This is a genomic window from Lactobacillus sp. MRS-253-APC-2B, from assembly GCF_012843675.1.
GTDB lineage: Bacteria > Bacillota > Bacilli > Lactobacillales > Lactobacillaceae > Limosilactobacillus > Limosilactobacillus pulli.
Map to the genome: position 1 here is coordinate 1 of NZ_JABAFO010000001.1, position 115343 is coordinate 115343.

Annotated in this window: 116 protein-coding genes, 2 tRNA genes, 1 riboswitch and 4 other annotated features; of the genes, 21 read left to right on the forward strand and 97 right to left on the reverse strand. The window is 46.2% G+C overall.

Annotation, left to right across the window (positions count from 1 at the left end; translation table 11 throughout):
* Nucleotides 1-640 precede the first annotated feature (640 nt).
* Nucleotides 641-1339 (forward strand): VTT domain-containing protein, encoded by a 699-nt coding sequence (locus tag HF864_RS00005; protein WP_169461103.1) that lies wholly within the window; start codon nucleotides 641-643, stop codon nucleotides 1337-1339.
* Here the strand turns inward: HF864_RS00005 and HF864_RS00010 are convergent.
* From HF864_RS00010 to ccpA, 15 genes are all read right to left on the reverse strand, one after another.
* A complete protein-coding gene (locus HF864_RS00010) occupies nucleotides 1262-1918 on the reverse strand; it encodes a TIGR01906 family membrane protein (protein ID WP_169461104.1) in 657 nt (218 codons plus the stop codon). The genes HF864_RS00005 and HF864_RS00010 overlap by 78 nt on opposite strands.
* On the reverse strand, nucleotides 1887-2672 hold the full coding sequence (locus tag HF864_RS00015) for a TIGR01457 family HAD-type hydrolase (protein WP_169461105.1): 786 nt from the start codon (nucleotides 2670-2672) through the stop codon (nucleotides 1887-1889). The genes HF864_RS00010 and HF864_RS00015 overlap by 32 nt, the downstream gene beginning before the upstream one ends.
* Complete coding sequence (locus tag HF864_RS00020; RefSeq protein ID WP_169461368.1) at nucleotides 2669-3259, reverse strand: YutD family protein; 591 nt, start codon at nucleotides 3257-3259, stop codon at nucleotides 2669-2671. Before HF864_RS00020 ends, HF864_RS00015 begins: the two co-directional genes overlap by 4 nt.
* Before the next feature lie 62 nt (nucleotides 3260-3321).
* Nucleotides 3322-3927, reverse strand: coding sequence for a metallophosphoesterase (locus tag HF864_RS00025; RefSeq protein WP_169461106.1), 606 nt, complete (start codon nucleotides 3925-3927; stop codon nucleotides 3322-3324).
* A gap of 63 nt (nucleotides 3928-3990) precedes the next feature.
* Nucleotides 3991-5190, reverse strand: a complete 1200-nt coding sequence (locus HF864_RS00030; protein WP_169461107.1) for an acetate kinase — start codon at nucleotides 5188-5190, stop codon at nucleotides 3991-3993.
* A 27-nt stretch (nucleotides 5191-5217) separates the two neighbouring features.
* Entirely contained in the window at nucleotides 5218-6225 is a 1008-nt protein-coding gene (locus HF864_RS00035) for a class I SAM-dependent methyltransferase (RefSeq protein ID WP_334312690.1), read from the reverse strand.
* A gap of 216 nt (nucleotides 6226-6441) precedes the next feature.
* Nucleotides 6442-6981 (reverse strand): competence type IV pilus minor pilin ComGF, encoded by a 540-nt coding sequence (locus tag HF864_RS00040; RefSeq protein ID WP_169461108.1) that lies wholly within the window; start codon nucleotides 6979-6981, stop codon nucleotides 6442-6444.
* 4 nt (nucleotides 6982-6985) lie between these two features.
* Entirely contained in the window at nucleotides 6986-7288 is a 303-nt protein-coding gene (locus HF864_RS00045) for a hypothetical protein (protein WP_169461109.1), read from the reverse strand.
* Nucleotides 7242-7694: a type II secretion system protein gene (locus HF864_RS00050; RefSeq protein ID WP_169461110.1), complete on the reverse strand. Its 453-nt coding sequence runs from the start codon at nucleotides 7692-7694 to the stop codon at nucleotides 7242-7244. Before HF864_RS00050 ends, HF864_RS00045 begins: the two co-directional genes overlap by 47 nt.
* Entirely contained in the window at nucleotides 7691-7999 is a 309-nt protein-coding gene (gene comGC, locus HF864_RS00055; RefSeq protein WP_205882227.1) for a competence type IV pilus major pilin ComGC, read from the reverse strand. The genes HF864_RS00050 and comGC overlap by 4 nt, the downstream gene beginning before the upstream one ends.
* 1 nt (nucleotide 8000) lies before the next feature.
* Complete coding sequence (locus HF864_RS00060) at nucleotides 8001-9074, reverse strand: type II secretion system F family protein (RefSeq protein ID WP_169461111.1); 1074 nt, start codon at nucleotides 9072-9074, stop codon at nucleotides 8001-8003.
* Nucleotides 8992-9966 (reverse strand): competence type IV pilus ATPase ComGA, encoded by a 975-nt coding sequence (gene comGA / locus HF864_RS00065; protein WP_169461112.1) that lies wholly within the window; start codon nucleotides 9964-9966, stop codon nucleotides 8992-8994. Before comGA ends, HF864_RS00060 begins: the two co-directional genes overlap by 83 nt.
* 169 nt (nucleotides 9967-10135) lie before the next feature.
* Nucleotides 10136-10879 (reverse strand): YebC/PmpR family DNA-binding transcriptional regulator, encoded by a 744-nt coding sequence (locus tag HF864_RS00070; protein WP_006500211.1) that lies wholly within the window; start codon nucleotides 10877-10879, stop codon nucleotides 10136-10138.
* Between the two features lie 82 nt (nucleotides 10880-10961).
* Nucleotides 10962-11798 carry a hypothetical protein gene (locus HF864_RS00075; RefSeq protein WP_169461113.1) on the reverse strand — a complete coding sequence of 279 codons (837 nt, stop codon included), beginning with the start codon at nucleotides 11796-11798 and terminating at the stop codon, nucleotides 10962-10964.
* A gap of 14 nt (nucleotides 11799-11812) precedes the next feature.
* Nucleotides 11813-12829: a catabolite control protein A gene (gene ccpA / locus HF864_RS00080; protein ID WP_169461114.1), complete on the reverse strand. Its 1017-nt coding sequence runs from the start codon at nucleotides 12827-12829 to the stop codon at nucleotides 11813-11815.
* A 169-nt stretch (nucleotides 12830-12998) separates the two neighbouring features.
* On the opposite strand from ccpA, the gene HF864_RS00085 reads away from it, so the two are divergent.
* Complete coding sequence (locus HF864_RS00085) at nucleotides 12999-14099, forward strand: Xaa-Pro peptidase family protein (protein ID WP_169461115.1); 1101 nt, start codon at nucleotides 12999-13001, stop codon at nucleotides 14097-14099.
* A gap of 183 nt (nucleotides 14100-14282) precedes the next feature.
* On the opposite strand, the gene HF864_RS00090 is transcribed toward HF864_RS00085, so the two are convergent.
* Both HF864_RS00090 and HF864_RS00095 read right to left on the reverse strand, forming a co-directional pair.
* Nucleotides 14283-14771 carry a hypothetical protein gene (locus HF864_RS00090; RefSeq protein ID WP_169461116.1) on the reverse strand — a complete coding sequence of 163 codons (489 nt, stop codon included), beginning with the start codon at nucleotides 14769-14771 and terminating at the stop codon, nucleotides 14283-14285.
* Between the two features lie 21 nt (nucleotides 14772-14792).
* Nucleotides 14793-15209 (reverse strand): DUF948 domain-containing protein, encoded by a 417-nt coding sequence (locus HF864_RS00095; RefSeq protein WP_169461117.1) that lies wholly within the window; start codon nucleotides 15207-15209, stop codon nucleotides 14793-14795.
* Nucleotides 15210-15327: 118 nt separating this feature from the next.
* On the opposite strand from HF864_RS00095, the gene HF864_RS00100 reads away from it, so the two are divergent.
* Nucleotides 15328-16170, forward strand: coding sequence for a mechanosensitive ion channel family protein (locus HF864_RS00100; protein ID WP_169461118.1), 843 nt, complete (start codon nucleotides 15328-15330; stop codon nucleotides 16168-16170).
* A 23-nt stretch (nucleotides 16171-16193) separates the two neighbouring features.
* Nucleotides 16194-17030 carry an HAD family hydrolase gene (locus tag HF864_RS00105; RefSeq protein ID WP_169461119.1) on the forward strand — a complete coding sequence of 279 codons (837 nt, stop codon included), beginning with the start codon at nucleotides 16194-16196 and terminating at the stop codon, nucleotides 17028-17030.
* A 32-nt stretch (nucleotides 17031-17062) separates the two neighbouring features.
* Here the strand turns inward: HF864_RS00105 and cbpB are convergent, their stop codons facing one another.
* From cbpB to murI, 4 genes are all read right to left on the reverse strand, one after another.
* Nucleotides 17063-17551: a cyclic-di-AMP-binding protein CbpB gene (gene cbpB / locus HF864_RS00110; protein WP_169461120.1), complete on the reverse strand. Its 489-nt coding sequence runs from the start codon at nucleotides 17549-17551 to the stop codon at nucleotides 17063-17065.
* 82 nt (nucleotides 17552-17633) lie between these two features.
* Nucleotides 17634-18155: a metallophosphoesterase gene (locus tag HF864_RS00115; protein WP_169461121.1), complete on the reverse strand. Its 522-nt coding sequence runs from the start codon at nucleotides 18153-18155 to the stop codon at nucleotides 17634-17636.
* Between the two features lie 47 nt (nucleotides 18156-18202).
* Nucleotides 18203-18796 carry an XTP/dITP diphosphatase gene (locus HF864_RS00120; protein ID WP_169461122.1) on the reverse strand — a complete coding sequence of 198 codons (594 nt, stop codon included), beginning with the start codon at nucleotides 18794-18796 and terminating at the stop codon, nucleotides 18203-18205.
* A 15-nt stretch (nucleotides 18797-18811) separates the two neighbouring features.
* Entirely contained in the window at nucleotides 18812-19609 is a 798-nt protein-coding gene (gene murI, locus HF864_RS00125; protein ID WP_169461123.1) for a glutamate racemase, read from the reverse strand.
* A 241-nt stretch (nucleotides 19610-19850) separates the two neighbouring features.
* Between murI and HF864_RS00130 the strand changes: the two genes are divergently transcribed.
* Entirely contained in the window at nucleotides 19851-20414 is a 564-nt protein-coding gene (locus tag HF864_RS00130) for a YslB family protein (RefSeq protein ID WP_169461124.1), read from the forward strand.
* Nucleotides 20415-20449: 35 nt separating this feature from the next.
* Here HF864_RS00130 and trxA read toward each other — a convergent pair whose 3' ends face one another.
* The 35 genes from trxA to ezrA form a co-directional block, all read right to left on the reverse strand.
* The gene (gene trxA / locus HF864_RS00135; RefSeq protein WP_169461125.1) at nucleotides 20450-20761 is read right to left on the reverse strand and encodes a thioredoxin; all 312 of its coding nucleotides are present in this window, start codon (nucleotides 20759-20761) and stop codon (nucleotides 20450-20452) included.
* A gap of 130 nt (nucleotides 20762-20891) precedes the next feature.
* Nucleotides 20892-23270, reverse strand: coding sequence for an endonuclease MutS2 (locus tag HF864_RS00140; RefSeq protein ID WP_169461126.1), 2379 nt, complete (start codon nucleotides 23268-23270; stop codon nucleotides 20892-20894).
* A gap of 35 nt (nucleotides 23271-23305) precedes the next feature.
* Nucleotides 23306-23836, reverse strand: coding sequence for a CvpA family protein (locus HF864_RS00145; RefSeq protein ID WP_169461127.1), 531 nt, complete (start codon nucleotides 23834-23836; stop codon nucleotides 23306-23308).
* Nucleotides 23837-23964: 128 nt separating this feature from the next.
* Nucleotides 23965-24282 (reverse strand): DUF1292 domain-containing protein, encoded by a 318-nt coding sequence (locus tag HF864_RS00150; RefSeq protein WP_169461128.1) that lies wholly within the window; start codon nucleotides 24280-24282, stop codon nucleotides 23965-23967.
* 19 nt (nucleotides 24283-24301) lie between these two features.
* The gene (gene ruvX, locus HF864_RS00155; RefSeq protein WP_169461129.1) at nucleotides 24302-24739 is read right to left on the reverse strand and encodes a Holliday junction resolvase RuvX; all 438 of its coding nucleotides are present in this window, start codon (nucleotides 24737-24739) and stop codon (nucleotides 24302-24304) included.
* A complete protein-coding gene (locus HF864_RS00160; protein ID WP_169461130.1) occupies nucleotides 24736-24999 on the reverse strand; it encodes an IreB family regulatory phosphoprotein in 264 nt (87 codons plus the stop codon). The genes ruvX and HF864_RS00160 overlap by 4 nt, the downstream gene beginning before the upstream one ends.
* A 321-nt stretch (nucleotides 25000-25320) precedes the next feature.
* Nucleotides 25321-27975: an alanine--tRNA ligase gene (alaS, locus tag HF864_RS00165; protein ID WP_169461131.1), complete on the reverse strand. Its 2655-nt coding sequence runs from the start codon at nucleotides 27973-27975 to the stop codon at nucleotides 25321-25323.
* A gap of 263 nt (nucleotides 27976-28238) precedes the next feature.
* Entirely contained in the window at nucleotides 28239-29615 is a 1377-nt protein-coding gene (locus HF864_RS00170) for a DEAD/DEAH box helicase (RefSeq protein WP_169461132.1), read from the reverse strand.
* A gap of 23 nt (nucleotides 29616-29638) precedes the next feature.
* Nucleotides 29639-30583 (reverse strand): bifunctional oligoribonuclease/PAP phosphatase NrnA, encoded by a 945-nt coding sequence (locus tag HF864_RS00175; protein WP_169461133.1) that lies wholly within the window; start codon nucleotides 30581-30583, stop codon nucleotides 29639-29641.
* 466 nt (nucleotides 30584-31049) lie between these two features.
* Nucleotides 31050-31520 (reverse strand): preprotein translocase subunit YajC, encoded by a 471-nt coding sequence (gene yajC, locus HF864_RS00180; RefSeq protein WP_169461134.1) that lies wholly within the window; start codon nucleotides 31518-31520, stop codon nucleotides 31050-31052.
* Between the two features lie 127 nt (nucleotides 31521-31647).
* Entirely contained in the window at nucleotides 31648-32739 is a 1092-nt protein-coding gene (locus HF864_RS00185; RefSeq protein ID WP_205882228.1) for a tRNA guanosine(34) transglycosylase Tgt, read from the reverse strand.
* A 48-nt stretch (nucleotides 32740-32787) separates the two neighbouring features.
* Complete coding sequence (gene ruvB, locus HF864_RS00190; protein ID WP_169461136.1) at nucleotides 32788-33804, reverse strand: Holliday junction branch migration DNA helicase RuvB; 1017 nt, start codon at nucleotides 33802-33804, stop codon at nucleotides 32788-32790.
* 16 nt (nucleotides 33805-33820) lie between these two features.
* Nucleotides 33821-34420 carry a Holliday junction branch migration protein RuvA gene (gene ruvA / locus HF864_RS00195; protein WP_169461137.1) on the reverse strand — a complete coding sequence of 200 codons (600 nt, stop codon included), beginning with the start codon at nucleotides 34418-34420 and terminating at the stop codon, nucleotides 33821-33823.
* 55 nt (nucleotides 34421-34475) lie between these two features.
* Complete coding sequence (mutL, locus tag HF864_RS00200; RefSeq protein ID WP_169461138.1) at nucleotides 34476-36467, reverse strand: DNA mismatch repair endonuclease MutL; 1992 nt, start codon at nucleotides 36465-36467, stop codon at nucleotides 34476-34478.
* 11 nt (nucleotides 36468-36478) lie between these two features.
* Complete coding sequence (mutS, locus tag HF864_RS00205) at nucleotides 36479-39163, reverse strand: DNA mismatch repair protein MutS (protein WP_169461139.1); 2685 nt, start codon at nucleotides 39161-39163, stop codon at nucleotides 36479-36481.
* A gap of 98 nt (nucleotides 39164-39261) precedes the next feature.
* On the reverse strand, nucleotides 39262-40821 hold the full coding sequence (rny, locus tag HF864_RS00210; protein WP_169461140.1) for a ribonuclease Y: 1560 nt from the start codon (nucleotides 40819-40821) through the stop codon (nucleotides 39262-39264).
* A gap of 211 nt (nucleotides 40822-41032) precedes the next feature.
* Nucleotides 41033-42127: a recombinase RecA gene (gene recA / locus HF864_RS00215; RefSeq protein WP_169461141.1), complete on the reverse strand. Its 1095-nt coding sequence runs from the start codon at nucleotides 42125-42127 to the stop codon at nucleotides 41033-41035.
* 81 nt (nucleotides 42128-42208) lie between these two features.
* A complete protein-coding gene (locus HF864_RS00220; protein WP_169461142.1) occupies nucleotides 42209-43474 on the reverse strand; it encodes a competence/damage-inducible protein A in 1266 nt (421 codons plus the stop codon).
* 109 nt (nucleotides 43475-43583) lie between these two features.
* Nucleotides 43584-44168, reverse strand: coding sequence for a CDP-diacylglycerol--glycerol-3-phosphate 3-phosphatidyltransferase (gene pgsA, locus HF864_RS00225; RefSeq protein ID WP_169461143.1), 585 nt, complete (start codon nucleotides 44166-44168; stop codon nucleotides 43584-43586).
* 25 nt (nucleotides 44169-44193) lie between these two features.
* Nucleotides 44194-45216 carry a RodZ domain-containing protein gene (locus tag HF864_RS00230; protein WP_169461144.1) on the reverse strand — a complete coding sequence of 341 codons (1023 nt, stop codon included), beginning with the start codon at nucleotides 45214-45216 and terminating at the stop codon, nucleotides 44194-44196.
* 83 nt (nucleotides 45217-45299) lie between these two features.
* Entirely contained in the window at nucleotides 45300-46598 is a 1299-nt protein-coding gene (locus tag HF864_RS00235) for a pitrilysin family protein (protein WP_169461145.1), read from the reverse strand.
* Nucleotides 46598-47854 (reverse strand): pitrilysin family protein, encoded by a 1257-nt coding sequence (locus HF864_RS00240; RefSeq protein ID WP_169461146.1) that lies wholly within the window; start codon nucleotides 47852-47854, stop codon nucleotides 46598-46600. The genes HF864_RS00235 and HF864_RS00240 overlap by 1 nt, the downstream gene beginning before the upstream one ends.
* Before the next feature lie 143 nt (nucleotides 47855-47997).
* Nucleotides 47998-48843 (reverse strand): amino acid ABC transporter substrate-binding protein, encoded by an 846-nt coding sequence (locus HF864_RS00245; RefSeq protein ID WP_169461147.1) that lies wholly within the window; start codon nucleotides 48841-48843, stop codon nucleotides 47998-48000.
* Between the two features lie 17 nt (nucleotides 48844-48860).
* Entirely contained in the window at nucleotides 48861-49502 is a 642-nt protein-coding gene (locus tag HF864_RS00250) for an amino acid ABC transporter ATP-binding protein (RefSeq protein WP_169461148.1), read from the reverse strand.
* Between the two features lie 15 nt (nucleotides 49503-49517).
* Nucleotides 49518-50159 carry an amino acid ABC transporter permease gene (locus HF864_RS00255; protein ID WP_334312689.1) on the reverse strand — a complete coding sequence of 214 codons (642 nt, stop codon included), beginning with the start codon at nucleotides 50157-50159 and terminating at the stop codon, nucleotides 49518-49520.
* Between the two features lie 175 nt (nucleotides 50160-50334).
* Nucleotides 50335-50565, reverse strand: a binding site (T-box leader).
* A 68-nt stretch (nucleotides 50566-50633) separates the two neighbouring features.
* Nucleotides 50634-51170, reverse strand: coding sequence for a rod shape-determining protein MreD (mreD, locus tag HF864_RS00260; RefSeq protein ID WP_169461150.1), 537 nt, complete (start codon nucleotides 51168-51170; stop codon nucleotides 50634-50636).
* A gap of 12 nt (nucleotides 51171-51182) precedes the next feature.
* Nucleotides 51183-52034 carry a rod shape-determining protein MreC gene (gene mreC, locus HF864_RS00265; RefSeq protein ID WP_169461151.1) on the reverse strand — a complete coding sequence of 284 codons (852 nt, stop codon included), beginning with the start codon at nucleotides 52032-52034 and terminating at the stop codon, nucleotides 51183-51185.
* Between the two features lie 116 nt (nucleotides 52035-52150).
* A complete protein-coding gene (locus HF864_RS00270) occupies nucleotides 52151-53158 on the reverse strand; it encodes a rod shape-determining protein (protein WP_006500252.1) in 1008 nt (335 codons plus the stop codon).
* A 170-nt stretch (nucleotides 53159-53328) separates the two neighbouring features.
* Nucleotides 53329-53967: a JAB domain-containing protein gene (locus HF864_RS00275; protein ID WP_169461152.1), complete on the reverse strand. Its 639-nt coding sequence runs from the start codon at nucleotides 53965-53967 to the stop codon at nucleotides 53329-53331.
* 74 nt (nucleotides 53968-54041) lie between these two features.
* Complete coding sequence (locus HF864_RS00280) at nucleotides 54042-55391, reverse strand: folylpolyglutamate synthase/dihydrofolate synthase family protein (protein WP_169461153.1); 1350 nt, start codon at nucleotides 55389-55391, stop codon at nucleotides 54042-54044.
* Between the two features lie 141 nt (nucleotides 55392-55532).
* Nucleotides 55533-58190 (reverse strand): valine--tRNA ligase, encoded by a 2658-nt coding sequence (locus HF864_RS00285; protein ID WP_169461154.1) that lies wholly within the window; start codon nucleotides 58188-58190, stop codon nucleotides 55533-55535.
* Between the two features lie 72 nt (nucleotides 58191-58262).
* Nucleotides 58263-58481 (reverse strand) — a binding site (T-box leader).
* 57 nt (nucleotides 58482-58538) lie between these two features.
* A complete protein-coding gene (gene tpx, locus HF864_RS00290) occupies nucleotides 58539-59045 on the reverse strand; it encodes a thiol peroxidase (RefSeq protein WP_169461155.1) in 507 nt (168 codons plus the stop codon).
* A gap of 142 nt (nucleotides 59046-59187) precedes the next feature.
* The gene (gene thiI, locus HF864_RS00295; protein ID WP_169461156.1) at nucleotides 59188-60408 is read right to left on the reverse strand and encodes a tRNA uracil 4-sulfurtransferase ThiI; all 1221 of its coding nucleotides are present in this window, start codon (nucleotides 60406-60408) and stop codon (nucleotides 59188-59190) included.
* 27 nt (nucleotides 60409-60435) lie between these two features.
* The gene (locus HF864_RS00300; protein ID WP_169461157.1) at nucleotides 60436-61584 is read right to left on the reverse strand and encodes a cysteine desulfurase family protein; all 1149 of its coding nucleotides are present in this window, start codon (nucleotides 61582-61584) and stop codon (nucleotides 60436-60438) included.
* A gap of 188 nt (nucleotides 61585-61772) precedes the next feature.
* On the reverse strand, nucleotides 61773-63479 hold the full coding sequence (gene ezrA, locus HF864_RS00305) for a septation ring formation regulator EzrA (RefSeq protein WP_169461158.1): 1707 nt from the start codon (nucleotides 63477-63479) through the stop codon (nucleotides 61773-61775).
* Nucleotides 63480-63607: 128 nt separating this feature from the next.
* On the opposite strand from ezrA, the gene HF864_RS00310 reads away from it, so the two are divergent.
* Complete coding sequence (locus HF864_RS00310) at nucleotides 63608-64063, forward strand: GAF domain-containing protein (RefSeq protein ID WP_169461159.1); 456 nt, start codon at nucleotides 63608-63610, stop codon at nucleotides 64061-64063.
* A 193-nt stretch (nucleotides 64064-64256) separates the two neighbouring features.
* Nucleotides 64257-64865 carry a 30S ribosomal protein S4 gene (gene rpsD, locus HF864_RS00315; protein WP_169461160.1) on the forward strand — a complete coding sequence of 203 codons (609 nt, stop codon included), beginning with the start codon at nucleotides 64257-64259 and terminating at the stop codon, nucleotides 64863-64865.
* A gap of 205 nt (nucleotides 64866-65070) precedes the next feature.
* On the opposite strand, the gene tkt is transcribed toward rpsD, so the two are convergent.
* Nucleotides 65071-67086 (reverse strand): transketolase, encoded by a 2016-nt coding sequence (tkt, locus tag HF864_RS00320; RefSeq protein WP_169461161.1) that lies wholly within the window; start codon nucleotides 67084-67086, stop codon nucleotides 65071-65073.
* Nucleotides 67079-67831, reverse strand: coding sequence for a transaldolase family protein (locus HF864_RS00325; protein ID WP_169461162.1), 753 nt, complete (start codon nucleotides 67829-67831; stop codon nucleotides 67079-67081). The genes tkt and HF864_RS00325 overlap by 8 nt, the downstream gene beginning before the upstream one ends.
* A gap of 649 nt (nucleotides 67832-68480) precedes the next feature.
* On the opposite strand from HF864_RS00325, the gene HF864_RS00330 reads away from it, so the two are divergent.
* The 6 genes from HF864_RS00330 to HF864_RS00355 all read left to right on the forward strand — a co-directional run bounded on the left by HF864_RS00330 (nucleotide 68481) and on the right by HF864_RS00355 (nucleotide 72647).
* Nucleotides 68481-69161 (forward strand): fructose permease, encoded by a 681-nt coding sequence (locus tag HF864_RS00330; RefSeq protein WP_169461371.1) that lies wholly within the window; start codon nucleotides 68481-68483, stop codon nucleotides 69159-69161.
* A 43-nt stretch (nucleotides 69162-69204) separates the two neighbouring features.
* Nucleotides 69205-69612, forward strand: a complete 408-nt coding sequence (locus tag HF864_RS00335) for a VOC family protein (protein WP_169461163.1) — start codon at nucleotides 69205-69207, stop codon at nucleotides 69610-69612.
* Between the two features lie 95 nt (nucleotides 69613-69707).
* Complete coding sequence (locus tag HF864_RS00340; RefSeq protein ID WP_169461164.1) at nucleotides 69708-70178, forward strand: YueI family protein; 471 nt, start codon at nucleotides 69708-69710, stop codon at nucleotides 70176-70178.
* Between the two features lie 36 nt (nucleotides 70179-70214).
* Nucleotides 70215-71474 carry a replication-associated recombination protein A gene (locus tag HF864_RS00345; RefSeq protein ID WP_169461372.1) on the forward strand — a complete coding sequence of 420 codons (1260 nt, stop codon included), beginning with the start codon at nucleotides 70215-70217 and terminating at the stop codon, nucleotides 71472-71474.
* Nucleotides 71475-71792: 318 nt separating this feature from the next.
* Nucleotides 71793-72077, forward strand: a complete 285-nt coding sequence (locus HF864_RS00350) for a hypothetical protein (RefSeq protein WP_169461165.1) — start codon at nucleotides 71793-71795, stop codon at nucleotides 72075-72077.
* An 87-nt stretch (nucleotides 72078-72164) separates the two neighbouring features.
* On the forward strand, nucleotides 72165-72647 hold the full coding sequence (locus HF864_RS00355) for a universal stress protein (protein ID WP_033934412.1): 483 nt from the start codon (nucleotides 72165-72167) through the stop codon (nucleotides 72645-72647).
* 64 nt (nucleotides 72648-72711) lie between these two features.
* Here the strand turns inward: HF864_RS00355 and HF864_RS00360 are convergent, their stop codons facing one another.
* The 30 genes from HF864_RS00360 to HF864_RS00505 form a co-directional block, all read right to left on the reverse strand.
* On the reverse strand, nucleotides 72712-73551 hold the full coding sequence (locus tag HF864_RS00360; protein WP_169461166.1) for a helix-turn-helix domain-containing protein: 840 nt from the start codon (nucleotides 73549-73551) through the stop codon (nucleotides 72712-72714).
* A gap of 147 nt (nucleotides 73552-73698) precedes the next feature.
* Nucleotides 73699-74832: a D-alanine--D-alanine ligase family protein gene (locus HF864_RS00365; RefSeq protein WP_169461167.1), complete on the reverse strand. Its 1134-nt coding sequence runs from the start codon at nucleotides 74830-74832 to the stop codon at nucleotides 73699-73701.
* Nucleotides 74833-74918: 86 nt separating this feature from the next.
* Entirely contained in the window at nucleotides 74919-75878 is a 960-nt protein-coding gene (locus HF864_RS00370) for a DUF2785 domain-containing protein (RefSeq protein ID WP_169461168.1), read from the reverse strand.
* 162 nt (nucleotides 75879-76040) lie between these two features.
* Entirely contained in the window at nucleotides 76041-77183 is a 1143-nt protein-coding gene (locus tag HF864_RS00375; RefSeq protein WP_169461169.1) for an ArgE/DapE family deacylase, read from the reverse strand.
* Between the two features lie 68 nt (nucleotides 77184-77251).
* Nucleotides 77252-77953: a methionine ABC transporter permease gene (locus tag HF864_RS00380; protein ID WP_205882230.1), complete on the reverse strand. Its 702-nt coding sequence runs from the start codon at nucleotides 77951-77953 to the stop codon at nucleotides 77252-77254.
* Nucleotides 77946-79013 (reverse strand): methionine ABC transporter ATP-binding protein, encoded by a 1068-nt coding sequence (locus tag HF864_RS00385; RefSeq protein ID WP_169461170.1) that lies wholly within the window; start codon nucleotides 79011-79013, stop codon nucleotides 77946-77948. Before HF864_RS00385 ends, HF864_RS00380 begins: the two co-directional genes overlap by 8 nt.
* Before the next feature lie 29 nt (nucleotides 79014-79042).
* On the reverse strand, nucleotides 79043-79891 hold the full coding sequence (locus tag HF864_RS00390; RefSeq protein ID WP_169461171.1) for a MetQ/NlpA family ABC transporter substrate-binding protein: 849 nt from the start codon (nucleotides 79889-79891) through the stop codon (nucleotides 79043-79045).
* Nucleotides 79892-80020: 129 nt separating this feature from the next.
* Nucleotides 80021-80255: a binding site (T-box leader), on the reverse strand.
* A 135-nt stretch (nucleotides 80256-80390) separates the two neighbouring features.
* The gene (locus HF864_RS00395) at nucleotides 80391-80681 is read right to left on the reverse strand and encodes a glycine cleavage system protein H (RefSeq protein WP_169461172.1); all 291 of its coding nucleotides are present in this window, start codon (nucleotides 80679-80681) and stop codon (nucleotides 80391-80393) included.
* 12 nt (nucleotides 80682-80693) lie between these two features.
* A complete protein-coding gene (locus tag HF864_RS00400) occupies nucleotides 80694-81887 on the reverse strand; it encodes an FtsW/RodA/SpoVE family cell cycle protein (protein ID WP_169461173.1) in 1194 nt (397 codons plus the stop codon).
* A gap of 67 nt (nucleotides 81888-81954) precedes the next feature.
* Nucleotides 81955-82179 (reverse strand): DUF2969 domain-containing protein, encoded by a 225-nt coding sequence (locus tag HF864_RS00405; protein ID WP_006500281.1) that lies wholly within the window; start codon nucleotides 82177-82179, stop codon nucleotides 81955-81957.
* A gap of 4 nt (nucleotides 82180-82183) precedes the next feature.
* Nucleotides 82184-82435 (reverse strand): membrane protein insertion efficiency factor YidD, encoded by a 252-nt coding sequence (gene yidD / locus HF864_RS00410; RefSeq protein WP_169461174.1) that lies wholly within the window; start codon nucleotides 82433-82435, stop codon nucleotides 82184-82186.
* Between the two features lie 5 nt (nucleotides 82436-82440).
* Entirely contained in the window at nucleotides 82441-83439 is a 999-nt protein-coding gene (locus tag HF864_RS00415; protein WP_169461175.1) for a rod shape-determining protein, read from the reverse strand.
* A 114-nt stretch (nucleotides 83440-83553) separates the two neighbouring features.
* Nucleotides 83554-84771: a UDP-N-acetylglucosamine 1-carboxyvinyltransferase gene (locus HF864_RS00420; protein ID WP_169461176.1), complete on the reverse strand. Its 1218-nt coding sequence runs from the start codon at nucleotides 84769-84771 to the stop codon at nucleotides 83554-83556.
* Between the two features lie 22 nt (nucleotides 84772-84793).
* Entirely contained in the window at nucleotides 84794-85024 is a 231-nt protein-coding gene (locus tag HF864_RS00425) for a DUF1146 family protein (RefSeq protein ID WP_169461177.1), read from the reverse strand.
* 136 nt (nucleotides 85025-85160) lie between these two features.
* Nucleotides 85161-85583, reverse strand: a complete 423-nt coding sequence (locus HF864_RS00430) for a F0F1 ATP synthase subunit epsilon (protein ID WP_169461178.1) — start codon at nucleotides 85581-85583, stop codon at nucleotides 85161-85163.
* A gap of 11 nt (nucleotides 85584-85594) precedes the next feature.
* On the reverse strand, nucleotides 85595-87019 hold the full coding sequence (atpD, locus tag HF864_RS00435; protein ID WP_169461179.1) for a F0F1 ATP synthase subunit beta: 1425 nt from the start codon (nucleotides 87017-87019) through the stop codon (nucleotides 85595-85597).
* 27 nt (nucleotides 87020-87046) lie between these two features.
* Nucleotides 87047-87970, reverse strand: coding sequence for a F0F1 ATP synthase subunit gamma (locus tag HF864_RS00440; protein ID WP_169461180.1), 924 nt, complete (start codon nucleotides 87968-87970; stop codon nucleotides 87047-87049).
* A 31-nt stretch (nucleotides 87971-88001) separates the two neighbouring features.
* Nucleotides 88002-89534, reverse strand: coding sequence for a F0F1 ATP synthase subunit alpha (atpA, locus tag HF864_RS00445; RefSeq protein WP_169461181.1), 1533 nt, complete (start codon nucleotides 89532-89534; stop codon nucleotides 88002-88004).
* 26 nt (nucleotides 89535-89560) lie between these two features.
* Nucleotides 89561-90103: an ATP synthase F1 subunit delta gene (atpH, locus tag HF864_RS00450; RefSeq protein ID WP_169461182.1), complete on the reverse strand. Its 543-nt coding sequence runs from the start codon at nucleotides 90101-90103 to the stop codon at nucleotides 89561-89563.
* The gene (gene atpF, locus HF864_RS00455; RefSeq protein ID WP_169461183.1) at nucleotides 90093-90608 is read right to left on the reverse strand and encodes a F0F1 ATP synthase subunit B; all 516 of its coding nucleotides are present in this window, start codon (nucleotides 90606-90608) and stop codon (nucleotides 90093-90095) included. The genes atpH and atpF overlap by 11 nt, the downstream gene beginning before the upstream one ends.
* Before the next feature lie 43 nt (nucleotides 90609-90651).
* Complete coding sequence (gene atpE / locus HF864_RS00460) at nucleotides 90652-90864, reverse strand: F0F1 ATP synthase subunit C (protein ID WP_006500291.1); 213 nt, start codon at nucleotides 90862-90864, stop codon at nucleotides 90652-90654.
* Between the two features lie 24 nt (nucleotides 90865-90888).
* On the reverse strand, nucleotides 90889-91602 hold the full coding sequence (gene atpB, locus HF864_RS00465; RefSeq protein ID WP_169461184.1) for a F0F1 ATP synthase subunit A: 714 nt from the start codon (nucleotides 91600-91602) through the stop codon (nucleotides 90889-90891).
* A 313-nt stretch (nucleotides 91603-91915) separates the two neighbouring features.
* Complete coding sequence (locus HF864_RS00470) at nucleotides 91916-93193, reverse strand: solute carrier family 23 protein (protein WP_169461185.1); 1278 nt, start codon at nucleotides 93191-93193, stop codon at nucleotides 91916-91918.
* Between the two features lie 155 nt (nucleotides 93194-93348).
* Nucleotides 93349-94122 (reverse strand): YibE/F family protein, encoded by a 774-nt coding sequence (locus tag HF864_RS00475; protein WP_169461186.1) that lies wholly within the window; start codon nucleotides 94120-94122, stop codon nucleotides 93349-93351.
* Nucleotides 94119-95234, reverse strand: a complete 1116-nt coding sequence (locus HF864_RS00480; protein WP_169461187.1) for a YibE/F family protein — start codon at nucleotides 95232-95234, stop codon at nucleotides 94119-94121. The genes HF864_RS00475 and HF864_RS00480 overlap by 4 nt, the downstream gene beginning before the upstream one ends.
* A 158-nt stretch (nucleotides 95235-95392) precedes the next feature.
* Nucleotides 95393-96028 carry a uracil phosphoribosyltransferase gene (gene upp, locus HF864_RS00485; RefSeq protein ID WP_169461188.1) on the reverse strand — a complete coding sequence of 212 codons (636 nt, stop codon included), beginning with the start codon at nucleotides 96026-96028 and terminating at the stop codon, nucleotides 95393-95395.
* An 83-nt stretch (nucleotides 96029-96111) separates the two neighbouring features.
* A complete protein-coding gene (locus tag HF864_RS00490; protein WP_169461189.1) occupies nucleotides 96112-97137 on the reverse strand; it encodes an L-threonylcarbamoyladenylate synthase in 1026 nt (341 codons plus the stop codon).
* Between the two features lie 21 nt (nucleotides 97138-97158).
* Nucleotides 97159-98019 carry a peptide chain release factor N(5)-glutamine methyltransferase gene (gene prmC, locus HF864_RS00495; RefSeq protein WP_169461190.1) on the reverse strand — a complete coding sequence of 287 codons (861 nt, stop codon included), beginning with the start codon at nucleotides 98017-98019 and terminating at the stop codon, nucleotides 97159-97161.
* Nucleotides 98012-99094: a peptide chain release factor 1 gene (gene prfA, locus HF864_RS00500; RefSeq protein WP_205882243.1), complete on the reverse strand. Its 1083-nt coding sequence runs from the start codon at nucleotides 99092-99094 to the stop codon at nucleotides 98012-98014. Before prfA ends, prmC begins: the two co-directional genes overlap by 8 nt.
* A gap of 8 nt (nucleotides 99095-99102) precedes the next feature.
* Entirely contained in the window at nucleotides 99103-99690 is a 588-nt protein-coding gene (locus HF864_RS00505; RefSeq protein WP_169461192.1) for a thymidine kinase, read from the reverse strand.
* Between the two features lie 237 nt (nucleotides 99691-99927).
* Between HF864_RS00505 and HF864_RS00510 the strand changes: the two genes are divergently transcribed.
* The 3 genes from HF864_RS00510 to HF864_RS00520 are packed head-to-tail and all read left to right on the forward strand — an operon-like array spanning nucleotide 99928 to nucleotide 102298.
* On the forward strand, nucleotides 99928-101265 hold the full coding sequence (locus tag HF864_RS00510) for a Mur ligase family protein (RefSeq protein ID WP_169461193.1): 1338 nt from the start codon (nucleotides 99928-99930) through the stop codon (nucleotides 101263-101265).
* Nucleotides 101265-101972 (forward strand): glutamine amidotransferase, encoded by a 708-nt coding sequence (locus HF864_RS00515; RefSeq protein ID WP_169461194.1) that lies wholly within the window; start codon nucleotides 101265-101267, stop codon nucleotides 101970-101972. The genes HF864_RS00510 and HF864_RS00515 overlap by 1 nt, the downstream gene beginning before the upstream one ends.
* 20 nt (nucleotides 101973-101992) lie before the next feature.
* Nucleotides 101993-102298: a hypothetical protein gene (locus HF864_RS00520; RefSeq protein ID WP_169461195.1), complete on the forward strand. Its 306-nt coding sequence runs from the start codon at nucleotides 101993-101995 to the stop codon at nucleotides 102296-102298.
* A gap of 44 nt (nucleotides 102299-102342) precedes the next feature.
* Here HF864_RS00520 and HF864_RS00525 read toward each other — a convergent pair whose 3' ends face one another.
* The 6 genes from HF864_RS00525 to HF864_RS00550 form a co-directional block, all read right to left on the reverse strand.
* On the reverse strand, nucleotides 102343-103362 hold the full coding sequence (locus HF864_RS00525) for a serine hydrolase domain-containing protein (RefSeq protein ID WP_169461196.1): 1020 nt from the start codon (nucleotides 103360-103362) through the stop codon (nucleotides 102343-102345).
* Nucleotides 103363-103430: 68 nt separating this feature from the next.
* Nucleotides 103431-104273 (reverse strand): homoserine O-succinyltransferase, encoded by an 843-nt coding sequence (locus HF864_RS00530; RefSeq protein ID WP_169461197.1) that lies wholly within the window; start codon nucleotides 104271-104273, stop codon nucleotides 103431-103433.
* 68 nt (nucleotides 104274-104341) lie between these two features.
* Nucleotides 104342-104577: a binding site (T-box leader), on the reverse strand.
* Nucleotides 104578-104643: 66 nt separating this feature from the next.
* Nucleotides 104644-106494, reverse strand: coding sequence for an ABC transporter ATP-binding protein (locus HF864_RS00535; RefSeq protein WP_169461198.1), 1851 nt, complete (start codon nucleotides 106492-106494; stop codon nucleotides 104644-104646).
* The gene (locus tag HF864_RS00540; protein WP_169461199.1) at nucleotides 106478-108220 is read right to left on the reverse strand and encodes an ABC transporter ATP-binding protein; all 1743 of its coding nucleotides are present in this window, start codon (nucleotides 108218-108220) and stop codon (nucleotides 106478-106480) included. Before HF864_RS00540 ends, HF864_RS00535 begins: the two co-directional genes overlap by 17 nt.
* Entirely contained in the window at nucleotides 108213-108662 is a 450-nt protein-coding gene (locus HF864_RS00545) for a MarR family transcriptional regulator (RefSeq protein ID WP_169461200.1), read from the reverse strand. Before HF864_RS00545 ends, HF864_RS00540 begins: the two co-directional genes overlap by 8 nt.
* 213 nt (nucleotides 108663-108875) lie before the next feature.
* On the reverse strand, nucleotides 108876-109490 hold the full coding sequence (locus tag HF864_RS00550) for a hypothetical protein (protein ID WP_169461201.1): 615 nt from the start codon (nucleotides 109488-109490) through the stop codon (nucleotides 108876-108878).
* A 193-nt stretch (nucleotides 109491-109683) separates the two neighbouring features.
* Between HF864_RS00550 and HF864_RS00555 the strand changes: the two genes are divergently transcribed.
* Nucleotides 109684-110850, forward strand: a complete 1167-nt coding sequence (locus HF864_RS00555) for an excinuclease ABC subunit A (RefSeq protein ID WP_240936838.1) — start codon at nucleotides 109684-109686, stop codon at nucleotides 110848-110850.
* Nucleotides 110851-110868: 18 nt separating this feature from the next.
* The gene (locus tag HF864_RS00560) at nucleotides 110869-111660 is read left to right on the forward strand and encodes a hypothetical protein (RefSeq protein ID WP_169461202.1); all 792 of its coding nucleotides are present in this window, start codon (nucleotides 110869-110871) and stop codon (nucleotides 111658-111660) included.
* Nucleotides 111661-111952: 292 nt separating this feature from the next.
* Here the strand turns inward: HF864_RS00560 and HF864_RS00565 are convergent.
* Nucleotides 111953-112024, reverse strand: a tRNA-Gln gene (locus HF864_RS00565).
* A 182-nt stretch (nucleotides 112025-112206) separates the two neighbouring features.
* Between HF864_RS00565 and HF864_RS00570 the strand changes: the two genes are divergently transcribed.
* On the forward strand, nucleotides 112207-112536 hold the full coding sequence (locus tag HF864_RS00570; protein ID WP_169461203.1) for a hypothetical protein: 330 nt from the start codon (nucleotides 112207-112209) through the stop codon (nucleotides 112534-112536).
* 66 nt (nucleotides 112537-112602) lie between these two features.
* Nucleotides 112603-112675: transfer RNA gene (locus HF864_RS00575), tRNA-Glu, on the forward strand.
* Between the two features lie 112 nt (nucleotides 112676-112787).
* On the opposite strand, the gene HF864_RS00580 is transcribed toward HF864_RS00575, so the two are convergent.
* Complete coding sequence (locus HF864_RS00580; RefSeq protein ID WP_169461204.1) at nucleotides 112788-113372, reverse strand: DUF3862 domain-containing protein; 585 nt, start codon at nucleotides 113370-113372, stop codon at nucleotides 112788-112790.
* A gap of 228 nt (nucleotides 113373-113600) precedes the next feature.
* Complete coding sequence (locus HF864_RS00585) at nucleotides 113601-114155, reverse strand: folate family ECF transporter S component (protein WP_205882232.1); 555 nt, start codon at nucleotides 114153-114155, stop codon at nucleotides 113601-113603.
* A gap of 55 nt (nucleotides 114156-114210) precedes the next feature.
* A riboswitch (THF riboswitch) is annotated at nucleotides 114211-114304 on the reverse strand.
* A 167-nt stretch (nucleotides 114305-114471) separates the two neighbouring features.
* Between HF864_RS00585 and HF864_RS00590 the strand changes: the two genes are divergently transcribed.
* Nucleotides 114472-115326, forward strand: a complete 855-nt coding sequence (locus HF864_RS00590; RefSeq protein WP_169461205.1) for an aldo/keto reductase — start codon at nucleotides 114472-114474, stop codon at nucleotides 115324-115326.
* The last annotated feature ends 17 nt before the right edge of the window (nucleotides 115327-115343 follow it).

The window sequence follows — 115343 nt, forward strand, 5'->3', positions numbered from 1 at the left end:
ATATAAAATATAAGAACTTGAAAAGCTCAAATTTAAATTAAGCGAATTGACTTCGCAAATGTTTTTGCATCAATCGTAATGATTGATGACCCTGCACATTTGTGTTCGTCGAAACTGTATTCAGTTTTCAAAGGTCTACCATGTAACCGATTTAGTCGATCAGTTACAACGCTTATTATTTTAACACTTGTAAATTATTTGTCAAGAACTTTTTAAATTCTTTTTTCAAACATTTCAAACAAGCGACTTAAATAATATATCATGAAGTCATTTAACTGTCAACAACATTTTTAATCATCAGCAGTTAATCGAAGCAAAGTTCGCTGTAATCAACGTCTGCCTCATCGACAACGTTAACTACTATACCGATAATCAGAGCCTGAGTCAATGCTATTTTCTATTTTTCTTAACGTTTTTTTCAATCACATACAATCACTAGCGATTGATGTTATATCCAACGCAAAAAGCGATCATTCTTATCTTTAGTTCTCTCAATAATTGGTATTTTTCGATTACGTTACGAGGTGATTTAGAATTGTTTACGTTTTTGTTTAGTTTAAGGATTATTCTTCAAAAAGTTCATAATTGCTGTTAAAATCTTAGCGGTAATTGAATATTAAGAAAACTAAAGGAGTCTCGTATGTCGACTTTAATCGATTTTATCCTTCACATTGATACTCATCTAATTCAGATCGTTAATCAATTTGGTGATATCAGCTATCCAATTTTGTTTTTGATCATCTTTATCGAAACTGGGGCAGTAATCCTACCATTTCTGCCTGGTGACTCATTGCTGTTTGCCGCCAGTGCCTTAGCAGCAAACGCAAGCTACCATCTGAACATTTGGATCTTTGCATTTGGTTTCTTGTTTGCCTGTCTTTTGGGTGACTCACTTAATTTCTTGATTGGTCAAAAAATCGGCAAGAGTCTTTCAAATCACTCCTGGTTCGGTAAACTGATCGATAAGCAGAGTCTTGAAAAAGCGGAGGCCTTTTTTGAAAAACATGGTGCACCAGCCATCATCTTGGCCCGCTATATGCCAATTATTCGTACCTTTGCTCCTTTCGCCGCTGCTGGATCCGGCTTCCCATACCGCCGCTTTATTTGCTACAGCATCATCGGCTGTGTGAGCTGGGTAACGATCTGCTGTTCATGCGGTTATTTCTTTGGTAACCTGCCTTTCGTTCAGGCTCATTTCTCGGCTATCATCCTGGCAATCATCGTGGTTACCTTAATGCCTGCCGTAATCAGCTTTATCAAGTCAAAGCTTTCGAACAAGGCGGCGCAAGTAACGATTGATACACCATTGAATCAAGGCCAGGAACAAGATGGTGAATAGCCACCAAATTCCAAAGAGAGTCGCAAAAAACGTATCAGGAAACAAGTTGATAATTGGATTGGCAGTCGCTGAAAACACCCAATTCATATTTGAAAAGGCCAGATAATGAAATCTGATGAAAAAATCATCAAAATCAGCAATCGCTAATAATCCTACAATTATCAACAGTGCCAATAGGCTTTTCAAGGGACCTGACAGCTTCCACAGCTGCCAGGTCCTTTTTTCATATCTCAATGCCAGGCCAGCACCAATCAATGCCACTATAGTCATCCAAAGAGTCATAATGATCAAATGCCTAACATCGCTAAAATGAGCCACGGCATTATCAGTCATTGGAATACCAGCCAGTGTTAATGGCGGCTGAGGCCAAGGCAAGATCAAGTATAGCAATAGGTGACCATAATCTCTTAAAACCAGCGCTTTTGAAAGATGCAGAAAATGGTCCGGAATTCTTAAGAGCAATGGTGAGATCAACAACGTCAAAAAAAGGGCAAGCCCTGCTACTGCAGTAACCAACAGCAGCAATACAAGGATTGTCCTTACAGCATCAATTATTTGTATTTTCAATGATCCATTCATCAAGCGTATCCACCGTATAAGTTGGTTTGATTTTTTCTTGTTTAATATCGGCTGGCTTTGACAGACCCGTATAAACCAGCAGCGTATCAACGCCTGTATTGATACCGGCCTTAACGTCAGTTTGATAATTGTCACCAACCATCAAGACTTCTGACTTTTTCAGCCCGCTTGCCTTTAATGCCATCTCAATAATCGTCTTTTGCGGTTTGCCAATCATTATCGGTTCTTGTTGTGTAGCATAGCGAACCAGTTCAACCAAGGCACCAGCACTTGGAATCATCCCCTCTTCACTAGGTAGGTTGGTATCGCCATTGGTACCAATAAAGGTTGCACCAGCGCGAATTGCCAGTGTGGCAATCTTAAACTGTTCATAAGTTACGTTGCGGTCAAGTCCGACCACAACATAATCTGGACTCTGATCAGTCAGCTTCATTCCCTTATTCAGCAGTGCATCTTTAAGTCCTCTTTCGCCAATTGCATAGACCCGACGCTTTTGTCCCGCGTGCTGATCTAAATAGTCAGCCGTTGCCATCGCCGAGGTATAGACGTTAGCCGAAGTGACATCGATATCATGATTTACTCTTAAATTTTCAGCAACTTCTTGTGGGCTGCGCGTACTGTTATTGGTTACAAACAGAATCTGCCGCTGATTTTGTTGCAGGCGCCTGACAAATCGTGCCGCCGCTGGAATTTTATCCTTACCGCGATAAACCGTTCCATCCAGATCAATAAAAAATCCTTGGTATTGTTTCATGCTTTCTCTCGCTTATTGTTCTTATTTTTAACGATTAGTTTTTGGCGATGCTTGCCGGTTTTAACGCGCCGTACCTCTTGATTGCGACGCTCTTTTAAAGGGGGCTGCCTAAGTGATTGACGAACCTCTTTAACAGCAGCACCAGACTGATGCTTTTTACCATTTCCTGAAGGCTTGCGTCGATTTGAGGATCGTCTGCCAGAACGATGCGGTTTTCTTGGCTGCTGAACTTCTTGATTGTGGACAATAAAATACGCACAGCCAAAGTTGCAGTCTTCATACAGATAGTCTTGAATGGTCTGCACGCCTTGTTCGGGATTATATTGCGGATTATCCGAACTGTAGAAGCCATGCAGCCGCAGCTGTCCATACCCCCAATCGCCAACAATGTAGTCATACTTACTCAGAATTGAGCTGAAACGATCGGCAAGTGCCTCTGCATCAAATGCATTTTTATAATCAACAACCAGAGTATATGCATGATTATTGATCAAAAAATGCTCTGAATCCTGCATCAAAACTCGGTAGGTTCCTTGCCGTTGCAGCTGGCGTTTTTCAATGTACTCTTCGATTTTGCTACGATTAATGTTAGCCACTCCTTTCTTGGTTTTTAACAAATGATCCAAACTATTATACTCATTGCCAAGACTTAATGTCGAGTCAGCTTTTCGGCTTTTGCCATGGCAATTGCCTCGGCTTGGGCAAGAGTCAGCGGCTCACCAAATGCCGGCCGGACACTCAGATAATCAAGCTCAGGAGAATCGATGCCAACGTTGACATTTTCTTTTACCGGAACGGCATAATGATGGATGTGACCGTGCAGATTTATGATCCGTGGCGCAATCCCCAGCATCATCGGATAATGCGTTAGGTAGTACTGACGATGGTTATATTTGATCAATGCACCAACGTCATGAAACCTAAACTTAGGCTCACCATTTAAATCATAGTTATGGGCAGCCAGATATTTAAACAGTTCTCTTCGATCATGATTGCCCTTGATTAATACCAGATGACCATGCAGAGCATTTAAGATCTCAAAAACTGCCTCATCGGCTTGTTTGGCCGGTTTGGCAAAATAGACGGCAATATCGCCTAAATGATACACGATATCATTTTCAGTAACCTTGGCATTCCAGTGCTCAATAATCTGTTCATCCATCTGCTTGGTACTGGCAAACGGACGCGGAGCAAAGTCGTCAATTCCCAGCAAATGCTGATCCAAAAAATGAGTATCCGATGTCACAAAACGCATTTTATCACCTCAAAACACAAAAATGGGACGCTGGCAAGCGCCCCATTTTAATTTTAACAGCAACTACTTGCTGGCCTTTTTAAGTCGTTCGATATCATGAACGATCATTAATTCTTCGTTGGTAGGAATAAGCAGCGTCTTGATCTTGGCGTCATCAGTTGACAGATCACGTTCAACGCCACGTACGTTATTCTTTTCAGGATCAATTGCAATCCCAAAGTAGCCAAGCTTGTCAGCTACGGCTTGACGAACGGTAATACTATTTTCACCAACACCCGCCGTAAAGACGATTGCATCAGCACCGCCAAGTTCGGCAATGTAGGCGCCAATGTAGCGAACGATCCGGTTGACATAAATATCCCATGCCAGCTGTGCACGCTCGTTACCTTCATTTTTAGCCTGCTCAACGTCACGCATATCGCTGGAGACACCAGAGATTCCCAGCAGACCTGACTTGTGGTTCAGCATATCAACCATTTCATCACTGGAAACGCCCAGCTTCTTTTGAACAAAGGCGACCAACGATGGGTCAACATCCCCAGAACGAGTAGCCATCGTAACCCCAGCTAATGGTGAAAAGCCCATTGACGTATCAAATGACTTACCGCCTTTAATGGCAGTAATTGAGGCCCCGGCACCAATGTGGCAAGTGATCAGCTTCAGATCTTCCAGCGGCCGACCCAGCATTTCGGCAGCCCGTGCCGCTACGTAGCGGTGGCTGGTACCATGAGCACCATATTTGCGGGCACCATACTTCTCGTACCATTCGTAAGGAACACTGTAAAGGGCGTTCATCTTTGGCATGTTGGCATGGAAAGCAGTATCAAAAACGGCAACTGCAAATGCATCCGGCAAAACTTCCTTAAATGCCTTAATTCCTTGTAATTCAGCAGGATCATGCAGTGGTGCATATTCTGCCAGAGCATCGATCTTGTTCATAACGTCTTCATCGATGACTACTGAGTCCTTAAAGTACTCACCACCGGCAACGATCCGGTGACCAACAGCCGTAATCTCATCGTAGCTGGCAACGATGTTCAAGTCCAGCAGCTGCTTGAGCAGATATTGAACTGCGGCTTCATGGTCGGCAAATGGCTTGTCTTCCTTTAGCTTTTGACCATCGCCATACTTGATTTCGGCATGACCGACTTCCAGACCGATTCGTTCAATCTGACCTTCTGCTACTACTTCTTCGCTTGGCATGTCAAACAGCTTGAACTTAACGGTCGAACTGCCGGCATTAACAGCAATCGTTTTTGACATTGGCGTAATCTCTCCTTTAATTAACTCTCAACTTTTAAGATTTGCAGCTACCCATGCATCAATCTGATTCATAAAGGCTACAAACTCAGCACGCTTCTTGACTGACGGAAAACTTCCCAACAAAACCTGTTTGGCTTGCTGACTGCCACCACCCTGACGCTGCAAAAGAAGAATTGATTTTTGAGCAGCCTGATTTTTGAAAAGCTCGGCTGGCAGATTAATCAATCCTTGGAAATGCGCTACGGAATGAATCCATTTGACAAAGCCCATCGTTTCTTCGGTCTGGAAAAGATTTGAAGGAACCAAAAATACACCAAAGCCACCCGGTTTTAGATAGTTCATCGATTGTTCGATCAACAGGTGATGAACGTATGAATGACCTTTTTGGGCGCGGGTTTGATAATTTTTGGTATTTTCATCAAGTGGATAGTATCCAACCGGCAAATCCGAGACGGCCAAATCACTTTGCGGAATATCCAAAGCCTCAATGGCATCCTGATGGAACAGCTCAACCGGCTCTCTTTGCAATGATACGCTGACACTGGCAACAGCCAGCAGCTCATCATCGTTGTCGATTCCATATCCTTGTATTGGCTGATCAATCGCCTCGCGCAGATGGTTCATTACCGTCGTCAACAGGTTGGCCGTTCCTACAGCCGGATCAAAAATCGTATATGGATGACTGCGATCAATGATTTTTTCAATCAGATAGGCCATCATAATGCCCAGTGTATCGGGCGTCATTTGGTGATTGGCCTGAATTGCATCCTTACGAATTACTTTTAACAGATCCAGCTGTAAAAGACGACGGACGGTTTCACGATCGGTATGCAACAGATCCAGCTGCTGATAAAGCTTGTTTAACTCAGCAACTGTCTCTGGTTTGGGCAAACCATCCTCAATGCGAACCTTGCCATTGTCAACCAGATTCTCAGCATTTTCAAGAAAAGCATCAAGATAAGAGCTGTTCAGATCTGCCTGCAATAGTTCCGTTGCGCGATCAAATGGTACAAATAGTTGTTCTGGTGTTGCCAGTTTTGGTCACTCCCATCCTCATTCGTCGTACGAAATTAGTTTACCCATTTTCATCAACAAATTCAAGGAAGCGCCCTCTCTTCTTGAAACTTAAAGGATGAGCCATCATTTAGAAAAACGATTGTTGATTGACCTTGATGACTGACCGTCCCTAGATTAAAGCGAAAACTGCCATGTCTACCCGCCAGATCTGCCATTGTCTGTGCAAGGAAGCGATCACTTAAACGATGAATGAGTTTTTCTTGACTGGCTTGGTAACGATACTGTGTCAGAATTGTCGCAGCTGTAAGTCCCATTACGATCATCGCTGCTAAAAGCGTGCTGCTCTGGTGACGGTGCCAGACTGATAATCGCCGTTTGCCGTCGATCATTGCTTCTTTTCACCTCCATCTTTAATCGCCGCTTGCTGAGCTGACTAAAATTTGCTTCCTTAATCTGATAAAGCATCGGTAAATAGCCACCACCATGCTGCAGCCTCAAATAGATGCGATCATTTTCAGCTACCAGCTCATAATATTTGTCGGTCGCTGCGCCATATAAAACCACATGTTGACGATCCTGGCAGTGACAAAGAGCAAATTGACGATCTGATGACTCCAGTTCAGTCACGAACAGATACCAGTCAGTCGGCATATCCAATGAGCGCTGATCAATTTTCTCCGTAGTTTTAACTATCTGACCCAAGACAATGATTGCAAACATGCTGATCAGCAGCGCCATTAAACTCTCAGCCAGTGTAAATGCAGCTTTTTTCAAAACATCACCGTCTTTCCAGTTTTAGAATACATCTTCCAGCTTGCTCAACTACAACCTGATCTTGATCTGCAGTTGCCGTCATTGATGCTTGCACGATGCTAACGCGATGCTTTTGCTCTTTAAATTCATCACCAGCTTCTTTTGCCAATCGACAGGCCATTAGACGCACATCCGCCTGCTTTTGCTGCTGATTCAGTCCATTCAGGCCGATCATTAAAAATACCGCGCTGATAGCTGCAATTGCCAAAGCCATCATGCTTTCACCTAGTATGATTGCCGGTTGGCCCTTTTTGAATTGCCTGAACATGATAGCTCCCCCATGCCAATTGAATCCGCATCTGATAATCCGTACCATCTAAAGTTGAAATAAATTCTTCTGTCTGCGGACTTACATAACCGGTCTTTTTCATTTCAATATCATTAAAGCGTTTGACAAATAGTGTTTCAGGAACCCTGATCTGTTCTGAGTCATTTGGCCAGCTAAAGACGATCAGATTGCGATGCCTTAAATAGACAACCCGGGTTGATTCTTGGCTGGTCTTAGATCGAACCTGAGCTGCCTGCCAAGCTTGGCGAAAGATTTGCCAAAACTGCCGCTCTGCATTTTTCTGAACTGCTCGATGCATTGATGGCCAGCTAATCAATAGCGTCAACGCAACGATTCCTAAGACAATTAGCATTTCAAGCAAGGTAAAGGCCTGCTGGCGTCTCATTTCCGCTCAGCCCTTCCGTTAACAACCTTGATGTGCTCACTAGTTGCTTTTTGAGCCTGTGCCGCAGTTAGATACTGATTTTCAACCAACTGATCAATACTTTGAGCTCTTTGACCGGTATCATTTTCATAAAGATCCAGCTGAGTCTGAACGACATTGGTCATTGCATTTTCGTGAATCTTGGTCGCATGTTCACGTTGCGTACTGAGATTTGGCAAAACAATCAATACCAACAGACTGATGATAAACAAAACGATTGCCATTTCCAGCAATGTAAACGCACGCCGGCGGGTTTTATTCAGCATTTCAATACACCTCCTGCAATGAATAATAAATCGGCAGTAAAATGCTTAGATACATCGAAACAATCCCAGCCGCAATCAGAATAAACAACACAGGCTGTACCAGTACTAAAATATGCATTGTTGACTGCCGGAATTTTTTAAACCTAAGCCGCGAAAAAATCGTCAGCTCCTGCCCCAATTGCTCATTGGACAAGCCTCGATTAATAAAGATTGCCAGTTCATCAGACAAAAAAGGCATGCTTAAGATAAAATCAGTGAGCTGCTTGCCTTGCGAGCCAAGCTCATATGCCATCTGACCAACCTGATGCAGCAATGAGTCATCGTCAAAACGGCTGGTCAACTGACAGATCTCATGCAGCGAAAAACCATGCTTTAACAAAATAGCCAGATTCGACGTTAGATAATAGTCATAGTAGTCGCGAAAAATCTTGCCAAACAGCGGCCAACGACACTGACGACGAACCTTTTTTAAAGTCGTCATATGTCGCCAGTGCCTAATCCCCAACAGTCCATAGATTAAAAAAGTGCTGCCAACAACTATGAGTGTTTCACCAAGCGGCCATTGTGCTGAGCTATTCAATTGATTTTCTTGCTGCCAGCTTCTAAGCTCCGGGAAGACAAAAATCAATAGTGCTCCCAAAATCATCCCCAGCATCAGCAGCAAAATCAATGGGTACTCCAGCAATGACTTCAGTTGACGTCGCTGCTGAGCCTGAACTTGTAAAAACTGTCCAATCTCTTTTAGCGTAACGGACAGGCTGCCGTGTTGCTCAGCCAATAACAGCTGATAATAAAGCTCGATTTTTACATAGGGTTTCAGCGCATCAGCCAGTAAACGACCAGACTGAAGCTGTCGATCAATGCCGGAAAAGAAGCTTGCTTGCTTAGGATAGGCACGCTGTGAAAATTGAACAGCGTGCTGCAATGAAAAACCAACTGTCAATAGATCATGCATCAATAAAAACCAATCAGCCTGCTGAGCCGTTTTAAAATTAGCCGGCTTGGTACGATTGGGCCACGCTTTTTTCCAGCCAGCCCTTGGCCACGCAATTTTTGAGCTGCTGATTCCAATCATCGGTCATCCCCGTCCTTTGCTTTACAAAACTTTCCTGCAGTTCATCATCAATCAACAAATCAAACAGTACTGCCAGATGTTTTTGCACCGTTGGTAAAAGGCGCTGGTAAAAAATCCCGCTGATGGCCTGCTGCAGATAAGACTCGTCAACATTCAACTGTCTTAGGCGAGCCAATGCTCCATAAACGCTGCGAGCATGAACGGTTGCCATAACCAGATGTCCGCTCAAGGCAGCTTGAATCGCCATTTGAGCCGTCTGTGGATCACGAATCTCACCAATAATAAAAATCTGCGGACGGTGTCTTAAGCCAACCTTGAGTAATTCTTGATAGCTCATTGCCGCCAATTCATTAACCTGCAGCTGAACAAATAGCGGCTCGGTAATTTCGACCGGATCCTCAATCGTCATCACAATGCACTGTTTGACAAACTGCCGTGCCAAATGATACATCGTCGTTGTCTTTCCTGATCCCATCGGTCCGGCAAACAGCATCAGACCACGCTTTTTGGCAGTCTGCTGCAATTTTTGCCATTGGGGCGGCACCAGCATCCGGTAGTCATTGCATAAACGATAGATAAACCGAACCACCAACGATTCCTGACCACGACAGTCCCCAACCGTCGACAGCCTCAAGTCAACCTTTCCGGCTGGTGCATGCCAGCAAAGCGATCCTGACTGAGGTCGGCGGTGCTCACTAACTGACATATCAGCCCGATACTTTAAATAGGCAATCAAACGCTGACCCTGTGGCCGTGGCCATTGCTGATAAAGCTGCAACTGTCCTTCGTGCATGATCAGCAGTCGATAGTAGCTGCGATATGGTAGAACATAGAGGTCTGAAACTCGGTAGCGAATCAAAACTGCAATATCTCGTGAGAATTCACTTTTCAAGACTATCCCCCCTTATCATTGCTATATGCCAAAAATAAAACATTGCATTTTTTATCTGAATTTAGTTTCTTAAAATAAAAGGCGCCCCCTCAGACCGCAGTCCAAGCGAGCGCAATTATTCATCAAAAAAAAGCCCAAGCATTGCTGCTTGAGCCTTTAAAAGCCGAAATTATTCAGCATCATCATCGTCTTCGATAACCCCTGCTTCGTAAATGTCGGCAACATCATCGTTGTCAGTCAGTTCATCAATCAAGTGCTTGTATTGACTAACTTTGTCGCTAGGAACAACCGTCGTATTTTGTGGGATCATGGTTACTTCGGCCGTGTCCAGTTCGTAGCCTTGTTCTTGCAGAGCGTCACGAACACTGGTCATGTCGCTTGGTGCCGTGAAAATCTGGAACTTGTCGTCAGTAGCCTTCATGTCTTCAGCACCTGCATCCAGAGCATCCATCAGCATGTCGTCTTCGCTCTTGTCCAGACCATCACGCAGGATTTCAATCAGACCCTTGCGATCGAACATGTATGAAACGGAACCACTGGCACCCAGTGAACCACCGGAATGCGTAAATGCAGAACGTACAGCGGCGGCCGTCCGGTTCTTGTTGTCAGTCAGGGCAAAGACCATTACTGCAACCCCACCTGGGCCATAGCCTTCATAGGTAACTTCTTCAAACTTGGCACCGCCAGCACCCGTAGCCTTTTCAATTGCCCGTTGAATGTTCTTCTTAGGCATGTTGGCTGCGTGGGCCTTATCGATTACCAGACGCAGTTGAGGGTTGTTTGCTGGATCAGGATCACCTGTTTTAGCGGCTTGGTACAAGTCACGAGAAATCTTTTGGAAAATCTTGCCACGCTTGGCATCTTGGGCATTTTTACGCCCTTGAATGTTATGCCATTTTGAATGTCCTGACATTACTAACTCCTCTTTTCTTATATAGATTTAGATAACAAACATTGAAATTTTACCAAATTAAGCTGGTAAATTCAAGGCTTTATCAGTGATGACGAATAATTCGTAAAATACCGCGCCAAAGCCACCAAACTAAAGCCAGGATCAACAGCAGCCACGCCATTTGCCATCCCTTGACCAAAACGTCATTACCAATTTTTACAATCGTTGACGCATAGTCCGGCTCAGTCTGGGCAGCCTGGGCGATACCAAGCTTGATCAACCAGACCAAGCCAAAGTACAGACCAGCTGTCCAAGTCGTTAACCAGCTGAAAATCTGCAAAAAGCAATGGGTAAACAGACTCCAGACCATCAAAACAGCTAGCGCAATCCCGCTTATAATCAGCATTACATTGACAACGGTCTTGATGGTCGTAATCGTCTTGGCTGCCGTTTGCACCTCAGAGGTATTCAGTTTTTGATTGACTTGATTTGTCAGCTGACTGTTAAATTGACTGGTGGCCGAATCAGGCAGCATTGAAGTTGAAAGACCGTATGCTCCCAACTCATCATCGACTTTTAACTGCAGCCTTTTTTCGATATTGGTCAGATCAAGCTTAATGTTTTTACCGGCATAAACCTGTTTAACGGCTTGTTTGACCAGTCGCTTGGTTTCTTTGGTCGTCAAAAGTGAACCAGAGACGCCATACTCGCTTAAGCTACTATTAACCTGCTCTTTTAGCTGCGTACTGATTGGTGAATCAGCCAGCTCATCGGCAGCAAAATCAGCATTCAGCACGGTTGCATTCAGCAATAGGCCAACCGCTATGATCAGCGTCAGTAAAACACCCAAAAACGATGCCCAAAAATGATGGGGATGAGGTTTTTTAACGGGAGCAGCAGTCTGTTTTTGCTGGCGTCGCATCTCTTCTCGAGACATCAAGAGTCAATCACCTTCTAGTGCGTTGATTGACGCTTCTCAAAACCATGTTCCAAAATAACGTCTTTGGATTCGTCTTCTTCGCCGTCTTCGTCTTTGCTGTTCATCAGTTTCGTCAAAAGCCGCATTGATACCGCACCCAAGTCGTACAGTGGCTGCGTAATCGTAGTCAGCTTAGGGCGCGTAATCTCGGTGGTCTTCGTGTTGTTTGAGGCAACAATCTGGAACTCATCAGGAACCTTAACGCCGTGATCAGTCAAACCGTTCATCAAGCCGGCCGCCACGCCATCATCGCTGACAAAAGCAGCCTTGGCACCACTGTCAACAATAGCTTGTGATTGCTTGTAGCCTTCAGCATAAGAATCATGTGTTTCAAAGATCAGCTTTTCATCAAAATCCTTGCCGGCTTCCTGCAGTGCCTGCTTGTAGCCTTCAATTCGGTATCGCTTGTTGATCGTGCTGTCTTTTGAGCCAACTACCAGTGCTACGGGACCATCAACACGCCCAATCAAGTACTTGACGGCCTGCTTGGTAGCTTCCTGATAGTCAATGCGAACCGTTGGCAACTCGTCATCATTGGTAACTGAACCGGCAACAACGACTGGAACGTTGGACGAACTGAATTCCTGGCGCAGTTCTTCAGAAATGTCATGACCCATAAAGATGATGCCGTCTACCTGCTTGGCCATCAATCCACGAACCACTTGCAGTGCCTTGCGGTCATCGGCATCCGAGTTGGTCAGGATCATATTGTACTTGTACATTGATGCAATGTCGTCAATCCCAAGTGCCAGTTCCGCAAAGTAGGCATTGGTAACGTCAGGGATCACAACACCAACCGTAGTCGTCTTCTTGCTGGCCAGACCACGGGCCACAGCATTAGGGCGGTAGTTCAGCTGCTTGATGACATCAAGCACTTTTTTACGCGTTTCTGGTTTAACATTGGGATTGCCGTTAACGACTCGAGAAACGGTCGCCATGGAAACGCGGGCTTCGCGTGCCACGGTATAAATGGTAACTGATTGTTTTTCCATAGTTTATAAGCCCTTTCTTTGTTGATTTTGGTTGCTTTCATCGGTTTTTCATAACCGCAATCAATATAACAAAATTAACGGTTTTGCGCAAACTTAATGATAAACAAATATGCTATAATATTAACAATTACTTAAAAAAATCTCATCTTATGCGTAAGGAGCAAGACAAATGAATAAATTAACACAATTACAACAAGCTGTCAATGAAGCCCAGCTTGATGTTGCCTATCTCAGTGATCCGATGACTATCAAGTACCTAACCGGCTTTGGCAGCGATCCGATCGAACGGGTCTTGGCCCTGCTGGTATTTCCCGACCATGATCCCTTCTTGTTTGCACCAGCACTGGAAGTTGAGGCCATCAAAGATACGGGATGGCCATTTGACGTCTACGGCTACCTTGACCACGAGCAACCTTATGCAATGATTGCCGAACAAATTAAAAAGCGCGTTGCCGCACCAACTCGCTTTGGGATTGAACAGGGCTTTTTGACCGTTGCACGCTTAAGAGCTCTGCAGGAACAATTCCCTAAGGCCAGCTTTGACTACGACATGACGCCGACGATTCAGCACATGCGTCTGATCAAGTCACCAGATGAGATTGCTATTTTGGAAGAAAACGGCAAGTGGGCCGATTTTGCTTTTAAGGTTGGTTTTGATGCCGTCAAGATCGGCGCAACCGAAAATCAGATTGCCGCAGAGATCCACTATGCGCTGCAAAAACACGGTGTCATGCACATGAGCTTTGATACCCTGATTCAAGCTGGTGCCCACGCAGCTGAACCACATGGAGCTACTAACGACACCAAGATTCAAGACAACGAGCTGGTATTGTTTGACCTGGGAACCAATGTTGATGGCTACACCAGCGATGCTTCCAGAACCGTTGCTGTTGGTACGCTTAACGATAAGCAAAAAGATATCTATCAAGTATGCCTGGAAGCTCAATTAGCCGCCCAAGATGCCGCTAAGCCTGGCATCACGGCAGCCGAATTGGATAAGATTGCCCGCGATATTATCGATCACGCCGGCTATGGCGAATACTTCATTCACCGCTTAGGTCACGGTATGGGCATGACTGATCATGAATTTCCTTCAATCATGGAAGGCAACGATATGCTGCTTGAACCAGGCATGTGTTTCTCGATTGAACCAGGGATCTACATTCCAGGCTTTGCCGGCGTACGGATCGAAGACTGTATCCACATTACCGAAACCGGCAACGAACCGTTTACTCACACGTCCAAAGAGCTGCAGTACGTTGGTCGCTAGTGACAGGCAAGATTAATTAAAATCACGGTTTTTTAGCCAAATTTATAAGAGGCTGGGAATAAAGTTTCAAAACAGAAAAATGGCTGAAGATTGCGTTACTTAAAACGTTGATCTTCGGCCATTTTTAAAGTTGTTTTATTTTGTCAGAAAAATTCGTTTTTTCCAACCTCTATATTTTATACATTAATTTTTATCATTCGGCGTTGACTGAGACGTTTGATCATCTTCAGCCGCCTTGACATCATCATTTGCTTTGGGCTCGTCTGACGTCTTATCGATTACGATATCGTCTTGGTTTGAGCTGTCGGCTTGAGCCTTGGCAAGTTCGTCTCTGATCTGAGCGGTCTGTTCGTCAAAATCATCGTTGGTAAAATGATCGACCGCTTGATCAGCACTTTTTTTAACCGCATCCGCCCCTTTTTTTACGGAATCGGCTAAATCATTAAATTTATCGCCAAACTTGTCAACAGCTTGTTCTTTGGCATCTTGAACCATTCCATCGGCAATATCCAAAGCGTTAATAGCATAATCAGTTGCATAGTCCATTGCCTCATGAGTCTTATCGGCCACGGCCTGTTTGATCTGCTTTTTCTTATCGGCACTCAAAGCTTGCCAAGCACCAAAAGCAGCGGCTCCGCCAACCAAAAAACCAGCTAAGACTTTTTTCGTCATAAGTCCAACCTCCTATCAAAATCAGTCTTCCTTGGAACGATGCAGCTTGCTCAATACGTTGAGCGCCGCTTTTTTACCAGCTGCTGCCAGCAGATGTCTGCTTTGCTTGGCACTTTCATGCTGTGCATTCAGCCTGTCGGTAAAATGACGCGCCGCCGCATTGACGTCACTGGCACTTTGACCAAGATCAGCAATAGCTTTTACCGCTGGATCCAGTTCAGTTGATTTCTTGTTCAGATCTTCCAACAATTCGTTGGTATTTCCTAAAACGTTTTCCAGTTCATGCGTCAGCGCATCAACATCTTTGCTTAATCCTTCAATACTTTTAGTCGTTTCTTCCAATGTCTTTCCCAAACGAGACAAAAACATTCCAATAAAGCAAACCAGCACTACAAACGCGATCGCCGCGATCAGGCCGGCAATTTGTCCAGCAGTCATTTAAAGCTCCTCCTTTGTAGTTACACCAAGTTTAACATATTGGATATTTTTTTGTTAATTATTATTGGTGACTGTCTTATGATATAGTTGTTTGGAATCTAGATAAGGAGTCGTTTTAATGAATAAGCAGATTCAACAACTGACCCACTCATTTGCCAACGTTGATCTGGATAAGATTGCGCAAAACATCGTCAATCGTCTGTTTTCGATTTTACTGACGATTGTTGTTTTCTTCGTGATTTTGTGGGCCGGCAAGCTGATCATCAACTACGCTTTTAGCCATACCAAACGCTTTAAGATGCTGGGTGCTCATCGCATTGCCACGTTTCATACCTTGACGCTTAACATCTATCGGTATACGTGCTTTTTCTTTCTGCTGTATGCCCTGCTTTCATTGATTGGCGTGCCGGTCGGAACCTTGGTTGCCAGTGCTGGGATCTTCAGTATTGCTTTGGGGCTTGGTGCCCAGGGATTTGTCAGCGACATGGTTAATGGTTTTTTTATTCTATTGGAAAAACAGCTTGACGTCGGTGATGTAGTCGTCATTGGCACCGTTAAGGGTACGGTTTCGGGAATTGGTCTGCGAACTACTCGCGTTACCAGTGCGGACGGCACCCTCAACTATATTCCCAACCGCAACATTACTACCGTTAGCAATCTTTCCCGCTCAACCTGGCATGCCAGCGTTGATATTCCAATCGGCCCCAACGCACCATTGGCTGAGATTAAAAATGTAATTGAAGACGTTAATCAAAAACTGCTTGCCCAAGGAAAGTTTGGCAAGCATCCCGCACCCAAGATCGTTGGTCCCGTTACGATTCCAGCTACGGCTTCTACCAAGGCCTCGCTGGTCTATCGCGTAGCTCTTACAACGACCTACGATGCTGAATATCAATTGACCAGTGACTGTCTGGCAGCCTATCTGACGGCTTTAAATGATGCTCATGTTTCACTCAGCTAGTTTCTTTAAGAAAGGTTTTGACTATGTCTATTCGTTTAATTGCTACCGATATGGATGGCACGTTTTTAAATAATCAGCATGATTATGATCATCAGCGCTTTATAAAGGATTTTAAAAAACTGGCCAAAAACGGCATTCAGCTAGTAGCCGCCAGTGGCTCCTCTTATCCACGCCTGCGCCGAGAATTTGCCGATGTGGCTGACCAGATGATCTTTATTTCCCAAAACGGATCCGTAATTCACTATGGCGATGAGTTAATTGACTGTTTTCCATTAGATCACGACGACTTAAAAGCGGTCCTGGCTGCATTGACCAGACTGTATGGCGATAACGATATCAATCAGCTGGTCGTTTCCGGTCCAACGACCTCATTTGTCGATCAATCCATGGATGAAAAAAATCTGGCCATCGTCAGGCTTTTTTATGAAAACGTCAAGCGGGTTCCCAATCTGCTCGATATTTTCAACTATCCGCTTAATGAGCCTCTGACCAAGATCTCCGTTAACTTTGCCGACCATATTGATATTACCAACGTGACCGGTGAGCTGGATGGCCTTTTACCAGCCAATCTGATCATGGAAAACTCCGGCTTTAATACCGAGCTGATTGGTGATGCACATGCCACCAAGCGCAACGCCTTAATGGCAATTGCCGATCAATTCAACTTGAGAGCAAACGAGATCATGACTTTCGGCGACAATGAAAACGATCTGGGCATGCTGACAATGACCTCGCATAGCTATGCTATGAAAAACGCTGCTCTGCCGATTCGATTGGCTGCAGCCAACGTAACGCGGCTAACCAATCAGGAAAGCGGCGTTTTGGATACGATTGAGCGCTATTTTGACTTCCAACGCTAAAAGAGCAGTCTGCCGCATGCAGACTGCTCTTTTTAAACTTCTTCAGTTTCGGTTTCTGGCAGATCAAGTACCTCATAATGACGGTCAAACGTATGAACCGCATAGTTAACGGCCTTGAGCAATTCGCGGCGCGTTACGATACCAGTAAACTCACCATGCTCGGAAACGACCGTCAAAAACGATTGATCAATCAGTAGGTGCAGATTTTCCTCTACGTCATATGGATTGGTAATCACTGGCGCATCGGTCTGCATCACATCTCTAACCTTCATTGTCTGCAACTTATCCAAATTGATACGATCGGTTTCCAGCAGCTCATCGGTAATCATTGAAAGCGACAGCAAGCCACGATAATGACTCTCATTATCAACCACAACGATCTTGGCATAGTGATCTTTGGTTAGAACCAAAAACGCATGGTACAGTGAATTGTCTTCATTGACTGTGGCAACCAGACTGGCTGGAATCATAAATTTTTCACGTCGATCCATCAGCAGTTGACGAATCTGTTGGTTAATCATTTTAAAATCATCCCTTCATCGACCTGCTTTTATTGTAATGCTTTTAGCCGCTGAATGCGACAGGTATTCCAGATTAAGACATCTATTGGCGTGAAAAGACAAAATGCAGATCGTCAACCGGCTGCAGACTACGATCATAATACTGCACGTCAAATTGATCTGCATCAACAGAAACAATCGCAAAGGTCCCGCCCAGTTTTTGATACTGTCCGCGCGGCTGGCTGATGCTGCCAGGATTTAGATAAAGAATCCCTTGATTGCATTCAACGGCCAATTGATGCGTATGGCCATAGGCAGCAATCGTTGCTCGATTTTCCTTGGCCAAAAGCATTAAAGGCGTCAAGGTAAAATTAACCTGATACAGATGACCATGAACGACCAGAATGCGCTCGTGATCAACAACTGCCAGCTGTGTTTTCGGATAGTTCAGTCCCCAGTCGGTATTACCGATCACGGTCTTAAATGGCTGCATGACTGGATCGCTGGGCTCAAGATTTGAATCACCGCAATGCATCATCACATTGACTTCACCATTAAAGCGATCGGCAATCTTTTGCAAAATATCACGGTCGCCGTGGTTGTCACTGACAAATAATGCCTTCATGACTGTTCCTCCTCTAAAAACTTTGATGTCGCATCATCAGTCTTAAACTATGCTTGCCACCATTCATTAAAATGCCTCATAAAATCTTCCAGTGCCCGACCACGGTGACTGACGGCATTTTTTTGATCACTGCTCAGCTCGGCCATGGCACAATGCAGCTCATCAACATAAAAAAGCGGATCATAGCCAAAACCGTTTTTACCAGTCAGTTCATGGAGAATGTGGCCATTGACGCGGCCATGCGCCGTCAGTTTGGCACCATTGGGCTTGAGACCTACAATCGTTGTATGAAAATGTGCCGTTCTTTTTTCATCAGGCACCGCGACCATTTTTTCCAACAGTTTGGCATTATTGGCTGCATCGTCATGATCCTTGGCATAGCGTGCTGAATGAACTCCTGGCTCACCATTTAAAGCGTCAACAACCAATCCAGAATCATCAGCTAAAACCGGTAAGCCTAACTTTTTGACGGCAGCTTGAGCTTTGATCAATGCATTTTCTTCAAACGTTTGACCATTTTCATCAATCTCAAAAGCTGGAAAATCAGCCAGCGTTTTGACCACAATGCCTTTTGGTGCCAGCATTTCTGCATATTCACGCGCCTTACCGGGATTTTTGGTGGCAACTACAATCGTTTCCATAGCCATCTTCCTTTCTTACAGTTCCAAATGGGCACACGTATAGTTCTGATTGCTCAGCCACTTTTTAGCACCTGCTTTTAAGATTTCAACGTCACCGGTTGAATAAAGCCTGCTTTGTGGCATCATTTCAGTATCATTTAACGCGTCGTGCTGAGTCAGCCACTCTTTGGCAGCATTAACTGCCTCTTTGGCTGGGTCGACCAGTACTACTTGATAACCAAGCTTTTGCTGAATCTCATCAGCCAAAAACGGAAAATGCGTACAGCCTAAAATCAGTGTTTGAATTGGCTGCTGATCAAAAATCTTCAACTGTTCGTCAACCGTTTGATAAGCCTGTTCAGTGCCGGTTTGACCATGCTCTACAATTGGAACCAATGGCTGAGCAGCTTTTTCGACTACTTGAACGCTCCGATCCTGTCGATGCAGTTCGTGTTCATAGGCATGACTTTCAATTGTCGATGCCGTACCGATCACGCCAACTGATTGATGATGTTTTTGTTGTAAAGCACCTTTGACGCCGGGAACAATCATACCGATTACTGGAAACGGCATTTCTTTTTGCAAGGTTGGCAAAGCCGCTGCCGTTGCCGTATTGCAGGCTACGATCATCATTTTGACGTTTTGGCGCTTAAAAAAGCAAGCGATGTTTAATGCCAGCTGGCAGACATCCTGTTGCGTGCGCGTACCATATGGAAAGTGTCCTTGATCGCCCACAAAAATAAGTTTTTCATGGGGCAGCTGCTGGTTTACGATCCGGATGACTGATAAACCGCCAAGTCCGGAATCCATAATCCCAATCGGCCTGTTATCCATAATTGCAACACCTTTCTTCCAAATACTTGAAACTCCATTATCTATTTATTTGCTGGCTTTTTCAAGTTTTGCAGCGATTTCTTGTTTTCACAACCACTAAATCAGCATCCCGCCTTGCCAGCTGAGCGACTTTCATTTTTAACCCACAATAAAATAAGTTTTTAACGATATTTAAGGAACTAACGCCTAACTTTCTATTATAATAAAATATGATTTGCGAAAAGGAAGGATCGTATTTCTGATGAGTCAAAAAACCTACGACCGTTTGATACACAGTCATCGTGGCTTGATCGCCGGCACCATGCGTGATGTGATTTTACCAGCAATCCTTGGTAAAGAAACTGATGGCATTCTTTATTGGATTGGCAAAGACCTGGCCCGTGAATATCCGGTCGCATCAATTGAGGACCTGATTGTTTTGACCGAACAGCTGGGAATGGGAAAACTGGAGCTACGTCAGCAAAATTCAATTCAACACGTTTGGCGGCTTAGCGGCCCGATCGTTGAAGAACGCTTGGCAGTCGATAAAGAAGAAACCTCATTTTCTCTAGAAGCCGGATTTTTAGCCCAGGAATTGGAATTTCAGCTCAGTGCCGTTACCGAGGCCGAGGTAATTGAGCACAAGCATAGCTACGTTGAGATTCTAGCCCAAAATGACCCACAGTCCGATGCTGGATCTGAACGGACTGAACTGGCAGAATTCATTGAAATTGAAAAGCCACAGCCTCAAACGGAATCTGCTTCTGAAGGCGATACCAGTAAAAATCGCCGCCTCAAGCGCAAAAACAAAAAGGCCAAAAAATAAAGACATCACTCGCCAAACGAGTGATGTCTTTTTGTTTACAGGTATTGGTTCAAAACCTGCTTGAGCTGATCAGCAGAGTGATAGCCGATCAATTGGTCAACCACCTGACCATCTTTTTTGATCATCAGCGTTGGAATACTCATGATGCGGAACTGCTGTGGCGTTGCCGGATTCTCGTCAACGTCCATCTTATAAAAGGCAACGTTTGGCATTTGTTCAGATAATGCCTCAACTACTGGTGACTGCATACGGCAAGGACCACACCAGGTTGCCCAAAAGTCGATCAAAACGACTCCTTGCTGCGTATCCTGTTCAAACGTCTGATCAGTTGTAGTTTTAACTGCCATCTTAATGGCTCCCTTCACTAATTGATGATCCTATGTTAACAGAAGTAGATTCATTCGTCACTTATTATGCTTACTTTTTATAAGCTTTCAAATAATAATTAGCCAAAATAATTTTAACTCAATCATCTGACTACTGCAGGTAGACAATCGTTGCCCCATCCCCACCTGCATTAGGCGCAGCATAGGCAAACGACTTAACGCGTGGATTACTGCGCAGATACTCCCAGGTACCCTTGCGCAATGCCCCGGTGCCCTTGCCATGAATTACCGTAACCGGCGAAAGATTATTGAGTAAGGCATGATCGATAAACTGAGCCAATTCGCTCATTGCCTGTTCGTAGCGATGACCACGCAGATCCAGCCGTGCCGAGGTATGCCGGGTCTGAACGGTCCGTACCGGTCGGCGCTTTGGCTCTCGTTCCTTTTCGGATTTGACAAGCTGCTGTTTGGAGATCTTCTCTAAGTCATTTTCATCAATTTCCATCCGTAAGATTCCCAATTGTACTTCCCATTTGTGATTGCCGCGTTTTTCCAAAAGCTCGCCTTTTTGTCCGTATGACTTGACCAAAACGGCATCGCCCTTATGCAGATCATGCTTTTGCTTGGCCTTTTTCAAAACCGAGTTGTGCTTTAAGCGCGGATTTTGATGCAGTGCATTTAAGGCGCCTTGTGCATCAATCAGCTCGTTTTCCTTGACGTTGGCACCTTGCGTAATCTCCAGCTGTCGTAAATGATGAATGATCTTGTCAGCTTTCTTTTTAGCCTGTGAAACCTGATGATTGGCTTTGGATCGTGCATCCTCATAAAGCTTGTCACGCTGTTCTTCAAAACGAGTCAGCTTGCCGTTGAGTTCTTGTTCGATAACCTTATTTTTCTCCAGCAGTTTTTCAAGCTCCTCGCTGCGTTCACGAGCCTGCTTGCGCTGTTCAACCAAGTCACCAATCATCTTATTGAGATCCTGACTGTCATCACTGACCAGTGACTTGGCCTCAATGATAACATCCTCACCGATTCCCAGCCGTTTAGCAATCGCAATCCCATTTGACTGACCAGGAATGCCCAGCAATAAACGATAAGTCGGTCTAAGCGTTGTCTGATCAAACTCCATGCTGGCATTGATGGTTGCTGGCCGCTCATAGGCAAAGGCTTTTAGTTCTGGGTAGTGTGTCGTAACGACCACGTCACTGTCTAATGCAGCAAGCTTGTCTAAAATCGCCATTGCTAGGGCCGCTCCTTCTTTAGGATCGGTACCGGCACCCAGCTCGTCAAGTAGGACCAGACTGCGAGCCGTCGCCCGATCCAAGATTGCCTTGACGTTTTCCATATGACCAGAAAACGTACTCAGGTTCTGTTCCAATGACTGTTCATCACCAATATCGGCAAAGACCTCATCATAAATGGCGATCATGCTGCCCTCAGCGGCGGGAACAAACATCCCTGACTGTCCCATCAGCTGAATCAATCCCAATGTCTTTAAGGTAATCGTCTTACCACCGGTGTTAGGACCGGTAATCACGATAGTATGGTAGCCTTGGCCCAGCTTGATATCGTTGGCAACTGCCTTTTTAGGATCAATCAATGGATGACGCGCGTACTTGAGATTCACAACCCCATCTTGACTGAGCTGTGGCAGCGTTGCCTTGGTATCGTGCGCCAGCTTGGCCTTGGCATTAACAAAGTCCAGATGTCCCAAAATCTTGGCATTGTTTTGAATGTCCAATCGATAAGGCGCCAGCATTGTTGAAAGTGCGGCTAATACTCGTCGTACTTCTTGGCGTTCTTCAATCTGTGACTGCCGCAAGCGGTTGTTGAGATCAACCGTGCTGGCCGGCTCGATGTACAGCGTCTGACCACTGGCACTTTGGTCATGGACCACGCCCCCAAAACGGCTGCGCTCACGACTCAATACCGGCAGAACGTAGCGCTCATTGCGCACTGTGATGATTGGCTCACTAAGATATTTGGCCATTTTGCCATGCGTATATTTTTCCATCTGCTGACGAATCTCGGCCTCTGTTTTGGCAATCAGCTGGCGAATTCCATGCAGCTTGGTGGAGGCTTCATCCAATACGGCCCCGGTGTCTTGATCAATTGACTGTAGGAGACGCTTGGTGATCGAAGGGATCGTTACCAGCTCATCGACTTCGTTAGGCAGAACCTGCAGCGTTATTTTTTCGGCATGCAGCCTTTCAAAGAAGTGCTGTACGCTCATGCTGGCTCGCAAAACCTTGGCAATCTGCGCCAGCTCAGCTCCATTCAAACTGGCTTTGATTTTCAAGCGTTTCATCTGAGGCCGAACGTCAGCCAGCTTAGGAATCGGCATACCGCCCTTTAAGCGTAGAATATCAGCCCCATCCGTTGTTTCCTGCTGCCAAGAGCGGACCGTTTCATAATCAGACTGTGGCATCAGCTCAGCCAGTTCCTTTTTGCCATCCGCTGATACCAGATATTTTGTCAATTGATCTTTAATCCGCTGAAATTCCAGCGTTTCCAGAATCTTTTCGTTCATTTAAAACTCCTTTCAGTTTTTAAAGCTGATCTTGTCTATCCCAATAGATTCAAGGCTGCCTGTGCCATAACCGGGGTGTCTTTAATCATCAGCTGAGCAATTCCTGATTGAGCAAGCTGATTTTGCCACCATTGACTGGGAAACAGCTGAAAGATCATCAAAAACATAAAGATAATCAAATAACCGATCAAAACATCAAGTGTCCCACCTGCCAATCGATTAGCCGATCCAAGCACCGGCAGTCGATTCAGCCAGTTGAGTCTTTTTAACAGCCAGTGTCCCAAAAAAGAAATCGTACTAAAGATGATCATAAATGCCAGACCATTATAAAAAAACGTGGTGGGGTTGATACTGCCCAACAAACTGCTGCTAACCGACCCACTGCTGCTGTTCAGCTGCGGCAAGAATCCGGATAATGCTCCGCCTAAAAAACGAGCGCCCAGCTTAGCAGCCAGCCAGCCAATCAGATAGGTACACGTTGAGATCAGCATGCCCAATAAGCCACGATTGGTCCCATTGACCCAGCAGCCAATCAAAATTACTAAAATTACCGTTGTTAAAATCATTTATTGCCTCATTTGTTTATGGCGCTAATTTATCTAATAATAAATAAGACCCAGCATCCGGATAAACCGCACGCCAGGTCTTGATGATCTTGAGCCAAACATGCTGGCTTCAGTAGTTTGGATCGGACTTAGGCATTGAAATTGCCTTCATCATCAATAAACGTATTGAGCACTTCTTGAACCATTGCCCATTCTTCATCGCTTTCGATTGGCATCAGCTGAATATCGCCGCTGTCAACACCATCCATGTCGTTGGCTGGTTCAAATGAAAAGGCCTCAATATCAACCTCTTCGGCATTTTCTTCATCCAATGGATAGAGGCAGATGTACCATTTGCCGTTTTGATCGGATTTAAAGCGCATTGCCTCTTTGTAGAGCTCTTCATTGCCCTTCTCGTCGACCAGCGTAAAGATTTCTTCGTTGTCGCGTGGTTGATTTTCGCTCATAAGCCGCTCCTTTAATGTTTTATAGTTTTTGAACCAGCTTGCCGTGTCGATCAAGGTAGTTTTGCAAAATCAAGGTGGCAGCCAGCTCGTCAATTACTTTCTTTTGTTTGCGTCTGGAGATATCCGCCTGCTCAACCAGCATTCGGTGTGCCTCAACCGTAGTCAGGCGCTCATCTTGAAAATCGATTGGCAGACCAAATTTTTCCACCAGCAGATCGCCATAATGATGTGAGGCCTCGACGCGCGGTCCTTCGGTATTATTCATGTTTTTAGGCAGACCAATTACAAAGCCGGCCACCGAGCGACTTTTAACCAACTGCGCCACTCGCTCAAGACCGAATTCGCCAGCCTCTTCATCAATCGGAATAATCTCGACCGCCTGCGCCGTCCAGCCTAATGGATCGCTTTCGGCAACGCCAACGGTTTTAGAGCCAACGTCTAGTCCAAGCAGTCTCATTTGGCATCTCCATTATGCTGCAGATAAAAGCGTACCAGTTCTTCGATGATTTCATCACGCTCATGCTCGCGAATCAGATTGCGCGCATTGTTCAAACGTGGAATATAGGCAGGATCGCCCGAAAGCAGGTAGCCAACGATCTGGTTGATTGGATTATAGCCTTTTTCCTCTAAGGCTTGGTATACGGTATTTAAGGTTTCTTTGACGTCCTTTGGCTTTTCTTTGCCAAAGTCAAAAAACATGGTCTTGTCACTTGCCATCTTTTCACCCCCGACCTTTCTTTATCAATACTTAATTCTACTATACCACTTAACAAATCACAATCAGCAAGCTTTTCCTTAACCAGACCTTAATCTGCCAAACTTGCCCGACAAATTCAATAAAAAAAGAGTGAGAAAAAACTCCGAAAATCAGCTTGCGACCGATCTTCGGAGTCTGTCTTCGAACCTCCGCAAGGCTGGCTAGGTCGGTCAAATGCTGATTTATCAGTGTTTGAACTGCCAGCCAGCTACTGCGCTGAGGCATTGTTATCTATACGTAGTTAAGAGGTTGAGTTAATTCCCAGTCTCCTCTGATTTTGACTACTTGTTCAGATATTCAACAGCCTGCTTCAAAGCGGTTGGAATTCCCTCTGGCTTCTTGCCACCGGCTTGAGCCAGGTTAGGACGGCCACCGCCGCCACCATTGATGGCAGGTGCAATCGCCTTGATAATGTCACCGGCTTTGATGTCTTTAATCTTGTCATCACTGACAGCGACCAGCATGTTGGCCTTGCCTTCATTGCCGGTTGCCAAAACCAGCACGTCAGACAGCTGCTTGGCGCGCCAACTGTCGGCAAGCTGCCGCAGCTGACCCATGCCAGCAACATTGACTTGAGCGGCAATCAGCGTACCTTGTTTGGTGTCTTGAACGTTGTCAAAGACTGCATTGGCTTGTTGAGCAGCCAGCTTGGCTTCCAGAGCCTCGTTTTGCTTTTGTGCTTCTTTAAGCTGACTTTGTAATTCTTCAACACGGTGTGGCACCTCTTTAAGTTGGGCAACCTTCAATTCACCAGCCGTCTGCGTTAACAGATCATCATGGCTTTGCATAAACTTGAAGGCATCGCTTGAGGTAACCGCTTCAATCCGCCGGACACCGGCACCGACCCCACCTTCGGAAACGATCTTGAACAGACCGATTTCGTTGGTATTCTTAACATGATCACCGCCACAGAATTCGGTGTTGTAATCACCAATCTTAACAACCCGGACCTTGTCACCATATTTGTCGGAGAACAGAGCAATGGCATCCATCTTCTTGGCTGCCTCCAGGTCGGTTTCAACCGTCGTGACCGGAATTTCTTTCCAGATCTGTTCATTGACCATATCTTCAACGGCCTTCAGATCTTGATCCGTAACCTGGCCAAAGTGGTTGAAGTCAAAGCGCAGGTAGTGCTGTTCAACCAATGAGCCGGCTTGTTGCGTGTGACCGCCCAAGACGTTGCGCAATGCCTGGTCCAAAAGGTGAGTTGCGGTATGGTTCTTTTCGATCTTCAGGTGACGCAGACGATCAACCTTGAGGGCATAGCGCGCCCCTTTCTTTAATGGCGATTTCAGTTCAACACGGTGCAGATTCTGCTGATTTGGTGCATGCTGAACGTCAACGACTTCACCAACCAGATTGCCAAAGTTGTCAATAATGTCACCAGTGTCGGCAACTTGACCACCCATTTCGGCATAAAATGGCGTTACGTCAAAGATTACCTCAACGTCCTCATCACCCGGCAGTGCTTCTTCGACATGCTGACCAGCTTGTGCCAGACCAATCACCTTAGCGTTTTGGACTTCCAGATCCGTGTAGCCGACATACTTGCTTGGTTCCTTAAATTCAGTCCAGACGTCGGTTTGAACGCCCATCCCATTATCGATATCACGTGCTTTGCGGGCTCGATTCTGCTGTTCGGTCATGGCAGCCTCAAAGCCGGCCTCATCAACTTCAAGGCCTTCGTCAGCAGCGTATTCCTTGGTCAGCTCGATTGGGAAGCCGTAAGTATCGTACAGCTTAAAGGCCGTCTTACCATCGATTCGGTTGCTGCCGTCTTCTTTGGCACGAGCAATCACATCATTGAGCAGACTCAGACCACCATTTAAAGTCGTGTTGAAGCGTTCTTCTTCCGACTTGATGACTGAAGCAATGTAGTCGGCATTCTTCAAGACATCTGGATAGTATGATTCCATAATCTTGCCAACCGTAGGCACCAGCTTGTACAAGAATGGCTTGTCGATGCCCAGCTTCTTGCCGGCAACGACTGCCCGCCGCAACAGACGACGAATGACGTAGCCACGACCAACGTTAGAAGGCAGAGCGCCGTCACCAATTGCAAACGTGATCGTCCGAATATGGTCGGCAATAATCTTGAAGAAGACGTCATCATCCTTGTTTTCGCCATACTTTTTAACGCCGCTGAATTCTTCGGCCTGCTTGATCAGTGGCATAAAGAGATCGGTCTCAAAATTGGTTGGGGCATTTTCAAAAATGGAGACGACTCGTTCCAGTCCCATCCCAGTATCGATGTTTTTATGTGGCAGCGGCTCGTAGGTATCTTCTGGTGTGTGGTTGAATTGTGAAAAGACAATGTTCCAGATTTCAAGGTAACGTTCGTTTTCACCACCAGGGTAGTTTTCTGGATCATCTTCAGGTACATTGTTCATTTCCTGGCCACGGTCATAAAAGATTTCCGTGTCGGGACCAGATGGACCTTGACCAATATCCCAAAAGTTGTCTTGGTTGGCCAGCAGGTGATCTTCGGCAACTCCAGCTTCCAGCCAGCAGCGGTGAGCATCATTGTCCTTTGGGTAATAAGTAACATACAGCTTTTCAGGATCAAAGCCGAACCATTCGTCACTGGTCAGCAGCTCCCAGGCCCAAGGAATAACTTCTTTTTTAAAGTAGTCGCCAACTGAGAAATTTCCCAGCATTTCAAACATTGTGTGGTGACGCGCCGTTTTACCAACGTTTTCAATATCATTGGTTCGAATACTCTTTTGCGAGCTGGTCATGCGCGGATTCTTGGGTACGACCTCACCATCAAAATACTTTTTCATCGTAGCAACCCCAGAGTTAATCCAGAGCAGCGTTGGGTCATCAACCGGCACCAAAGAGGCACTTGGCATTTCGGTATGACCGTGTTGAATAAAGAAATCCAGGTACATGCGGCGTACTTGGGCACTATTAAGGTGCTTTAATTCCTTGCTCATGTTATCTTCCTTTCCTGGTAAAAACAAAAACCCATCCTTGCGAATCAGAGACGCCCTTAGACGCGGTACCACTCTGCTTGCAACGATGGATTTCGTTTACCTCTTTAAAATTTCCGAATTTCGGAAGCTGATTGTTGAATTGTGAATCTGGGGAGCACTTGATGATGATCGTCGTTTTTCACAGCAGCCAAAACGTTTCTGATAGCTCACATCAAAAAGCATATCCCAAACAGTCCATATTATAAGCGAGCTGACATTAAAAATCAACGACCATTATTCTCACGCTCGCGTCGATGCTGACGCTGACGTTGACGCTTGGCTTTGCGCATCTCATGACGCTTGGCCAGCTTGCGTTTTTCTTGCTCATCTTCTTTGATAGCCCGCTGGATCCGTTTCTTGTAGCCAGGCTTGACCTTTTTCTTAGTCTTTTTGACAAAACCGCGCAGCGTCGTATCAAGACTTTCTCTGCGGCGGTGGTAGTTCTTGCGGCGGTTACGATCATAAGTCGTTACGATATGGCCATTCTTGAACGTTTTAGGCGTAAACTTGATGCCGCGCTCCTCAAGTTTGGCGATCATCTCGTCTTCAGCTGGTGCATAAAGCGTAATGGCTGTTCCTTTCATGTTGGCCCGTCCCGTTCGACCAACCCGGTGCACGAAGTATTCCAGATCGCTTGGAATGTCATCATTGATTACCAGCGACACACCATCAATATCAATTCCTCGCGCTGCCAGGTCAGTCGCAACGACATATTGGTAGTCGAGGTTGTGAATCTGACGCATAATGCGTTTCCGTGCCCGTGGCTCAAGACCGCCATGCAGCAGCGCCACTTTTAGTCCTTGCTGCTGCAGATAATTGGTAATTTCTTCAGCCCGTTGCCGCGTATTGGCAAATACCAGTGCCAGGTATGGATCCCCCAGCGTTAAGAGCTGGTAGATCATCTCATTTTTGTCTCGGCCTTTGGTTGACATCAGCCAGTTGTCGACATTGGGGTTAATCACCGTTTCGGTTGGAATTTCTTCGACGACCGGATTTTCCATGTATTTTTTCAAAAATGGCCGCAGTCCTTGGGGAATCGTGGCCGAAAAGACCATCATCTGCAGATCTTCTGGAAAATGACCAGCAATACCGTCAACCTGTTCCAAAAAGCCCATGTCAAGCGTCATATCTGCTTCATCAACAACAAAGCGATGAGCCGTGTGAATATCCAGGGCTTGCGAGTTGATGAGATCCAAGATTCGCCCAGGCGTTCCAATGACCAGCTGTGGCTGCTTACGCTGCAGCTGCTCAATTTGATGCTGTTTGTCAGTACCACCAACATAATTATGAATTGTAAATTTCTGGGGAGCAAATTTGTTCAGCTGCTTGGCTGCATTATAAATCTGGTAGGCCAGTTCCCGGCTGGGGGTAGTGATTACAACCTGCACGTTTTGGTCATTGGGATCTAACTGTTCAAAAATCGGCAGTAAAAACGCATGCGTCTTACCACTACCGGTTTGTGACTGACCAACCACGCTCTTGTTGGTTAGCACGATTGGAATTACTTTTTCCTGAACTGGGGTCGGCTTAGTGAAATGGAGATCTTTTAAGGCCTCCATTATGAATGGTTGAAAATGAAAGTCAGCAAATGTTTCAGTCATTGAGGTTGGATTTCCTTTCTTGGTCAGGCATTGGCAGCCAACTCATCCAGCTGGCTGACCACTGCTTTGATTTCTTGTTCATCGCGTGCCTTAGCTCCACTGGCCAGTGGATGACCGCCGCCTTGATGCTTTTTGGCCAGTTCATTGATAAATGGACCCTTGGAGCGCAGCCGAATTCGGTAGTGACCATCTTCTTGTTGGACAAAGATCGCCCAGGCCTTAACGCCTTGAATCTTGCCTAGTAAAGGCACAACGGCCGAAGTACCCGCTTCAGTCAGTCCGTAGCGCTTAAGAATCTCATTGGTCAAAATCACATAGGCTGCACCGCTTTCAAGCAGCGTCATGTTTTCATAGACATAAGCCGACAAGCGCGCAAGTGGCAGCGTAATCGTATCCTCACGCTGACAAATAGCGGCCGCATCGGCTCCTGCTGCCATCAGCTCACCAGCAATGCGCATGGTATTAGGCGTAGTAGCTGGATATAAAAAGCGGCCCGTATCGCCAACGATACCAGCATACAAGGCGTGAGCTGCCTTTTGGGGCAAAGTCAGTTCTTTTTTGAAATGCTCGTAAAACTCATAAATCATCTCCGAGCAGCTGGATGCATCGTCTCTGACCCACATCAGATCACCATACGGCTCGTCATTGGGATGATGATCGATCTTGATCAGCTCATCACCATTATTAAAGCGCCGATCATCAATTCGTGGCGCATTGGCCGTATCGGTAACGATCACCAGGGCATCATCATATGCATCGCCTTCAATTTCGTCCATGGTACCGATCCAGTCAAATCCCGGAATATGCTTACCAACGACATAGACCTGCTTGTAAGGAAACGAAGCCTTTAAAATCTCAGCCAGCCCAACCTGAGAACCGATTGCATCGGGATCCGGGCGCTGATGACGATGAATTATGATCTTGTTGTATTTTTTAATCTGTTCAAGAATTGACGCTAACTCGTCCATTGATCAATTCCTCCTTGCACGTATTATGCTATTTTAAAACCATTTCCAAGTATATCAGCAATTGGCGTTTTTGGCTTGTCCATTAGACTCAAAAATCCTGATGAGTAACCTACTCATCAGGATTTTTTACAGTCAACCACCATCGGCTAAAGTCGATGGCTTGTGGGCAAACACCCCGATATTGAGTGTCTAAACCACAATTTGCATAGATACGGACGATTTACTCAAACAGCCGCAGTTGCTTGAGCAGTGATCATCTAATTACCAATGCCTTTTACGTCCCCAGGTTGCCATAGGGACGATATATCAATAGTTGTTAGATAGTCAGTCTTATAATGCTGTAATACTCACTTTGATTCTCAGTGATGCAGCTACTAAGTTAATTACTATCTACAAGGATTAGATCATAGTAGGCCTATCCATCCCATGACTAAAGTCACGGGATTTCCGGCTAGACATAATTAAACTACTTATCAGCGTCGGCACTATCGCTTTGGGCAGGCTTTTGATCATCAGCAGCTGCTGATTCACTGGCTGGCGCAGCTTCTTGACTTGCTGGTGCTTCACTGGCTTCTTTAGCCGGTTCTTGACTAGCCGCAGCTGATTCGCTGGCTGGCGTTTCAGCAGTTTCTTGCGTCTTGCTTGGAATTACCCGTGCAATTGCTGAGAGGTCAAAAGTCAAGTAGACCCCTTCACAGTCGATCGTTACCGTTTGATCCGTGGTGTTGATTTCATCGATCACACCATGCAAACGACTGATCATAACGACCTGATCACCCTTCTTTAAGTGATTTACCATTGATTGGTGCTCTTTGCGTTGTTTTTGTTGTGGCCGAATCATGAAGAAGTACATAAAAGCAATCATCAAGACGATAATGATGATGCTGGACATGCCGGATCCGGTACTACTGCTTGCAGCTAAAATTCCCACTGCCATTCATCCTCTCTTATTTGATTTGATAATTATATGATCAATAAATAACTTTACCAAAAAAACGGGTCAAATACCACTGGTTCAACTAAAAACCAGCATTTCTGACCAAATCGAATACCGATTGTTCATTCTAGGCCAACCCATTAAAAACGATTGCTGGTGACTGATCATGCATAATGGACTGACGAGTTTGAACAAACATCTTTTGCAGGTACCAAAGATTATGCTGGCCGATCAGACGCGTCCCCACTGGATCACCCATATGAAGCAGATGTCTAAGATAGGCTCTTGAGTAGTGTCGGCAAACCTGACAGTCACAATCTTTTGCCAGTGGCTGCAGATCTTTGGCAAAGCGTTCTTTTTTAATCGGCAACAGTCCTTGATCACTCAGGGCTTTACCATAATGTCCCCAGTGCGTTGGTAAAGAGGTTTCAATCAGATCAACGCCATTTTGCAATGCACTGATCAGTTGAGCCGGCGATTGAACATCACTAACCATCCGGAGTTGATTTTTAGGCAGACAATCGATGCTGGCCTTTAAAATCCGATCATACTCATCATCATCGTCAATATCACTGATCCCACCAATCACGTAACCATCAAAGCCAAGCTCTAATAAGGATGCGATGCTTTGTGCTCGCAGCTGAGCAAAACCCGCTCCCTGCATCACGCCAAGCACAGCCGGCGAATCTGGCGTCAGGGCTGCTTTAGCTGCTTTGGCCCAGGCTGAATTAATGGCAACGGCTTTTTCGATATAGTCGTGCGTGGCATAGTAAGGCGGCGTTTGACTAAGCATCAGCATAATATCGGGCTGCATCTTGGTTTGTGATTCGATTACAGACTGCGGCGTCATCAAACGCACCGCACCGGTCTTAACGTCATGAAAGCGAACGCCGTCTTTGGTCAGATGATTTTTCTTAACCCGTGGCAGATGCAAAAAGTCGCCAGGCTGAGCAATCACCAGTCCATCCCAATCCATTAGTCGGTGCAGTCCACCTGATGCCTGAACGATTTCAGTTCCTGGGTTTTGTGAGATGATGCTTGCATCAACGCTGAGTCCTTTAACCTGAGAATGTTCAGCCTCGATCGGTGCCAGATCATGAATTGTCAATGCAGGTGCCGAAACGATCAAGGCTGGCGTAGCAATCGTTTGTTGACCGACCTTTAACCTGGCTGCCCGCATTGATCCGTAAGTTTTTTGTAATTTAAAATCTAGCTTCAAAACTATTTACCCTTTCATTTTGGCCTGCCCTATCGTCGCACGGTAAGCCTATCTTCCTTCACCAGGCAGCGGGATTCCTAGATGCTGATAGGCAGCCGGCGTAGCAACGCGTCCCCTTGGCGTACGGGCGATAAAGCCAATCTGCAGCAGATAGGGTTCATACATTTCCTCGATCGTACCCATTTCCTCACCGACATTGGCAGCAATCGTCTTTAGACCAACCGGACCGCCATGATAGTAATCGATCATGGTATGCAAAATCCGTCGATCGATCTCATCCAGTCCACGCTCGTCGACTTGCAAAAGCTGCAGAGCCTTGGCCACGGTTGCCGCATCAATAGCATCATTGCCAGCCACTTGGGCAAAGTCGCGGACCCGTTTTAAAAGACGATTGGCAATTCGCGGCGTACCTCTTGAACGCATGGCCAGTTCCTTAGCGCCGGTCGGTTCAATTGGCATGGCAAAGATCTTGGCTGAACGAAAGATGATTCTTTCCAGCTCATCTTGGCTGTAATAGGCCATATGCTCGATAATGCCAAACCGGTCCCGCAATGGTGCCGATAAGACCCCAGCCCGTGTCGTCGCACCAATTAGGGTAAATGGCGGCAACGGAAAATGAATCGGATGTGCTGTTGGACCTTCGCCAACGACAATATCGATATAAAAATCCTCCATTGCCGAATAGAGCATTTCTTCAACCGTTTTGGGCAGTCGATGGATCTCATCAATAAACAAGACATCGCCAGGATGCAGCTCGTTTAGCATGGCTACCAGATCACCTGGCTTTTCAATGGCTGGGCCACTGGTCGTCTTGATGCCAACGTTCATCTCATGAGCAATCACCATCGCCAAGGTCGTTTTCCCCAGCCCCGGTGGTCCATACAAAAGCACGTGGTCGAGCGCTTCTTCACGACTGCGGGCGGCTTGGACGTAGACAGACAGTTTCTTTTTGATTTGTTCTTGACCAATATATTCGGCAAGCCACTGGGGACGCAGGCTCGTTTCACCGGCACTTTCCGCCTCATTTTCAACCTGAGCCGACATCAAGTGCTGATCATCCTCCACGAAAATCCCTCCTTTACTAGCTTAACAAGCGCAGTCCCTGACGCAGATAGTCATCGGTCGACATTGCCGACTCCTTGCTAAGCGCTTTTTGTACCTTTTTAACCGACCGTTCGGGATAGCCCAGCGCACTCAGCGCCGCCAAGGCATCCCGCAGCTCTGGCGTTAGATCTGTATCACTGGCTGGCACATTGAAGTCCAGTGGCTCATTGGCACGCAATTGATCAATTTTATCATGCAGATCCAAGACGATTTGACCGGCCGTTTTCTTACCGATGCCGGGAAACTTAGTCAGATAGCTGACATTATCGTTGGCAATGGCATCAATTAATCCTTGATGATCAGGATTGGCCAGAATTGCCAATGCGCTTTTGGGACCAATTCCCGATACGTTGATCAGCTGCATGAAAAGCTGCTTTTCTTCAGCACTGACAAAACCATACAGGGTAATGGCATCTTCTCTGACCGCCTGATAGACAAATACCTTGACCTTGTCGCTGACGTTGACCGACCAGCGATATGGATTGGCACAGGCCAGCCGATAACCAACGCCATTAACGTCGAGCACGATATAGGTCGGTGCGGTCTGAACGATTGCTCCAGTAAGATATTCAAACAATTTTTATTCCTCACTTTTTAAGGTTGTTTTCATTATAGCACACATGCGTTCGCTTTTAGAATGAATGGGCATCGAAATCACGCGAATAGGCCTGGTGATGATCTTGAATTCGTTTAAAGAGTTTTTCCAGATCCGTATCGGTAAAATGGATCGTTACTGGCCGACCATGTGGGCAGTTGAATGGATTTTGACACTGTGGCAGTTTTTTCAGCAGCGCTTTGGCCTGTTGATCATCCAGATAATGATTGGCCTTAATTGCTCGTTTACAGCTCATCATCATGGCCGTTTTCAAACGAAAATGCGCGACGTTCAGTTCTGCATCACTCAAAATCCAATCAATCATTTCTTTGGCCGTTGCCTCTTCTTGTCCCTCAACAAACCAGGTGGGATGCTCTGATAAAACAAAGCTGTTTTGCCCAAATGGTTCCAGGTTTAAGCCAACGCCACGTAAGACGTCTAAATGCTCGCTGATCTTTAGCGCCTCAGCCGTTGAATAGCTTAAAACCATCGGCGTCAAAAAAGCCTGCTGATCATGACCGACTTCACCGATTTCATGCCGAAAACGCTCAAAATTAATCCGTTCTTGGGCCGCATGCTGATCGACCAGATACAAACCATCTGAAGCCTCTGCCAGCAAAAACGTCCCGTGATATTGCGCCAGATATTGCAGATCCGGAAAGCGCTGTTCAGCCTGACTGCCGGCATCGTCGATATCCAAGGTCAGCTCTTCGGTCTTAACGTCTGGTGAGTTTGATTGCCCAATCATAGTTGACTGATCTGATATTGACTGCTCAAATGGAGCTGCCTGCTCCTCATTTTGGTAGCGCTGATCAAAGGCCTGCAGTGCTGGTTGATTAAGATCGTCTCGTTGTTTGATTACCACTGGTTGGGCAGCCAGATGATCATCTTCTTGGGCCTTTTTTTCAACCGAGGCTGCCGCTTGAGTCGGTGCCGGTGTTGCGGCTGGCTGATAGACCGGCGCCGCTTCACCAAACTGACTTGACTCTGCGCTTGACTTGGCTTTTAGCTGCTGAGCCTGAGAACCAACGTCTGGAATCAGATTCTGATTGGCCAGGCCATGAAAGACTGCCTGTTCCAAAAGGCTGGCCAATTGTTCCTCCTTGCTCAGTCGCACCTCGCGCTTGGCTGGATGAACATTGACATCGACCAATACCGGATCCAGATCGATATTGATCACGGCAAACGGAAACCGTCCCACCATCAGCTTTGACCGATAGCCGGCAATAATTGCCTTGGTTAGTGCGTAACTGCGTACATAGCGATGATTGATCGTTAGCGTGATGTGACTTCGCTGCGCTCGCGTCAGCTCTGGCTTTGAGATATAACCGGAGATACTGAAGTCGGGATTTTCACCATGAATCGGAATCATCATGCGACCAACGTTGACCCCATCGATAGCTGCAATCACTTGCTGCAGCTTACCGTTGCCGGCAGAACGAAATACTTCTCGGCCATCATGCGTAAACGAGATGGCTACGGCTGGATTAGCCAGAGCCAGCCGATTAACGATGTCGATCAAGTGACTCAGCTCGGTTTTAGGCGACTTTAGATACTTCAGGCGGGCTGGCGTATTGTAAAACAGCTCCGTCACCAGAATATCCGTTCCTTTCCGTGCAATAGCCGGCTTCAGCGCTTTTTCCTCGCCGCCGCGAATATGATAAGACGTTCCTTCCTGCCCCGATACCGCCGTTGTCATGATTACATCAGCAACCGAAGCAATACTTGGCAGCGCTTCGCCACGAAAGCCCATTGTCTGAACACGAAACAGATCGCCAGCCGTTTCAATCTTGCTGGTAGCGTGACGCTTAAAAGCCATTGGCACGTCACTTCTGGCAATTCCATCGCCATCATCGATCACGCGAATACTGCCCAGTCCCGACTCGGTTACCACAACGTCGATACGCTGACTGTGAGCATCCAAAGAATTTTCGACCAGTTCTTTGACGATCGATGAAGGTCGCTCAATTACCTCACCGGCTGCAATCTGATTAGCCAATACGCTGCTTAATTGATGAATTTTTCCCATTAAGTCTCAACTCACTTTTGTTTTGCCAGTCTGGTCTGCCATTCATAAACCTGATTCATGATTTCCATTGGCGTCATCCCCATCAGATTCAGATTCTTAAGCTGGCGAATCACCTTTTCTTCCGGACCCGCAAGCGATTTTTTAACTGCTGGCGCTGGAGCAAACAGTTCTAATTGACCGTCGGGTTCTGAGACAAGCGGTGCCGGAGACGTTTTTTCAGCTACGGCATTGACTGGCGCAGCTGATGATTCAACGCTTGGTGCCGTATCGACTGCAGTCGCTTTTTGTGCTTCAGTCGGATTCAGCGCAGTCAGCTTGATCTCGTCTTGACTCTCCAACTGACTGAGAATCTGGGCAGCACGTTTTAACAGATCAGTCGGCATCCCAGCCAGCTTGGCAACATGAATCCCATACGACTTGTCGGCAGGACCGTCTTCAATCTTATGCAAAAAGACCAGCTCGCCATTTTCCTCAGTGGCACCTACATGAACGTTGTGCAGATGATTTAATGTCTGCTCCAGATCGGTCAGTTCGTGATAGTGCGTAGAAAAAAGCGTCTTAGCGCCGATATGATCATGAACGTATTCAATGATCGCTTGAGCCAGTGCCATTCCATCATAAGTTGCCGTTCCCCGCCCAATCTCGTCAAACAGAATCAAACTATTGGCAGTAGCGTGCTGCAAGGCATTGTTGGCTTCCATCATCTCGACCATAAACGTACTTTCGCCCGCAATCAGGTCATCAGCTGCACCGATTCGCGTAAAGATCTGATCGAAAATCGGCAGATCTGCCTGGTCAGCCGGTACAAAACAGCCCATCTGCGCCATCACCGCCGTTAAGGCCAATTGGCGCATATACGTGCTTTTACCCGACATGTTGGGCCCGGTAATCAACAGAATTGAAGTCTTTGGATCCATCAAAACGTCATTGGGGACGTATTTTTGATAGCCCATTACTTTTTCAACTACTGGATGGCGACCGTTTTTAATTATCAAACGATGCTCCTGGTTTAGTTTTGGTCGTACAAAATGATAGTCCTCACTCACCACGGCAAAGCTCTGCAGCACATCCAGTTCCGATAATGCCTTAGCCAGTGACTGCAGGCGATTGATTGCCTGTTTGACGGTTTCGCGCACGCCAACGAACAAGTCGTATTCCAGGGCCGTTGATTTTTCCTGTGCGCCTAAAATCAAGGCTTCTTTTTCCTTTAGCTCCGGCGTGCTGAAGCGCTCAGCGTTCGTCAGCGTCTGCTTGCGTTCATAACGATCGGTTGGCAGCTTGCTCAAATTAGCCTTGGTAACTTCGATATAGTAGCCAAAGACATGGTTGTAGCCAATCTTAAGGTTGCTGATACCGGTTGCCTCACGCTCTTTAGCCTGCAGCTGAGCAATCCATTGCTTGCCGTTGTCCATAGCATCACGATATTGGTCTAACTGATCATTGTATCCAGATTTGATTACCCCGCCATCTGTTACCGAGATCGGTGGTTCTTCAGCAATTGCGCGCTGAATCAGATCAGCAATATCTGCCAGTGGATCCAGCTTGGCTACCAGATCGTCAAAAACCGGTGCATCCAGCGTTTCTAAGATATATTTAATCTTTGGTACCTGCAAAAGCGAGGTCTTTAATTGAATCAAGTCACGGCCATTTACGCTGCCATAGGCTACTCGACCGGCTAGACGCTCCAGATCGTATACCTGAGTCAGTTCCTGCTGCAGATTGCTTCTTTCAAAATAGTTGTCAAGCAGTACCTGAACCTTGTCTTGCCGCTGAACGATCTGCTCTTGGTCAATCAATGGCCGATCCAGCCAGCGTTTGAGCAGTCGACTGCCCATTGCCGTCTTGGTTTCATCCAAAAGCCAGGCCAAGGTTCCTTGACGCTTGCCACTGCGCATATTGGTCATTAATTCCAGATTGGTCTTAGAATAATGATCGATCTTCATATATGAGCTTGGCTGATATGAAATAGCTTTTTGCAGATGATCAAGCGAGCGTTTTTGCGTTGTCAGCAGATAAGAGACCAGCTGAGCCACGACCTGCTTTTCACCTGCTTGCTCCAGATCTTGGGTTAAATAGCTGACTTCAGCATTTTTTAAGATTTCGGGCTGTTTTGAAAGCAAAATGTTGCGCTTGGTCAATTGCTGCTTAAGTCCATCAACCAATGAGTCGTCAACGACAATTTCCTTGGTTTGCAGATTGATCAATTCGTTAAGTGCTGCATTGCTCCCTTGCAGCGTGGTCGTTTTTAATTCACCGGTTGCCAAATCGGCATAAGCCAACTCAAAAGTCTGATCCTGCTGTCTTAAAGCAGCCAGGTAGTTATTGCTGCGGGCTGCATCCCCACTTTGATCCATCTGCGTTCCTGGCGTAATCAAACGCGTCACGGCACGCTTGACCATTCCCTTGGCTTTTTTGGGATCCTCCATTTGTTCACAGATTGCTACCTTATAGCCCTTTTCAATTAAAATATCGACATAGCCATCAACCGCCTTATGGGGAACGCCACACATCGGAATCGGGTTGGCAGCACTGTGATTGCGCGTCGTCAGCGTCAATTCAAGGATTTGCGCACCTTTGACCGCATCATCATTAAATAGTTCATAAAAATCGCCTAATCGATAAAACAAAAAAGCATCTGGATATTGGTCTTTAACTTGTTGGTATTGTGCCATCATTGGCGTAAGCTTCTTAGCCAAAAATTTTCACCTGCTTATCTTTGATTTCTTAATTTTAATGACTTTGCGTCTAAAACGCAAAACAGGGACTGAAGAACCGCTTCTCCAATCCCTATTTACTATTTGGCATAATCGACGGCCCGTACTTCACGAATAACCGTAACCTTGATATGGCCAGGATATTCAAGCTGTCCTTCGATTTCCTTTTTAATATCATGTGCCAGAGCCGTTGCCTGTAAGTCGGTAATCTTATCTGGCTTGACGATTACACGAACCTCACGACCAGCTTGGATGGCATAGCTGTGATCGACGCCCGAATTACGGTTGGCGATCTCTTCTAGTTTCTTGAGCCGTTGAATGTATTGCTCAAGTGACTCGCTGCGTGCACCTGGACGAGCACCTGAAATTGCATCGGCAGCTTGAACCAATACGGCAATGATTGACTCTGCCGGTACGTCGCCGTGGTGCGATGCAATTGTGTTGATTACAACCGGATTTTCTTTATACTTGCGAGTCAGCTCGACCCCCAATTCGACATGTGAGCCATCAACCTCATGGTCAACAGCTTTACCGATATCATGCAATAAACCAGCGCGTTTCGCTAGGGTAACGTCTTCGCCCAGCTCGGCAGCCATAATTCCTGCCAGCTTGGCAACTTCAATTGAATGGTCCAAAACATTTTGGCCATAGCTGGTCCGATACTTCATCCGACCAATCGTCTTGATCAGATCTGGATGCATTGCATGCAGTCCCAGATCAAACACGGTCTGCTCACCAGTTTCACGCAGTTGAGCATCCATATCCTTACGGGCTTTTTCAACTGCTTCTTCGATTCTGGCTGGATGAATGCGACCATCTTGGATCAGACGCTCTAAAGCCATCTTGGCAATTTCACGCCGCACCGGATCAAAACCGCTTAAAACGACTGCCTGTGGCGTATCGTCGATAATCAGATCGATGCCGGTTAAAGTTTCCAAAGTACGAATGTTGCGTCCCTCACGTCCGATGATACGACCCTTCATATCATCATTTGGCAAGGTAACAACGGAAACCGTTGCTTCTGAAACCGTGTCGGCAGCACTACGCTGAATAGCTTCCACAATCAGCTGCTTGGCCTTTTTATCAGCCGTCAGTTCTGCCGCCTGCTCACTATCACGGATCATGACTTCTCGTTCCGTCTTCAATTCATTCTTGATCTGCTTCAAAAGCAGCTCTTTGGCATCTTCATGCGACATCTGAGCTACTTTTTCCAGTTCAGCCTGACGCTGTTCAATCAATTGCGTTACATGTTGTTGACTTTTTTGAATCTGCTCGTTCCTTTGATCCAGCTTGCGTTCGCGGGAACTGACTGCATTTTCTCTTTTTTCAAGGGCATTATCCTTGCGATCAAGCGTGGTTTCGCGCTGCAGCATGCGGTCCTCTTGACGCTGAACCTCATCCCGGCGCTTTTTCAGCTCTTGTTCCACGCTTTCCCGATATCTGTGACTTTCTTCTTTAGCCTCTAAAACAGCTTCTTTTTTGGCCGTCGCAGCATCTTTTTTCGCAGCAGCGATAATTCCCTCGGCGCTATTGTGCGCCTGTGCAATTTGTTTCTCATAAGAGACTTTTCGAATTACATAGCCGACAATAATACCGACAACCATAGCGAGCGCGGCGATTAACAAGCCGAAAGCACTCATCGTTTCACCTCCGCATCAACTATTTTATGTTGTTGGTTGAATTAACAATTAATTAATAGTGAACAAATGAAAATTTGCACACAAAATAATTTTAATCGTGCTTAAGAATGGTGTCAACAATTCGAGTTAAACAAATCTTAATGTCTTGACAAAGATTGTTCAAATCTAAATAAAACCCAGGCCAATCATTATCAGACCTGAGTTTTATGAATTATTTTTCTTTGGTTTCAGTTGCCATGTCCAGGCTTTCTTGCTGTGGTTTCTTGTCCTTGGCAGTGTCTTTTTCGCTGTTGGCAGCTGCCGTTAATGAAGCATCCGGTTCCATGCCATAGGCCACTCGAACCTTATTGGTCAGCTCAGCCATCGCTTCTGGATGTTCTTCAAACCACTTTTTGGCGTTCTCACGACCTTGACCAATTCGCTCATTGCCGTAGGAATACCATGCGCCACTCTTTTTAACCAGATCTTTTTCAACGGCCATATCCAAAACCTCACCCGTCTTAGAGATTCCCTGACCGTACATGATGTCGACCTCAGCCTTTCTAAATGGCGGTGCAACCTTATTTTTGACGACCTTAATCTTGGCACGGTTACCGATTACCTCGGTTCCATCTTTTAGCTGCTCGCCACGCCGAATCTCCATTCGAATCGTGGAGTAGAATTTAAGGGCGCGGCCACCCGGCGTCGTTTCTGGATTCCCAAACATCACACCGACTTTTTCACGAATCTGATTGATAAAGATGGCAATCGTCTTGGTCTTATTAATCTCACCAGAAAGCTTCCGCAAAGCCTGCGACATCAGACGTGCCTGCAGACCAACGTGAGTATCACCCATCTCACCTTCAATTTCGGCTCGTGGAACCAGTGCGGCTACTGAGTCGACAATAACGATGTCGACCGCCCCACTGGCAATCAAGGCATCCGCAATCTCCAGTCCCTCTTCACCGGTATCGGGCTGAGAGAGCAACAGATCCTTGACATTAACCCCCAATGCCTGAGCATATTGAGGATCCAATGCGTTTTCGGCATCAATGTAGGCTGCCGTACCGCCGCGTTTTTGCACTTCAGCAACGGCATGCAGCGCTACCGTCGTCTTACCAGAACTTTCTGGACCATACATTTCAATGATTCGGCCACGTGGATAGCCGCCTACCCCCAATGCCTCGTCAATTGCCAATGAGCCACTGGAGACCGTTGCAATCTTGGTGTCGGCAGCATCGCCCATTCGCATGATGGAACCCTTACCGAAGTTTTTTTCGATCTTGCGCAGTGCATTTTCCAGCGCTGCCTGTCGTTGATCAGCCAAAATGTTTTCCTCCTTATGTCCGAAGTTGTCTGTAACTATCTTATCAGTAATCGAGGGTAAAAGACAAGCAAAAAGTGAACATTAGTTCGTTTTATTTTGCAGTGCCCAGTAGACGTACAATAATCCCATTTGAACACTGCGCTGCCGAATCCATTGGCGCGTTGCCATTTTCGGTGACAGATGCAGCAGCCTGGTCTGAGTTGGCTGACCTTTGATTGCAATCCCGATCCAAACCGTCCCTGCCGGCTGGTTTTCCAAAGCATCGGGACCCGCAACACCGGTAAATGAGACCCCGACTTTCGCATTCATCTTTTGTTGACAGCCTTCAGCCATTGCCTTAGCGGTTTGAGCACTGACAACACCATACCGATCAATAATGTTTGGAGAAACGCCCAGCAGCTGTTCCTTAGCCTGAGCAGCATAGGTTACAAAACCACCATTAAAGACTTTCGAGGCGCCTGGTACGCTGCAGATCGTGCTCTGGAACATGCCACCCGTTAAGCTTTCGGCACTGGTGATCGTCCAGTGATGCTCCTGGAGTAATTTGACAACCTGTGCAGCCAGCGTGACATGCTCGCCAATCCCAAAACAGTATTGGCCAAGTTGTTTAAAAATTGCCTGTTCAGCGGCCGTTAGTCGCAAAAGTGCCTGATCTTCAGTGACATCATGAATCGTCAGTCGTACCTGAATCTCACCGGGTTGAACGTATGAGGTTGCTAAGACGCCATCAATCCTGGCATCGACCAATATCTGATTAATCTCATCCATCAAAAGCGATTCTGGTTGGCCCAAAAAATGCAGATTGTGGCTGTAAATAGCCCGCCCGCTGCCAAATTGCTGCTTTAAAAGCGGTATGAGACTTTGCGTGACCATTGGCTTGAATTCACGTGGTGGTCCTGGCAAAACGACATAGGTGTGATCTTGATGATTCAAATAGGCCCCAATTGCCATGCCGGTTGGATTGGATAACGGTTGGCCCCCTTTTAGATAGTAGGCCATTTTAATATTTTCTGGCGTCATTTGCGTCTGTCGGGCTGTAAAATCAGCTTGAATTTTTTGCCACTGATCATCATCTAAAGCTAATTCAACACCAATTGCCTTTGCCGTACTGGCCATGGTCTGATCATCAGGCGTTGGTCCCAGACCGCCGCAGACAAAGATCAGCTGAGCCCGCTTTTGTGCCTGTCTGATGGCTGCTTGAATGCGCTTGGGATCATCATCAGTCGTCGTCTGCCAATATGCATTTATATCGAGCCGTCGCAATTGATCAGCCAAAAAGCGGGCATTGGTATTGACAATCTGCCCCAAGATAATTTCGGTTCCGATTGAGATAATTTCTGCTTCCATAAGTCATCCCCCTCAACTTAATATATGCCGATTATCGGCTAATGCATTTAAAAAATCAAAAAAAGCAGCCGCTAAAGCTCATTTGCCTTAGAAGACTGCTTCTTTGCTTTTATTTAAAACCATCCGCAAAAACGCCCCGCCCCTTAACGAAGTAGTCGATTCCTGAGTAAATCGTAAAGAACAGGCAGATGTAGAGCATGATCTGGCCAAATGGAATATTCCAAATGGCAAAGATCACATTATGCATCAACAAGAAGATAATAGCGATAAACTGCGTAGTCGTCTTGATCTTGCCTGGCATCTTGGCAGCCAATACCGTCCCGTTTTGCTCAACCAAAAGCAATCGTAATCCCGTTACCGAAAGCTCACGCCAGATAATGATAGTCGTTACCCAAGAAGGTACGACGCCTTGACCAGTCAAAACGATAAATGCCGTCATGACCAGCAGCTTGTCAGCCAATGGATCTGCAAACTTACCAAAATTGGTTACCAAATGATCGCGCCGCGCAATCCGACCATCTAGATTATCGGTAATCGTAGCTGCGATAAATAAAATTGCCGCAATCAGTTCGGCAACCGGAATCGTGGCACCCCAAAAAGTTACGCTTCCCCAGCCAAATGGTACGACCATTAAGATTAAGAAAAACGGAATAATAATCAGCCGGACGATGGTTAATTTGTTTGGTAGATTCAACGAAACTTCCCCCTATTTGATTGAATTAACGCGTACTGGATGCGGTCGTCTGCGTTGACGAAGCAGTCGTCGAACTTGAACTCAAGTTGCTTGCACTAGTCGTTGATGAAGTGCTTTGTGATGAGCTGGGTGCCGTCGTCGATGAAGAAGTCGATGAGGCTGAGGACGATTGCGTGGTATTGCCAAGCTTGATCGTGACCGTCCGCGTGTTTGGATAAGTGTTGTTTTGCGTCAGATCAAGCGTAGTATTGCCGAGCTTGACCGTCGTTGCACTGGCATTGCCAAGCGTTAAGACGATTGTTTGCGCGCTCTTGGCAATCTTGATCGTTTCCGTTTGGTTGGCACTCATCGTCTTGCTTAGACGCTGCGAGTTGTCTACCGTTACGGCATTCCAAGCCTGGCCGGAAGTCTTGATCGTCAGCGTCGTGTCCTTGCTCAAGGCATCGCCGGTAAACGTAACGGCACTGCTGGTCCGATTCGTTGCCGTCAGCTTAATATTACTTGACGTTTTCTTTGAGCTTGATGAAGACTTCTTTTTACTTGAGCTGGAAGACTTCTTGCTTGATTCACCGGAAACCTTAACCGAGCTGTTGTCAATCTTGGTTGATGAATCCTTGTGGCTGCGGACGATTGCCGTCAGCCAGATAGCAGCCAAAACCACGATAACGACAATAATTGCAATCAGTGTTGGCAGATACTTTCTGGCATCGTTGACCTTGGTAAGCTTGCGTTTTGAAGTAGCCCGGGTCTCAACGGCTTGAGCAATATGTTCTGAATATTCATCAGTCTTGGCTTTAGGCAGATCGTCATCGTATTCCTTTAACAAATCCTCGCCGTCCAGGCCAACCGTATCGGCATACTGCTTGACAAACGCCCGCACGTAAAAGTCACCAGGCAGCTCATCAAATTTTTCGTCTTCGATGGCAATCAAGTAGCGCTTTTGAATCTTGGTTGCCTGCTGCAGGTCATCGAGGGTCAATCCCTTGGCTACCCGAGCATCATGAAGCTTTTTACCAACTTCTGGTCGTTTTTCTTCGTTTTCACTCATACCTAATCCTCATTCTTTATTAAATTTGTCCATAACCTAGACCAGTATAGCATACTATCACCACGACAAATTTTAAGAAACGCTTATTTCGTCGGTGGCACAATCTGATAGACCGAGAGTCGTTCAGGTTTAATAAACTGATCGATCGCAGTCGTCAATTCATCATATTCAATACCACGCAAAATCTCGATCTCATCAAGCAGCGTAGCATGATCAAAGTAGCCGCCGCCATAAAGCACCGCTATGTTTTCTGGTGAGTCCAACTGATTGATTAAACGGCCCAGCATCGCATGCTTAATGTCTTCAAACTGATTCTTGACTGCTTCTAGCTGTTCAGGAGCTTCTTTTAAAATCTGAATCATGGCATCGCTAAATTGCTCCATCTGATCCGTATCCGTGCTGAACGTTGCCAGATGAAAGCCGCGCTGAATCTCAAAATTATAGTTAAACGAGTCATCAATAATACCCGCATCATATAATCGCAAAAAATTGGCCGAGGTCTCGTCAAACAGCATTGCCAAAAGCAGATTGATCCGCCACTTATAAAGCAGCCGCTGTTTGCCATCGTCAAGCTGCTGAATACCACGCAATCCAACCATGACCTTGGGACGTTCAACCGCCATCGTCAGCGTACGAAATGGAATCACGTCATTGGCATCTGGATCGCTGATCACAGCCAGGCGCTTAGGCAGACTAGGTGTATCGAAATGCTTTTGGGCCTGATTCTGCTCAACCCACGCTAAAGTCTGATCAATGTCAAGCTTGCCAGCAATAAACAGATTCATATTGGCTGGCTGATAAAACGTTCGATAGGCATCATAAAGCATTTCAGCCGTAATTTTTTGAATTGATTCCTGCGTACCAGCAATATCAATGCGCATCGGATCATTAGGATACAGATTGCCCAGCATCCCCAAATACAGTCGCCAGCCAGGATCGTCATTGTACATAGTGATTTCTTGACCAATGATCCCCTTTTCTTTTGCCACAGTCTGCTCAGTAAAATATGGATCCTGTACAAAATCCAGTAATACATCTAGATTTTCATGCAGATGTGAAGTTGTTGAAAACAGGTAGCGCGTCTGCGTGAAGCTGGTAAATGCATTGGCATCGGCTCCCAGCCTGCCAAACAGATCAAAGGCATCATGATCATCCTTTTCAAACATCTTATGTTCCAAAAAATGCGCTACGCCGTCTGGAAGCGTCAACAGCTCATCTTTTCCAACTGGCACAAATGCATTGTCGATTGAGCCAAACTCAGTCGACAAAACGGCATAGGTCTTGTGAAAGCCTTCCATTGGCAGCATGGTTACTAAAAGACCATTTGTCAGGCGTTGTTGATACACGGTTTGATTAAATTTTGGATATTTAAACTGCTGCATTATTCTTCACCATCCAAAAAATAGACTGCCTGCAGCTGAAGCTTTTGAGCCAATTTAGCAACCTGGTCGTGACTAACCTGCTGCAACGACTCAACGACGTTTTCAGCCGGCAGGTGGTTGCTCATACAGTCAACCAGCCAGTGTTCAACGATGCCGCCAGGTGCATCCAGACCGGTTTGATACTGGTTGATCAAGGCATCCTTAACTTCTTGCATAACCATTTCGGTAAAGTCACCTGCTTGAACTGCTTTGACCTGAGCTTCGATTAGTTGCTGGGCTTGGAATCGGTTTTGTGCATCAATCCCGGTTTGAATTGCCAAATGACTGCTGAACAATCGTAATTGACTAGAGGCATAATAGGCCAGGCTGGCTTTTTCACGCACATTGGCAAACAGTTTGGAATATGGCGTGCCGCCCAGGATTCCATTCATGACCAAGGCTGCATAGTAGTTCTCATCACGATAAAAAACCGGAAAATGATAGGCCAGATTCAATTTGGCCTGGTTAACGTCTTGATGCTCAGTCAATTCACGTACGCGATGATGAAATGGCTGACGATAGCAGACATCTTGTGGCAATGGTGACTGACGTGGCTTTAATGGCCAATGACTAAACAAATCAAATACCATTTGCGGATCCACGTTGCCATAAACGAAGATATCAACCTGATCATGATCAAGCATATCATGATAGGTTGAAACCAGTGATGATGGCGTAATCTTTTCTAGATCTTTTAAACGGCCATAGCTGGGAATGCGCATCAAAGAGCTCTGATCATAATAAAGACGATCCAATTGCCAGGCTGCATAATATTGCTTATTTTCCTTGATTGAGGCTAATTCGTTAACGACATTTTGCCGCTGTGTCTTAAAGGTTGCCTCATCAAAAGCACCATCTTTAATCAGTGGACAAAAGATCATCTGATATAAAATCTCAACCAGGCTGGCAAAAACGCCCGGCTGTGCAAACCGATCATCGACTGCCTCAGCACGGACTCGCAGCGTATGCGCATAGCCAATGCGACCGACGCTGGCACTGGCATCGGCACCATACAGATGATTTAGTGCCTTGGCAAATGCCGTCTGTGTTGGATATTTGGCCGTGCTGGTCTCCAAAAGATTAGCCAATAGGTTGCGTGATGCCGGATTGTCAACGGTTTGCGGCGTAGCAAAGTTGACCTGGATTCGATTAACGTGAAACCGTGACGTCGGCTTGACATGCAGTCTGACGCCTGGCTGCAGATTAAAATCCACCATATTACCCTCATTTCCAAATTAATTGACGAATTGCAATCGTCATGCTTCATTCTTGCTGATAGATACAATATTTCATCTTACTTGATTCTACGATAAATTACAAACGAGGACGCGCTGGTGCACGTCCTCGTTGATAAATGATTTTATTTTTTAACTGGCCCCAGGTAATTGCTGCTGATGCCAAACCATTTCTTATTGATCCGACGCAGTTCGCCATTCTTTTGCAGTTTGGCCAGGCCTTCATTGACCTTCTTTTGCAGCGTCTTATCACCCTTGCGCATGCCCACGGCAAAATAGTCTTGCGGCATCTTCGAGTCAGTATAGACTTGATAGGCCGAACTGTCTTTTTGGTGCTTGATGTAGTAGTCGGCATAGACCTCATCCATCAAGATCCCTTGAATTCGGTTGGCATTCAAATCGATAAATGCATCAGGGAAGGTATCATAGAGCACAGCTTTGTGATTTTTAATGCGGTCTTTCAGCAGTTTAGGGTATTCATCCAAGACCGCAGCCCCCGTTGAACCATTTTGAACCCCCAAGCTCTTGCCTTTCATATCACTGAAATTATTGATGTGATCTTTTTTCTTGGTAACCAAGACCTGCTTGTTAAGCAAGTAGACTCGGCTAAAGGCAACCTTTTTGGCTCGTTGCGGAGTCACTGAATAACCATTCCATAATAGATCAATGGTCCCGTTTTTCAGTTCGGTTTCTTTCATCGACCAGTCGATCGTTTGAAAATCAACCTTGATGCCATACTGCTTAAACACTGCCTTGGCCAGATCGATGTCATAGCCCACCAACTTGCCGTTTTTTTGGCGAAAGCCCATTGGCACGAAACTATCATCAAGGCCAATCACTACCTTGCCGCGTCGCTGAATCTGCTTCCAGGTATCCTGTGTGTTGGCACGCTGCGTTACGTTTTCGCAGCCGCTCAGCAGCATGACCGGCAAGATCAGCAGCAACAGCAGCCAATACTTAAACTTCTTCAATTTTCCTGCCCCCATTTTTATTGCTGATCCAAGGCCTTAACCTGCAAAATATCGTCAGCAACTTTTTGAGCAAAGTCCATATCGTGCGTAACCACCAGTTGCGTCATGCCGTCTTTTTTCAAGCCAAGAATCAATTTGGCCACTTCATCTCGCAAATTGGGGTCAAGTGCTGAGGTCGGCTCGTCATAGCAAAGAATTTTGGGCTTCATTGCCAGTGCCCGTGCAATCGCCACCCGCTGCTTTTGACCACCTGACAGCTGGTATGGATAAAGATCACCTTTGCCGTCCAGACCAAGTTCTTTTAAAAGCTCTTCAGCATCTTTTTGAGCCTCATCTTTGGACTTTTTCAAAACCAAGGTTGGTGCCAAGGTGACGTTTTCAAGCACCGACAGATTCGGAAAGAGATTAAAGTCTTGAAAAACAACGCCAATTACACTGTCAGAGCGTTCCGTTCCTTGAGGATCAAAAGGACGGCCATCAATCAAGAATTTACCGCTGTCAGCTGCTTCCAACCCGGTAATGCAACGCAAAAGCGTCGTCTTGCCGGCACCGGATGGACCAACGATGCATAAAATCTCACCATCTTTAACCGTTAGATTGACACCGTCCAAAATTTGACGACCGCCAAAACTTTTTTTCAGTTCCTGTACTTCCAGCATATTCATGGCCTCCTTTTATTTAAAGTATGAGTAGCGCTTTTCAACCTTGTTTAGGATAAACGTGCAGATCCCAATCAAAATCAGATAGATCAAGCCGACCAAAAGCAATGGTACCAGCGTTACGTCTCGTGCCGTGGCAACGTTGCCGGCCCGCAGCAGATCGCCAAGTCCAATTACGTATACCAAGGATGAGTCTTTGACCAAGTTGATGACTTCATTACCAATCGAAGGAATCACGATCTTGACCACCTGTGGGATCACAATCTTGCGCAGCGTCTGACCATAGCTCAAGCGCAGTACTCGTGCAGCTTCGTATTGGCCTTGATCAATGGATTGAAAGCCGCCACGGAAAATTTCAGCAAAGTAGGCACCATAGTTAAGAATAAAGGCAAACAAAGCCGCATCATACCGTTGAAAGACAATTCCGACAATCGGCAAACCGTAAAAGACAAAGATCAGCTGCAGCAAAAGTGGCGTTCCTCGCATCAGCCAGACATAGATCTCAAGGATCCACTGCAGCGGCCGGAACTTAGACGTTAACCCCAAGCTGACCAAAATTCCCAAAGGCAATGAGCCAATCAGCGTCCAGAAAAAAAGCTTCAAGGTCATGCCGGCGCCCTGCAAAAGCGACGGCAGAATCTCCATAACGTAGTGCATTGACATAATAAAACCTCCCTCAAATGCTTCGATAACAAAAAACGCCCCCAACAGTCACCTTGACTGTCGAGGACGCCGTAGCGTGATCCCACCTCGGATTTACAAAGGCTTCACAGCCAGTGCCTCATCAAGTTCAAATCTTCAAGGAAAGCAAAAACGCCCCCGAGCACATGGCTCAGAGGGCGTTGCCGCGGTTCCACCTCATCATTGCAGCCGGCTCACGCCAGACTGCCTCAGCGAGTTCAAATTTAAACTCTGTGCTGTAACGGGCTTCCCCGGAGCGACTTACTCAATTCAATCGCCCAACTCGCAGATGTGATTCACTGTTGTCCTCTGGTCGCTTCCCATCAACCGCGACTCGCTGAGCAGATGACTAAACAGCTACTAGTCTGTTCTTTGTTTTTGTTATCGTTTTTTAATAATTGTCAGTATCTTACTATCATCCTGCGATCTTGTCAATACTTCTGTGTAAATTTAGCGCCGCTCTGTATCGGCAGCCCAGGTAATCAGCTTTTGCAACGGCAGGTACAAAACTATCAAGTAAACCAGGTTCAATGCTAAAGTCGGCAAGAGCGTGTCCAGCAAAAAGCCAGTCAAGCCAACCTTGGCAATGCCAATCGCTGCATAGGCCCAATAATTAAAAAGCTCAAAAACCACCATATCAATCAAGAAAATCAAAATAATTATCGGAAAGCTCGGTGTCATATATTTAGCCAGTAATTTGGTTAAGCCAACAACCATCGGATAAAGAAACATAAATAGGCCCAAGATTCCAGAATAATAAAGGTCGCAGACAATCCCTGCTGCCACTGCAAAGCCCATTAGCGGAATCTGCACGTCGCCTTCAAAAAAATAGGCGCAGACCAGCCAGACAATCACCAGCTGGCTAACCATTGCGTATGGGTAATGAAAGAAAAAGTCCGCAAAGACCTTGCTTAGAGAGCCATCCAGAAACAGTGCAACAAACAGGCCCAAGGGAAATACGTATTTCAACCGGGATAATCTATACATGTCGCACCGCCTCTAATCGTTTAATTCCGCTACCGTAACGATATTGATCTCGTTAAAGTTGGTGGCTGGCTTGATGTAGACTTTCTTAGCCAAACCATAGTCGTCCTTACCGATGCGAGAGACCTTACCGACATAGAGCCCTTTAGGCGTAATCCCGCCCATTCCGTTGGTCATGACCTTGGCGCCTTTTTTGATTTTAGCCGTTGAGGTTACCTGACCCATGATCAATTCATTGGTTCTGGCATTGTAGCCGGTAATAATCCCGTTAACGTTTTTGCCATCCGAGCCATTAATCACTATTGAAAAACGGTTGGATGACTCGCTAGTATCACTGAGCAGTTCAACCTTACTGTTGGTCTTGTTAACCTCAGAGACGCGACCAATCAAGCCACCACCAGAAAGCACTGGCATATTTTTCTTAATGCCGCTGGTCTGTCCCTTATTGATGACCAACTGTTGCTGCCATGACGAAGGTGTTCTTGACATTACGGCCGCACTGACGGTTGAATAGTCCGTTAGTGAGCTTTTAAGCTTCAGTTCAGCTTTAAGCTCCTTATTTTCTTTGGCCAGCGTTTGATCGCGAACCTTAACCTGCGCCAGTTCAGAAACTTTTTGCTTGAGTTCACGATTTTCCGTGTAGGCATTCATCAATTCAGAAACTGAGCTGACGCCACTTTGGACTGCATTAACTGGATAGGCCACAATGTCATCAGCAAAACCAACGATGTCATTGCCAAACTGCTGAATCAGTGGCGGTGTCGAACGACGATTGCGCATGGCAACCGAGCCACCCATCAAGCCAAAGCAGGCCACCAGAATTACCACTGTAATTACCAAGCGGCGATTCGAAAAAAACTTCTGCATTTTTATCCTCCAATGCATCCAGATACATTTAACGGGGCTGGGCAAAACAAATCGTTTTGCGACCAGCCCCGCCCTGTTAACTGTATATCAGTTATTCTCTTTACTCTGAATCGTGACTACTTGCTCTTTTTCATCACGTCGATGCTCTTCAGTGACTCACCAGTCCCGATAGCAACGCAGTCTAATGGATCATTGGCGATAAATACCGGTACTTTGGTAGCGTCGGCAATAACCTCTGGCAAATGCTTAAGCAAGGCACCGCCACCAGTCAGGACGATCCCATGATCAATGACATCAGCCGCAATTTCAGGCGAGGTTTCTTCCAACGTTCCCTTGATGGCTTCAATGATGGCTTCCACAACGTCTTGCAAAGCATTGGAAACGTCAACCGCCGAAACTTCCTTGGTTTGTGGCAGACCGGTTACCAGGTCACGACCGCGAACCTCAGTCGTGCCCATTTCCTTAGCTGCTTCAACCGAAGCTGAGCCGATATCCCACTTGAGCTTTTCGGCCGTCCGTTCACCGATCAGCAGGTTCTTGTTTTGACGAACGAATTGAGCAATTGCATCGTTCATCTTGTCCCCAGCCATTCGAATTGAGCGGCTGGAAACAATCCCACCAAGCGAGATCGTAGCAACATCGGTCGTACCACCACCAATATCAACAACCATGCTGCCAGTTGGGTCCATAACCGGCAGACCAGCACCAATTGCAGCTGCAAAAGGCTCTTCGATCACATAGGCATCTCGAGCACCGGCAACCCGCGTCGCGTCAATTACGGCACGCTTTTCAACTTCCGTAACGCCGCTTGGTACGCAGACCATTACATATGGCTTGCCGCCGTTTTTACCCAAGGCCTTTTCCATGTAGTGCTTCATCATGGCAACCGTCGTGTCATAATCAGCAATTACGCCGTCTTTCATTGGGCGAATTGCCACGATGCTTGCTGGCGTACGGCCGATCATGTCGCGTGCTTCTTCGCCAACCGCAATGACCTCGCCGCTCTTTTTGTTGCGAGCAACTACGGATGGTTCACGCAAAACGATGCCCTTGCCTTCAATGTAAACAATAGTATTGGCAGTCCCAAGGTCGATGCCAATATTTTTTGCTCCAATTCCTAGCAATCTGTTTCTTCCCTTCGTATACAAAAGTAGTCGTTCTTTTTCATAATACAATAGCGTTGATATTATACCATAGCCGAACGTTAAATTAACAGACATTACTATACACCAAACGCTAAAGAAAAACAGCATTGCTATTCATCATTGGGAGTTCCTTAACCGAATTTTAAAATTCAATTCGCAATTTGACCATTAAATGTCGCATGACTTTCCTGACCTTCACGCCAGCTGTAGTAGTCTTGACTGCCAATCACCAGACAGTCCAATAAATGCAGTCCCAAAAGCTGGCAGCCCTGCTCCAATCGACTCATAAAGCTCAAATCCTGTCTGGATGGCGCAGGATCACCTGAAGGATGATTGTGTGCCATGATCAGGCCAAATGAGTTCCAGTGAAGCGCATAGCGAAAAATCTGATCAGGATAGAGCATGCATTCGGCTTGCCCTCCCTTAAACAAACAGTGCCGAGCAATAATTTCGTTATGCACGTCCGTACAGAGAATCTCAACTGATTCTTGTGTCTGACCAGCCATCTCGTCCATTAAAAACTGACCAACTTCATTGCTGGAATAGGCATGCCCTAAAATCTCGTGCGGACAGGTTAGAATCAAACTGCCCAGCTCAATAGCCGCCAGAACCGGTTTGAGTCGTTTCCGATCATAGCCTAAAAAGGCATCCTGCTCTTCCATAGTCATGCAGCGAAAAACTGCCGGCGTTGGAAACAGTTCTAAAAAATGATTGGCCAGATCCTCTTCCTTGCTAAATACCATGTTGACCAGTGTGACATAACGCTGCTGACAAGTTTTTTCGACCATTTGATTACCTCCCCTGCCAATACTATATGCAGACTAGAGCAGATAGTATTTTTTCGGTTAAAAATCAAATAACCTTAATTTTCAGCAGCCGAATTAACGAAAAAACTGCGCACTTCTGAGATGAAATACAAAGAGCCGGTAATCAAAATAGCATCGTCTGCCGAAGCCTCCTTAGAAATTTTTAGCAGTCCTTCCTGCCAGCTGGCAGCTGTTTTAATTGGCCAACGCGTCTCAATGTCTTGAGCCGCTTTTTTTAAGTCGGCACTTGGCCGCTTGGGACCTGGTCCGGCAAAATTGGTCAGCATTAAATGTACGTTAGGCAAGCTGGCAATCTCACCCAACATCAACTGATACTGCTTATCTGCCAAAATGGCTACTAAAACATAAATCTCCATGTTTTTAAAATCGTCTTTGATTGTCGTCGTTAAAGCCTGCATCCCAGGGAGATTATGTGCTCCATCCAAGACTACCAGCGGCGAGTCATTAACGACCTCCAAGCGACCTGGCCAACGCGTATCAGCCAGTCCCTGCCGAAACGACCCAACGTCAATCGGCAGTCCTTGCTGCTTTAAATAAAGCTGGGCCATGGTAATCGCAACGGCAGCATTGTCAACTTGATACTCACCCAATAGTCCCAACTGAAATCTTTGACGGTGGATCATCAAGCCATCATATTCAATCTCATTTTTCAATTGATGGTCATTTAGCTTTTTGGCCGTAAATTGGCGACCATTTTCATACAATGGTGCCTGCTTGTCTTGAGCAGCCTCTATGATCACCTGACGTGCGGCTTTGGGCAGTCTGCCGATTACGACCGGAACCTTAGGCTTGATGATCCCAGCTTTTTGAGCAGCAATCTCGCCCAGCGTATCGCCCAAAACATGCATATGATCGTAACCAACAGAGACGATGCCACTGACCTTGGGTACGATGACGTTGGTCGAGTCAAACAGACCGCCAATCCCCACTTCAAGAATGACGACGTCTGGCCGCATTTTGGCAAACCAGGTAAACATAATTGCCGTATCAATCTCAAATTCAGTTGGACCGCCCTCTGGCAAAACCTCATCCAGATAGTCAACAATCGGCGCAACTTTTTGAACCGTCTTAACCAGCTCATCATCAGGAATCGGTTGACCATTTAATGAAATACGCTCATTAAAACGAACGATAAACGGTGAAGTAAACGTCCCTACGCTCAGGCCGTCTGCCATCAGCATTGATCTCAGCATAGCCGTTGTCGACCCTTTGCCGTTGGTTCCCGTAATATGCAGATAATCGAGATTTTCCTGCGGATTGCCCAACTCTTGTAAAAATCGCCGCATACGCTTGAGTGTAGGAATTTTTTTGAATTTGGTACGACCGTGAATAAACGCCAACGCGTCATCATAGTTTTGAATGTTGGTCATGATGAATCCTTTCATTTTTACTGCTCATTATAGAACAATTGTTCGCAAAAGTCGAATTGATTTTAAAAAAGCATCCCCAAAGCTCAGATGAACCCTGGGGATGCCAACGTATTTAATTTAAACTAGGTTAAAAAGTCGGGATTAGCAACCCTCGTTTTAAGCATTCTTAAGTGATTCAAGACGAGTCTGAGCTGCCTCCAGCTTTTGTTTCCATTCGGCAGCCTTAGTCCGTTCTTCAGCAACAACGGCTTCTGGAGCATTGTTGACAAATTTCTCGTTGCCAAGCTTCTTTTCCGAGCGTTGAACCTCTTTTTCCAACTTGGCAATTTCTTTTTCCATCCGGGCTTGCTCTTCTTTAAGATCAACCAGCTCAGCCATTGGAATGTAGACTTCAGCACCGGTTACGATCCCACTCATGGCCAGCTTTGGTGCCTGCGTATCGGTAGCAATCTGCAGATTGGCTGGGTGGCAGAAGCGCTTGATGTAGTCCTCATTAGCCAAAAGCATGTCAGCATCAGCTTGGTCATCAGTCTTGATCAGCAGGTCAACCGGCTTGGACATTGGTGCATTGGCTTCGTTACGGATGTTGCGGACAGCAGTGATCAATTCGATCAGACGTTTCATCTGTTCTTCGGATTTCTCATCGGTGAACTCATCATGAACGACTGGGTAGTCGGCAATCATGATCGACTTGCCTTCATGAGGCATGTCTTGCCACAGTGCTTCAGTAACGAATGGCATGATTGGGTGCATCAGTTTAAGCGTTTGGTCGAGCACGTAACCCAAGATGTTCTTGGTGTCGGCCTTTTCTTCATCGGTCCCATTGTTGAGCTTTTCTTTGGTCATTTCAATGTACCAGTCACAGAAGTCGTTCCAGATGAAGTTGTACAGACAGCGGCAGGCCTCACCAAAATCAAACGATTCAAACTGTTCGGTAACCTGCTTGACCGTTGCGTTCAAACGACTCAAAATCCAACGGTCAGCCAGATCCCACTTATCTTGGGCCGGCAGCTTTGGTGCACTTTGCATGTCGCCAAGGTTCATGATTACGTAACGGCTGGCATTCCAGATCTTGTTGATAAAGTTCCAGGCCGCATCCATCTTCTTATAAGAGAAGCGGATATCTTGACCAGGCGTGGAACCCGTAACCAGGAACCAGCGCAAAGCATCCGTACCATACTTTTCGATGACGTCCATTGGATCAATCCCGTTACCCAAAGACTTGCTCATCTTGCGGCCCTGCTCATCACGAATCAAGCCGTGCAACAAGACGTTGTGGAATGGTGCCTTGCCGGTAAACTCAAGTGACTGGAAGATCATCCGGGCAACCCAGAAGAAGATGATGTCATAGCCGCTAACCAGCGTGTTGGTTGGGAAGTAGCGCTTAAAGTCAGCAGAATCCGTATCTGGCCAGCCCATCGTTGAAAATGGCCACAAAGCCGAGCTGAACCAGGTATCCAGCACGTCTTTGTCCTGTTCCCAGTTTTCGGCGTCCTTTGGTGCTTCCATACCAACGTACATTTCACCAGTCTGCTTGTTGTACCAGGCTGGAATGCGGTGGCCCCACCATAATTGACGTGAGATGACCCAGTCATGAACGTTTTCCATCCATTGGTTGAAAGTATGCTCGAACCGTTCTGGGACAAAGTTGACTCGGTCGGCCGTCTTTTGGTTGGCCAACGCTTTGTCTGCCAATGGCTTCATCTTAACGAACCATTGCGTGGAAAGGCGCGACTCAACCTGTACGCCCGTTCGTTCAGAGTGGCCAACTGAGTGCACGATTGGGTCAATCTTAAGCATGTAGCCGCCGTCTTCCAAATCTTTGACGATTGCCTTACGAGCCTCGAAACGATCCATGCCGCAGTATTTGCCGGCATTTTCGTTTAACGAGGCATCTTCATTCATCGTGTTGAGTTCTGGCAGATTATGACGCTTGCCGACCAAGAAGTCGTTGGGGTCATGAGCTGGCGTGATTTTAACCATCCCAGTACCAAAGTCTGGCGTTACGTAATCATCGGCAATGATTTCGATCTCACGGTTGACCAGTGGTACCATGACATGCTTACCGACCAGTTCCTTGTAACGTTCATCATTTGGGTTTACGGCAACGGCTTCATCACCAAACATGGTTTCAGGACGCGTCGTGGCAACTTCAATGTAGTCCTTGCCATTAAACGTCGTGCCATCGGTAAATGGATATTTAACGTGGTAGAAGGCACCCTTGTCGTCTTTATGGATAACCTCCATGTCAGAAAGCGCCGTCCGTGCCTGTGGGTCCCAGTTGATGATGTAGGTTGCCCGGTAGATTAGACCCTTGTTGTACAGATCAACAAAGACCTTGCGCACAGCCTTATTCAGCCCTTCATCAAGGGTAAAGCGCTCACGATCGTAGTCTACCGAGATCCCCATCTTGGCCCATTGCTTGTGAATAATATCGGCATATTCGTCTTTCCAGTCCCAGACTTGCTGAACAAACTTTTCACGACCCAAGTCATAGCGTGAAATGCCTTGTTCGCGCAGACGAGCTTCAACCTTGGCCTGCGTTGCGATTCCGGCATGATCCATCCCTGGCAGCCATAAAACATCGTAGCCCTGCATCCGTTTTTGACGAATGATCATATCCTGCAGCGTCGTGTCCCAGGCGTGACCCAAGTGCAGCTTACCGGTAACGTTAGGAGGTGGAATAACGATTGAATATGGTTTGGCTTTCTTATCGCCGCTTGGCTTAAAGAACCCTTCATCGATCCACCATTGATAGCGCCCTTCTTCAATTGAAGCTGGGTTGAACTTGGTGGACATGTTCTTTTCTGACATGGCAAGTTCCCCTTTCAGATTTACAGTTGTTGTTGATTGATCGGCATTAAACTAAAAAGACCCGCCCTAATAAATTAGGACGAGTCTGCTCGCGGTACCACCTAAATTGAAACTCTACTGATGAAAGTTTCCGCTCTAACATGGGATATCGGCCATGAACCGGAAGCACCTACTTGGTTTCAGTGCTTCTGCTCGCGAGCTACCTTCAATTCGACTGACGGGACTCTTTTTCAGCAACCGAGTCTCTCTGAACGGTCTTGTCGAATCTACTCTCTCGTTCAATGCTTGAATAGCGTAATAATAAAAGAAATTTTTGATAACGTCAAGTCGATTCAAATAATTTTTTAATTATTCGGCTGACTTGCTAAGTTTCTCAACTGCGTTCAATGCTGCCAGATAGTCTGGTTCATGCGTCATTTCAGGAACAATCTGTGAATAGACGATCTGACCGTCAGCATCAATGAGGAAGATTGAGCGCGCCAAGACCCCTTCATCAGGAATCAAAAGTTTCATTGCATAGCCAAATGACTGTTCATAATCAGATAAAAGCTCGGCATTTGGAATATCATTAGCTGCACACCAGCCCTTCTGCTCGTTGACAGGATTGGTGGAGACCGTAATCAAGCGGACGTCAGGATATTCAGCCATTGCCTTGTTGAATTTGCGTGACTGCAGTGAGCAAACCGATGTATTGATGTCTGGTACGACTGAAAATAAAGTTGGCTTGCCCAGCAGCTCACGAGTCTTAACACGTTGATTCTGAGCATCAAACAGCTTAAAGTGAGGAATTTCCGTACCTACTTCTGGCGGATTGCCTACCAGCTGCATCTTCTCACCATTGACAGTAACTTCCACGATGAACGCTCCTTTCAGTTTCACAGCGTTTTTTAATTTTGTGTGGGAACAGTATACCAAATTTAGCACCATTCGAATAGCCAAATCCGGTGTTTGAAATAAAAAAGCTGATGCATTAAAAAGTCTTGCATCAGCTTAAATTTTACAGCAATTCAGCAAAAACGTCCTGATTTTGGTTTAGGAATTCGTCACCGGCATGAATCTCTGTAATCTTGATATTGTCCAGTGCTCGCTGCATCAAGCCCTCGACGTCCAACCGTGCCTCGTAGGATCGTGCCCGTTTCAGGTTTGGCTTGGTCTTTGGCGAAGGTGGCGTAAAGACCGTGCAGCAGTCCTCATATGGCAGAATCGACAGCTCGTAGGTATCGATTTCTTCAGCGATCTTGATGATTTCAGTCTTATCAAACGACAACACCGGACGCAGAACCGGCCACGTCGTTACATCGTTAATGGCCACCATGCTCTCCATCGTCTGTGAGGCTACCTGCCCAAGGCTCTCACCATTGAAGATGGCCAGGCCGTGTCGCTTCATGGCCAGCGCTGCAGCCAGTCTAAGCATCAATCGGCGCTGAACGGTCATCAGATAGCCTTCAGGTACTTTTTCTTTAACCGTTTCCTGAATCTCGGTAAATGGGACCTGGATAAACTTGATGCTGCCACAGTACTTAGCCAGCTTGCTGGTCAGCTCCTTTGACTTGGCCAGTGCTTGTTCGCTGGTGTATGGCGGACTATAAAAGTGCACCATTTCCAAGGAGACCCCACGCTTCATGGCCAGATAGGCAGCTACCGGCGAATCGATTCCACCAGAGAGCATCATCATGCCCTTACCGGCTGTCCCAACTGGCAGGCCACCGGCACCTTTGATCTTTTCACTGGTCAAATAAATCCCGCTCTTGCGAATTTCAACCATCAGATCAATATCTGGATGATGGACGTCAACCGTCAAAAGGTCGGGAAATTCTTTCAGCAGGTAGGCCCCCAGCTCACGATTCATCTCAAACGTACCCATTGGGAAGCCATGGTCAGCATGCCGAGTACTGATCTTAAACGTTGCCGGCTTTTTAACCTGTTCTCTAATCATCTTGGCAGCCGCTTTTTTAACGGCCTCAAAGTCACTATCAACACGCAGCGACGGCGAGAAGGTCTGAATGCCAAAAACCTGCTTTAGGCGGTCCATCACTTGATTACTGTCAGCACCGTTTAAATCAATATGCATCCGGTCTCTTTGCGGATGAATCTTAACCTGATCAAAGCCATGCAGCGCCTTAGTGACGTTGGCTCCCAATCGGTCAATGAAGTTCTTTTGATTGCGCCCTTTGGTTGAAAGCTCACCATAGCGCACCATGATTTCATCATATTGCATTGTTAGAACAAAATTTTCCTTTCAAAACTAGTCGATAATCTTTTTAAAGCCAGCATACAGCTCATCAAAGACCCGGTTGAACTCATCAGCTTCGGCCAAGGTATTTTGGTCGCCCAGACTGATTCGGACCGCACTGGTAGCAATCGAATCTGGCACCTTCATTGCTGCTAACGTCCCGGCTTCTACATGCTTTTTGGATGAGCAGGCACTGGTCGTAGAAATATAAATGTCATGCTCTTCAAAAGCATGTACGATTGTTTCGCCGCGAACACCGACGATTGCAAACGTCAGAATATGCGGTGCAAATGAGTCATCGTTTTTAGAAATGATCTGAACGTGATCAAAGTCTTTAATGTGATCATAAATCCGCGTCTTAACGGCTTTTTCGCGTTCAACAACCTCTTTTTCCTCTTGTTTGACCATTCGTAAAGCCCGCGCCATGGCAACAAAGCCGGCCGTATTTTCAGTTCCGTTGCGACGACCACGCTCTTGGCCACCACCGTCAATCAGCGGGGCCAGCTTGCGGCCGGCTTTGGCATATACAAAGCCGGTCCCGCGTGGCGCATGGAACTTGTGCCCAGAAAAGACTGCAAAATCGACTCGGTCCGAAAAGACAATGTCATCGATTCCCTTGCCAATCGCTTGAACTGCATCGACCATGAAATGAACCTTTGGGTAGTCTTTTAAGATCTCACCGATTTCCTTGATTGGCTGAATCGTACCAATCTCGTTGTTGACCACCATCGACTCAACCAAAATCGTATCTGGCCGCAGTGCCTTTTTTACGTCTTCAGGATTGATGCGTCCCTGATCGTCAACCGGCAGATAGGTAATATCAAATCCCAAATCAGCTAAACGCTCCATTGAATTACGTACCGCAGCATGCTCAACGCTGGTCGTAATGATGTGCTTGCCATATTGACGCTTTTCAATTGCTGTTCCTTTAATGACCCAGTTGTCGCCTTCTGAACCGCCACTGGTAAAAACAATCTCACTTGGCAAAACGCTAAACAGGTCCGCGATCTGCTTACGTGCCTGCTCTTGAAGATTCCAAGCCGTCTCGCCAACCTTGTGCAGACTAGAAGGGTTGCCCCAAATCTTTTGGCAGACTTGATTATACGTATCCAAAACTTCTGGCCAGATCTGTGTCGTGGCACTATTGTCAAAATAAATCATACTGTGCTTGCTCCTTTAATGCACGCGGGAAAAAAGTTTTTCCTCGCAAGATATTGCCGCCGATGGATCACATCCGCGACGAAGGTTCGGCTCCTAAAACAACGCTACATTATAACAGATCATGAATCTTTTAACCATGATTGACGTCCGAAAATAAAAAACGCGTCAACGAAATGACGCGTTTTTTATTAAGAATTTCGCTTAAGCTCAGCGTAATAGCGCTGCTCCATTCGCTTATAAGACCCCGGCTCAACTTTTTCAACGGCTTTTTCCAAGATTTCCAGACTGCCTGGATAGTTATAACGATTGAATTCATTTTGTGCCTGAGCAATTGCATCATTAATCTCTTCATGATCAATACTGAGCCGGTTGGCATATTGAATCAGCCGTTCGGTCAGTTCGGCACTATCTCTTAAGTCATCAGTTTTTTCCTGCAGCGTTTCAAGATCGTCTTGCACGATTAAAAGCTGCTTGGTAATGTCTTCCATATCGATTTTAACTTGATTAATGGCGTCCGCCAGTTTACCGATCTCATCGCTAACCAAGAAAAAGTAGTCCAGATAGTCTTTTGGAATGCCAGGCAGATTCAATGACTCAACTCGCCGTTTGATTGTACGAATCTCAACTGAGAACTTTTGCAGCGTCTTTTTGGCTCGGGTCTCATCGGACTGCAGATCCGCTACGCTGTCGTTGATTTGCTGCTGTTGTTCCTCAATTGCCGTCAGCATCTTTTCGTTGTCGGTTTGTCGAGCAACAACCTGACTGTCAATAGCCTCTTCGATCGCCAAAGCTTCTTGGTCTTGATCATATGACGCCTGCAGCTGCCGCAATTGTTCATCCAGTCCACGTGCATTGGCCAACTCATCATTATTGAGCGTATAGTTGAGACTGAGACGTTCCAGTTCATCAATCAGTTCACGATTCTGCTGCTTGGCATGACTCAGATGCCGACCAACATCACGCATCAACGGTGAAACTTTTGGTCGGGCATCAAGTTCGCGCTGCATAACGTCATAGAGTTGATCAATGTGCTGCGTTAATTGGTCGTTAGCCGTTGCTGCCTCATCAACCTTTAAAACCTCCAGATCTGCAGCCGACCGTTCACAAAGCTGATTGAGCTGGTCGATTTCCTGATCGATCTGGTCATCGGCAAAGTTGTAATGATGTCTTTTCAGCTGGTCATAGCCTTCTTTAAGCTCCTGCAGCTGGGTGGGAAATTCAGTCAGCAGCGGCTTATAAACATCTGGAACCTTTTGAATCAATTGATCCAGCTTAGCAGTATCTTCCTGCAGTTCGCTGAGCACGTCTTGAGCGGCCTCATAATCGCCCTTGGCCGTAAGCGTGGTAAACGTGGTAAAGCGCGTTTCCAGATCAGCCAAGCGTTGACGCAGAGCCGTACTGCTCTTGCCATAACGATAACTGTTTTCTTCCAGCTCGCTACGGAACTGCTGATACTGTTTTTTCAGCTGACCAATTGCCTTTTGGTGCTCAGCCTTGGCATCGTCGATTTTTTTCAAGCCATTCTCCAAGCTTTGCTGCTCACTGATCAGCTTGGCCGTAGCATCTTGAAGCTTGCGTAGATCTGGCTTGACTCTTAACAGATTAAAACCATGCAGATCCTGAGCAATTTGATCGGCTAGGTCATCTACTCGACTGGCAGCTGTCAAAAATTCGTCTTGGTATTCTTCTTTAAGCTGATTAAAATCCTTTAGTGAATCACCACTCAGCTCTGGGCGCGCATCTTCAGCGAATCGCTCGTCTAAATGAGCTGCCAAGGCGGCGGCTTTTTGATTCAGCATCGCATCAACAGCATTGAGCGTTCTTTTTTGATAGACGTAAACACCGATGATTACCAATGCAGCAATAATTAAAATTCCGATCAACACTTGAAACATCTATATCCCACCTAAATTTTGCACGGTTTATGCTTTGTTTTTTTCACCGTTTAATTTAAAATTCTACTAATTAAAATTATATCATATCTATACTTGACAACTTATTATTTATCGGAGGGATTTTTACATTGCCAGATTTTAAGCTTATCAACGCCCAACTGGCCGCCTTGTTGGCAAATGAGACCAATCTGATTGCCAACCTGGCCAATGCCTCAGCACTGTTAAACGACAGCGTCGATCAATTAAACTGGACCGGCTTTTATCTTTATGATCCTAAAGGCGATGAACTGGTCTTAGGCCCATTCCAAGGTCATCCCGCCTGCATGCATATCGCAATGAACAAGGGCGTCTGCGGCCAGGCAGCAGCTCAGAAGCAAACCCTGGCAGTCGATGACGTCACCACTTTTCCCGGCTACATTTCATGCGATGCGGCTGCTCAGTCTGAGCTGGTCGTTCCGTTGATTAAGCATCGGCGACTGGTGGGTGTCTTAGATTTGGATGCACCAGTCAAGAACCGTTTTGATGCAAAATTACAGATCGGCATCAAATCTTTTGTCGATGAACTGATCAAACATCTTGACTAAGCCGGTTTTTCGCGTTAAAGTACTCTTTGTGTAAAATAATGCAGCAGTGAGGGGCAAGCTCGTCAACAGACCAATGCCGCATGGTGTTTTCAGTAACCCAGCTGCAAGGGTGAACGATCCAATTGGCCTGCACGAATGTCAAGCTCACATCGGATTATTTTACTCCAAATAATTTTATTGGAGGAATTCTAATATGTCTCGTTACACTGGCCCTAGCTGGCGTGTATCTCGCCGTCTTGGCATGTCTCTGTCCGGTACCGGTAAGGAACTGGCTCGCCGCAACTACGCACCTGGTGATCACGGTAATGACCGTCGTGGCCGCCTGTCTGAATACGGTATGCAACTGCGCGAAAAGCAAAAGCTGCGTTACATGTACGGTATGACTGAACGTCAATTCCGTAACCTGTTCAAGCGTGCCGGCAAGATCAAGGAAGGTACTCACGGTACCAACTTCATGGTTCTGTTGGAACGTCGTCTGGACAACATGGTTTACCGTCTGGGTCTGGCTACTACTCGTCGTCAAGCTCGTCAATTGGTTAACCACGGTCACATTACCGTAGATGGCAAGCGTGTTGACATTCCTTCCTTCGAAGTTAAGGTTGGTCAAGTCATCTCCGTTCGCGACAAGTCCAAGAACCTGGACGTTATCAAGAACGCTGTTGAAGCCGTTGTTGCTCGTCCATCTTACGTTGAATTCGATGCTGACAAGCTCGAAGGTAAGCTGGTTCGCCTGCCAGAACGTGAAGACATGAACGCCGACATCGACGAAGCGCTGATTGTCGAATTCTACAACAAGCTGTAATCATTGATTGCTGCTTCATAAAAAGCCTTGTGATGTTAAGTCACAGGGCTTTTTTACTGTAAGTATTTATAATCAAAATCAAAAAGACATGATCGATCAGGATGGGAAATCGATCATGCCTTTTTCTTTTAGGGATTTTTGGAGTATTTTGAGGTTTAGAGATTAAGATTTATAATGCGAATCATAGATTTTGGAGTGATAATGGCTAGCCATTAACGGCTGCCTGTTCTGACGTTTCTGCCGTAAGTCCAGCGGTTTGTTTAAAGGCTGCAGCCACGTGCTCAGGCGTAAAGCCATACTTTTCAATAACCTGATTTCCCGGCGCGCTGGTACCAAACTCGTCAACGCCCATTACCATGCCATTTAAGCCAACAAACCGATGCCAGCACATTGAGCTGCCCATTTCAATTGCCAGACGTTTATCCAGTCGTGGCGGCAGTACCATGTCTTGATACTGTTTGGACTGCCGCAAGAAGCGTTCTTGACATGGCATCGAGACGACCTGCACGTCAATGCCCTCTTTTGCCAGTTTTTCTCTAGCCTGCAGCGCCAAGGAGACTTCCGAACCGCTGGCAATCAAAATTCCAGCTGGATGATTGGTCTTGGCTGGTGCTAAAACGTAAGCCCCACGTTCTACCGGTGCATGCTTGGCAGCCGCCAGAACCGGCAGACCTTGGCGAGAGGTAACGATAACGCTTGGTCGATCGCTGGTTTTGCCGATTACCTGCCATGATGCAATCGTTTCATTGGCATCAGCCGGCCGAAAGACATCAACGCCTGGCATCGAACGCAGTGCCGCCAGCTGTTCAACCGGCTCATGCGTTGGTCCGTCCTCGCCAACTGCTAAGGAATCGTGTGAGAAGACAAAAGTCGTTGGTACTTTCATTAAAGCTGCCAGTCGTACTGCCGCCTTGAGGTAGTCGCTAAATACCAAAAACGTACTGCCAAACGCCCGTGTACCACCATGCAGCGTAATGCCGTTCAAAGCCGCGGCCATGCCAAACTCACGCACGCCAAACCGCAGATTGCGTCCTAAAGGATTATCGGCGGCAAAATTGTCGTCTTGTTTAAGCAGCGTTTTGTTGGAACTGGCCAGATCGGCTGCCCCGCCCCAAAACATTGGATTTTGACGAGCAATCTCTTGCAGTGCATCATCACATACCAACCGCGTGGCAATTTTTTCACCCGGTTGATAGTTCAGTTCAGCATCATTAAGCTTGAACTGGTCGCTCATCAACTGTGCTGCCAGTTGTGGATACTGCTGCTGGTAGGAAGCCCACATTTCCAACCAGTGCTGATACTGTTTTTCCTTAGCTGCCGTCAGTTCCTTAAAGTGATCATAGACTGCCTGTGGCACGGTAAAAGACGGCTCATGCCAATCAAACTTTTCTCGCAGCGTCATCAGGCCATCTTGACCAACCGGCGTGCCATGCACTTTATTAGTCCCCTGTTTAGGAGCACCATAGCCAATTACGGTCTTGACCTCGATCAAGGTTGGCTTACTAGAGCGTTTAGCCCGCCACAAGGCTGCATCAATCTGGGCCAACTCGTTGCCGTCCTCAACACGTTCATAATTCCACGAGGCTGCTTTGACGCGTTGCTCAACGTTGTCATGGGTACTCATCGATAATGGTCCGTCTAACGAAACGTCATTTGAATCGTAAAGCACAATCAGCTTATTAAGCTGCAGATTGCCCGCAATGTCCAAGGCTTCTTGACTGATGCCTTCCATCAGGTCACCATCGCCGGCCAAAGCATACGTATAGTGATCAATTACCGGCAAGCCAGGCCGATTGCATTGAGCGGCCAGATGCTTTTCAGCAATCGCCATACCGACTGCCATGCCCAGTCCCTGACCCAAGGGACCCGTTGAAGCATCAACGCCTGGCGTCCACCCATATTCGGGATGCCCCGGCGTTTTGGAACCCATCTGACGAAATGCCTTTAAGTCATCAATCGTCAGATCAAAGCCATTTAGATGCAGCAGACTGTAAAGCAGTGCCGAGCCATGACCAGCCGACAATACAAAGCGATCTCGGTTGATCCACTTGGGCTGCTTTGGATTAAAACGCATGTGATACTCAAACAGCGTATAGGCCATTGGCGCCGCATCCAAAACAATACCTGGATGTCCGCTGCGTGAGGCTTCGATCATTTCGACCCCCAGCATGCGAGCAGCCGTAACGGACAACTGATCCAGATTGGAGTGTTGACTATTCATTAGCGGCCGCCTCCTTAACATCATCAAGAATACTAAAGCCCAGCGTACTGATATCTTTATCAAAGCCCCGGACCGTATCTAAGGCAACGTCTTCGGGAGTAAACTTTCGCCGAGCCAGCCATTTTTCAAGAATTGCCGGTGGTACCGTGATAATATCGATTCCTGCCTGTTTGGCCTGGCGAATATTATCGACCTCGCGCGTTGAAGCCCAAAGCAGATCAACATTAGGATGCAAATGCGACATTGCAACGCTGGCATTGACAAAAGAAGTTGGGTCAGCCCCCGTATCGGCAACGCGTCCAACAAACAGTGAAATAATTGCCGGCGTCTGTTCATCCAATGCTTCCAGTGCCAAACGAACCTGCTCGCTGGTCGTTACTGCGGTAATATTCAGCTTGATGCCGGCATGAGACAGTTGTTGAATCAGATCAGTGTTGGGCTGACCACTAAGATTGAGGATTGGAATCTTAACGTAGACATGATTTCCTAATGAACTCAAAATCTCTGCTTCCTGCTGCATTTCTTGGGGATCTTGTGAAAAAACCTCAAAAGACAGGGAAGCTTCAGGAAACTCACTGACCACCTGCTTGGCAAACGTTAGGTAGTTGGTGACGCCTGCTCGCTTCATCAGTGAAGGATTGGTTGTAAAGCCGGTTACTTCTGGCAGCTTGGCCATTTGACGCATATCGTCAATGACGGCACCGTCAGCATAGATGGCAATCGTTTTTTGCTCAGTTGATTGCATTTCTCTTGCTCCTTTGTTAAATATACCAATTTTTGATTAACAATTAATTCATGACTCGTATCATGGTCCAATTTGAGCGCATCGTCAATTGATTTTTTGAATTATTTTTGCTAATCGATTGACAATACCAATTTTTATTTGTGCACGATTTATCAGCTATTTTTTAACAAGATTATTGGTTTATCAACGTTTATTCACATATGGACCACATATAAATCTTGACTTTATATTGTTAAGCAATCGATTGCGCAAAACTTAATCTTTTTTAGATATATATGATTTTATGTTCATAAGTGCCTTGTTGGGATTGCTATACCAATTTAGAAATGAGCAAACTTTCTCCAAGCAATACTGTGAATCAAAGAGCAAACTCACGATAAAGTCACTAATTTTTTTATTACTGAACTTTCTTTTGCAGTTGCCAGTCACCGCGTCAAAGAAAACGGTTCCTAAAACTGGATGACCCCGCGACATCAATCTTTATTTTCCTGTCAACCGGTTGACATCAAGCGATGCTGGCGGTATCTTTATCGTAGCAAGTGAAATCTATCACCAATTTTAAGATTGATATCTTGTCAGGAAGAAGGGAATTAATTTGGATCAAGCAAGTTCAAACAATATCACCACAGTCCCTAAGCGGACCATTTCAATGCAGGCCAGCATCGCCTACTTTGCCCTGTCAATCGTAATCAATTCGATGGGCAACGTCTTAACGCTGGTAACAAGTTCACACATTCATCCGCAGTTTCTTGGTTCTGCCTATTGGACGGCGGCTGAAAACAACCTTGGCATTGCCGTATTAGGCGACAATTCAATGACTCTGTTTTGGGCCTTTATGGTTTTAGGAATGCTTACCTCGGTTTTAAATGCCATCTTGATGCACAAATGGGAATGGAAACGAATCTTTGGCAACTTCTTGTTCATGCTGCCATTTTCGATCTTCATTCAATGGTTCTCGGATATCTTCAACCGTATCATGCCTGACGCTCATTCCTTACCAGTGGTGGCCTTGTATGTCTTGATCAACTTTTTGGGCGTCACTTTCATTGGTGTGGCCATTTCAATTTATCAGCGGGTCAACCTGGTTTTGCACCCAGCTGATGACCTATTCCAGATTTTGCGTTTCCGTTATTTCAAGGGTAATGCAACTTTGTCAATGTGGGCCTCATATATTCCGCCTACGATCATGGCTCTGGCTGCATTGCCTAAGATGGGACTGGCCAATTTCGGCTTAGGGACGATCTTTGCCCTGCTTTTTCAGGGTGGTATTACGGGACTTGCCGATCGAATTATTTTCCCCAAGCTTAAGCATCAAGCTTTAGATGTTTAGATTCTTCACTTTTACAAATTATGTTTTATTAAAGGAGCAAATCATGGCATTCAACAAAAGTTTAGCTGGCTACTTCGACGACCTGCAGCACATTGGCATTCCAACCGACGACCTGTCAAAAACGGTTGCCTTCTGGGAAAAACTCGGCTTTAAGATGTTGGGAAACTTTGACACCGACAACCAGGGTAATGAAGTCGTCTTCATGCAATACGCTCATCTGACGTTGGAAATCTGGACTGGTGATGGTGCCGTTCGTAAGACTGGGGCTATCAATCATATCTCACTGAATACCTCTGATGCCGATGCGGCCTACAAGGCGGCTAAGGAAGCCGGCTTTACGATGAAAGAAGATGAGGTTCAGCACCTTGACTTCTGGCAGCATGGCATCAAGTTCTTCAACATTGAAGGGCCAAATGCTGAAACCATTGAATTCTGCGAAATCGTTAAATAGTCTGATCAACGTCACTGCCTGCTGCAGTGGCGTTTTCTTATTGGCCCAGCGCAATCAATGATACAATAATAGGAAACACTCAAGGAGGATCAGACATGGCAAATGAAGAAAAAAGCGCGGTTGACCAGCGACTGCAAAATGCGGTCTATGGTACGCCAAAAATCAACCCTGATGAACAGCGCCGCTATCTAGGAACCTTTCGTGAACGGGTCTGCTTGACGATCAGCGTGGCGCAGCTAAAAGAGCGTGACTGGTCTGATGCATTGAAACAAGAACTTAAAAAAGGAATTGGCAACCTGGTCTTTTTAAATGGCAACCTTTCTGATGAGGAATTGCGACCTTACATGCGTGCAGCCGTTCAAGAACACGCCAGCTTCACTTTAAAAACCGATCCCGAATTCTCAACGGCCCCTGAAAAAATGGCCGTTGTGGTGGCGGCTAAAACGGCAGTTCATCAATCACCAGTTGACGTAGAAAAGCGCTATGCCGATCTGAAGACCCCAGCTGCTCCAATTAAAGAGCCCGCCAAGCCGAGTTTTTGGCAACGATTGTTTCATTCTAAATAAAAGGAGGCCTTTTGATTGCAGCCATTAGCCTATCGCATGCGGCCACGCAATTTAGACGAAGTCGTTGGTCAGCAGCATTTGGTTGGTCCTGGCAAGATCATCAATCGCATGGTCAAGGCCAAAATGCTCAGCTCGATGATTCTCTATGGCCCGCCTGGCACGGGTAAGACCAGCATCGCCAGTGCCATTGCCGGCTCAACCAAGTATGCATTTCGCATGCTAAACGCCGCTACCGATTCTAAAAAAGACTTGCAGATCGTAGCCGAAGAAGCCAAGATGAGCGGCACCGTAATCCTATTGCTTGATGAAATCCATCGACTCGACAAGACCAAGCAGGATTTTTTGCTTCCTCACCTCGAAAATGGACATATCGTTTTGATTGGCGCAACAACCGAGAATCCATATCTCGCGATCAATCCGGCCATTCGCAGCCGAACCCAAATCTTTCCGGTCTATCCATTGACCAAAACAGACATCAGCCAAGCCATCGATCGTGCTTTGATCGATTCCAAACGTGGTCTGGGAAAATTATCATTAAAATTGGACGACGATGCTCGCGATCAATTGATTCAGGCTGTCAATGGCGATCTGCGCAGTGCATTAAACGCTTTGGAACTGGCTGCCAGATCGACCGACCCCAACGATGACGGCACGATTCATTTGACGCTTCCAATCATTGAGGAGTGCGTACAGAAAAAAGCCTTAACTGCTGATAAAGATGGCGATGCTCACTATAACGTCATCTCGGCCTTTCAAAAGTCAATTCGCGGCAGTGACGTTGATGCTTCTCTACACTACCTGGCACGTTTGATTGCTACTGGCGACTTACCCAGCATTGCACGACGATTGACCGTAATTGCCTATGAAGATATTGGTCTGGCAAATCCGCCAGCGGTTCAGCGGGCAGTTACCGCAATCCAAGCAGCTGAAAAAATCGGCCTGCCTGAAGCACGCATTCCACTAGCCGATGCCGTAGTCGAGCTCGCCTTGTCGCCTAAATCAAATTCCGGCATTTTGGCAATTGATGCCGCACTGGAACGCATCAATCAGGGCAATTTTGGTGACATCCCTGCCTGGCTCAAAGATGCTCATTATAAGGGCGCCAAAGAACTTGGTCATGGCGTTGACTATCAGTATCCACATGATTTTCCACAGGACTGGGTTCGTCAACAGTACCTGCCCGATCAAATTAAAAACGATGAGTACTACCATCCCAAACCAAACGGTGAATTTGAAAAAGCCATGGGAAGTCAGTATCGACGGCTGTTAAAAGCACAACGACGACCAAGAAGTTGAAAACGATTGCACTTATTTTAAAAAAATGCTAACATACTAATAGAGGTTCTGTAGTGTGCGTGTTGTCTAATTCGCAGTCTTGCCTTACAGTTTCGTTACTTTGGGACTAGTGCCTCGACACTGGGACGACATGCCTTCTCACTTGGTAGTCGAAGCTTTGTCGGCCATGGCCCACCTGTCTTATCCACAGGTCAACACTGAAAGACAATTAACGGCATGAACGGAGCCGATACATATCGTAAAAAGCGGGATTGAAATCATTACTGGTTTCAGTCCCGCTTTTATGGTATTTTGACAGAGAAAGGAGTTTTGATTTTTTTGATTACTGTATTAATGATCTTTTTTGCCGCCATCATGCTGATTGAGGGCTGGTATCTTTTAAGTCATCGCAATACCGGTATCTTTGGTCAGGCCCCAACTGAGCGCAGTATTCGCCACTGCAACATCTGGGGCTGGGTAATGCTGATCTGGGGCATTGTCTGCTTGATTGCTGCATTTTTCCCGAATCGTATCGGTCTGGTAGCTACAGTACTGGTAATTGGCTGTCTGACCGACATGGTAATGGCACTGGCAACCAGCTCATTAGTGTTCAAGAAACACTAAACTTTTAAACATTTTTTTGCGAAAGCCTTTACAATGTTGTAAAATATAAATAAACAAAGAAGCTTAAGCATTAAGGGGGTACTTGATATGACTCAACAATACCAACACATTTTGGTTCCTGTAGATGGATCAAAGGAAGCTGAACTGGCTTTTAAGAAAGCTGTTGCTGTTGCTAAACGGAATGGCGCTGACACGGAATTGCGCCTGCTGCACGTTGTTGACACTCGTGCTTTCCAAAATATCTCCAGTTTCGACAGCTCAATGGTCGAACAAGTAACCGCAACTGCCAAGAAGACGCTGGATCAATACGTTGACTACGCTAAAAAACAAGGCGTTGCCAATGTCAGCTACACGATTGAATACGGCGCGCCTAAGACGATCATTGCCCGCGAAGTGCCAAAGGAAATGCACGCTGACCTGATCATGATCGGTGCCACCGGTTTGAACGCCGTTGAACGGATTCTGATTGGTTCGGTTACTGAATTTGTTACTCGGACTGCAATCTGTGATGTTCTGGTCGTACGTACCGACCTGGACAATCAGCCAATTCCAGTTCAAAAAAAGCACTAATGCATTAATAAATATGCTAAAAAGCGATGGCCATATTTTGGTCATCGCTTTTTGTATGTATAAATCATGCTGTTGCCAGAGCCTTCACCGACTCCTTGACCAATTCTGGATGTTGATTAACCAGGGCCAGACTATGGGCAATTTCAAGATCCTGCTTGGCAACTGCCTGGTTAGCCAATGCCAATTGTGCCTTGCCTGCATATAGATAATAACGATCAAGCAAAAACATCGACCGCATTTGACGACAGATATCGATGCCACGCTGAGCTGCATTCAGGGCGGCTCGCGGTTGACCAAGTGTCAGATAGAGTCCAGCAATATATTCATAGACGACGATCCACTGCATTTGGCCGCCCGTCAGTTTTTTCTCATCAATCAATCGCATTGCCCGTTCAACCAGACGCAGCGCGCGACTTTGGCTGCCAATCTTTTCATAGGCCATTGCCATGCCAATCGTAGTCATGGCCAGATAGATGTTGGCGCTGGTCGTTGAAAATTGGGTCAATACCAGCTCAAAATTAAAGATTGCCTCATCAAACTGCTGCTCTTGAACCTGCAGCATCCCCAATAGATAATAATAGCGCTGCTTATCAAACTCATTTTGCAGATTTTTGACCTTGATTTTTTGCATGGCATCTTGAGCTGCCTCAAATTGTCTCTCGGCTAGCAGCCGCCCAATCTGATCGAAAATTGCGGTCATCGAAACATCATCATTTTCAATAATCTCATCCGTAGTAATATCCAGCCGCGAACAAAGCGCGGTCAGAATATTCATCTTCGGAATTCGATTCTGCTTTTCCATCAGGCTGATCGTGGCCTGCGTACAGATTCCTTCCGCCAATGCCGTCTGCGACAGCCCCCGTTTGCGGCGAATCTGTTTAAAGATATCCCCTCGAAGCTTCATTCATATTCCTTCTTAATATGTATAGTAAAACCGATAAATCAATAAAATATGTATATTATTATTCTATCATAAATTTATCAATAATTAGACGGTTGCCTTTGTTTTACAAATAAAAAAGATGCCCAAGCAGGCACCTTTTTCATCATTTTAGTGATATTCTTTTTTACCGACTTTTTCTTCACCCAGTGATTGGAAGTCATACTTGATTTGTTCTTGATGCTCGAATTCTTCAAGCCCCAGCTTGATCAACCGGTCGATCAAATCTGAGTACTTAATGCCAGAAACCTCCCACATCTGCGGATAAAGGCTGATGTTGGTAAAGCCAGGCAGAGTATTTGGCTCGCTAAGATATGGCACGTTATTCTTATCAACCAGGAAGTCGATGCGGCAAAGTCCCTTCATACCAAGTGCTTTGTAAGCTTTCAATGCCATGTCCGTAATTTCTTGGGTCAGGTCATCTGGCAAGATTACTGGCAGATCAAAGACAACCCCGCTGGCATCGACGAACTTGTTTTCATAGTCATAGAATGGATCATCGCTTGGAACCCGAATCCCACCAAGCTTGGATGCGATTGGATGCTCATTACCCAGAATCGAGATTTCAATTTCACGAGGATGGTCAATTCCTTGCTCAACTAAAACCTTGAAGTCGTACTTGAAGGCGTCATCTAAGGCTGCCTTAAGCTCAGCTTCGTTTTCGACCTTGTGAATGCCGACTGAAGAGCCTTGCTTGGCCGGCTTAACGAATACCAGATTGCCCAGCTCTTCTTGAATGGCATGCCAGTCGTATTGATCACGATTTTCCGGCGTCAGCAGGATGTATGGCGTGTTGCGAATACCGGCTTGGGTGATGATCTTCTTGGTAAGATCCTTATCAAATGACATTGCACTGGCTGCGATGCCTGAACCGATGTAAGGCTTCTTGAGCAGACGGAACAGTCCTTGCACCGTACCGTCTTCACCAAGATTACCGTGAATGACCGGAATGAAGAAATCAATCTGATCAACCGTACTCAAGGCTTGGATTGGTGCTAATGGTGCATCCAGATCCATGTTGGCATAGGCTTCCTTGACAACGGCGTCTTCCGGCTCGCCATCAAAGATCCGCTGAGAGTATTCATTGTTCAGCAGAATGCCATCTTTAGTGAACATAAACAGGCTGACGTCATATTTGTTCTTGTCCATCGCGTCAAATACATTGTGAGCGCTCCGCTTAGAGACATCATGTTCCGAAGAATTGCCCCCGAACAGCAATGCTACGTGCAGCTTTTTGTTCGTCATGTAAATACCACCTATCTAATTTTTAAATGTACTTAAACCGTTTTTATTAGAAACTACAGTATAACACTATCTGTAACCGTTGACAACTAGATTTCCTTTTTATAAATCTCTGAAGCAACCTTAAGTGGCAGATCCTTGGTAATCAAAAGTGCGTTCATCAAGCGCTGATAGTTGAAGAACAGGTGCCAGTCGCCTTCATTGACAACGTTTTCCTGTTGATCCAGCCATTGTCGCCAGTCTCTGAGCTCCATCAAAAAATAATCCTGATACAACCGATGACGCTTCATCAGTCGTGCTAAATAATCGGCCACCTCATTTTGCTCTCCCATTTCCAAAGGCGTCTTCAAACGCCGATAACGTTCCAATAAAACCGTCATCATAAAAATGTGATCGCCTCTTAAAAGCTCATTGCGCTCAGTCAACTCATTAAAAAGGCTGGGCAGCTCATAAAACATATGCGCCCAGCCCTGTCTGCCGACAAAACCACGCGTGTCTTTTTCTAAAAGAACCAGCAAAGCAATCTTATCAATAATCTTTTGCAGATCTTCATCAGTCAGAAAAAAGTATCCATAACGATCGGCCATTAATAAGGAGCGCAGCATGCTGACTGCTGAAGAGCGCAAGAACACAGCCTGATTCTTAGGTTCCAAAACATGCGCATACAAAATCTCATCTTGCAGCAGGTAATCAGTCCAGCCGGCAGTCTCAGTTGGGTCGATCAGCTGGTCAGCCAACAGATCATTAATCGCCTGGCGTGACCGTTCTCTTGCCGAGCGACTGACAGAAGCCAAATGATAAATCAAAGACTGCATCTGATCCTGGTCAAGCGGGTGCTGGGCTTTGATTTGAGCTTCGATTACCGGTAATGCTTGTCTGATAAATATCCGATCATCAGCTGGTGGTGCATAGCTGGTCTTTTTTTGAATGGGAACCTGCTCTGTAAGCTCACCAACGCGATGGTACAGTGACTGAAAGATTTCTGCATTATCAACGCGCTGATGCAGCTTCGCCAGCTGGCTTCCCAAGCTGGCAATTGATTCGGTCATAGACATCCCCCTTTTACTAGTCATTTAATTTTATCACATTAAAAGAGAGTGAGAAAAAGCTCCGCAAATCAGCCTGCGACCGATTTGCGGAGTTTGAACCGCCAGCCAGCTACTGCGCTGAGGTATGATTATCTATACGTAGTTAAGAGGTTGAGTTAAGTACTATGCAAAAAAATCGCGCATGATCGTCTGATAGGCACTGATTGTGGCAAAATAGCTCGACCAGGTCGTATACTCATCAACCTGATGGGCCCGCGACCACTCATCGGCACCTAATACGATAACCGGCAGCTCCGGACGATGCTTGACAAATACGCTGGCATCGGTAGCCCCATTGATAATCGTTAGCTCTGGATCTTTTTGATAGCTGTTTTTCGATGCTGTCAATGCCAGTTTCACCAACTCATTTTGTGGATCGGTCGCAATTGGCCACCAGTCATTTAAAATGTTAAGCGACAACTGATAGTCCGTGGTCTGATTCAGATAGTCGATGGCCTGATTGAGGCGCTGCGTAACCTTTTGATTATCAAAGGCCCGCGTAGGTCGAATGTTGCCGCGCAATTCAGCATGATCTGGAATCGTATTGACTTGATCGCCTGCCTTTAGAATCGTGATTGAATGCTTAACACTGCCCAGATACTGATCAAGTGGGACATTGTCAAAAAGCCGATCCTCCAGTTCAATAAACCGAGCCAGACCACTAACGGCATTGACGCCACGTTCTGGCATGGAGCTGTGAGTTGAGCGTCCTTTGCAGATAACTTGATAGTTGTAGCTTCCCGACGTGGCATAAACGATGTTGCCGCCCGTTGGCTCACCAACGATTAAAGCATCCAGATCTTTTGCAATGCCTCTTTCTTCCAGACGATTGGCACCCGGCGTCCCATATTCTTCACCAGCGGTAGCAATAAAGCGAATCTTACCATCAGGCTGCCAGCCACTTTCCTTTAGCTCGATCAAGGCAATAACCTGCGCTGCCAAACCGCTTTTCATATCAGCAGCCCCACGGCCATATAATCGATCCCCTTGCGTTTCGGCCCCAAACGGATCATGATGCCAATTATTGCGATTACCGATTGCAACGGTATCCATGTGGCCGGTAACGCCCAATACCCGTTTTGAGCTGTCAGACCCAAACTCAACGATCAGATTGGCCCGCCGATCGCCAAACGCATCAATTTCAGTCTTAAAGCCGTATTGTTCAAAAAGTTTGGCTAAGTATGCTGCAACATCAATCTCATTGCCATTGACCGAATTGATTTGAATCAGATCTTTTAATATTTTTGCCTGTTTCTCCTTATCCATTTTAATGCCCTCCAGAATTTCTAAAAAAAGAAACGGCCCGAAAAAGCCGTTTCCATAATTTAAACAGATTAGCGGTTTTGGTGGTTAACGGCCTTTGCCAAAACGTCACCAACCAACTGAATAATGATAACCAGTACCAAGACCAGCAGCGTGGCTACGATCGTAATGTCATTGCAGAAACGATCGTACCCGTAGGCAATAGCCGTGTTACCAAGCCCACCGGCACCAACTGCACCAGCCATTGCAGTCAGGCCAACCAGACTGATCAGAGAAACCGTCGTTACCCGCACCAGCTCAGAGCGTGCCTCACGCAAGTAGACGTCAAAGATGATGTCGCTGTTGGTAGCACCGATTGCCTGAGCTGCTTCGATCTTACCATAGTTTACGCTTTCTAAGGCAACTTGTACCTGACGCGCATAGAATGGGAAAAATCCTAACGACAATGGTACCAAAGCTGCCGTCGTCCCAATCTGCGTCCCAACGATCAATTGCGTTACTGGTGCAATGAAGGCCAGCAGGATGATGAACGGAATGGCCCGAAACAGTGAGACGATCTTGTCGGAAATACTAAACAGCGTCCGATTTTCCATAATGCCACCAGGCTTGGTGACAACCAAAATTACCCCGAACAGCATACCAAGAATGCCACCAAAGACAGCTGGCCAAAAAGTCATGTACAGTGTCTGACCAATTGAGGTGCCCCAGCCACTGTCGCCGCTCCAGCCTAGTTGGACGACATTAGGAAAATATTTTGCAAAAAACTCAGTCATGCCAAATCCCCCGATCATCAATCTTGGTTACTTCAACGTCTTGATCCTTAAAGAACTTTACAGCAGCATCGCGTTGCTCAGGCGTACCTTTAACGATGACAAACAGCATTCCGATCGGCACGTTGCCTAATACCTCAACGTTACCGTAAATCATGCTGGCCTCAACGCCGGTCTGCTTATAGAGTCCGATAATCAGTGGCTCAACGACTGAATTGCCGCTGTAGACCAGTTGATAGAGCTCTTCATCATCTTTTAGCGTTCCCAGATCCATTGAGCGCAGCGTATCCATGGCAGCCAGTGAACCACCAACGAATTGGCGCGTCAGTTCCTGCTGTGGCTGCAGGAAAATCTTGCGCAGCTCGCCTTTTTCGATGATAACCCCATGCTGCATTACTGCAATCTTGTTGGCAACACGCTTAACGGCATCCATTTCGTGCGTGATCAAAATAATTGTCAAGCCCAGCTTTTCATTCAGGTCCTTGAGCAGATCCAGAATTTGATTGGTATTGCGTGGATCCAATGCCGACGTTGCCTCATCTGAAATCAAAATCTCAGGGTCGTTGGCCAGCGCACGGGCAATCGCAACCCGCTGCTGCTCACCGCCGGACAGCTGAACCGGATAAGCATCAGCCTTGTCCTTTAAGCCGACCAGATCCAAGAGCTTGAGTGACTTTTGTTCGACCTCGTCATCACTGAGTTTACTGTGCTTGAGGGCAAACATGACGTTGTCGAGCACCGTCGTTTCGTTCAGCAGATTAAAGTGCTGAAAGATCATACCGATATTGCGTCGCTTTTCCTGCAGTTTGTCATTGCTGATCTGCTGCTTGTGATCGGCAAACAGTACCTCGCCTTCAACCGTAATCTTACCTGCAGTTGGCTTTTGCAGCAGGTTGATCGTACGAACCAGCGTAGACTTACCGGCACCAGAGTAGCCAACTACCCCATAGATGTCGCCTTTTTCGACTTGCAGGGTGACATCCTTAACGGCTTGAACAGTTTCGTTTTTGCCAGTCTGGAACGTAACGTCGATGTGTTCCAAATCAATAATGTTTGTCCCCATATATCTCTTCTCCTTCTGTCTAGTCGGAATTACTTCAGCTTAATGTCCCAAGCTGGCTTTTCCATGCCCTTGTATTGTTCGTTAATAACCTTCTTAACCTTTTCAGTTTGGTATGCCTTAACAACATCCTTGTAGGCTTCCTTGTTGCGATCCTTCTTTTGAGCGGCAATCAAGTTGATCCATTGTTCAGAGTTCTTGTCAACTGGTTCAGTAAAGATGGACTTCTTGGTTGAGATCTTGGCAGCCACGGCGTAGTTGGTGTTAACCACTGCAGCATCGACACTGCTCAAAGTCCGGGCAGCTTGGTCAGCAGCAACTTCTTTAATCTTCAGGTTCTTTGGGTTCTTGGCAATTGAGCTGATCGTTGCCAATGCACCGGTGTTCTTCTTCAAGGTAATCAAGCCAGCACTTTGCAGAACGTACAGTGCCCGGCTTTCGTTGGATGCATCGTTTGGAATAGCAATCGTTGCGCCATCTGGCAGACTCTTAACGCTCTTGTAGTTGTTGGAGTACAGGTGAATTGGCGTGATAAACGTCTTACCGATGGAAACCAGCGTACCATGGTTGGCCTTGTTCCAAGCATTCAAGAATGCCTTGTGCTGGAATGCGTTCAGATCAATGCTGCCACTTTGCAGAGCCTTGTTTGGCTGGTTGTAGTCGGTAAACGTCTTCAACTTAATGTCAACGTTGTACTTGCTCTTCGCCGTCTTCTTAACCTGGTTCCAAACAGCTTCATCCTGCTTGGATGGGGAAACGACCCCGACCGTTACGGTTTGTTCTTTTTGCTTGCCAAAGTTGCCGAAGCTAAAAATCCCAGCAATAACGACAACCAGTGCTACAACAACCCAAATCAGTGTTTTCTTCTTACGTTTATTCATAATGATGTCTCCTCTCAATCTCAGTTGAATAATCCCTTTGAATAATAGCTTTTTACTAAACAACAGCCTGCCGGCAGCCAATTGTCTGATTATCATCAATCGAAACAAACAAAAAACACTCGTCCTAAGAAAAAGGACGAGTGTTTCGCGGTACCACCTTTTTTTGTCTGATTCTCACAAACCAGACCTCGGTAGGTGACTTGAAAAAATCACCTTGCATTGATAACGGCTGCAACCCCGTTACCGGCTAAATATCGCCAGTACCATTCCAAGCCCATCTTCGACTGCTTAACGAATTTCCTCGCACCAACCGGAAACTCTCTGAGCACGCGCCACAATCTACTCTGCTTTTCTGTATGTTTAGATTTGTTCGTTCGATTAATTGATTATGTAGTTATTATAATGCAATTTTAATTTCCGTCAACACTTTTTTCATAAATTTCATAAAAAAACTGAGACTGGCTTAATATTGCCGGTCTCAGTAGTCAGAGAAATTCATTCAGCTAAATGGCTGTACCTTAATCAGCCATTGTCCATTATCGACATCAGCAGCCACCCATCCCTTTAAGGCTGGATTGACCGCCACGATCACACCATCAATTGGACTTTTTAAATCGGTAATCATCTGCTGTCCTTCAATCGTTGCCAAACTGTCATTGGTCTTAAGCTGCGTACCAACCAGTGCAAGATCGACAAACCGCAGCCGTCCTAGTTTCTGCAATGCCGACTCAGTCAAACCAATCGCGGCCAGGTCACGAGCCTGATGATCAATCCACCATGGCTGCTCCATTTTATATCACCTCTAGTGAAATTCTTGATTGTTGCTGAACATGTAGGAATGATGATGATATCGCATTGACATGACCATACCGACCCCGATCAGATTTCCGATCAAAGACGAACCCCCAGCACTGATAAATGGCAACGGAATCCCGGTCAATGGCAAAAGACCAATATTCATCCCGATATTTTCAAAGACGTGAAAAAGAATCATCATAATTACGCCGGTTGAAATGTAGGCATAAAACTCATTTCGAGTATCAAACGTCACCCGAATCATCAGATAGATCAACAATAGGTACAGCAGGATTAATAAAACGCCACCGATAAAGCCAAAGTTCTCACCAATCACCGAAAAGATCATGTCGGATTCACGCACCGGCACATAAACGTGCGTATGGTTAAAGCCAGTCCCGGTAATGCCACCACTACCGACCGCCTTGATACTTTGCCAAAGCTGGTAGCCTTGATTGGTCGTATCAGCTTGAGGATTCAGCCAAGTGTCGACACGGTCAAACTGATACGATTGAAAGCCGATATGTTCCAAGATCCGGCGACCGGTCGTACTGGTAACCATTGCCAAAGCTGAACCACCAATCACGATCAATACCGTCGCTACCGGAGCGATGATGCGCCAGGTTACGCCACCAACCAGCAACATGCCGCAGAAGATGGCAAAGAAAACCAGCGACGTCCCAAAGTCGTTTTGGAAGTGCAAAGAGATCATGATCGGCATCAGCCACAAAAGCATCTTCCCGATCAAGCGCCAGTCCGATTCCACGGTATGTGTGCTGTACTGACTGTTGTGCGTGGTAATTACGCGCCCCATCATCAGAATGTAGGCTGGTTTCATAACCTCGGAAGGCTGGAAGGTGAATGGACCAATTGCAAACCAGCTTTTGGCACCAGTACTGGCATAGTATGATCGACTGTAGAACACCAGAATGGCAAACATCAAGAAGACACCCAGCCAATAGACGATTGGGGCGATCTTCCAGAGCTGTTCGGCATCAAACTGCATGATAACAATGATCAGAATCGTCCCGATGATGTACCAAACCAGTTGCGATACTACCTGGCGTGCAACACTGGTTGGCGTCGTATCGTTAACGGCAGCAACATAGATTGAAGCCAGACCAATCAAAGCCAGCAAAAGCACACAGAAGATAATGCCCCAGTCAATCCGCGATTCATTATCATTTTGCGAACGTTGCATTAAAATTTCTCCTTAATTAAAACTAAAAAGGGTTCGGGATGTCCCCCAACCCCCTTTTATCCACCAATCAACCTTGGTGAAGATGATACTGCTGCAGAATCGTTTCGAGGCCCTCTTCTTGAGAGCGAACGTAAAATGCCTGCTCCCCTTTCAAAAGGATTGCTTTAAAACGCTCCTTATCAGCCACGACCTCACCGATCAGTCGCTTTCCAACAAAAATCTGTTCTACCGGCTGGCCATTGCGTTCAATATCTTTGACGCTAACAGCAACCGTCTTTTCTTTTTTTGACACGTTTTCACCCTTGTCTATGATGTGTTCGTCGGATTGTAAAGTGATCCGGCACTGGATCAAAACCGCCCCTGGCCCAAGGATGACAGCGCAGAATCCTGGCACTGCCCATAATGATTCCTTTTAGGCCAAATCGCTGAACGGCTTCCAGCATATACTGCGAGCAGGTTGGCTCATAGCGACACACACGATAGGGACGACGTGCTGAAATGCCGCGCTGATAACCCTTGATCAGCATGATCACCATTTTCCTAAACATTGCTTCTACTTGCGACTTTTACCGCCATCAGCCTGCATACGTTCCAGCAGTTCGCCGGCGCCCTTGGCAACGTTATCCAGCGGATCTTGAGAAACGACTACCGGGACCTTCAATCGATCACTAAACAGCTTATCGAGACCATGCAGCATTGCGGTCCCACCCGTCAGCATGATGCCGCGATCGATAATATCGCTGGCCAGCTCTGGTGGTATGGTTTCCAAAACGGTAACCGAAGCCCGTACAATCTGTTCCAGCGTGTCGTGCAGAGCATCCGCAATTTCATTCTCATTGGTTTCGATCTGCTTTGGCATGCCACTGGCAACGTCACGACCGCGAACTTCCATAGTCTGAGGCTCAGCCATCTTTTGAGCCGTCCCCAGCTTGATCTTGATGCGCTCAGCGGTATGCTCACCAATGATCAGGCCATGGTGATCCTTGATATATTCAGCAATATCACTGTTCAGCTGGTCACCAGCCAAGCGGACTGATTCACTGGCTACGATATCGCCCAATGAAAGGACGGCGATGTCGCTGGTACCGCCACCCATGTCGATTACCATATTGCCGCGTGGCTTGAAGATGTCCAATCCAGCACCGATTGCAGCTACCTTAGGCTCATATTCCAAGTAGACCTTGCCGCCGCCGGATTGTTCGGCAGCTTGAATAATGGCTTTGCGCTCAATTTCGGTAATGTTGGTTGGCGCACAGATCATAATATCAGGTTTTGACATGAAGCCCTTGACACTAAGCTTGCTGATAAAGTAGGAAAGCATTTCCTGGGTCATATCAAAGTCGGAAATTACCCCATTTTTCAGTGGCCGAATCGCGCGAATGTTGCTTGGCGTCCGACCAACCATTCGATAGGCCTCTGAGCCGACTGCCAGCACCTTGTTAGTACGAGTATCAATTGCCACTACGGATGGTTCGTTTAATACGATACCCTTTCCTTGTACGTAAATCAGAACATTGGCTGTTCCAAGGTCAATTCCGATATCCTTAGCCATGTTTTTCTCCTTCCGATTTTTACTCAATTCGAACGATATTATACCACAACCAGCTTTTAACCGCTGAATTGATAAGAATCTACCATACTTAAATTTTTATTGCGATACTTAAGATCAATCAATGTCTTTTAGCTGCAGACTGGCCCCCAGACCTTGCAGCTTGCTTGGCAAGTCCTCGTACTCAATCCCAAGATAAGCGCCATTTTCAACGATCGTCATTCCTCGTGCTGCCAGCCCTGCCAAGGTCAACGTCAAGGCACTGACAGCATCGGTAGCCTTAACGCTGGTTCCGGTCAGCCGACAAGGACCTTTTAAAACCAGTCCATCGTTTTGTACCTGTACGTCAGCCTGCATCTTTTGCAACTGATCAAGCAGTTTGGGATCTATCTTGGCATTTACGCTGTTGCCATTGGCTAATAGCTGCAGTACTGCTAATTCAGGCCTCATCGTTTTAGGAAAAAGCGCTACCGGATCACTGGGCAGCAAAACGGCAGTTCCCAAGACGCGGATCCCATTTTGCTGTACGATCACCGTGCAACCCATCCGCTCAAGCTGATCAATTGCACCTTGAACGGCCTGCGCATGAATATTTTCTACGATAACGTCACCATTAGTAATCGCCGCCGCCAGCATCAATGCCGTGGCCTCCAAATGGTCGCCAGAAATCTCAAAGTCACAGCTATGCACAAAGGTTACCCCCTGGATGCGGATGGTCTTAGTCCCCGCGCCATGAACACGCGCACCCATCTTGTTTAAGAGATTGGCCAGGGCGATAACTTCAAAATCACAGGCAGCATTTTCAATCACGGTAATGCCATTCGCCAATACTGCTGCTAAAATCAAGCTCTGTGTAATTAGACAATCAGCCGAGTGGATCATCAAGTGGCTGCCCGTTAGCTGATCAACACTAACCTTTAAAGTCTGATCATCACTTGATACGGTTGCACCTAAGCGACTTAGGCCATCAATCAGCTCATCCGATAACTGATCCTTATTCAGCTTAATGCTGCCAGTTCGTGCCAATAGCGGTCCAACCATCAAAGCAGCTGATGTTGAGGAATCAATCGTCGTTAGGTCATCAAACGTTAATTCAGCTTGAGCTTGAACATTCAGTTGATGCATTGGCTTGACGGCATCAATGCCTAAGCCAATCTTTTGCAGACATTCGCTCATCGAATCAACCATTGCCGTATCCGCTACATTAGTCAGCTTAAATTCGCCGGTTGAAGCCAAAAGAGCTGCCGCCTGCATTGAAAGTGCCAACTCAGTCGAGCCAGCAACCGCTGCGTTTCCTTGCAGACGCTGTCCTCCTTGAATCAGAATCTTTTTCATTCGATTTTCCTCCAGCATTGATTTATCGTGCCAGATAAATCAGATTATGAATTGCCTTTAGCACCGTTAATAAAAAACTGGCATTCAAATAGCCCAGTGCAGTCGCCAACATCACTGTCAGCAAAGGCAGTGTCTTGGGTGGGCGCCGAAACCAGCGTTCCATATGCAGCCCTTGCAGAGCATAAAAGGCAATCCAAATAAAACCAAGTTGAATCACAATCGTAATCAAAGCCTGCAGCCCTGTCAGTTCCATTAAACATCCTCCCAGTAAGCAATCATTTATCATCTTACCATACTCTGCACCAAGCCTTCTAATTGAAGATCAATGTTTACAAAGAATTTAAAAAAAACGCCATGCCAATAATTGGCATGACGTTTTTTCAAACGACTTAACGCATCTGAGAAACGTTAAGTCGGTTAATAGCCCGACGCAAGTGAACTTCGGCACGCGCAAGCTCATTCTTGCTGTGCTTTTGCTTAGCTTCTTCAACCCATTTTTCAGAGCGTTCCTTGGCCTTTTCAGCCCGGGCAACATCAATGGTCGTTGGCAGCTCAGCACTGTCGGCAACCACCATTGCGGTATTTTCGTTGAATTCCATGAAACCACCGTTAACGGCGATCACATCGTCTTTAGCGGAGTTGTGCTTGACGCGCAAGGCACTGATCTGCAACGCTGCAACCAGGGGCACGTGGTTCGCCATGATCCCCATTTGACCGCCACGCGTATCCATAACCAGCATCGTAGCGTCTTTGTTCTCATAGACGGTGCCATCAGGAGTGATAATGGTGACCTTAAAAGTACTATCAGCCATGATCATCCCTCCTAGTTTTCAGCTTTTTCGGCATCAGCTTTCATCTGCTTAGCTTTTTCAACGACATCCTCGATTGGTCCAACCAAACGGAAGGCATCTTCTGGCAAGTCATCGTACTTACCATCCAGGATTTCCTTGAAGCCTTTGATCGTGTCCTTCAATGGAACGTAACGACCTGGCATCCCCGTAAATTGTGAAGCAACGTTGAAACTCTGTGACAAGAAGAATTGAATCCGCCGTGCCCGAGCAACAATCGTCTTTTCTTCATCAGAAAGCTCATCCATACCCAGGATGGCAATGATGTCTTGCAATTCACGGTAACGCTGCAAAACGTGTTGTACCCGCGTAGCAACCTCATAGTGTTCCTTACCAACGACTTCTGGCGTCAAGGCAGTTGACGTTGAAGCCAGTGGGTCAACGGCTGGGTAGATACCCATTTGAGTCAGCCGACGTTCCAGGTTGGTCGTGGCATCCAAGTGGGCAAAAGTCGTTGCTGGAGCAGGGTCGGTATAGTCATCGGCAGGAACGTAAACGGCTTGAATCGACGTGATGGAACCCTTTTTCGTCGAGGTGATCCGTTCCTGCAGCTGACCCATTTCAGTAGCCAGCGTAGGTTGGTAACCAACGGCTGATGGAATCCGACCCAGCAGGGCTGAAACTTCTGAACCGGCTTGGGTAAACCGGAAGATGTTGTCGATAAACAGCAGCACGTCTTGACCCTTAACGTCACGGAAGTATTCCGCAATCGTCAAACCAGTCAGGGCAACCCGCATCCGGGCACCAGGTGGCTCGTTCATTTGACCATAAACCATGGCCGTCTTGTTCAGAACCCCAGAAGCCTTCATTTCGAAGTACATGTCGTTACCTTCACGGGTCCGTTCACCAACACCGGTAAATACAGAAATACCGTTGTGGCCTTGGGCAATGTTGTGAATCAGTTCTTGAATCAAGACGGTCTTGCCGACACCGGCACCGCCGAAAAGACCAATCTTACCACCACGAACGTATGGAGCCAGCAGGTCAATAACCTTGATCCCCGTTTCCAAAATTTCCGTAGTGTTGTTCAAATCTTCGTACTTAGGTGCTTCACGGTGAATTGGCATCCGCTTGGCATCTGGGCCGAATTCTGGACCATTGTCGATTGGTTCACCCAGGACATTGAAGACACGACCCAGAGTATCGTCACCAACTGGAACGCTGATTGAAGCGCCCGTGTTTTCGACCTTCATGCCACGTTGCAGACCATCAGTACCGTCCATGGCAACCGTCCGTACCACACCGTCACCCAATTCCAGGGAAACTTCAGTAGTCAGCGTCGTGCCATCGCCTTTGTCGATCTTCAGCGCGTCATTGATTTCTGGCAGCTTGTCGTCCAAGGGGAATTCAACATCGACAACTGGACCGATAACCTGTACAACTTTACCAGTAGCACTCATGCTGTTTCCTCCTACTTACTAGAATGATTATTCTTGGGCCGTCATACCACCGGTAATTTCGGTAATTTCCGTGGTAATGGCAGCCTGTCGTGCCCGGTTGTATTGAAGCTCCAAATCCGAAATGATTTCATCGGCATTGTCGGAAGCAGAGCTCATTGCATTGGCACTTGAGGAGTGTTCGGACGTCTTGGCATCCAAAATCGCTCCATAAACCAAACTTTCCGCATATTGTGAAACGATTACCGAAACGATATCGTTAGCGGAAGGTTCGAACTCGAATTCAGGTGAAATCCGGGTCTTATCAGTTGATTCGCTGCTTACGGCCGGCTGATCGTCGGTCATGGAATCTTCTGATACCGGCATCATTTTTTGAACTCGAACGTGTGACGTGATTCGGTTGACGTAGTGGTTATATGACAGGAAAAGCTCATCAAACACTCCATCATTGTACATTTGAACCGTGGTCTTAACGATCCCACGCACTTCCTTGTACGTTGGCACGTCACTAACACCAGTATATTCATAGACAACATTCATCCCGCGTTTCTTAAAGAACTCGGTCCCGGTTCGCCCAATCGTCAGGAAAACCGTGTTGTCCTTATTCAAATGGTGTTTTTTCATCGTTTCCAGGGTTTCTTTGATAACGTTGCTGTTATAGCTTCCTACCAAACCCCGGTCAGATGTAATAACTAAGATGCCAGTCTGTTGTACTGGTCGTTTGTCAAACAGCGACGTAAACTGATCCTTACTGTCAGCGTCCGTCGTACTGTGAGATTTGACCATGCTGGACAGGACTTCACGAACCGTAGCAGCATAGGCTTCATAAGCCTTGGTATGGTGCTGAATCTGGTTAAGCTTAGCCGTAGAAACCATTTGCATGGCAGAAGTGATCTGACGCGTGCTCTTGGTTGACTGAATCTTGCGTTTAACAGTAGCAAGTGAAGCTGGCACTAAATCTCACCGTCCTTTCGACTAGTCATGCTTAGTTTTTGGCAGCTTTGTTGCTGTCGCTGGTTTGAAATGACGTTTCCTTAAAGTCCTTGATTGCCTTGTCGATGACATCGCCTTCTGGCAGTTTGCCAGTCTCGGCAATCTGGTCGTAAACGTCTTGGTGGTTGGCACGCATGTAGGCAGCCAGTTCTTGTTCAAAGCGACGAACGTCTTGAACCGGAATGTTGTCAACATAGCCATGTGACAGAGCAAAGAGCGTTACAACCTGTTGAGCAACTGGTTGTGGCTCATGCAGGCCCTGCTTTAAGATTTCCATCGTCCGTTCACCACGTCCCAGACGACGCTGCGTGTTTTCATCCAGGTCAGAACCGAATTGCGCAAAGGCAGCCAGTTCGTTGTAGGCAGAAATATCCAGACGCAGCGTACCAGCAACCTTCTTCATGGCCTTGATCTGAGCGTCACCACCGACACGAGAAACTGACGTACCGGCGTTGATGGCTGGACGTTGACCAGCATAGAAGGAGTCAGAATCCAAGAAGATCTGACCATCAGTGATGGAGATAACGTTGGTTGGAATGTAGGCAGAAACGTCACCGGCTTGGGTTTGAATAACTGGCAAAGCAGTCATTGAACCGCCACCCATGTCATCGGACAGCCGAGCGGCACGTTCCAACAGACGTGAGTGCGTGTAGAAAATGTCACCTGGGTAGGCTTCACGACCTGGTGGCCGCCGCAGAATCAGTGACAGTTCACGGTAGGCATCGGCTTGTTTCGTCAAGTCATCGTAAACGATCAAAACGTCTTGGCCATTGTACATGAACTCTTCACCCATTGCAGCCCCGGCATATGGGGCCAGGTAAAGCATAGGTGCTGGGTTGGAGGCACTAGCTGAAACGACGATCGTGTAGTCCAAAGCGCCGTATTGACGCAGCGTTTCAACTTGAGCCCGAACCGTGGATTCCTTTTGACCAATGGCAACATAGATACAAATCATGTTTTGGTCTTTTTGGTTGATGATCGTGTCAATGGCCAGTGAAGTCTTACCAGTCTTACGGTCACCAATGATCAATTCACGTTGACCACGACCAATTGGAACCAAGGCATCGATAACCTTGATACCAGTTTGCAGTGGCACGCTAACGCTCTTACGCTGCATAACGCCAGGGGCCTTCTTTTCCACGGGACGCGTCTTGTCAGTCTTGATTTCGCCAAGACCGTCAATTGGACGTCCCAGTGGGTCAACGACCCGACCTAACAGTTCTTTGCCGACGGGTACTTCCATAATCCGGCCCGTCCGCTTAACAGTATCGCCTTCACGGATTCCCGTGTAGTCCCCTAAAATAACGATACCAACATCGTTACTTTCGAGGTTTTGGGCCATCCCGTAGACACCGTTGCTAAATTCGAGCAACTCACCAGCCATGGCATTTTCCAAGCCATCGGCACGAGCAACCCCGTCACCAACATAGGTAACCGTCCCAGTTTCTTCAACGGAAATTTGGTCCTGATAGTTGGCGAGCTGCTTCTTGATGAGTGAACTGATTTCCTCAGTTTTAATGCTCATAAAGGTCTCACCTCTTTGACAATTGATTATTTAACAAGTAAACGACGAATTTGTTCAATCTTGGAGCGCAGACTGCCATCCAAAGTCTCATTGTTGGCTCGGATAACAACCCCGCCTAAAATTGACGGATCAACCGTTTCGTGCAATACGATTTCGTTGGCTGACAAGCGCTTAGCCAGACCAGCCTTCAGTTGATCGCGTTGCTTCGTATCGAGTTGCACCGCTGTGATTACTTCGGCGTGAATGCGTTTGTTAAATGCATCGTAGCGCCGTTCAAACTCATCAATAATTGCGACCAAATCATCCATACGGCCGTAATCAAAAACCATTTGAATCAGATTGGAAACGAATGGCGAAGCATCCTTTTTCAATGCATCAATCAAAGATTTTTTCTCAGCGAGTGACAGGTCGACACCGCTCAACAGCGCTGCCAAACTGCCATTTTCCTCGAAGACTTGACGCAAAGCAGATAATTCTTGATAAGTTTGATCAAGCTGGTCGTTTTCTTCAGCCAGCTCAAAAATTGCTTTCGCATAGCGGTTAGCAACCGTCTTCTTATCAAGACTCATGTTTTACCAACCCTTCGATGTACGAATCGATCAGTTCTTTTTGATCGTCCGCATTTAATTCCTTGTGGATGAGCTTGGAAGCAATCTCAATAGATAAGTTGGCAACGTCATTTTGTGCCCCTTTAAGAGCATCGCGACGTGCCTGCTCAGCATCCTTTTGGGCTTGCTCTTTTACGATCTGCGCATCTTTTTGCGCATCCGTAACGATCTGGTCCCGTTGAGCTTCACCAGTCTTTTTGGCCGTACTGATAATGTTGGCGGCTTCTTGGTGAGAGTTCTGCAATTCAGCTTGACGCTGCGCCGCCAGCTTTTCAGCTTCAGCACGCGACTTTTCTGCATTGTCGATGTCATCGGAAATCTTGGCTGCCCGCTTGTTCATCATATCCGTAACTGGTTTCCAAGCATAGTGCTTAACCAGCAGCATCAAGATAATAAATGAAACAATGTAAAACAGCATGTCTCCGACGTATAAGCTATTGGATTGAGCCAGAACACCTTGCAACATCTATTGACACCTCCTTGTAAATTGATAGCTTTAGTTACTCAAACTACTTGTTCATTACAAGGAAGCCAATAACGATGGCCAAGATAGGCATGGCTTCGATCAAACCAACACCGATGAACATCGTACCACGCAGTGCACCAGACATTTCTGGTTGACGGGCCATCCCATCGATCGTGTGGCTAATAACAAAACCGTTACCAATACCGGCACCCAGTGCCGCACCAAAAGCAGCGATACCTGCAGCAATTGCACCCATTTTTATATCCTCCTTAAGATATGCTTATTCCTCAGCAGAAACCTTCTGAGAAATATAAACCGTAGTTAATGTTACAAAGACATAAGCCTGAATAGCCCCAATGAAGACTGAGAAGCCTTGCCAAACGATTTCAAGCGGCAGACTGACCAGAATCGTTGGAACACCATGTGAAAAGGCCATCTGTCCAAGCAACTTCAGCAGCAGTTCCCCGGCAAAGATGTTACCAAAGAGCCGCAGACCCAGCGTCAAGAAGTTGGCAAATTCCTCAACCAAGTTAATTGGCAGCATAATGGCATATGGCTTGAGGTAAGAGCCAAAATAGTGCTTCAGACCGTTTTTGCTGATCCCGGCAAAGTGTGCCAGCATGATCATGCTTAACGAGAACGTCAGCGTTACGACTGGATCGGCAGTGGGACTTCTTACAATCTCGTTTCCATTCCATCCGATCTGGAAAATCAGACCCAGCTGGTTTGAGAAGAAGATGAAGGCAAACAGTACGAAGGCCAAGAAGCTGTAGTTGCCAACTTCTGATGCGGGCATCTGTTCCCGCACGATACCGTTTGTGAATTCAATCAGCCATTCAATCAAGTTCTGACCACCCTTGGGCTTCATTTGCAGATGCCGTGAAAGGCCAAACAATACAAAGAAGACCAAGACAAAGATAATGGCGCCTGAAATTACGTTAGTCGCATTGAACGTAAGGCCGAATAGCTTAAAAGTATAAGCTTCCTCGCCCATTTATATTCCACCTCTTTTCTTTATAACAATAATTTGGTTTGTAAATTGGATTCCATCTCGTTGAAACAACCACGAACTGTCCCAAGTTACGATCATTAATATAGCATTATTTCATTAAAATTTCAAAAAAATATCAGCGTCTAAGAAAACGCCAACATCATCTCAATCCGTTGCTCAGCAAGCAGTTAGAGTTTAAGGTAATATATAAACCAACCTAATAAATTGTTGATAATTTATATCTATTCATTGACATAAATAAAAAAATGATGACATTTGAGATAAAACGTCATCATTTGTTTCTTTTTTAATTGGTCTAGTTGTTTTGCTTACGTTCGCTGGCAGCCTCATCAGGCAGGATCAGATTTAAAATGATCCCCAAGACCGCTGCTACTGCCAATCCTGAAAACTGATATTGGCCTAATTTTAAGTAGGCATTACCAATCCCAATCACCAGAATTACCGAGCTGATCATCAAATTGCGCTTTTTGTTAAAGTCAATTTGGTCTTCAATCATAACTCGCAGACCGCTAGAGGCAATCACACCAAATAATAAGAAGGAGATACCACCGATTACAGGTCCAGGAATTGATTCGATCAATGCACTCAGCTTACCGACAAAACTGAAGAAGACGGCAAACATTGCAGCTCCAGCCAGCACGTAGACACTGTGAACCCGCGTGATGGCCAAGACACCGATATTTTCACCATATGAGGTTACTGGCGGGCCCCCAACGAAACCAGCAATGATTGAAGCCGTCCCGTCACCAGCCAGCGTATGGTTCAAGCCAGGATCTTTAAAGTAGTTGCGTTCGGTCAGTTCGTTAAGAACCATGATATGCCCCATATGCTCAGTCATGGTAACGAACGCGATCGGTGCCATGCTTAAAATGGCTCCCCAGTAAAAATGCGGCTTATATGTTACAAATGGAATTTGAAAGTCTGGCAGACTGAACCAATGCGCGCTGGCAACTGGAGCCAGATCAACAATACCAAACAGACAAGCAATCACATAGCCACAAACAATCCCAAGCAGAATCGGAATCAGTCCCAAAAAGCCCTTAAAAAACATATTGAATGCAATCGTAATGATCAGAGTCAGCATAGCTACGGCAAAGTAGCGCAAGTCATAGTGCGTACCATTCATCGTGGCATCCTTGGCAGCCGTACTGGCCAAAGAAAGACCGATTACCATCACGATCGGGCCAACCACAATCGGCGGCAGTACTCGATCAATCCAGTCCGAACCGATCATCGTTACAATTAAAGATACCAGCAGATATACACAGCCAACTGCTACCGTTCCTTGAGCAATGCCGGGATAGCCAGTTGACTTCATCAATGCCATCATCGGCACGATAAAACTGAAGCTGGATCCCATGTAGGCTGGAATCTTATGCCATGTAATCAGCAGATACATTAAGGTCCCAACCCCAGAACTAAAAAGGGCAATGCCGGGATTTAATCCGACCAGAATTGGTACCAGCACCGTTGAGCCAAACATTGAGAACATATGCTGCAATGAAAGTCCAACCCATTGACCAAATTCTGGCCGTTCATCAACGTCTAAAACGACGCCATCGCGATGTGCCATAAAAACACTCCTATGCAGATAAAAATAATAGCCCTTGAGCGCCGGCCCAAAGACTACCTTAAAACAATCCGCAATTGGATGATTATTTTAACGCATCCTTTCAAACCTCTCTGGATTTGATTAAAGGACCGATATTCAAGTTACCAGATAATAGCTTACTTGTTTTCACCAAAACTGTCAACCACGCTCTTTTTTCGCAGTCCCATGATCCAAGCCGTAATCGGCACCGTCAGCAAAACGCCGATAAACGAGGTCAATACCATGATCATCTCACCAACGAAAATCTTGTTGTTTATGATCGTGCCTAACGAATAATGCAGTCCCGCAAACCAGATAAACAGCGTTAAGAAGCCGCCAAAAAAGCCAAAGAACAAGGTATTAAAGGTCGTACCAATAATCTGGCCACCAATTGCCATCCCGCTTTTCATGATCTGCGCATTGTCAATATCAGGATGGGCATCTAAAATCTCGGTCAGTCCAGCCGACACGGCCATTGCTGCTTCAGCAATGGCCCCCAACGTACTTAAAATCGTCGTCGTAACTGCTACTTTCAGATAGCTGATGCCGATTAAAAGCGACATTCCTTCCAAATCCTCGCTGTCTTCGGAACCAAAGCCTTGCACCATTGCCCAATGCTCAACACCGACAATCAACAACAAAAGAAGCCCCATTACGATCAGTGAGGCATAAAAAGCCGTTACAGTCGTTTTCAAATCATCTTCGCCCATAAAAATCGTTACAGCCAAAATAATCGTACCCGTCGTTAGCGTAACAAACATTGGCGGGACATGAAAAGCAATCAAAACGATGGCAAAGTACAAAAAGCCAAAATTTAGCAGCAGACTTAAAAATGCGGTCCAGCCTTGCTTACCGCCAACCAAAATCATCAACACCATCAAGACCAGGCCCAGTGCTGTAATCGTACTCATGCTTTTCCCTTCTTTCCCAACAGGATTGCCGCCAGACCACTGGCAATCGGAATGGCCAAGACGATGCCAATACCGCTGATCAGACTCTGAACGGTTCCCAGACACATGTTCATCGAAAACGTATAGCCCCAAGAATTGCCATTTTTAAGATACAGCAGCGATGAGGTAAAGGTATCGGCCATAAAAATCAGAAACAAAACATTGACCAAGGGTCCCATGATCGATTTGCCAACGCTGCGGCCGGCCATAAACAGCTGGCCTTTGGTTGCGGTGGGATCGAGCTGTCTCAATTCAAAGATCGTGGCCACGATATCGCTTGATTCATCCATTACGGCACCCAGTGATCCCAGTAAGGTCTCGGCCAAAAACAACGGTCGGGGAACCTGGGTTACGTACTGCATTGATTCATAGTAAATGCCGCGCTCCTGCGTTAATTGGAAAACCAACAGGCTGATCAGCATTGCAATCAACGTACCACAAACGGTTGCACCCAGCGTCGCCAGCATGCGCTTGGTCAAGCCCAAAATCAGAATCAGGCTGACAATCGTAAAGATCAGTGCCAAAGTGCCAAAAATCAACAAGACATGGGCTGCCTGCATTTTAAGATCCAGCTCAATTGCCAAAACAAATAGAATCGAGTTGACCACTACACTGAGTAATGCCAGATTGCCTTGTTTTTTCATCATCAAAAGCAGAAGCAAAATTACCAGCCAAACCAGAAATACAATGACGGTATCGCGCTTATAGCCCGCGATCGTCGCATGCAGCAATCCATCTTTCTCATGCACGCGCGTTAAAAAGATCTCATTGCCGACTCGATATCTTTGATCCATTGCACCCGAATAAGAATAGGTATTGGTGACCATCAGCTTTTTTCCACGATACTTACCATTGAGCATCTTGATTTTTAGATATTGCTTAGTCTGCCAGTCAACGTTTTTAAACTCGTCAGTCTGCTTGACTGCCTTTTCGTTCCTCACCTGCTCGACTCTGGCCAGGGGACGCTGATAAAACGACTCATTATGAAACGTAAACAGAATCGCCCCCAGCCCAACGACCACCAAAATCAGCAGCCATCTGACAAAGCTGGATGAAACCTTTAATTTCTGCATTTTTTCAGATCCTTTATTGGATTTATTTTTTACAATCAGCTACTATTTTACTATTTTTGGCGAACTTGACTTCATTTGAGCGCGGTTGTTAATAAATGTTAAGAAATCAAAAATCCAGTCCATGATTAGATCACAGACTGGATTTTTAATTCAGCTAATTACTTGGTACCAAACAGGCGGTCACCGGCATCGCCCAGACCAGGAACGATGTAGCCTTGGTCGTTTAAGCGTTCGTCCAGTGATGCCGTATAGATGTCAACATCTGGATAAGCAGCTTGGATTGCCTTAACCCCTTCTGGAGCAGCAACCAGACAAGCAAACTTGATATTCTTTTCCTCACAGCCCCGCTTCTTTAAAGCGCCAATGGCATCAACGGCTGAGCCACCCGTTGCCAGCATTGGGTCAACAACGAATAATTGACGTTCTGAAACGTCGCTTGGCAGCTTAACAAAATATTCATGTGGCTTAAGCGTTTCCTCATCACGGTACATACCAATAAAACCGATCTTGGCAGCTGGAATCAGATCGGTAAAGCCTTCGACCATTCCCAAACCAGCCCGCAGAATTGGCACAATGGCAACCTTCTTGCCAGCCAGTTCCTTTTGCGTGGTCTTGCAGATTGGCGTTTCGATCTCGACTTCCTTGAGCGGCATGTTCTTAGAAACCTCGTAAGCAATCAGTGTTGAGATTTCCTTGACCGTTTCGCGGAAAAACTTGGTCCCAACGTTTTTGTCGCGGATCATCGTTAATTTGTGTTGAACCAATGGATGTTCAATAACTTCAAACTTGCCCATGAATATATATCTCCTTAAATGTTTCTCAACTATTGTACCAAAAACGTGCCTTTATGCTTAGGCAAAAAAATTAATTTTATCAATTATTTGACTGATGCATCAAAATGGTGGCCGCCCGCTGACTTATTCAAGCGATTCATATAGGCGGCACCTAGTCCAGCAGCTTTTAATCCCTGTACCAGAATTGCTTTGACGTCGGCTTGATCGTCAAAAAAGCGCAGCCCGCCAAACAGATGCGCACTGGCATCACTGACATCATCCCCCAACGAGTAGAGGACGGCATTATCACTCCAGGCAATCTGATCTAAAATTTGTTTTTCAGCCATTACACCGACCTTAAACGGCTGATCAGCAATCCATTTATCAACCATCTGCCAGTCGGTTTGCGGATCAACAATGGCAACCGGGACGCCTGGTGCATAGTGGCGATACTTCATGCCTGGAGCCTTAGGCGTTTCGTTTTTGCCAACGTGGTGCCGGTCCAGATCAATCGAGCCAATTACTGATTCGATCTGGGCCTTGGTAACAGCTCCGGGCCGCAGAATTGCCGGTTGCGATGTTGAAAGATCCAGCACCGTCGATTCAACCCCAACTCGTGTCGGTCCATTGTCCAAGATTCCCGCAATTTTGCCGTTTAAGTCATGATAGACGTGCTGAGCCGTCGTTGGACTCGGCTTGCCAGAAGTATTGGCAGATGGGCCCACGATCGGTACACCGGCTTTTAAGATTAAATCAAGGGTTGGCTGACAGTCAGGGAAACGAAAGGCCACCGTTTCCAGACCACCAGTTACTGTTTTGGAAAGTGAGCCTGGCTTGATTTTTAAAATGATCGTCAATGAACCAGGCCAAAACTGCTTCATCAATTGCCGCGCGTTATCGGGAATCTCGGCTGCATAGCGCTCAACCATCTCAATTGAGGCCACGTGAACGATCAGTGGATTGTCACTGGGACGTCCCTTGGCCAAGTAGACATTTTTAACGGCGTCTTCATTGGTGGCATCAGCACCCAGACCATAGACCGTTTCAGTTGGGAAAGCCACCAGCTGTCCATTTTTAATAGCCTGCGCCGCTTGATCAATCTCATTTAGCTTAAAAATCTTTGTTTCCAAAATCGTGCTTCCTTCCCAGACTTAAAAATTCCATGCATGAATCATCCGCATGCGATCAGCCATATCATGACGCGTTTGGATTTGCGCATTGGGGGCAACTTGATGGCAGAGATCTTGAATGCCCTGCTCCTGATCAAAACCGGTTTCGCCAAACAGCTGACCGCCTGGTGTTAGATGATCGCCAATCCTTTCAAACAGGCGATGATAAAATCCAAGGCCGTGCTCATCAGCAAACAGTGCAACGGGCGGCTCATAGTCCAAGACCGCCTTATCCATTAGAGCAATCTCTGATGGCGCGATATATGGCGGATTGGTTACGATCAGATCAAACTTTTGATCAGCCAGGCGAGCAAACATGTCGCTTTCAATTTCGGGTAGATTGGTACCATGCAGACGCTGATTGGCGGTTGCTACGCGTAAGGCTCCAGCTGAGATGTCGCTGAGCGTCACTTGCCAAAGCGGCCGCTCCAGTTTCAGCGTAATACCGATTGCCCCACTGCCGGTTCCCAGATCCAAAACGCGCAGTGGCTTGTCTTTAGGCATTGTATCCAATACCCACTCAACCAGTTCTTCGGTTTCGCTTTCTGGGATTAAGACATCGCGACTGACAATAAACATGCGGCCGTAAAATGGTGCCTTGCCAACGACATACTGTGGCGGCTCGTGGTCAGCTACGCGCTCAATGGCCTTGCGAAAGCGGACCGCCTCTTCAGTTGGCATCAGATCGCGATTATGCATTAAAAGCGTCGTGGTGTTCCAGTCATGAATCATCTTGAGGATAAATTCTGGCGTATGCGGATCAAGTCCCCGCTCTTTGAGATAATCGGCTGCCCAGCGCTGTGCCTGAAAGTAGGTCCAGGATTCGCCGGTTGGCCTATTCATTGCGCAGCTGCTCCAGTTTCTTGGTCTGATCGGCAATGATCAAGGCTTCGATGATCTCATCTAGGTCCCCAGCCATGATCTTATCCAGCTTGTTAAGCGTCAAGCCGATACGGTGGTCGGTAACCCGGTTTTGTGGGTAGTTGTAGGTCCGAATTCGTTCGGAACGATCCCCGGTCCCAATCGCATCTTTACGCTTTTGGTCATAGGCATTCTGTTCTTTTTGCTGGTAGTAGTCATAGACCCGTGCCTTTAAGATCCGCATGGCCTTGGCTCGGTTCTGTTGTTGCGAACGCTCATCTTGCATGGCAACCACGATCCCGGTTGGCAGGTGCGTCATGCGAACGGCTGAAGAGGTCTTGTTGATGTGCTGACCACCGGCACCAGAGGAACGGTAAACGTCGGTCCGAATGTCTTTTGGATCAATGTCGATCTCAACGTCTTCAGCTTCTGGCATCACTCCAACCGTTGCCGTTGACGTGTGCACCCGACCGGCTGATTCCGTAACTGGTACTCGCTGTACGCGGTGAGCGCCGTTTTCAAACTTCAGCTTGGAGTAAACCTTGTCGCCAGTGATCAGCAAAGAGATTTCCTTAAAACCGCCGACTTCGGTTTCGTTTTTATCGACAACTTCAACCTTCCAGCCTTGCTTTTCAGCATAGCGCAGGTACATATCATACAGATCGGCCGCAAACAGACTGGCCTCATCACCACCGGCAGCCCCACGAATTTCCATGATAATGTTTTTGTCATCATTAGGGTCTTTAGGAATCAAAAGAACTTCCAATTCCTTTTCCAACTCGGCTTGGCGTTCCTTTAACGAGGCAATCTCATCTTTGGTCATTGCCGTTAAGTCAGGATCATCAATTTCACGAAGCATTTCTTCGTCATCTTTAATGGTTTGCGTTACCTGCTTGTACTCGTTGTATTTTTCAACGGTTTCACGCAGACTTCCCTCTTCCTTGGACAATTTCATAAACCGCGCCGTGTCGGCAATGACTTCAGGGTCACTGATCAGTTCGTTGAGCTCATCATAGCGATCGGCAACCGCTTGAAGCTTGTCAAAGATTTCTTCCATTTCCATGATTATTTCTCCTGTTTCTTGTTCAGCAGCGGGTGAAAGTAGTGCTTGCGACAAACCGGGTAATAAGACTCGTTGCCGCCGATCTGAACCTGCTCTCCCTCATAAACGGGATGACCGTCAAGCATGCGCAGGTTCATGGTTGCCTTATGAGGGCAGAACCAGCAGATGGTCTTCATCTCTTCAATCTTGTCCGCATAGATCAAAAGATACTTGGAGCCCTCAAACAGCTCATTGCGAAAATCATTCTTCAAGCCAAACGTCATGACGGGAATATTCAGCTCATCAACGATCCGGGTCAGCTGTAAGACATGTTCTTTGGACAGAAACTGAGCCTCGTCAATCAAGACGCAGTAGATACGATGATCAATATTTTTGACATATTCGTAGACGTCAGTATCTTTCATAATCGGATAAACCTTCCGTTCCAGACCGATTCGACTGGCGATGGTTCCGCGCCCCGAACGAGTATCCACGCCGCTGGTCAGTAAAACAACCGGCTTCCCCTGCTCCTCATAGTTGTGAGCTACCTTTAAGACGTCGATCGACTTGCCCGAATTCATCGCACCATACTTGAAGAATAACTGTGCCACGCTCTTTCACCTTTTCTTTGCAATAGTAACTAAATTATACCGAAAATCAGATCTATTTTAAACTGTCTGACCGTTGGCTGCAATTCAGTCGACACAAGTATAAAATTTTATCACAGATTATGATCGCTGTGGGGCTTTTAGCTGATTTGGGCTGGATGGCTTTCTTTTTTTTCCTTCTAAGTTTAAAATTGACCGGTACTATAATAAGTTAAAAATTATTTTGCGAAAGGATTTTTTATGTCACTGAAAAGCTCATTTGCTGAATTGGCTGGCCGCTCCAGCTACTGGTTTTTACATACCTTCATGCACGGCGGCAGCTCTTTGCCTGGCAAGATTACTTTAAAATTGGATCCTGATATTCTGCAGTCATTTGCCAAAAAATATGATCTGGTTATCGTTACTGGAACCAATGGCAAGACCTTGACGACTGCCCTGAGCGTCCGCGTTCTGCGCGAAAAATACCATGATGTCTTGACCAACCCTACCGGATCGAACATGAAGCAGGGAATTGTCACGACTTTTATTACCGCGCCCAAGCCAAAGCAAAAAGGCCTGGCTGTCTTGGAAGTCGATGAGGCCAACGTTGCTATCGTTACTTCTTACATCACGCCAATTGCATTTGTCTTTACCAATATTTTTCGTGATCAAATGGATCGTTATGGCGAAATCTATACGACCTACGAAAAGATTCTCAAAGGCGTGCGCATGGCACCAAAGGCCACGATCATTGCCAATGGCGACGAACAGCTCTTCAATACGCAGGACCTGCCCAATCCGGTAATCTACTATGGCTTTAATCATGAGCATCATGATGATCTAAGAGCTCCCGCCAATACTGATGGTCTGCTGTGTCCTAAGTGTCAGCATATTCTGCACTACCACTTGATCACCTATGCTGGGTTGGGTGACTACTTCTGTCCACACTGCGGCTTTAAGCGACCCAAGCTGGACTATGCCGTTACCAAGCTGGGCAAGCTGACGCCAACCAGCTCGACGTTTGAGCTCGATGGTCAGGAATATCGCATCGGCATCGGAGGCCTTTATAATATCTACAATGCCTTAGCAGCCTATGCTTTAGGCCGCTTTTTAGGCGTCAGTCAGGTTCAGATCAAACACGCCTTTGAATCTGATGAGCGCGTCTTTGGCCGCCAAGAAGAGATTAATATCGATGGTAAAAAGACAACCTTGATTTTGGTTAAAAACCCGGTTGGACTCAATCAAGTACTCGACATGATTGAAACTGACCCCGAGCCATTCAGCTTTGTCTTCTTATTAAATGCCAACTATGCAGATGGGATCGACACCAGCTGGATTTGGGACGGCGACTTTGAAAAGCTGACTCAACATGACATCAAGCAATACATGACCGGCGGCGAACGCTACAAAGACATCACCACGCGCTTGACGATGGCCGGAGTCGACAATATCTGGAAAGAACCAGAACTTGCCAGCGTACTGACTAAAATCAAGGATCTGCCAACCGAGCACGTCTATATCTTAGCCAGCTATACGGCCGTCTTACAGCTGCGCAAACTGTTGGCCGAAAAAGGATACATTAAAGGAGGGATGGACTAATGACCAAGTACCATTTGAATCTGGCCCATCTTTATGGCGACCTGCTCAATACCTACAGCGACGTTGGCAATATTATCGCCCTGCGCTACTATGCCAAGCAAATGGATGCTGATATCGCCGTTAAGGTAATCAGTATTGACGATGAGTTTAATCCTGACGAGTTTGACATTGCCTTATTTGGTGGTGGACAGGACTACGAACAGCTGGTAGTTTCAAAAGACCTACCCAATAAACAGGCTGGGATCGCCAAGTTTATCAATGATGGCAAACCAATGCTGGCAATCTGCGGTGGCTATCAGCTGCTGGGGCACTATTATGTTGGGGCCAATGGCGAAAAGATTCCTGGTCTGGGTGTTTTGGATCACTATACTTTAAGCCAGGACCATAATCGTTTTATCGGCGACATTACCATTAAAAATGAAGAAACCGGTCAAGAATACCATGGTTTTGAAAATCACAATGGCAAGACCTATCTGGGCAAAGGCGAGCGTCCCCTTGGCAAGGTCGTTTCCGGTCATGGCAACAATGGTGAAGACGGCAGTGAGGGCGCAATCTATAAAAACGTCTACTGCTCTTATTTCCATGGACCAATTTTGACGCGTAATGGCGAAATTGCTAAAAAGATTCTGCTGGCGGCTCTGCATCACAAGTATCCCGAAGCTGATCTCAGCCAAGCAGAGGCTCTAAAAATCAAGCCGACCTTCTAGTCAAAGGACTGATGAAATCAATGAATGCCGATCTTTATGCAACTTTGATCACAATTATCTTTATCATTGAAAGCTTTTGGGAGTTTCGTTTGTACGCCTGGCTGCGCGGCAACCAAAACCTGGCTGGCAGTCCTCAGCTGCAGCAGCGGCTTGCCAGCACCATGCGCATTGAAAGCAAATGGAACTGGGGCTCTTGGCTTTTGATCATTCTATTGTTGATCGCCCCCGACAGTTGGGTTCTCCCGTTTGGCTGTCTTTTAGTCTTATTTGAGACACTGGTCATCAAGCGAATGGATAATCTGAAAAGCACCATGCAAAACCAATAAAAAAAGCGTCACACAGCACTTTTGGCTGGGTGGCGCTTTTATGATTAAAGATCTTTTTCATTTAGATACGTAGCAAACAGACGATCTCGGTCATCTAAAAAGGCTTGATTGTCAGCACTTGGATGCACACGATTGGTCAAGACAATCATCCCTTGATCAGTCTGCTTGTCCAGAACCATCCATGTCCCCGTGTAGCCGGTATGCGAGATGACAAAATGCCGATCGTCGGTTTTAGAATGAAACAGTTTCCAGCCAAAGCTGCGTAGATGTTCACCATTCATTGGCGTTTGATCGTAAAAGAGGCTGGCGATCGTTTCTGGTTTGACCAGACCATTGAGATTGGTTTCTAACAGTGCATGGCTAAACTGCAAAAGATCGTCCAGCGTGGCAAACAAGCCGGCACTGCCACAGTGTTTTCCTAAGACATAGGCCTTGGGATCGTGCGTCTGCCCACGAATCAGTCCGCGATCTTTTTTGATTTCAGTTGGTACGCAGTTTTTTGGATCTGGAGCAAATGTGGCACTTTTTAGCTGCAACGGCTTTAAGATTCGTTCAGTGATGGCAGTTTGAACCGGCTCGCCTAAAATCTTTTCAGCAATCCAGCCCACATAGATCAGCCCCACATCAGCATAGCGGATCTGTTTGTTTAAGTTGGGACCTACCCGCAGCGTATCAAGCATTTCTTTGGTCAATTCATCAGCCGGTAATTCATCACGACGTGGAATGTAGCCTTCGATGCTGGACGTATGCGTAATCAAATTGCGAATCGTAGCCCGATCGTCATTGAGCTCTGGCAGCCAGTTGACAACTGGATCATCCCAGTCGAGCTGTCCTTCATCCTTTAACTGCATGATCAAGGGAATCGTACCAACGACTTTGGTCAATGAGGCCACGTCATAGAGCATGCCATCTTTTAAAGCTTCTTTTTGAGGCTGCAGCTGAGCCAATCCAGTCACGTTTTTTAAGGTTTCCTGTCCTTCAAAAATTGCCCAGCTGATGCCTGGCACAATGCCACTTTCAACCATGGTATTCAAGGATCGAATCGTGTTTTGATATGCGCGCATATTTTTAGCCCCTTTGCTTTGATTCGGCTTTTATTCTAACACATCAGCTGCCAATTAATAATGAATCATCAGCCAGCCAAGCCGTTCAGCCAGTTGCGATAAAGCAAAATACCGGGTTGGCGCCAGGAGTAATCGATATCGTGGCATTTTTGATCGATGTAGTAATTTTTGGGTGGCTGAATCGTCAAGCCCTTTTGCTGGTCGCGCCGATATTCATTGTCCAAGGTATCGGCACTGTATTCAGGATGCCCAGTAATATAAATCGAGCGACCATGATCAGCTTGATAGATCAAAGGGTCGATGGTCTGGTTGGCAACCAGCACCTGCAGACCGTTTGGCAGCTTTTTAGGTACTTGAACCTCAGTATGACGTGACTGGGGAATCTCGATCGTTGCCAAATCCTTTAAAAGCGGCGACTGACGATTGCACGCAATTCCTTGATAGACGCCAAAAATCTTATGGTCGATTTTTTGCTTTGGCAGACCAAAATCGTTCCAAAGTCCCGCCTGAGCCGCCCAGCACTCATAGATGATCGATTTAACATGACTGTGTGCCCATTTGACGATCTGTTTAAACTCATCCCAGTAGTCGACCGCCTCAAATGGCAAACATTCCACCGGAGCTCCCGTAATAATCAAACCATCAAAACAGCGCTTGCGAATCTGATCCAAACAGACATAATGCTGCTTGATTTTTTGACCATCGGCATGCCGAAAACGATGCGTGGCCGGATATAAAAACGTCACCGTGCAATCGATGCCCGTTTCACGCAAGCGCTGGAGAAACTGCCATTCGGTTGCTTCTTTAGTCGGCATCAGATTCAAGATCAGAATTTCTTTTGGATTGACTACTGCTTCATTGTGCCAACGTGATGATAATTTTAATAAGCCATTGCGTGCATTGACTGTCATGATGATGCCTCCTAAATCATTGGTAAATAAAAAACGTCTTCATCCCGATCCCCAAAACACTTGGGAAATCATGGGACGAAGGCGTTTCGTGGTACCACCCAATTTCACTGCCACTTCACAATGACAGCCTCATTCAGTACGAATATACTGGGCGAGATATCGGTCGCTTACCGGCTCAGGTAGCCTTTTGACCCCTGAACGAACTCCGAGCTCATCTTCAATCATTACTGATCGATCCGCTTTCACCTAACCGGACTCTCTTTGACGACCCATCCTGATCTACTCTTCTCATCAATGTTCTAATTTTTTGTGTTATTTTTTAATCGATTATTAATTTAACATCTTTTAAGTAAAAGTCAAGCACTAAGCGCTAGATCTGATTACCTAAAAACTGACTGTTGTACAGATCAGCATAAAAGCCGTTCTTGGCCATCAAAGTCTTGTGATTGCCAGTTTCAATAATCTGACCATGATTCATAACGATAATCTGCTCAGCATTACGAATCGTTGACAATCGGTGAGCTACGACAAAGCTGGTTCGATTTTGCTGGATATCGTTCATCGCATTTTGAATCAATGATTCGGTCCGTGTATCAACCGAGCTAGTGGCCTCATCCAAGATCAAAATCTCTGGGTTGGCCAAAAATGCCCGTGCAATCGTCAAAAGCTGGCGCTGACCTTGTGAAATATTGGAGGCTGATTCATCCAAAACCGTCTGATAGCCATCTGGCAGCTCACGAATAAAACTGTCGGCATATGCCAGTTTGGCTGCTTGATAAACTTCTTCTTCAGTTGCGTTTTCACGGCCATATTTGATGTTATCAAAGATCGTCCCTTTAAACAGCCAGGTATCCTGTAGCACCATGGCGATGTGCGTTCGCAATTGACTGCGGGTCATCGTGCGCGTATCGTGACCATCAAGATAGATGTGGCCGCCCTTGACGTCATAAAAACGCTCCAAAAGGTTGATGATCGTTGACTTACCGGCCCCGGTTGGACCAACAATGGCCACCATGTGATTGGCAGGTGCCTTAAGATTAAAATCTTGGATCAGCGGCTCATCGTTATAGCTGAACTGCACGTTTTTAAATTCAATCTTAGGATGTTCAGTTCCAGGCAGCGGTTGATCCTCCAACAGGTGCTCATCCATTTCTGGTGCGTCCAATACCTCAAAGATTCGTTCAGCGGAAGCAATCGTCTGCTGAATCGTGCTGCTTAAGTTGGCAATCTGAGTCAAGGGCTGGGAGAACTGATTGGTGTACTGCAAAAATGCCTGTACGTTCCCCAGCGTAATCTGACCGTGAATGACCTGCAAGGCCCCGATGACAGCAACCAACAGATAGCCAACGTTTTTAATGCAGTTCATCAATGGGAAGATCAAAATTGAAAAGAACTGAGCCAGCCAAGCAGAATGATAGTACTTCTCGTTTTTCTGGGCAAACTTGGCCTCTTCGTCAGCCTCATGATTAAACGTGCGCACGATGGTCTGCCCAGCAAACGTTTCTTCAACCTGGGCATTGATCTTACCAAGTTCTTCTTGCTGCGTGCTGAACAATCGCTGAGCTCGCGGTGCCACCAGCCCGACAACACCCAGACTTAAAGGTACAATGACCAACGCCACGATCGTTAGTTTCCAGCTGATGGTCAGCATCAATGCCAGCACCCCGACAAACGTGATCACACTGGTAATCATTTGAATCAGACTCTGCTGCAGGGTGGTAGCGATATTATCCATATCATTGACCATCCGACTCATCAGATCACCATTGCTGTGGGTATCGTAAAACTTAACCGGGACAACTTTCATCTTGGCTTTAACGTCGCGGCGCAGATTGTAGACGACTTTTTGCGAGATGTTGGTCATGATGACCTGTTGAGCCAGACTGAAAAGTCCTGAAAACAAATAAAGCAAGACAACGATTACGGCAATATGCTTAATCTTGTCAAAGTCAATTGGCAAAGCACTCAGATGGTAGCCGGCCTTCATTTGGGCATAGCCCTTCATCATTCCTTCATAGATCGTCGTAGTTGCCTGACCTAAAATCTTTGGTGAGATAATCGACAAAACAACTGAGATGATGGCTAAGATGATAGAAGCAATCATCCCCCATGCCCAAGGTCGCAGATAAGAAACCAGACGACCGGTCGTTCCCCAGAAATCCTGAGCCTTGGCAGCCTTGCCGCGTGGTCCGCCATGTGGTCCTCTACGCATGAGCTCCATCCCCTTCCTGAATCTGTGAGTGCAAAATCTGTTGATAGGTTGGGTTGTTGGCCTTTAATTCAGCATGTGTGCCTTGACCAACGACGCGTCCTTCATCCAATACCAAAATCAAGTCGGCATCGGCAACCGTCGAGATTCGCTGAGCCACGATTACCGTTACGGCCTGCTTGATCTGGGGATCGTCTTTTAATGCCATTCGCAGCTGAGCATCGGTCTTAAAGTCCAAAGCCGAAAATGAGTCATCAAAAATATAAATTGAGGCTTTTTTGATGATCGTTCGAGCGATCGCCAGTCGCTGCCGCTGACCACCCGAGAAGTTGCTCCCGTTTTGCTCCACGATGGCATCCAAACCACCGGCTTCTCTAACGAAATCAGCCGCCCGCGCAACCTCTAAAGCATGCCACATCTGTTCGTCGTCTGCCTGATCATTGCCAAACTGCAGATTGCTGCGAACCGTTCCTGTAAACAAGACGGCTTTTTGCTGCGTGATCGAGATCAGACTGTGTAAATCGTGCTGGCTGAGCCGCTCAATTGGCTGATCATTGACTTTGATCTCGCCTTTTTCAATCTCCAAGAGCCGCGGAATCAAATTGACCAAAGTCGACTTACCAGAGCCGGTCCCACCAATAATGGCCAACGTCTGTCCTGCCTTAATCTTAAAATTGAGGTCGGCCAATGCCAGTCTTTCGGCACCATGATAGCGAAAGTCAACATGATCAAAGCTCAATGCGGCTGGCTTAGTCTGATCCAATGGCAGCAACTGATCTTTTGGTGCATCATGGATGCTGATTGGCTTTTCCAAGACCTCATTGACCCGGACTGCTGAAGCTTGTGCCCGCGGAACAAAGACAAAAATCATCGAAAGCATCATGAAGCTGATCAAAATCATTACGGCATAGCTTAAAAATGCGATTAAATCACCGACTTCCATCGTCATATTGGCAATCAGATGACTACCCATCCAGATAATGCTGACGTTGGTCAAGCTCAAAATCAAAGTCATAACCGGAAACATCAGTGAAACCAGCGTAAAGGCCTTGATCCCGGTATCCGTGTAGTCACGATTGGCATGTTTAAAGCGTTCTTGTTCGTAATCATCTTGGTTAAAGGCCCGAATTACTCGTACACCGGTCAAACCTTCTCTAAAAATCAAATTAATCCGGTCAGTCTTTTTTTGAATACTCTTAAATAACGGCGTAGCCATCGACATGATAATCACGATAACCACCGCCAGAATCGGCAGACTGATCAAAAAGATCTTGGTCAGCCTTGGCTCACGCTGGTAGGCCAAAAAACAAGCCGCTACCAGCATGATTGGGGATTGAATCATCATTCGAAGCATCTGGACGATCACGTTTTGAATCTGAACCACGTCATTGGTTGAACGCGTAATTAAAGATGAGGTCCCCAGCTCTGACATCTCACGCTCCGAAAAACGAAAGACGCGCTGATAAATCTGGGCCCGCAGATTCTTGCCGACCTTCATTGCCTGCGTAGCCGCAAAATAAATATTGCCAAGGGCCATCAACAAACCAATCAAGGCAACGCCCATCATAATCCAGCCTTCATGAGTAATAAACGACAGATCCTGTTTGACCACCCCACGATTGATGATTTCTGAAGTCAATGTGGGAATCGTCAAATCACAGACAACCTGGCCGACCATAAATAAAAATGCTAAGACTACGGCCCACCATTGCAGGTTGCGTTTGGCAATCTTAATCATGACAATTTTCACCTTCTTTTGTTAATTGTGTTTTGATGTTTTGATCGATCTTTAAAAGCAGTCGATTAAACTCTTCTTTTTCTTCTGGGTTCAGCGTGCCGAACAGCATATTACAAAATCGTTCATGGCGTTGGTGATTTTCTTTTGCCAGCTCAACACCGGTTTTAGTCAACTGCACATGAATAACACGTTTATCATTTTCGTCTCGCTTGCGCTTGATCAAGTCGTCTCTTTCCATCCGAGCCAAAATCTCGGTCATCGATCCCGGTTTGATCTGTGCTAGATTGGCCAGTTCACGCTGCGAGATATTCTCATGCTTTGACAATAAAAACAAGACGCGTCCTTGGCCATGAAAACCGCGCTGTTTGGGCTTGGAAGCCATTCGAATGTCCATGCCCACTAAAAACATGTGTCCGAACAGCATTTCATCGCTAATTGCCATTTCATTCCCTCCTATAAAAATCGTTAGGTACATAACAGTTATGTACCTAACGATTTTATAGTCTACTCTTATTCTTGGAATCGTCAAGCAGTTTTTAGCTGATTTGAGGCCTTTTTAGAGATAGAAAAGGCACCCGCATAAAACGGATGCCTTCACTGAGCAAAAAACCATTGCCAACCGTCCAGCGTTCATGACCATTGGCAATGACAATATTTAATTAAACTCCCCGGTCATTGGGTCCATTTGCTGATATTGACCGGTTGTTGGGTTGTACTTGTAGATTCCCTTAAGATGTGAGACGTTGGGATCCTGACCTTCACCACTGCTGGTTCGAATATCGACTTGCCAGTTGCCATCACTGGTCTGAGAAGTCATATACTGATCACCATTTTCCGGCTGCAGATTGGCGGCCTGGTTAAGCCCATCAACAACCTGATCGTTGACCGTTGAAGATGTTGCAGCGGACGCCTTATTGCTGGCTGGGCTGCTTGTTGTTTCACTGGCAGATATCACGTTGCTGGCAGCTGTTTGGCTTTGGGCACTGGCTGCTTGAGCCGATGATGCCAAAGCCCCCGTCGATTGATCAGCTGATGCCGACTCAGCTGTCGTACTAGAACTCTGGGCTGCCTCACTGCTGGCGCTGGTAGACTGATCCTTAACTGAGGTACTATGCTTTTTAGCCACCTTAGTCTTGCTTGAGACCGCTACCGAGTGGCTTGTGCTTTCCTGCGTACTGGTTGGAGCGCTGAGTGATGCACAGCCCGTTAGACTCAGCATCATTGCCGTCATCAACAATCCAGTTAGCCAATGCTTCGACTGCTTCATCATGTCAACCGCCCCTTTTCTAATTTAATTTTCATTACCATTGTAACTCATTTGCAACAATAATGTAATAATTTTTAAGATTCGGTTCGATCATTCCAATCGTTCAGACTTTAATCAAGATGTGTGATGATAGCTCGTCAATGATAATTGCTTGGCAGCGCTCTTTGATTTGCATTTTAAAACACACGTTCGTATAATGGTTAAAAATCATACGGAAGGACACGATCTGCAGATGTTTGACTACCGCCATGAACCGCACGGCGTTTATTTAATGATCGACAACAAATCTTTTTTTGCCAGCATCGAAAGCGTACAGCGTGGCATCGACCCACTGGACTCCGTTTTACTGGTCATGGCCGAGCATGAAAATAACGGCAGCGGCCTGGTCGTTGCCACCTCACCGCTTGCCAAAAAGCATTTTGGCATTCGCAACGTCGATCGTGGCTACAAGGTCCCCAGCGATGCCAGGTTGCTGACCGTACCGCCGCGTTTGAGTCTTTATCGCCAGAAAAATCGGCAAATCAATCAGATTTTTCGCCGCTATGCCGATGCTGATCACTGGTGGCCTTATTCAATTGATGAAAGTATTCTTGACCTTAGCGATACCTGGCAGTTTTTTGGCCAAACGCCTGAACAGACAGCTGCCCAAATCCAAAAAGCCGTTTTTAAAGAGCTGGGACTGCGTACGACCGTTGGGATTGGTGAAAACCCACTGCAGGCCAAACTGGCATTAGATTTGTTTGCCAAGCATGCGGCTGATTTTCAAGGCCGTCTCTCGTATCATGATTTTGCCGCTCGTATCTGGCCACGCCATGATCTAACCAATATCTGGAGCATCGGTAAAAAAACGGCTGCTAAATTGAATCTTTTGGGCATCAATTCAATTGGTGACCTAGCCCATACTGATCCGCACTGGCTCAAGCACGAATTTGGCGTTTCGGGTACTCATCTTTATGCCTTGGCCTGGGGCATTGACCGAACCGATCTTTCCGTACATTTAACGCCTAAAAACCCCAGCTGGAGCAGTTCTCAAGTTATGCCTAAGGATCTTAGTCAGCCAAAAGACATCGAGCAGGGCATTATTAAAGTAGCCAACGATGTCATCGATCGCCTCAGCCGCCACCATCAGAAGACCGGCCGGCTGCGCTTAGGGCTCGGTTATGCCAGTGGCGTTACCGATAGCAATGGCCGTACCAGCTATAGCCACGAAATTACTATTGAGCCAACCGCCGATCGGAAAGTTTTGATCAACCATCTGCTGGGAATTTTTCGTCAAGCATGGGCAGGTGCTGCCGTTCGTAATATTTCAGTAGCATGCAGCCGCCTCAGTGATGCCAATACACAGCAGATCGCACTCTTTTAGTCAAATAAGGAAAGATCTATGGACGATTCATTAAGCAAGGCCGCACACCAAATTGCCGATCAGGTCTGGCCCCTGTTCAAGCGGCTGCCTAAAACTATCTATCATATATTGGTCGTTAATGATCAATATGATGGCCAGTTTAATTTCTTTTTTGAAATCTATCGGCCACGTTTTCGTACACACTCTTATCCGCTTTATTCCATGCCCAATAATGATCTGGGGCAGTTGGAAAATCTGCTGCATCAGTTAAAAAAACAAGAAGGCCTACAAATTACCGTTGACTTTCGTGGTTTTGACAATCTGCGCTGGCCAGGCAGTCAGCGACGGATTATTGCTCATCCTTATCAGGCACCGCATTTTAATCAAACTGCCGCTTTTAAGCCTGTCGAGCCCGCCCTGATTATGCATGCCCCCGTTCGTTTACCTAAATATGACGATCAAGAAGCCGCTAGAATTGCCGGCGCCTTTTTTAAAAACGAGTATGTCGACTATGGGATGGGCAAGTGGCATGGCTTTCGAACCGTTGAATTAAATCAGGTTGAAAACGAATTTGCCACGCTGCCGCTTGAGATTCCCCAAAATCGACAAAGTCAGCTGGCCATTCAATCCCTCTTAAAGCTGGCCATTGAACAGCATCAGCCCGTTCATCTACAAATGCTGTTTGGTGGCCGCTGTCATGGCATCAACGGGACAGTGTTAGGCGCTACCAAACAGACTGCATTTATCAAACCAGAAAAAATGCATCAATTTGCACTGCCAATCAAGCTGATCAGTCATGGCGAGCTGTTGACTAAAGACAAACAGGAATAAACAGACAAAAAGACGGCCCAGCGATCGGACCGTCTTTTGATTTATTGATTAGTCAGAATTAGCCAAAGCTCAAAATATTAACCCAAAATAAGGAAAAGCGGTCTAATCAAAAGACCGCTTAAGCGCTGTTATATCAACAACTTATCCGCTATTACCTGCCCCATTGTGAAATTTTTCATTACCAGAAAAGTTACCAGAATTTCCCTGTATTTGAGTGTTTTTGCTTGTGAAATAAAAAAAGTGCATCATATCAACGATTAAGGACGCTGACAGATGCACAATGTTGTTAGGATTGGGTATACAGGGATCGAACCTGTAAATTATGGATTCAGAGTCCACTGCCTTACCATTTGGCTAATACCCAATAAAGAGTTGATTGCTTTTAACAACGATTATTAGTATACCTAATCCATCCATCTTCGTCAATGGTTTTTTCAAAATTAATTTATTTAACCTTATTTGACGCTTTCTGCTAAAATGGAAAGCAATGAGTGAAAGATTTTTATGGCTATATATTTAAGAGAGAAAAGATGAGGAAGCGATAAGATGGCTAGTAATTCTGATACGTTGTACTATGTTTTATCCAAGATCAATCATCATCCGGAATTAATCAAATCTCGCATGCCAATTTATTCCAATGCGATCTCAATGACGATTCCAGATTCATTAAAGATTGCCGATTCTGATTTTTACTTTCCAGACGGTAAACTGATGGTTAATCGTCTGGCACCTGAATTTGTTGCCAAAAACGGTGAGCTGCTTGACTATTTTTACCAGCAGACACGCGGTGACATTCCAGGCTATCATGACGTTTGGATCACGACTTCACACGTCCCCCACGAGTCGGTTTATTTAATTGAGCTTTCCTATGAATAATTTTTAGTAAATGGTTGACAAAACCAACAATGATAACGTAAACTAATAGTCGTTCGTTATCATTATTGCCCACTGGTCAAATTGGTTAAGACGTCGCCCTCTCAAGGCGGAGTTACGGGTTCGATCCCCGTGTGGGTGATTCAATATCTACGTTAAACCTGACGCATGTCTTAAATGGCATTGCGTCAGGTTTTTTCTTACCAAAAAAGCAGCGCCATTATTTTGACACTGCCAAATAAGCTGAGGTTCGACTATTCCATTGATACTTGTGATTTGTTGACCAAAACATCATTGTCAAATTGTAAGGTCATTGTAGCCTTTGCTTTTGCTGAGTGCTTAAGATTGCTGCTCCATACGGCTGAGATAACTTTGGTCCCATTTTGAGTTGAGACACTGTATTCATCCGGCTTACCGAATTCTTTGAGCGCTTCTTGATACGTGGTCTTGTTTACAGTCAGCTTGTTGTTGAAGTCATTTAATGAAGCAACCGTTTTTCTAGTATATTGATACCCAGTCAGTTCCTTATAGATGACCTTGTTGTTGATCAACTCAACAATTGCTGCAGCGTTTTTATCATTGTCAACCCCGCTGTAGACAAGCATCGTGGCCCGAACGTTGTCAACGGTACGACTGGACTTAAGCTTGGGTGACCCAAAGTCTTTTTCAAGCTGTTTGAGACTTGTTCCCCCATTACCGTTGTTAGAGCCAACTGAAACCTTATCAAATGCGGTTCGCGTAATCCGGTATTTATAATGTGAGGATGCAAACGATGTGGTAGTCATACCAACAGCGACAACACCTAAAAATAATTTTGTGATTTTTACTAAGCTTTTCATGTAGATTGCCTTTCCCCGCTAAGCAAAAAACAACAACTCTATTTTTTAGATTACTACAAATTTAAACTTAGCGACAATCATCACAGAAACTTTTATAACAATCGCAAATTTTGCTTGTAAAATTTCTCGCTTGAGCAGCATTATCTCTAATAATTACATTGCACCACATCACAAATAATCAAAAAGCATGATTCTGACCATCATCAAAATCATGCTCCTATTGTTATTTTAATCAAAAGTCGTCTTGAGACCTACTCGTTCAACTGCCTTTAAAAGCGTTAAAACGATCAATGTCTCGATTGGCCAAGAAATAACCTCTTTTGGCAGCCGTACCATCAATAGCGCCATAAAAGTCGTTGCACTACTGCCTTGCCCCATTCCCATCAAATAGAGCCAAAGCGTCGTAAAGAAGACATTGGTAATCAGAATCTGGCAAAACTCATAAATCAAGATTCGCTGCCAACTAATCTGCTGCTGATATAAGAAGATCCCAGCAATTATTCCCGAAATTGCGGCTGAAAGAGTAAAGCCGGGGAAAAACATAGCCCCAGAGCTCAATAGCGTATTACTGATCAGATCATTGATAATCATTGACAGCGCGCCGATCCAAGGTCCCAGTAAAAAACCAATCAGTGCCGTGGCAATAAAGCCTAAACCAATCTTTAAGACTGCCGGATCACCAATCGACAGTTTCTCCAAAATAATCTGTAGCGCAATCAGCATTGCTGCCAGCACCATTTTCTTAGTATCAAGTCTGGGACCGTGCAGTGATAGTAATTTCATAATCAACATCCCCCTGAATAGTTTTTGTCAGGGAACAACATTGACCATGGTCTCCGGTGGTGAATGCGGAAAATACAAGCAGCCGCAGCTTCCTTCCGGTTTCCACATTCCGCTCCACCGGACAATAACTCATATTTTCCTACCCCAACGTCAGCTATTGTATGACTTAAGTACTAAAAGTTCAATATCCTCCTCAATATTATTCGTTTTTATCCTTAGATGACAATCAAGATCATATTTATCCATAATTTGACTGGCAACTTATCGTATAATTTAGGTAGTCACTTAATTAATTACAGCAGAAAGGATCCTAAAAATGGTCAATCAAATCAGCAACCAATTTTTAACCCTGGCAGACGGCTACAAAATGCCTCAAGAAGGGTTTGGGCTCTATAAGATCACTGACGAACAAGAAGCCGTTAATGCCATTAAATGGGCATATGAAGCCGGCTATCGCCTGTTCGACACAGCACAGATGTATGAAAACGAAGAATTTGTCGGTGAAGGGCTGCGTCAATTAGCCGCACCTCGTGAAAGCTACTTTATTACGACTAAGGTTTCCGAGGCCAACCAAGGCTATGACCAGGCAAAAAAATCCGTAGCTGACTCATTGAAAAAGCTGGGTTTGGACTATGTAGACCTGCTTTTGATTCACTGGCCGGTACACCAGCACTTCTTTGAAACCTGGCGTGCCTTTGAAGACTTAAAAGCAGAAGGTTTGGTACGTTCAATCGGGGTTTCAAACTATGGCATGGTTCACTTGGAATACCTGGCAACCAAGGCGCGGGAAATGCCGGTTCTGGATCAATTAGAGGTTCATCCATGGCTGACCGAAAAGCCAATGTTGAGATTCAATGCCGAACACAACATCATCACTCAAGCCTGGAGTCCACTTGGCCGTGGCAAGCGTCTTGATGATCCCGTCTTGCTCAAATTGGCTGAAGCACATGGCAAAACGCCAGCTCAAATCATTTTGCGCTGGCATCTGCAAAATGGCATTGCCATCATTCCAAAATCCGTTCACCAAGACCGCATCAAAGCCAATGCCGATATCTTTGATTTTGAATTATCGCCAGCTGAAATGCAGCAGATCGATGGCTTAAACACCAATCACCGCATCAGCAAGGAACCTGAGATGGTTTATGAATTTGGCTGCCAATATCCATATTAAATAATGTTAAAAAGCAC

What these genes read in the sequence shown, in the direction of transcription:
- mutL (WP_169461138.1), bottom strand. Translation starts at nt 36,467, where the DNA reads ATGGGAAAAATTCATCAATTAAGCAGCGTATTGGCTAATCAGATTGCA.
- HF864_RS00400 (WP_169461173.1), bottom strand. Translation starts at nt 81,887, where the DNA reads ATGCAACGTTCGCAAAATGATAATGAATCGCGGATTGACTGGGGCATT.
- HF864_RS00330 (WP_169461371.1), top strand. Translation starts at nt 68,481, where the DNA reads ATGCAGGCCAGCATCGCCTACTTTGCCCTGTCAATCGTAATCAATTCG.
- HF864_RS00395 (WP_169461172.1), bottom strand. Translation starts at nt 80,681, where the DNA reads ATGGAGCAGCCATGGTGGATTGATCATCAGGCTCGTGACCTGGCCGCG.
- HF864_RS00120 (WP_169461122.1), bottom strand. Translation starts at nt 18,796, where the DNA reads ATGGAAACGATTGTAGTTGCCACCAAAAATCCCGGTAAGGCGCGTGAA.
- HF864_RS00300 (WP_169461157.1), bottom strand. Translation starts at nt 61,584, where the DNA reads ATGATTTATTTTGACAATAGTGCCACGACACAGATCTGGCCAGAAGTT.
- comGC (WP_205882227.1), bottom strand. Translation starts at nt 7,999, where the DNA reads ATGCTGAATAAAACCCGCCGGCGTGCGTTTACATTGCTGGAAATGGCA.
- ruvX (WP_169461129.1), bottom strand. Translation starts at nt 24,739, where the DNA reads ATGAGACTGCTTGGACTAGACGTTGGCTCTAAAACCGTTGGCGTTGCC.
- HF864_RS00340 (WP_169461164.1), top strand. Translation starts at nt 69,708, where the DNA reads ATGGCAAATGAAGAAAAAAGCGCGGTTGACCAGCGACTGCAAAATGCG.
- HF864_RS00050 (WP_169461110.1), bottom strand. Translation starts at nt 7,694, where the DNA reads ATGAGACGCCAGCAGGCCTTTACCTTGCTTGAAATGCTAATTGTCTTA.
- rpsD (WP_169461160.1), top strand. Translation starts at nt 64,257, where the DNA reads ATGTCTCGTTACACTGGCCCTAGCTGGCGTGTATCTCGCCGTCTTGGC.
- HF864_RS00060 (WP_169461111.1), bottom strand. Translation starts at nt 9,074, where the DNA reads ATGATTGGAATCAGCAGCTCAAAAATTGCGTGGCCAAGGGCTGGCTGG.
- HF864_RS00090 (WP_169461116.1), bottom strand. Translation starts at nt 14,771, where the DNA reads ATGACGAAAAAAGTCTTAGCTGGTTTTTTGGTTGGCGGAGCCGCTGCT.
- HF864_RS00100 (WP_169461118.1), top strand. Translation starts at nt 15,328, where the DNA reads ATGAATAAGCAGATTCAACAACTGACCCACTCATTTGCCAACGTTGAT.
- HF864_RS00025 (WP_169461106.1), bottom strand. Translation starts at nt 3,927, where the DNA reads ATGCGTTTTGTGACATCGGATACTCATTTTTTGGATCAGCATTTGCTG.
- upp (WP_169461188.1), bottom strand. Translation starts at nt 96,028, where the DNA reads ATGGGCAAGTTTGAAGTTATTGAACATCCATTGGTTCAACACAAATTA.
- mreD (WP_169461150.1), bottom strand. Translation starts at nt 51,170, where the DNA reads ATGTATAGATTATCCCGGTTGAAATACGTATTTCCCTTGGGCCTGTTT.
- rny (WP_169461140.1), bottom strand. Translation starts at nt 40,821, where the DNA reads ATGAGTGCTTTCGGCTTGTTAATCGCCGCGCTCGCTATGGTTGTCGGT.
- alaS (WP_169461131.1), bottom strand. Translation starts at nt 27,975, where the DNA reads ATGAGCAAGGAATTAAAGCACCTTAATAGTGCCCAAGTACGCCGCATG.
- thiI (WP_169461156.1), bottom strand. Translation starts at nt 60,408, where the DNA reads ATGCAATATGATGAAATCATGGTGCGCTATGGTGAGCTTTCAACCAAA.
- HF864_RS00325 (WP_169461162.1), bottom strand. Translation starts at nt 67,831, where the DNA reads ATGCAATCAACTGAGCAAAAAACGATTGCCATCTATGCTGACGGTGCC.
- HF864_RS00560 (WP_169461202.1), top strand. Translation starts at nt 110,869, where the DNA reads ATGGACGATTCATTAAGCAAGGCCGCACACCAAATTGCCGATCAGGTC.
- HF864_RS00030 (WP_169461107.1), bottom strand. Translation starts at nt 5,190, where the DNA reads ATGTCAAAAACGATTGCTGTTAATGCCGGCAGTTCGACCGTTAAGTTC.
- atpD (WP_169461179.1), bottom strand. Translation starts at nt 87,019, where the DNA reads ATGAGTGCTACTGGTAAAGTTGTACAGGTTATCGGTCCAGTTGTCGAT.
- cbpB (WP_169461120.1), bottom strand. Translation starts at nt 17,551, where the DNA reads ATGATTAACCAACAGATTCGTCAACTGCTGATGGATCGACGTGAAAAA.
- HF864_RS00070 (WP_006500211.1), bottom strand. Translation starts at nt 10,879, where the DNA reads ATGTCAGGACATTCAAAATGGCATAACATTCAAGGGCGTAAAAATGCC.
- HF864_RS00150 (WP_169461128.1), bottom strand. Translation starts at nt 24,282, where the DNA reads ATGAGCGAAAATCAACCACGCGACAACGAAGAAATCTTTACGCTGGTC.
- HF864_RS00520 (WP_169461195.1), top strand. Translation starts at nt 101,993, where the DNA reads ATGAATGCCGATCTTTATGCAACTTTGATCACAATTATCTTTATCATT.
- HF864_RS00425 (WP_169461177.1), bottom strand. Translation starts at nt 85,024, where the DNA reads ATGGAACTGACAGGGCTGCAGGCTTTGATTACGATTGTGATTCAACTT.
- HF864_RS00470 (WP_169461185.1), bottom strand. Translation starts at nt 93,193, where the DNA reads ATGGCACATCGCGATGGCGTCGTTTTAGACGTTGATGAACGGCCAGAA.
- HF864_RS00475 (WP_169461186.1), bottom strand. Translation starts at nt 94,122, where the DNA reads ATGAGTACGATTACAGCACTGGGCCTGGTCTTGATGGTGTTGATGATT.
- HF864_RS00545 (WP_169461200.1), bottom strand. Translation starts at nt 108,662, where the DNA reads ATGGCAATTAGCGATGAAATGCTGTTCGGACACATGTTTTTAGTGGGC.
- atpF (WP_169461183.1), bottom strand. Translation starts at nt 90,608, where the DNA reads ATGTTGCAAGGTGTTCTGGCTCAATCCAATAGCTTATACGTCGGAGAC.
- atpB (WP_169461184.1), bottom strand. Translation starts at nt 91,602, where the DNA reads ATGGGCGAGGAAGCTTATACTTTTAAGCTATTCGGCCTTACGTTCAAT.
- HF864_RS00005 (WP_169461103.1), top strand. Translation starts at nt 641, where the DNA reads ATGTCGACTTTAATCGATTTTATCCTTCACATTGATACTCATCTAATT.
- HF864_RS00145 (WP_169461127.1), bottom strand. Translation starts at nt 23,836, where the DNA reads ATGATTTTAACAACGGTAATTTTAGTAATTTTGATTGGCTGCTGGGTC.
- HF864_RS00240 (WP_169461146.1), bottom strand. Translation starts at nt 47,854, where the DNA reads ATGGTGGATTTTAATCTGCAGCCAGGCGTCAGACTGCATGTCAAGCCG.
- HF864_RS00535 (WP_169461198.1), bottom strand. Translation starts at nt 106,494, where the DNA reads ATGGAGCTCATGCGTAGAGGACCACATGGCGGACCACGCGGCAAGGCT.
- HF864_RS00230 (WP_169461144.1), bottom strand. Translation starts at nt 45,216, where the DNA reads ATGAGTGAAAACGAAGAAAAACGACCAGAAGTTGGTAAAAAGCTTCAT.
- HF864_RS00275 (WP_169461152.1), bottom strand. Translation starts at nt 53,967, where the DNA reads ATGGTCGAAAAAACTTGTCAGCAGCGTTATGTCACACTGGTCAACATG.
- HF864_RS00170 (WP_169461132.1), bottom strand. Translation starts at nt 29,615, where the DNA reads ATGACTGAAACATTTGCTGACTTTCATTTTCAACCATTCATAATGGAG.
- HF864_RS00430 (WP_169461178.1), bottom strand. Translation starts at nt 85,583, where the DNA reads ATGGCTGATAGTACTTTTAAGGTCACCATTATCACTCCTGATGGCACC.
- HF864_RS00370 (WP_169461168.1), bottom strand. Translation starts at nt 75,878, where the DNA reads ATGACCGAATCAATTGCCAGCTTGGGAAGCCAGCTGGCGAAGCTGCAT.
- HF864_RS00175 (WP_169461133.1), bottom strand. Translation starts at nt 30,583, where the DNA reads ATGGACGAGTTAGCGTCAATTCTTGAACAGATTAAAAAATACAACAAG.
- HF864_RS00555 (WP_240936838.1), top strand. Translation starts at nt 109,684, where the DNA reads ATGGTTAAAAATCATACGGAAGGACACGATCTGCAGATGTTTGACTAC.
- HF864_RS00530 (WP_169461197.1), bottom strand. Translation starts at nt 104,273, where the DNA reads ATGACAGTCAATGCACGCAATGGCTTATTAAAATTATCATCACGTTGG.
- HF864_RS00550 (WP_169461201.1), bottom strand. Translation starts at nt 109,490, where the DNA reads ATGATGAAGCAGTCGAAGCATTGGCTAACTGGATTGTTGATGACGGCA.
- HF864_RS00095 (WP_169461117.1), bottom strand. Translation starts at nt 15,209, where the DNA reads ATGACTGCTGGACAAATTGCCGGCCTGATCGCGGCGATCGCGTTTGTA.
- HF864_RS00285 (WP_169461154.1), bottom strand. Translation starts at nt 58,190, where the DNA reads ATGTCAGAAAAGAACATGTCCACCAAGTTCAACCCAGCTTCAATTGAA.
- prmC (WP_169461190.1), bottom strand. Translation starts at nt 98,019, where the DNA reads ATGAATAGGCCAACCGGCGAATCCTGGACCTACTTTCAGGCACAGCGC.
- HF864_RS00580 (WP_169461204.1), bottom strand. Translation starts at nt 113,372, where the DNA reads ATGAAAAGCTTAGTAAAAATCACAAAATTATTTTTAGGTGTTGTCGCT.
- HF864_RS00045 (WP_169461109.1), bottom strand. Translation starts at nt 7,288, where the DNA reads ATGTTCAGGCAATTCAAAAAGGGCCAACCGGCAATCATACTAGGTGAA.
- HF864_RS00345 (WP_169461372.1), top strand. Translation starts at nt 70,215, where the DNA reads ATGCGGCCACGCAATTTAGACGAAGTCGTTGGTCAGCAGCATTTGGTT.
- yidD (WP_169461174.1), bottom strand. Translation starts at nt 82,435, where the DNA reads ATGTTTAGGAAAATGGTGATCATGCTGATCAAGGGTTATCAGCGCGGC.
- HF864_RS00585 (WP_205882232.1), bottom strand. Translation starts at nt 114,155, where the DNA reads ATGAAATTACTATCACTGCACGGTCCCAGACTTGATACTAAGAAAATG.
- trxA (WP_169461125.1), bottom strand. Translation starts at nt 20,761, where the DNA reads ATGGCAGTTAAAACTACAACTGATCAGACGTTTGAACAGGATACGCAG.
- HF864_RS00160 (WP_169461130.1), bottom strand. Translation starts at nt 24,999, where the DNA reads ATGGCAAGTGACAAGACCATGTTTTTTGACTTTGGCAAAGAAAAGCCA.
- HF864_RS00105 (WP_169461119.1), top strand. Translation starts at nt 16,194, where the DNA reads ATGTCTATTCGTTTAATTGCTACCGATATGGATGGCACGTTTTTAAAT.
- prfA (WP_205882243.1), bottom strand. Translation starts at nt 99,094, where the DNA reads ATGGAAGAAATCTTTGACAAGCTTCAAGCGGTTGCCGATCGCTATGAT.
- murI (WP_169461123.1), bottom strand. Translation starts at nt 19,609, where the DNA reads ATGGATAACAGGCCGATTGGGATTATGGATTCCGGACTTGGCGGTTTA.
- HF864_RS00010 (WP_169461104.1), bottom strand. Translation starts at nt 1,918, where the DNA reads ATGAATGGATCATTGAAAATACAAATAATTGATGCTGTAAGGACAATC.
- mreC (WP_169461151.1), bottom strand. Translation starts at nt 52,034, where the DNA reads ATGCAGAAGTTTTTTTCGAATCGCCGCTTGGTAATTACAGTGGTAATT.
- HF864_RS00390 (WP_169461171.1), bottom strand. Translation starts at nt 79,891, where the DNA reads ATGAATAAACGTAAGAAGAAAACACTGATTTGGGTTGTTGTAGCACTG.
- HF864_RS00235 (WP_169461145.1), bottom strand. Translation starts at nt 46,598, where the DNA reads ATGCAGCAGTTTAAATATCCAAAATTTAATCAAACCGTGTATCAACAA.
- HF864_RS00515 (WP_169461194.1), top strand. Translation starts at nt 101,265, where the DNA reads ATGACCAAGTACCATTTGAATCTGGCCCATCTTTATGGCGACCTGCTC.
- tkt (WP_169461161.1), bottom strand. Translation starts at nt 67,086, where the DNA reads ATGAATAGTCAACACTCCAATCTGGATCAGTTGTCCGTTACGGCTGCT.
- HF864_RS00365 (WP_169461167.1), bottom strand. Translation starts at nt 74,832, where the DNA reads ATGACGAACAAAAAGCTGCACGTAGCATTGCTGTTCGGGGGCAATTCT.
- HF864_RS00360 (WP_169461166.1), bottom strand. Translation starts at nt 73,551, where the DNA reads ATGAAGCTTCGAGGGGATATCTTTAAACAGATTCGCCGCAAACGGGGG.
- HF864_RS00385 (WP_169461170.1), bottom strand. Translation starts at nt 79,013, where the DNA reads ATGGGGACAAACATTATTGATTTGGAACACATCGACGTTACGTTCCAG.
- atpA (WP_169461181.1), bottom strand. Translation starts at nt 89,534, where the DNA reads ATGAGCATTAAAACTGAGGAAATCAGTTCACTCATCAAGAAGCAGCTC.
- HF864_RS00540 (WP_169461199.1), bottom strand. Translation starts at nt 108,220, where the DNA reads ATGATTAAGATTGCCAAACGCAACCTGCAATGGTGGGCCGTAGTCTTA.
- HF864_RS00115 (WP_169461121.1), bottom strand. Translation starts at nt 18,155, where the DNA reads ATGAAGGCATTATTTGTCAGTGACAACCACGGCGACCGTGATATTTTG.
- atpH (WP_169461182.1), bottom strand. Translation starts at nt 90,103, where the DNA reads ATGAGTCTTGATAAGAAGACGGTTGCTAACCGCTATGCGAAAGCAATT.
- ccpA (WP_169461114.1), bottom strand. Translation starts at nt 12,829, where the DNA reads ATGGAAAAACAATCAGTTACCATTTATACCGTGGCACGCGAAGCCCGC.
- HF864_RS00510 (WP_169461193.1), top strand. Translation starts at nt 99,928, where the DNA reads ATGTCACTGAAAAGCTCATTTGCTGAATTGGCTGGCCGCTCCAGCTAC.
- HF864_RS00420 (WP_169461176.1), bottom strand. Translation starts at nt 84,771, where the DNA reads ATGAAAAAGATTCTGATTCAAGGAGGACAGCGTCTGCAAGGAAACGCA.
- HF864_RS00140 (WP_169461126.1), bottom strand. Translation starts at nt 23,270, where the DNA reads ATGAACGAAAAGATTCTGGAAACGCTGGAATTTCAGCGGATTAAAGAT.
- yajC (WP_169461134.1), bottom strand. Translation starts at nt 31,520, where the DNA reads ATGGCAGTGGGAATTTTAGCTGCAAGCAGTAGTACCGGATCCGGCATG.
- HF864_RS00255 (WP_334312689.1), bottom strand. Translation starts at nt 50,159, where the DNA reads ATGCACTACGTTATGGAGATTCTGCCGTCGCTTTTGCAGGGCGCCGGC.
- HF864_RS00380 (WP_205882230.1), bottom strand. Translation starts at nt 77,953, where the DNA reads ATGACTGAGTTTTTTGCAAAATATTTTCCTAATGTCGTCCAACTAGGC.
- HF864_RS00085 (WP_169461115.1), top strand. Translation starts at nt 12,999, where the DNA reads ATGAATAAATTAACACAATTACAACAAGCTGTCAATGAAGCCCAGCTT.
- ezrA (WP_169461158.1), bottom strand. Translation starts at nt 63,479, where the DNA reads ATGTTTCAAGTGTTGATCGGAATTTTAATTATTGCTGCATTGGTAATC.
- HF864_RS00130 (WP_169461124.1), top strand. Translation starts at nt 19,851, where the DNA reads ATGAGTCAAAAAACCTACGACCGTTTGATACACAGTCATCGTGGCTTG.
- HF864_RS00250 (WP_169461148.1), bottom strand. Translation starts at nt 49,502, where the DNA reads ATGCTGGAAGTACAGGAACTGAAAAAAAGTTTTGGCGGTCGTCAAATT.
- HF864_RS00280 (WP_169461153.1), bottom strand. Translation starts at nt 55,391, where the DNA reads ATGAAAGGATTCATCATGACCAACATTCAAAACTATGATGACGCGTTG.
- HF864_RS00220 (WP_169461142.1), bottom strand. Translation starts at nt 43,474, where the DNA reads ATGGAAGCAGAAATTATCTCAATCGGAACCGAAATTATCTTGGGGCAG.
- HF864_RS00375 (WP_169461169.1), bottom strand. Translation starts at nt 77,183, where the DNA reads ATGGATAAGGAGAAACAGGCAAAAATATTAAAAGATCTGATTCAAATC.
- atpE (WP_006500291.1), bottom strand. Translation starts at nt 90,864, where the DNA reads ATGGGTGCAATTGCTGCAGGTATCGCTGCTTTTGGTGCGGCACTGGGT.
- HF864_RS00335 (WP_169461163.1), top strand. Translation starts at nt 69,205, where the DNA reads ATGGCATTCAACAAAAGTTTAGCTGGCTACTTCGACGACCTGCAGCAC.
- HF864_RS00590 (WP_169461205.1), top strand. Translation starts at nt 114,472, where the DNA reads ATGGTCAATCAAATCAGCAACCAATTTTTAACCCTGGCAGACGGCTAC.
- HF864_RS00355 (WP_033934412.1), top strand. Translation starts at nt 72,165, where the DNA reads ATGACTCAACAATACCAACACATTTTGGTTCCTGTAGATGGATCAAAG.
- HF864_RS00570 (WP_169461203.1), top strand. Translation starts at nt 112,207, where the DNA reads ATGGCTAGTAATTCTGATACGTTGTACTATGTTTTATCCAAGATCAAT.
- HF864_RS00480 (WP_169461187.1), bottom strand. Translation starts at nt 95,234, where the DNA reads ATGCAGAAATTAAAGGTTTCATCCAGCTTTGTCAGATGGCTGCTGATT.
- HF864_RS00415 (WP_169461175.1), bottom strand. Translation starts at nt 83,439, where the DNA reads ATGGCTAAGGATATCGGAATTGACCTTGGAACAGCCAATGTTCTGATT.
- HF864_RS00525 (WP_169461196.1), bottom strand. Translation starts at nt 103,362, where the DNA reads ATGCGCGCATATCAAAACACGATTCGATCCTTGAATACCATGGTTGAA.
- HF864_RS00015 (WP_169461105.1), bottom strand. Translation starts at nt 2,672, where the DNA reads ATGAAACAATACCAAGGATTTTTTATTGATCTGGATGGAACGGTTTAT.